The sequence below is a fragment of the Rhizobium sp. BK181 genome (genome assembly GCF_014193305.1).
In the GTDB taxonomy this organism is placed as follows: domain Bacteria; phylum Pseudomonadota; class Alphaproteobacteria; order Rhizobiales; family Rhizobiaceae; genus Rhizobium.
In genome coordinates this window covers 1-115343 of sequence record NZ_JACHZA010000007.1, presented here as the reverse complement: position 1 = coordinate 115343, position 115343 = coordinate 1, and the positions used below count along the sequence as shown (strand labels likewise).

At 59.6% G+C, this 115343-nt stretch carries 106 protein-coding genes, 4 tRNA genes and 1 pseudogene (1 of these 111 running past the window's edge); 30 read left to right on the top strand and 81 right to left on the bottom strand.

The window, feature by feature from the left end:
• From FHT77_RS17960 to FHT77_RS17900, 13 genes are all read right to left on the bottom strand, one after another.
• Positions 1-1496: the 5' portion of a putative bifunctional diguanylate cyclase/phosphodiesterase gene (locus FHT77_RS17960; RefSeq protein ID WP_183756292.1), read on the bottom strand. It extends 697 nt beyond the left edge of the window; the window shows 1496 of its 2193 coding nt (coding positions 1-1496); the start codon lies at positions 1494-1496; its stop codon lies beyond the left edge, outside the window.
• A 325-nt stretch (positions 1497-1821) separates the two neighbouring features.
• Positions 1822-3822, bottom strand: coding sequence for a beta-galactosidase (locus FHT77_RS17955; protein WP_183756291.1), 2001 nt, complete (start codon positions 3820-3822; stop codon positions 1822-1824).
• A 57-nt stretch (positions 3823-3879) separates the two neighbouring features.
• Positions 3880-4914 (bottom strand): LacI family DNA-binding transcriptional regulator, encoded by a 1035-nt coding sequence (locus FHT77_RS17950; RefSeq protein ID WP_183756290.1) that lies wholly within the window; start codon positions 4912-4914, stop codon positions 3880-3882.
• A 4-nt stretch (positions 4915-4918) separates the two neighbouring features.
• Positions 4919-7930 (bottom strand): aminotransferase class III-fold pyridoxal phosphate-dependent enzyme, encoded by a 3012-nt coding sequence (locus tag FHT77_RS17945; RefSeq protein ID WP_210280950.1) that lies wholly within the window; start codon positions 7928-7930, stop codon positions 4919-4921.
• Between the two features lie 11 nt (positions 7931-7941).
• A complete protein-coding gene (locus FHT77_RS17940; RefSeq protein WP_183756289.1) occupies positions 7942-8181 on the bottom strand; it encodes a hypothetical protein in 240 nt (79 codons plus the stop codon).
• The gene (locus FHT77_RS17935; protein ID WP_183756288.1) at positions 8162-9817 is read right to left on the bottom strand and encodes an amino acid ABC transporter permease; all 1656 of its coding nucleotides are present in this window, start codon (positions 9815-9817) and stop codon (positions 8162-8164) included. Before FHT77_RS17935 ends, FHT77_RS17940 begins: the two co-directional genes overlap by 20 nt.
• Before the next feature lie 92 nt (positions 9818-9909).
• Complete coding sequence (locus tag FHT77_RS17930; RefSeq protein WP_183756287.1) at positions 9910-10656, bottom strand: transporter substrate-binding domain-containing protein; 747 nt, start codon at positions 10654-10656, stop codon at positions 9910-9912.
• 543 nt (positions 10657-11199) lie between these two features.
• Complete coding sequence (locus FHT77_RS17925; protein WP_183756286.1) at positions 11200-13293, bottom strand: carboxy terminal-processing peptidase; 2094 nt, start codon at positions 13291-13293, stop codon at positions 11200-11202.
• 187 nt (positions 13294-13480) lie between these two features.
• Positions 13481-14107: a hypothetical protein gene (locus FHT77_RS17920; RefSeq protein ID WP_183756285.1), complete on the bottom strand. Its 627-nt coding sequence runs from the start codon at positions 14105-14107 to the stop codon at positions 13481-13483.
• 18 nt (positions 14108-14125) lie between these two features.
• Positions 14126-15520: a selenium-binding family protein gene (locus FHT77_RS17915; RefSeq protein WP_183756284.1), complete on the bottom strand. Its 1395-nt coding sequence runs from the start codon at positions 15518-15520 to the stop codon at positions 14126-14128.
• A 274-nt stretch (positions 15521-15794) separates the two neighbouring features.
• Positions 15795-17795, bottom strand: coding sequence for an ABC transporter ATP-binding protein/permease (locus tag FHT77_RS17910; RefSeq protein ID WP_183756283.1), 2001 nt, complete (start codon positions 17793-17795; stop codon positions 15795-15797).
• 248 nt (positions 17796-18043) lie between these two features.
• On the bottom strand, positions 18044-18205 hold the full coding sequence (locus tag FHT77_RS17905; protein ID WP_016554323.1) for a DUF1328 domain-containing protein: 162 nt from the start codon (positions 18203-18205) through the stop codon (positions 18044-18046).
• A gap of 79 nt (positions 18206-18284) precedes the next feature.
• Positions 18285-18812, bottom strand: coding sequence for a hypothetical protein (locus FHT77_RS17900; protein ID WP_183756282.1), 528 nt, complete (start codon positions 18810-18812; stop codon positions 18285-18287).
• A gap of 207 nt (positions 18813-19019) precedes the next feature.
• On the opposite strand from FHT77_RS17900, the gene FHT77_RS17895 reads away from it, so the two are divergent.
• Positions 19020-20594 (top strand): phospholipase D-like domain-containing protein, encoded by a 1575-nt coding sequence (locus FHT77_RS17895; protein WP_246719911.1) that lies wholly within the window; start codon positions 19020-19022, stop codon positions 20592-20594.
• On the opposite strand, the gene FHT77_RS17890 is transcribed toward FHT77_RS17895, so the two are convergent.
• Positions 20544-20789, bottom strand: a complete 246-nt coding sequence (locus FHT77_RS17890) for a hypothetical protein (RefSeq protein ID WP_183756281.1) — start codon at positions 20787-20789, stop codon at positions 20544-20546. The genes FHT77_RS17895 and FHT77_RS17890 overlap by 51 nt on opposite strands.
• A gap of 107 nt (positions 20790-20896) precedes the next feature.
• Between FHT77_RS17890 and FHT77_RS17885 the strand changes: the two genes are divergently transcribed.
• Positions 20897-21640, top strand: coding sequence for an endonuclease/exonuclease/phosphatase family protein (locus tag FHT77_RS17885; RefSeq protein ID WP_183756393.1), 744 nt, complete (start codon positions 20897-20899; stop codon positions 21638-21640).
• 269 nt (positions 21641-21909) lie between these two features.
• Here FHT77_RS17885 and FHT77_RS17880 read toward each other — a convergent pair whose 3' ends face one another.
• From FHT77_RS17880 to FHT77_RS17840, 9 genes are all read right to left on the bottom strand, one after another.
• The gene (locus FHT77_RS17880) at positions 21910-22230 is read right to left on the bottom strand and encodes a low affinity iron permease family protein (RefSeq protein WP_183756280.1); all 321 of its coding nucleotides are present in this window, start codon (positions 22228-22230) and stop codon (positions 21910-21912) included.
• 203 nt (positions 22231-22433) lie between these two features.
• Positions 22434-23225, bottom strand: a complete 792-nt coding sequence (locus FHT77_RS17875; RefSeq protein WP_016554328.1) for an SDR family NAD(P)-dependent oxidoreductase — start codon at positions 23223-23225, stop codon at positions 22434-22436.
• Between the two features lie 201 nt (positions 23226-23426).
• On the bottom strand, positions 23427-23756 hold the full coding sequence (locus FHT77_RS17870; protein ID WP_183756279.1) for a cupin domain-containing protein: 330 nt from the start codon (positions 23754-23756) through the stop codon (positions 23427-23429).
• A 9-nt stretch (positions 23757-23765) separates the two neighbouring features.
• A complete protein-coding gene (gene kduD / locus FHT77_RS17865) occupies positions 23766-24521 on the bottom strand; it encodes a 2-dehydro-3-deoxy-D-gluconate 5-dehydrogenase KduD (RefSeq protein ID WP_183756278.1) in 756 nt (251 codons plus the stop codon).
• Positions 24518-25360: a 5-dehydro-4-deoxy-D-glucuronate isomerase gene (kduI, locus tag FHT77_RS17860; RefSeq protein ID WP_183756277.1), complete on the bottom strand. Its 843-nt coding sequence runs from the start codon at positions 25358-25360 to the stop codon at positions 24518-24520. Before kduI ends, kduD begins: the two co-directional genes overlap by 4 nt.
• Before the next feature lie 31 nt (positions 25361-25391).
• Complete coding sequence (locus FHT77_RS17855; RefSeq protein WP_183756276.1) at positions 25392-26129, bottom strand: ATP-binding cassette domain-containing protein; 738 nt, start codon at positions 26127-26129, stop codon at positions 25392-25394.
• Complete coding sequence (locus FHT77_RS17850; protein ID WP_183756275.1) at positions 26129-27148, bottom strand: ABC transporter permease; 1020 nt, start codon at positions 27146-27148, stop codon at positions 26129-26131. Before FHT77_RS17850 ends, FHT77_RS17855 begins: the two co-directional genes overlap by 1 nt.
• 69 nt (positions 27149-27217) lie before the next feature.
• Positions 27218-28168 carry a substrate-binding domain-containing protein gene (locus FHT77_RS17845; RefSeq protein ID WP_183756274.1) on the bottom strand — a complete coding sequence of 317 codons (951 nt, stop codon included), beginning with the start codon at positions 28166-28168 and terminating at the stop codon, positions 27218-27220.
• Positions 28169-28321: 153 nt separating this feature from the next.
• Positions 28322-29836, bottom strand: coding sequence for an aldehyde dehydrogenase family protein (locus FHT77_RS17840; protein WP_183756273.1), 1515 nt, complete (start codon positions 29834-29836; stop codon positions 28322-28324).
• A gap of 121 nt (positions 29837-29957) precedes the next feature.
• On the opposite strand from FHT77_RS17840, the gene FHT77_RS17835 reads away from it, so the two are divergent.
• Entirely contained in the window at positions 29958-30659 is a 702-nt protein-coding gene (locus FHT77_RS17835) for a GntR family transcriptional regulator (protein WP_183756272.1), read from the top strand.
• Between the two features lie 386 nt (positions 30660-31045).
• Here FHT77_RS17835 and FHT77_RS17830 read toward each other — a convergent pair whose 3' ends face one another.
• The 5 genes from FHT77_RS17830 to FHT77_RS17810 all read right to left on the bottom strand — a co-directional run bounded on the left by FHT77_RS17830 (position 31046) and on the right by FHT77_RS17810 (position 34802).
• Positions 31046-31537, bottom strand: coding sequence for an SRPBCC family protein (locus FHT77_RS17830; protein ID WP_183756271.1), 492 nt, complete (start codon positions 31535-31537; stop codon positions 31046-31048).
• A complete protein-coding gene (locus tag FHT77_RS17825) occupies positions 31518-31877 on the bottom strand; it encodes an ArsR/SmtB family transcription factor (RefSeq protein ID WP_016554338.1) in 360 nt (119 codons plus the stop codon). The genes FHT77_RS17830 and FHT77_RS17825 overlap by 20 nt, the downstream gene beginning before the upstream one ends.
• A gap of 450 nt (positions 31878-32327) precedes the next feature.
• A complete protein-coding gene (locus tag FHT77_RS17820) occupies positions 32328-32732 on the bottom strand; it encodes a response regulator (protein ID WP_183756270.1) in 405 nt (134 codons plus the stop codon).
• A gap of 331 nt (positions 32733-33063) precedes the next feature.
• Positions 33064-34383: an epoxide hydrolase family protein gene (locus FHT77_RS17815; RefSeq protein ID WP_183756269.1), complete on the bottom strand. Its 1320-nt coding sequence runs from the start codon at positions 34381-34383 to the stop codon at positions 33064-33066.
• Between the two features lie 23 nt (positions 34384-34406).
• The gene (locus tag FHT77_RS17810; protein WP_183756268.1) at positions 34407-34802 is read right to left on the bottom strand and encodes a cupin domain-containing protein; all 396 of its coding nucleotides are present in this window, start codon (positions 34800-34802) and stop codon (positions 34407-34409) included.
• A 259-nt stretch (positions 34803-35061) separates the two neighbouring features.
• Here FHT77_RS17810 and FHT77_RS17805 point away from each other — a divergent pair, with 259 nt between their 5' ends.
• The gene (locus tag FHT77_RS17805; protein ID WP_183756267.1) at positions 35062-35226 is read left to right on the top strand and encodes a hypothetical protein; all 165 of its coding nucleotides are present in this window, start codon (positions 35062-35064) and stop codon (positions 35224-35226) included.
• A gap of 18 nt (positions 35227-35244) precedes the next feature.
• On the opposite strand, the gene FHT77_RS17800 is transcribed toward FHT77_RS17805, so the two are convergent.
• Positions 35245-35706 (bottom strand): MarR family winged helix-turn-helix transcriptional regulator, encoded by a 462-nt coding sequence (locus FHT77_RS17800; RefSeq protein WP_183756266.1) that lies wholly within the window; start codon positions 35704-35706, stop codon positions 35245-35247.
• Positions 35707-35903: 197 nt separating this feature from the next.
• Between FHT77_RS17800 and FHT77_RS17795 the strand changes: the two genes are divergently transcribed.
• Both FHT77_RS17795 and FHT77_RS17790 read left to right on the top strand, forming a co-directional pair.
• Positions 35904-36344 carry a VOC family protein gene (locus FHT77_RS17795; protein ID WP_183756265.1) on the top strand — a complete coding sequence of 147 codons (441 nt, stop codon included), beginning with the start codon at positions 35904-35906 and terminating at the stop codon, positions 36342-36344.
• Between the two features lie 112 nt (positions 36345-36456).
• Complete coding sequence (locus tag FHT77_RS17790) at positions 36457-37674, top strand: NADH:flavin oxidoreductase/NADH oxidase family protein (protein WP_183756264.1); 1218 nt, start codon at positions 36457-36459, stop codon at positions 37672-37674.
• A 74-nt stretch (positions 37675-37748) separates the two neighbouring features.
• Here the strand turns inward: FHT77_RS17790 and FHT77_RS17785 are convergent, their stop codons facing one another.
• A complete protein-coding gene (locus tag FHT77_RS17785; protein ID WP_183756263.1) occupies positions 37749-38318 on the bottom strand; it encodes a TetR/AcrR family transcriptional regulator in 570 nt (189 codons plus the stop codon).
• Between the two features lie 215 nt (positions 38319-38533).
• Here FHT77_RS17785 and FHT77_RS17780 point away from each other — a divergent pair, with 215 nt between their 5' ends.
• A complete protein-coding gene (locus FHT77_RS17780; RefSeq protein ID WP_183756262.1) occupies positions 38534-39061 on the top strand; it encodes a YkgB family protein in 528 nt (175 codons plus the stop codon).
• 390 nt (positions 39062-39451) lie between these two features.
• On the opposite strand, the gene FHT77_RS17775 is transcribed toward FHT77_RS17780, so the two are convergent.
• The 4 genes from FHT77_RS17775 to FHT77_RS17760 all read right to left on the bottom strand — a co-directional run bounded on the left by FHT77_RS17775 (position 39452) and on the right by FHT77_RS17760 (position 42447).
• Complete coding sequence (locus tag FHT77_RS17775) at positions 39452-40414, bottom strand: NADP-dependent oxidoreductase (RefSeq protein ID WP_210280949.1); 963 nt, start codon at positions 40412-40414, stop codon at positions 39452-39454.
• 65 nt (positions 40415-40479) lie between these two features.
• Positions 40480-40899 carry a cupin domain-containing protein gene (locus tag FHT77_RS17770; RefSeq protein ID WP_183756260.1) on the bottom strand — a complete coding sequence of 140 codons (420 nt, stop codon included), beginning with the start codon at positions 40897-40899 and terminating at the stop codon, positions 40480-40482.
• Between the two features lie 269 nt (positions 40900-41168).
• Complete coding sequence (locus FHT77_RS17765; RefSeq protein WP_183756259.1) at positions 41169-41663, bottom strand: NUDIX hydrolase; 495 nt, start codon at positions 41661-41663, stop codon at positions 41169-41171.
• A 100-nt stretch (positions 41664-41763) separates the two neighbouring features.
• Positions 41764-42447: a VOC family protein gene (locus tag FHT77_RS17760; protein WP_183756258.1), complete on the bottom strand. Its 684-nt coding sequence runs from the start codon at positions 42445-42447 to the stop codon at positions 41764-41766.
• 538 nt (positions 42448-42985) lie between these two features.
• On the opposite strand from FHT77_RS17760, the gene FHT77_RS17755 reads away from it, so the two are divergent.
• Positions 42986-43147, top strand: a complete 162-nt coding sequence (locus FHT77_RS17755; protein WP_183756257.1) for a hypothetical protein — start codon at positions 42986-42988, stop codon at positions 43145-43147.
• Between the two features lie 50 nt (positions 43148-43197).
• On the opposite strand, the gene FHT77_RS17750 is transcribed toward FHT77_RS17755, so the two are convergent.
• The 3 genes from FHT77_RS17750 to FHT77_RS17740 all read right to left on the bottom strand — a co-directional run bounded on the left by FHT77_RS17750 (position 43198) and on the right by FHT77_RS17740 (position 45665).
• Positions 43198-44088: a DMT family transporter gene (locus FHT77_RS17750; protein ID WP_183756256.1), complete on the bottom strand. Its 891-nt coding sequence runs from the start codon at positions 44086-44088 to the stop codon at positions 43198-43200.
• 82 nt (positions 44089-44170) lie between these two features.
• On the bottom strand, positions 44171-45202 hold the full coding sequence (locus FHT77_RS17745; RefSeq protein ID WP_183756255.1) for a DUF3095 family protein: 1032 nt from the start codon (positions 45200-45202) through the stop codon (positions 44171-44173).
• 67 nt (positions 45203-45269) lie between these two features.
• Positions 45270-45665 carry an Ohr family peroxiredoxin gene (locus tag FHT77_RS17740; RefSeq protein WP_183756254.1) on the bottom strand — a complete coding sequence of 132 codons (396 nt, stop codon included), beginning with the start codon at positions 45663-45665 and terminating at the stop codon, positions 45270-45272.
• A gap of 228 nt (positions 45666-45893) precedes the next feature.
• Between FHT77_RS17740 and FHT77_RS17735 the strand changes: the two genes are divergently transcribed.
• The 5 genes from FHT77_RS17735 to FHT77_RS17715 all read left to right on the top strand — a co-directional run bounded on the left by FHT77_RS17735 (position 45894) and on the right by FHT77_RS17715 (position 52402).
• The gene (locus FHT77_RS17735; protein WP_183756253.1) at positions 45894-47201 is read left to right on the top strand and encodes an epoxide hydrolase family protein; all 1308 of its coding nucleotides are present in this window, start codon (positions 45894-45896) and stop codon (positions 47199-47201) included.
• Positions 47202-47254: 53 nt separating this feature from the next.
• On the top strand, positions 47255-47662 hold the full coding sequence (locus FHT77_RS17730) for an Ohr family peroxiredoxin (protein WP_183756252.1): 408 nt from the start codon (positions 47255-47257) through the stop codon (positions 47660-47662).
• 100 nt (positions 47663-47762) lie between these two features.
• The gene (locus FHT77_RS17725; protein WP_183756251.1) at positions 47763-50609 is read left to right on the top strand and encodes a winged helix-turn-helix domain-containing protein; all 2847 of its coding nucleotides are present in this window, start codon (positions 47763-47765) and stop codon (positions 50607-50609) included.
• Positions 50610-50887: 278 nt separating this feature from the next.
• Positions 50888-51085 (top strand): hypothetical protein, encoded by a 198-nt coding sequence (locus FHT77_RS17720; protein ID WP_183756250.1) that lies wholly within the window; start codon positions 50888-50890, stop codon positions 51083-51085.
• Between the two features lie 297 nt (positions 51086-51382).
• Complete coding sequence (locus FHT77_RS17715; RefSeq protein WP_183756249.1) at positions 51383-52402, top strand: GlxA family transcriptional regulator; 1020 nt, start codon at positions 51383-51385, stop codon at positions 52400-52402.
• A gap of 15 nt (positions 52403-52417) precedes the next feature.
• On the opposite strand, the gene FHT77_RS17710 is transcribed toward FHT77_RS17715, so the two are convergent.
• The 7 genes from FHT77_RS17710 to FHT77_RS17680 form a co-directional block, all read right to left on the bottom strand.
• On the bottom strand, positions 52418-53749 hold the full coding sequence (locus tag FHT77_RS17710) for a diguanylate cyclase (protein ID WP_183756248.1): 1332 nt from the start codon (positions 53747-53749) through the stop codon (positions 52418-52420).
• 184 nt (positions 53750-53933) lie between these two features.
• Positions 53934-54764, bottom strand: coding sequence for a response regulator (locus FHT77_RS17705; RefSeq protein WP_183756247.1), 831 nt, complete (start codon positions 54762-54764; stop codon positions 53934-53936).
• 138 nt (positions 54765-54902) lie between these two features.
• The gene (locus tag FHT77_RS17700) at positions 54903-55079 is read right to left on the bottom strand and encodes a glycine cleavage T C-terminal barrel domain-containing protein (RefSeq protein ID WP_405049275.1); all 177 of its coding nucleotides are present in this window, start codon (positions 55077-55079) and stop codon (positions 54903-54905) included.
• Positions 55080-55153: 74 nt separating this feature from the next.
• Positions 55154-55417 (bottom strand): hypothetical protein, encoded by a 264-nt coding sequence (locus FHT77_RS17695; protein ID WP_183756246.1) that lies wholly within the window; start codon positions 55415-55417, stop codon positions 55154-55156.
• A gap of 121 nt (positions 55418-55538) precedes the next feature.
• A complete protein-coding gene (locus FHT77_RS17690) occupies positions 55539-58085 on the bottom strand; it encodes a mechanosensitive ion channel family protein (protein ID WP_183756245.1) in 2547 nt (848 codons plus the stop codon).
• A gap of 80 nt (positions 58086-58165) precedes the next feature.
• A complete protein-coding gene (locus FHT77_RS17685) occupies positions 58166-58723 on the bottom strand; it encodes a DUF924 family protein (RefSeq protein ID WP_183756244.1) in 558 nt (185 codons plus the stop codon).
• Positions 58724-58763: 40 nt separating this feature from the next.
• Positions 58764-60203, bottom strand: a complete 1440-nt coding sequence (locus FHT77_RS17680) for an MFS transporter (RefSeq protein ID WP_183756243.1) — start codon at positions 60201-60203, stop codon at positions 58764-58766.
• A 292-nt stretch (positions 60204-60495) separates the two neighbouring features.
• Here FHT77_RS17680 and FHT77_RS17675 point away from each other — a divergent pair, with 292 nt between their 5' ends.
• Complete coding sequence (locus FHT77_RS17675) at positions 60496-61608, top strand: acetate/propionate family kinase (protein WP_183756242.1); 1113 nt, start codon at positions 60496-60498, stop codon at positions 61606-61608.
• Positions 61609-61618: 10 nt separating this feature from the next.
• On the opposite strand, the gene FHT77_RS17670 is transcribed toward FHT77_RS17675, so the two are convergent.
• Together FHT77_RS17670 and FHT77_RS17665 are read right to left on the bottom strand one after the other, a co-directional pair.
• Positions 61619-62257: a CBS domain-containing protein gene (locus tag FHT77_RS17670; RefSeq protein ID WP_246719909.1), complete on the bottom strand. Its 639-nt coding sequence runs from the start codon at positions 62255-62257 to the stop codon at positions 61619-61621.
• 286 nt (positions 62258-62543) lie between these two features.
• Positions 62544-63698, bottom strand: a complete 1155-nt coding sequence (locus tag FHT77_RS17665) for an amidohydrolase (protein ID WP_183756240.1) — start codon at positions 63696-63698, stop codon at positions 62544-62546.
• A 166-nt stretch (positions 63699-63864) separates the two neighbouring features.
• Here FHT77_RS17665 and FHT77_RS17660 point away from each other — a divergent pair, with 166 nt between their 5' ends.
• The gene (locus FHT77_RS17660) at positions 63865-64650 is read left to right on the top strand and encodes an IclR family transcriptional regulator (RefSeq protein WP_183756239.1); all 786 of its coding nucleotides are present in this window, start codon (positions 63865-63867) and stop codon (positions 64648-64650) included.
• 213 nt (positions 64651-64863) lie between these two features.
• Positions 64864-65223: a response regulator gene (locus FHT77_RS17655; protein WP_183756238.1), complete on the top strand. Its 360-nt coding sequence runs from the start codon at positions 64864-64866 to the stop codon at positions 65221-65223.
• 80 nt (positions 65224-65303) lie between these two features.
• On the opposite strand, the gene FHT77_RS17650 is transcribed toward FHT77_RS17655, so the two are convergent.
• The 10 genes from FHT77_RS17650 to FHT77_RS17605 all read right to left on the bottom strand — a co-directional run bounded on the left by FHT77_RS17650 (position 65304) and on the right by FHT77_RS17605 (position 77328).
• Positions 65304-66962 carry a phosphoethanolamine transferase gene (locus FHT77_RS17650; RefSeq protein ID WP_183756237.1) on the bottom strand — a complete coding sequence of 553 codons (1659 nt, stop codon included), beginning with the start codon at positions 66960-66962 and terminating at the stop codon, positions 65304-65306.
• Between the two features lie 163 nt (positions 66963-67125).
• The gene (gene glpK, locus FHT77_RS17645) at positions 67126-68640 is read right to left on the bottom strand and encodes a glycerol kinase GlpK (RefSeq protein ID WP_183756236.1); all 1515 of its coding nucleotides are present in this window, start codon (positions 68638-68640) and stop codon (positions 67126-67128) included.
• Positions 68641-68783: 143 nt separating this feature from the next.
• On the bottom strand, positions 68784-70508 hold the full coding sequence (locus tag FHT77_RS17640; protein WP_183756235.1) for an ABC transporter substrate-binding protein: 1725 nt from the start codon (positions 70506-70508) through the stop codon (positions 68784-68786).
• Positions 70509-70586: 78 nt separating this feature from the next.
• A complete protein-coding gene (locus FHT77_RS17635) occupies positions 70587-70868 on the bottom strand; it encodes a DUF2160 domain-containing protein (RefSeq protein ID WP_183756234.1) in 282 nt (93 codons plus the stop codon).
• Between the two features lie 16 nt (positions 70869-70884).
• Positions 70885-71712: a carbohydrate ABC transporter permease gene (locus FHT77_RS17630; protein ID WP_016554371.1), complete on the bottom strand. Its 828-nt coding sequence runs from the start codon at positions 71710-71712 to the stop codon at positions 70885-70887.
• Between the two features lie 14 nt (positions 71713-71726).
• Positions 71727-72593 (bottom strand): carbohydrate ABC transporter permease, encoded by an 867-nt coding sequence (locus FHT77_RS17625; RefSeq protein ID WP_016554372.1) that lies wholly within the window; start codon positions 72591-72593, stop codon positions 71727-71729.
• A 3-nt stretch (positions 72594-72596) separates the two neighbouring features.
• On the bottom strand, positions 72597-73667 hold the full coding sequence (locus tag FHT77_RS17620) for an ABC transporter ATP-binding protein (protein WP_183756233.1): 1071 nt from the start codon (positions 73665-73667) through the stop codon (positions 72597-72599).
• Between the two features lie 11 nt (positions 73668-73678).
• A complete protein-coding gene (locus tag FHT77_RS17615) occupies positions 73679-74755 on the bottom strand; it encodes an ABC transporter ATP-binding protein (RefSeq protein WP_183756232.1) in 1077 nt (358 codons plus the stop codon).
• Between the two features lie 41 nt (positions 74756-74796).
• Positions 74797-76314, bottom strand: a complete 1518-nt coding sequence (gene glpD, locus FHT77_RS17610; RefSeq protein WP_183756231.1) for a glycerol-3-phosphate dehydrogenase — start codon at positions 76312-76314, stop codon at positions 74797-74799.
• A 195-nt stretch (positions 76315-76509) separates the two neighbouring features.
• Entirely contained in the window at positions 76510-77328 is an 819-nt protein-coding gene (locus tag FHT77_RS17605; RefSeq protein ID WP_183756230.1) for a helix-turn-helix domain-containing protein, read from the bottom strand.
• Positions 77329-77422: 94 nt separating this feature from the next.
• Between FHT77_RS17605 and FHT77_RS17600 the strand changes: the two genes are divergently transcribed.
• Positions 77423-78649 (top strand): MFS transporter, encoded by a 1227-nt coding sequence (locus FHT77_RS17600; protein WP_312859758.1) that lies wholly within the window; start codon positions 77423-77425, stop codon positions 78647-78649.
• Positions 78650-78731: 82 nt separating this feature from the next.
• Here FHT77_RS17600 and FHT77_RS17595 read toward each other — a convergent pair whose 3' ends face one another.
• The 9 genes from FHT77_RS17595 to FHT77_RS17555 form a co-directional block, all read right to left on the bottom strand.
• Entirely contained in the window at positions 78732-79499 is a 768-nt protein-coding gene (locus FHT77_RS17595) for an SDR family NAD(P)-dependent oxidoreductase (RefSeq protein ID WP_183756229.1), read from the bottom strand.
• A 395-nt stretch (positions 79500-79894) separates the two neighbouring features.
• Positions 79895-81154, bottom strand: a complete 1260-nt coding sequence (locus FHT77_RS17590; protein ID WP_183756228.1) for a glycerate kinase — start codon at positions 81152-81154, stop codon at positions 79895-79897.
• Positions 81155-81196: 42 nt separating this feature from the next.
• Positions 81197-82852 (bottom strand): GMC family oxidoreductase, encoded by a 1656-nt coding sequence (locus tag FHT77_RS17585; protein ID WP_183756227.1) that lies wholly within the window; start codon positions 82850-82852, stop codon positions 81197-81199.
• A gap of 12 nt (positions 82853-82864) precedes the next feature.
• The gene (locus FHT77_RS17580; RefSeq protein ID WP_183756226.1) at positions 82865-83644 is read right to left on the bottom strand and encodes a 3-ketoacyl-ACP reductase; all 780 of its coding nucleotides are present in this window, start codon (positions 83642-83644) and stop codon (positions 82865-82867) included.
• Entirely contained in the window at positions 83641-85146 is a 1506-nt protein-coding gene (locus FHT77_RS17575; protein WP_183756225.1) for a GMC oxidoreductase, read from the bottom strand. The genes FHT77_RS17580 and FHT77_RS17575 overlap by 4 nt, the downstream gene beginning before the upstream one ends.
• Before the next feature lie 19 nt (positions 85147-85165).
• Positions 85166-86281, bottom strand: coding sequence for an ABC transporter ATP-binding protein (locus FHT77_RS17570; protein ID WP_183756224.1), 1116 nt, complete (start codon positions 86279-86281; stop codon positions 85166-85168).
• A 4-nt stretch (positions 86282-86285) separates the two neighbouring features.
• A complete protein-coding gene (locus FHT77_RS17565; protein ID WP_016554384.1) occupies positions 86286-87230 on the bottom strand; it encodes a carbohydrate ABC transporter permease in 945 nt (314 codons plus the stop codon).
• Positions 87227-88180 carry a carbohydrate ABC transporter permease gene (locus tag FHT77_RS17560; RefSeq protein ID WP_016554385.1) on the bottom strand — a complete coding sequence of 318 codons (954 nt, stop codon included), beginning with the start codon at positions 88178-88180 and terminating at the stop codon, positions 87227-87229. The genes FHT77_RS17565 and FHT77_RS17560 overlap by 4 nt, the downstream gene beginning before the upstream one ends.
• An 81-nt stretch (positions 88181-88261) precedes the next feature.
• Complete coding sequence (locus FHT77_RS17555) at positions 88262-89521, bottom strand: ABC transporter substrate-binding protein (protein ID WP_016554386.1); 1260 nt, start codon at positions 89519-89521, stop codon at positions 88262-88264.
• 322 nt (positions 89522-89843) lie between these two features.
• On the opposite strand from FHT77_RS17555, the gene FHT77_RS17550 reads away from it, so the two are divergent.
• Positions 89844-90902, top strand: coding sequence for a LacI family transcriptional regulator (locus tag FHT77_RS17550; RefSeq protein ID WP_246719907.1), 1059 nt, complete (start codon positions 89844-89846; stop codon positions 90900-90902).
• Positions 90903-91051: 149 nt separating this feature from the next.
• Here FHT77_RS17550 and FHT77_RS17545 read toward each other — a convergent pair whose 3' ends face one another.
• From FHT77_RS17545 to FHT77_RS17525, 5 genes are read right to left on the bottom strand one after another with little or no spacing between them, the layout of a single operon-like run.
• On the bottom strand, positions 91052-92563 hold the full coding sequence (locus FHT77_RS17545) for an aldehyde dehydrogenase family protein (protein ID WP_183756223.1): 1512 nt from the start codon (positions 92561-92563) through the stop codon (positions 91052-91054).
• Positions 92557-93336, bottom strand: a complete 780-nt coding sequence (locus FHT77_RS17540) for an enoyl-CoA hydratase/isomerase family protein (protein WP_183756222.1) — start codon at positions 93334-93336, stop codon at positions 92557-92559. Before FHT77_RS17540 ends, FHT77_RS17545 begins: the two co-directional genes overlap by 7 nt.
• Positions 93329-94942 (bottom strand): acyl CoA:acetate/3-ketoacid CoA transferase, encoded by a 1614-nt coding sequence (locus FHT77_RS17535; RefSeq protein WP_183756221.1) that lies wholly within the window; start codon positions 94940-94942, stop codon positions 93329-93331. Before FHT77_RS17535 ends, FHT77_RS17540 begins: the two co-directional genes overlap by 8 nt.
• 9 nt (positions 94943-94951) lie before the next feature.
• Complete coding sequence (locus FHT77_RS17530) at positions 94952-95956, bottom strand: Gfo/Idh/MocA family protein (protein WP_183756220.1); 1005 nt, start codon at positions 95954-95956, stop codon at positions 94952-94954.
• Positions 95953-96999 carry a LacI family DNA-binding transcriptional regulator gene (locus FHT77_RS17525; protein ID WP_183756219.1) on the bottom strand — a complete coding sequence of 349 codons (1047 nt, stop codon included), beginning with the start codon at positions 96997-96999 and terminating at the stop codon, positions 95953-95955. The genes FHT77_RS17530 and FHT77_RS17525 overlap by 4 nt, the downstream gene beginning before the upstream one ends.
• Before the next feature lie 256 nt (positions 97000-97255).
• On the opposite strand from FHT77_RS17525, the pseudogene FHT77_RS17520 reads away from it, so the two are divergent.
• Positions 97256-98457 (top strand): annotated as a pseudogene (locus tag FHT77_RS17520) (dihydrodipicolinate synthase family protein).
• 503 nt (positions 98458-98960) lie between these two features.
• Here FHT77_RS17520 and FHT77_RS17515 read toward each other — a convergent pair.
• Together FHT77_RS17515 and FHT77_RS17510 are read right to left on the bottom strand one after the other, a co-directional pair.
• A tRNA-Arg gene (locus FHT77_RS17515) sits at positions 98961-99037 on the bottom strand.
• 49 nt (positions 99038-99086) lie between these two features.
• The gene (locus FHT77_RS17510; protein ID WP_016554394.1) at positions 99087-99392 is read right to left on the bottom strand and encodes an ETC complex I subunit; all 306 of its coding nucleotides are present in this window, start codon (positions 99390-99392) and stop codon (positions 99087-99089) included.
• A 323-nt stretch (positions 99393-99715) separates the two neighbouring features.
• On the opposite strand from FHT77_RS17510, the gene FHT77_RS17505 reads away from it, so the two are divergent.
• A tRNA-Pro gene (locus FHT77_RS17505) sits at positions 99716-99792 on the top strand.
• Positions 99793-99937: 145 nt separating this feature from the next.
• On the opposite strand, the gene FHT77_RS17500 is transcribed toward FHT77_RS17505, so the two are convergent.
• Both FHT77_RS17500 and FHT77_RS17495 read right to left on the bottom strand, forming a co-directional pair.
• Positions 99938-100420: a DUF192 domain-containing protein gene (locus FHT77_RS17500; RefSeq protein WP_183756218.1), complete on the bottom strand. Its 483-nt coding sequence runs from the start codon at positions 100418-100420 to the stop codon at positions 99938-99940.
• Positions 100420-100998 carry a cold-shock protein gene (locus tag FHT77_RS17495; RefSeq protein ID WP_183756217.1) on the bottom strand — a complete coding sequence of 193 codons (579 nt, stop codon included), beginning with the start codon at positions 100996-100998 and terminating at the stop codon, positions 100420-100422. The genes FHT77_RS17500 and FHT77_RS17495 overlap by 1 nt, the downstream gene beginning before the upstream one ends.
• A gap of 195 nt (positions 100999-101193) precedes the next feature.
• Here FHT77_RS17495 and FHT77_RS17490 point away from each other — a divergent pair, with 195 nt between their 5' ends.
• The 6 genes from FHT77_RS17490 to FHT77_RS31375 all read left to right on the top strand — a co-directional run bounded on the left by FHT77_RS17490 (position 101194) and on the right by FHT77_RS31375 (position 104577).
• Positions 101194-101634 carry a VOC family protein gene (locus FHT77_RS17490; protein ID WP_183756216.1) on the top strand — a complete coding sequence of 147 codons (441 nt, stop codon included), beginning with the start codon at positions 101194-101196 and terminating at the stop codon, positions 101632-101634.
• Between the two features lie 155 nt (positions 101635-101789).
• On the top strand, positions 101790-102839 hold the full coding sequence (locus FHT77_RS17485) for a D-Ala-D-Ala carboxypeptidase family metallohydrolase (RefSeq protein ID WP_183756215.1): 1050 nt from the start codon (positions 101790-101792) through the stop codon (positions 102837-102839).
• Between the two features lie 197 nt (positions 102840-103036).
• A tRNA-Glu gene (locus FHT77_RS17480) sits at positions 103037-103111 on the top strand.
• Between the two features lie 116 nt (positions 103112-103227).
• Complete coding sequence (locus FHT77_RS17475) at positions 103228-103776, top strand: alpha/beta fold hydrolase (protein ID WP_183756214.1); 549 nt, start codon at positions 103228-103230, stop codon at positions 103774-103776.
• A 113-nt stretch (positions 103777-103889) separates the two neighbouring features.
• Positions 103890-103964: transfer RNA gene (locus tag FHT77_RS17470), tRNA-Glu, on the top strand.
• Positions 103965-103989: 25 nt separating this feature from the next.
• A complete protein-coding gene (locus FHT77_RS31375; RefSeq protein WP_246719905.1) occupies positions 103990-104577 on the top strand; it encodes a GlsB/YeaQ/YmgE family stress response membrane protein in 588 nt (195 codons plus the stop codon).
• Between the two features lie 156 nt (positions 104578-104733).
• Here FHT77_RS31375 and FHT77_RS17460 read toward each other — a convergent pair whose 3' ends face one another.
• The 3 genes from FHT77_RS17460 to FHT77_RS17450 form a co-directional block, all read right to left on the bottom strand.
• Positions 104734-106065, bottom strand: a complete 1332-nt coding sequence (locus tag FHT77_RS17460) for an FAD-binding oxidoreductase (RefSeq protein WP_183756213.1) — start codon at positions 106063-106065, stop codon at positions 104734-104736.
• A 103-nt stretch (positions 106066-106168) separates the two neighbouring features.
• Complete coding sequence (locus tag FHT77_RS17455) at positions 106169-107395, bottom strand: adenylate/guanylate cyclase domain-containing protein (RefSeq protein ID WP_183756212.1); 1227 nt, start codon at positions 107393-107395, stop codon at positions 106169-106171.
• Positions 107396-107521: 126 nt separating this feature from the next.
• A complete protein-coding gene (locus tag FHT77_RS17450; RefSeq protein WP_183756211.1) occupies positions 107522-108286 on the bottom strand; it encodes a TIM barrel protein in 765 nt (254 codons plus the stop codon).
• 216 nt (positions 108287-108502) lie between these two features.
• Between FHT77_RS17450 and FHT77_RS17445 the strand changes: the two genes are divergently transcribed.
• Positions 108503-109444 carry a lytic transglycosylase domain-containing protein gene (locus FHT77_RS17445; protein ID WP_183756210.1) on the top strand — a complete coding sequence of 314 codons (942 nt, stop codon included), beginning with the start codon at positions 108503-108505 and terminating at the stop codon, positions 109442-109444.
• Positions 109445-109752: 308 nt separating this feature from the next.
• On the opposite strand, the gene FHT77_RS17440 is transcribed toward FHT77_RS17445, so the two are convergent.
• The 4 genes from FHT77_RS17440 to FHT77_RS17425 all read right to left on the bottom strand — a co-directional run bounded on the left by FHT77_RS17440 (position 109753) and on the right by FHT77_RS17425 (position 112966).
• Positions 109753-110001, bottom strand: a complete 249-nt coding sequence (locus FHT77_RS17440) for a hypothetical protein (protein ID WP_183756209.1) — start codon at positions 109999-110001, stop codon at positions 109753-109755.
• A 91-nt stretch (positions 110002-110092) separates the two neighbouring features.
• Positions 110093-110614 carry a DUF992 domain-containing protein gene (locus FHT77_RS17435; protein WP_183756208.1) on the bottom strand — a complete coding sequence of 174 codons (522 nt, stop codon included), beginning with the start codon at positions 110612-110614 and terminating at the stop codon, positions 110093-110095.
• A 211-nt stretch (positions 110615-110825) separates the two neighbouring features.
• The gene (locus FHT77_RS17430; RefSeq protein WP_183756207.1) at positions 110826-111755 is read right to left on the bottom strand and encodes a sugar ABC transporter substrate-binding protein; all 930 of its coding nucleotides are present in this window, start codon (positions 111753-111755) and stop codon (positions 110826-110828) included.
• A 179-nt stretch (positions 111756-111934) separates the two neighbouring features.
• Complete coding sequence (locus FHT77_RS17425) at positions 111935-112966, bottom strand: sterol desaturase family protein (RefSeq protein ID WP_183756206.1); 1032 nt, start codon at positions 112964-112966, stop codon at positions 111935-111937.
• Between the two features lie 141 nt (positions 112967-113107).
• On the opposite strand from FHT77_RS17425, the gene FHT77_RS17420 reads away from it, so the two are divergent.
• The 3 genes from FHT77_RS17420 to FHT77_RS17410 form a co-directional block, all read left to right on the top strand.
• Complete coding sequence (locus FHT77_RS17420) at positions 113108-114115, top strand: LacI family DNA-binding transcriptional regulator (RefSeq protein ID WP_183756205.1); 1008 nt, start codon at positions 113108-113110, stop codon at positions 114113-114115.
• 94 nt (positions 114116-114209) lie between these two features.
• A complete protein-coding gene (locus FHT77_RS17415; RefSeq protein WP_183756204.1) occupies positions 114210-115040 on the top strand; it encodes a sugar phosphate isomerase/epimerase in 831 nt (276 codons plus the stop codon).
• Between the two features lie 34 nt (positions 115041-115074).
• On the top strand, positions 115075-115343 hold a 269-nt coding region (locus FHT77_RS17410; RefSeq protein WP_183756203.1), incomplete at its 3' end, for an alcohol dehydrogenase catalytic domain-containing protein.

Genomic DNA, 115343 nt, shown 5'->3' with positions numbered 1-115343 from the left:
GCAGCGTAGACAGGTTGAAAATACACCTCGAGATCTCTGCGATTCTGGACCGCCAGCCGCAAGTCGCATTCGAGTTCGCGCCGGTCTTGCACGAGGTCATCCATATGAGGACCAAAGATCGCAAAGCGGTTTCTGCCCGCAGCCTTTGCATTGTAGAGCGCGATGTCAGCCTTCCGCGTCAGGTCGGATGGATCAACATCACGTCCGACACCGATCACGACGCCAATGCTCGCACCGATGCTGATTGGCGTTCCATTGATCTCGAATGGACGCCGCATGGAGTCGATGACTTGCTCACACAACCGCGAAACCTGGTCGCTCGTAACGTTGGTCACGACCGCGGTAAATTCATCCCCTCCGAGCCTACCCACGACGCTGCCCGGGAAAATCCCGCGTAACCTGTCCGCCACCAGCACCAGGAGACGATCGCCAACCGGGTGCCCCATCGTGTCGTTGACCTGCTTGAACCGATCAAGATCCATGAACAGAACCGCGTTCGACTGTGTCGCGGCAGATCCGGAGATCACTCTAGCCAAATGCTCGGCAAACCACGCCCGGTTCGCCAGTCCCGTAAGAGTGTCGTGGCGAGCGAGATGTTCAAGCGCGGCCCTGCTCTGCCGAAGTTTTCGGTTTCGCACACCAACCATGGCCCCCATCCCAGCCAGCGCGACGAACACCGATATGCCCACAGCGCCTAGGGCTGGGCGAACCGACTGCGCGACGGCTTCGCCGGGAGCAAACGGACGCCAGGAGAAGTATCCGAACTCTCTCCCATCGGCACTTCTCGTTGCGGCGAAAGATCGATCCTCCTCACTCGATTTCGCCCAGGCAAAGGTAAGGTCATCAAACTGGTATTCGCTCGACACCCTCGCCAAGAAGCTGCCGTCGAGGTAGCGGACGGCGACATGCAAATAGATCTCCGAAGGATTCTGCTCGATGTTGCCGGTGTCCGAGATGATCGGCTTCACACTGACTATTGCCGGGTGGTTATTGACGACAGAAAGATCGCTTTCCCCAATGCTCAAGACCTGATCGGAAAGCCCGATGTCGTCGCCAGCGACAAGCCTTGCGCGCAGCCTTTCCGCCAGTGGCGCTATGACATCGCGAACCTGTTGGTATGCCTTCGCCGAATCCGCCTCGTCGGAAGCGAAAACGTGGACTGCATGGCCATCCGGAGCGATCACGTAAGCGCGGTCGTGCTGGAAGTAGGTGAACATCCACTTGCCAAGGTTCGCCTGCATCCAATCGGCATTATCGTCGCGCACGTTTCTGATCGCATCGTCCCAGACAGTTGCACTTTCCTGGTCGTGGGCTACTGCCGCCTGCATTTTTGAAATGAGCGTCTCGGCGAGATGCGTTTGACGCTCGGCGGCGATCTTGTCGCTCCGTTCGGTAGCAAGCTCAAGAACCGCGAAGAGCCCGGTATAAATCGACAGCGCAGCGACGAGAGGAAGAACGAGGACCAGCAGAAGCGGTCGGACTTGCGCGTATTTCATACTCAGGGTCCTTTTCTAGCGTCGGTCCTAGCACATGAACATTAAGGCGCGCTTACATTCTATCAAACCGAAATTCCTGGTATGCAGTGAAGACCGTCCGCGTCCGCCGGCGTCGGCCTCTGCTGTACGCACAACAGCCTCAACCGTTCGCCGCCCGGACGATCGAAAAGCGCCTTAGGTGGACATCTTGAGATCATCGGAGGGCAAGAACAATGGTGACCAACTTTGCCACCTCGTGCTCGCTGTCCAAATAAAGTCTGGCCTCGGAGAAGGCAGTACAGCAATGCCACCCTTTTTCGAGCAGCACGCGGTATTCCGGCCTTTCCTATTCCGTCCAGACAGCGACGCCAACGGGTGTCAGTATACGCTCACCCACATGGAAAACGGCCTCGGCGGCCGCGGGTACCTCCGCCGAAACCTTGCCGAAATTGAAGGCGAAGTGAAGTGGACCGCGCCGGCTCACGCGCAGATCGCCAAGATCGGGCTGCCGCTCAACTCCCGCCCAGTCCAAGGTATCGCCGATCACCTTCATCAGCAGGTCGCCTTGTGCCACGACCGCGAGATAGCGCGCCTTGTCATTGCCGACGAGCGCCGGCGCGCCAGCACGATACTCTCCTGAAAAGCTGGCGAGGACTGGTTCGCTTGTTCGGATCGTTTCGCGCCAAACGCTGGCGGGATACGTCTCGTTGCCATGCAGCACCGACTCGATGTGAAATTCGGGCAAAGATTCGACCCGCACCACCTGCATATCCAAAAGCGCGTTCAACGGGCCCGGCGGCAAACTGGTCGGAATTTGAAGATTGGGTGTCTTGCTGCCGCTGCGCGGACCGAAGAGAGCTTTGGCCCCGCACTGCGCAAGCCGTTCGACAAAGACTGCGTCGGCGATTAGCAGATCGGGCGCGAAAACCGCCGCGTAGCCGTCGAGGTCGCAATGCTGTCCGACAATATCGACATCGATCCCGTAGCGCGACAGCGCGGCATACCAGTCAAGCCCGATGGCGGTTGCGTCGTAGCTGCAGCCTTGCGGCAGGGCGCGGCTCGCCCATCGCGACGGATAGTCAACCACCAGCGCAACTTTGGCCTTTTCCCGGCGCGCGCCAGCGGGCAAGCGGGCGATCTCGGCGATAACCTGCGCCACTTCCTGATACCCCTGGTCCGGCTCGCCGTTCGGCAGTAGCAGGGCAGAATGGAACTGCTCCTGGGCGTAGTGGATCTGGCGCCAGCGGAAGTAGGACACCATGTCGGCGCCGTGGGCGTAGGCAAGCCATGTCCACAGCCGCACCATGCCATCGGCAGGCGCCTGGTTGTGAGAGGCCCAGTTGACCGGTCCTGGCTGCTGCTCCATCACCCAGACGCGCCCGCGCCCGACGGCCCGGTAGAGATCATGATAAAACGCTGTCTGGTCGGGATCGCCGGTACGCAAGTAACGCGCCTTGTTGTCGTCAGACAGTCGGCCGTTCAGCAGTCCGCCCATCGGATAGACGTCCCACGAGGCGATATCGATGTCGGCGCCGACCTCGTAGTGGTCAAAGTCAAAATTGTTCGACATGAAGTTGTGCGTCACCGGGCGGCCCGGCGCATGGCCGCGCAACAGATCGGCCTGCATGCTGTTGAAGCTTTTCACCTGGTCGGACGAGAAGCGAATGAAATCGACTAGATGTGTCGGGCTCGGCTCTTCAACCAGATTGTTCGGCAGTTCGATCTCCTCGAACGCACCGTAGCGCATCGACCAGAAATTCGTGCCCCAAGCTGCGTTGAGTGCATCAATGGTGCCGTAGCGCTCGGCAAGCCACGGGCGAAAGGCTCGCTCGGCTTCCTTCGAATAGCTGTAGACCGTGTCGTGGTCGCCATACTCGTTGTCGATCTGCCATGCGTGCACGAAAGGATGCGTGCCGTAGCGCTTGGCCATCGCTTCGACAATGCGGGCCGCCTCCTGGCGATAATGGCGGCTGGAGAAACAATAGTGACGGCGCGCACCAAACTTGCGCACCGTGCCTTTTGCGTCCACGGGCAGAATGTCGGGATATAGGTCGACCAACCATTTTGGCGGCGCGGCGGTCGGTGTTCCGAGAATGACTTTCAGCCCTGCCCGGCCAAGCACATCTATCGCCTCGTCCAACCATTCCCAGCGCAGGTCACCGGGGCGCGGTTCCATGTGCGCCCAGGCAAACTCGCCCACGCGAACCCAGGAAAGACCCAGCTCCTTCATGCGGCGTGCATCGTCCTGCCACTTCTCGCGCGGCCATTGTTCGGGGTAATAGCAGACGCCGAGTTCCAGCCTGTCGCTTTGCATCTGGTCGGGCTGAAAAGGTATCGGGGCAATCATAAACGCGGCAGTCCTTGTCGTCTTGGGTCGTGGGTATCAACTTGGGGCGAAAATTCTTCAGCGGTCCGACGGCAGTCGATCGTCGCAGCGCTCGATCAGGTCGGGCATCAAAAGAGTTTGCAACGCCTCGGGAGGCTCGCCCTCCATACGCCGCAGGATGGAGGTGCCAAGCAGCGCGCTCGGCTCACTGATCGGCAGGAAGAATGTGGTGATCGGCGGCGCGAAGTACTGGCTGACATTGAGGTCGTCGGTCGCATTGATGACCGCGTCTCGGCCGTGCACGAGGCCCCGGGCATGAAAGCCGGACAAGGCTCCGAGTGCCGCCGCTTCGTTGGCGCAGATATAAGCGGTCGGCGGATCCGGAAGTTTCGACATGGCAAGGACGCTCCCGCGGCCGAAGGCGGGCGTCAGATGGCCATGGGAGACAAGCGCCGGATCGAAAGGCAGCCCGGCCGTTTCCAGCGCCAAGCGATAGGCGTCCAACCGGGTGATCGCATAGGTGAGTTCCACCGCCGGATTGACGAGCGCGATACGACGATGACCGCGCCCAACGAGACGGCTCATGCAAAGACGGATCATCTGCTCGTTGTCGGCATCCACAAAGGCGTGCGGCGCGTTGTGCATCGTCGTGCCATAGGTGACGAAGGGGAAATCGGCCTCCTGCATCAGCCGTATCCGTGGATCTTCCGCGCGCGTGCCGGAGAAAATGATGCCGTCTGCCTTCTTCAGCGTGACGATCTGCTTGATGGTGGCGAGGCTCTCCTCGAAATTGCGCACGGCGTAGAGCGATACGCGGTAAGGGCTCTCTTCCAGAGCCCAGGAAATGCCGCTGAGCAACTGGGCGTATTCGACGCCTTCCCATTCGTTCTGGCGAGGACCGGGCGCCGACATGATCGCCGCCACCTGGTAGGTCTTGCCCGTGCGCAGCTGCACCCCATGCATGTTGAGCTCGTAGCCAACCCGTTCAGCTGCCGCGAGGACAACGGCGCGCGTCTCCGGGCGGACTTGCGGCGAATTGTTGAGCGCCTTCGATACCGTGGCGATCGACAACCCGGTCTCCTGCGCAATCGTCTTGATCGTGGCCCTTTGCATCCGCTCACCCGCCCTTTGCGATCAAGGTCAATTCTTCGTCGAGCGCATTAAGGAACCGGTCGCAATCTTCGGCGCTGAAGGGAGCCGGTGGCTTGATCTTCAGCACGTTATGATGCGGACCCTCGCTGCTGAGGAGAATGCGGTGCCGGCTCTTCATGCCGGCGATCAGGCGGTCGAGTTCTGCTGCTGCCGGCTCCAGCGTCTCGCGGCTGCGCACCAGTTCGATCCCGTTGAAGAGGCCGGATCCGCGCACGTCGCCGATCAATCCATGGCGCTTGGCCAGCGCACGCGCGCCGTCCATCAGCCGGTCGCCGATCACGCGGCAATGGTGGGTCAGCCGCTCGTCGCGGATCACGTCGAGCACCGCAAGCCCGATTTCGGCCGAGACTGGGTTGCCGCCGAACGTGTTGAAGTATTCCATGCCGTTGGCGAAGGATGCGGCGATTGCCTCGGTCGTGACCACGGCTGCCATCGGATGGCCGTTGCCGATCGGCTTGCCCATCGTCACGATGTCGGGCACCACTCCCTGGAGCTCATGTGCCCACATATGGCGGCCGACGCGGCCGAAGCCGACCTGCACCTCGTCCGACAGGCAAAGTCCGCCGGCTTCGCGAACGTAAGCGAAGACCTGGTTGAGGTAGCCGTCAGGCAACGGAAGCTGGCCGCCGGTGCCGAGAATGCCTTCGCTGAAGAACAGCGCCGGGCGACGCCCCGCGGCTGCCAGCGCTTCGATCTGGTCCTTCACGCTATCGGCGTATCTGTTGCCGGCTTCAGCATTCCCATAGCGGAAGCGGCCACGATAGAGATCCGGCATTTCCGCAACGCGGACATGCGACGGTTGTCCCTCGCCGCCGGGACCGGCGAACTTATAGGGACTGACGTCGATCAGGCTCGAAAGATGACCGTGATAGGCATGGTCGATCGTGATGATATCGCGATTTCCCGTATAGGCCCGCGCCAGGCGGATCGCGAGATCGTTGGCCTCACTGCCGGAATTGACGAAGAAGCAAACGTTCAGCGGATCGGGAAACTGCGCCGTCAGGCGCCGTGCATATTCCACAAGGGAGTCGTGGAGGTAACGCGAATTGGTGTTCAGGTGACCGATCTGCTTCTGTGCCGCGGCAACGACACGCGGATGGCAATGGCCGACGTGGCAAACGTTGTTGACCATGTCCAGCCAGCGGGTGCCGTCCTCTTCGATCAGCCATGCACCTTCGCCGCCGACAATCTTCAAAGGCGCCGCACTGTAGGCGATGCTGAGTGAGCGACCGATGTGACGATGACGCTCGCGAACCAGAAAATCCTTGTCGCGCGCCACTATGACCGAGGCTGGGACGGGAAGGCCGAGGACGACGGAGGGATCGGGGCTGACGTCGCGCCAGACCTGCCACTGATCGGGTACGCCGACTCCGTGCATTCGACCGCCGAGGCCGAGATGATCGGTGACGATCTGGAAATGCAGGTGCGGTGCCCACTGCCCGTTTTCCGATGCTGCGCCGAACGCGGCGAAGGCTTCGCCCTTGGCAATCGGCTGTCCAACCGAGAGCCTGGCAACACCGTCGCGTGCCAGGTGCCCGTAAAGTGTCCAGAAAACGGTGCCATGGTCGGTGTCATGCTGCAAAAGAACCGTCGGTCCGAAGCCGAATGCGACGGCGTCGTCGTGGATGAATGCGACAGTTCCGGCAAAGGGCGCGTACACCGGCTCGCCGGCCGGCACGAATATATCAATGCCGAGATGCACCGACCGGCGCGCTCCCTCGGTTCCCGTTTCGAAAGCGTCGCCCTGATAGATCGCCCGGTTCTCGCCATAGAGGCCGATGGCGAAATCGGCTTGCTGCTTAGCCAGAATGGCGTCAATGCGCGCTTCGGCGGCGTCAGGCGCAAGACCCGCCCAACTGTTCCCGCCAGCGACCGAGAAATCCAGGACCGCGACGTTGGGTCTTTCGGCAGAAGGGCGGACGATGGCAACAAAATCATGGGCATTGCGCTCCAGCCACTTCACCACCCCGGCAGCGGAGGGGATTGCGGCGAACCCGCATGCATCCCGGATGCGGGCAACGGCGATCGAGCGGTTCTCAGTCTCCAGCCGCTGCAACTCGCGCCAGACATCCTCCTGGCTGACGAGGAGATAAGTGTTGTCGGGATTGTCGCGGATCTGTTTTGCGGCCATGCACATGCTGACGGCATAGCGCGTACGCACCAGGTCAAAGACCAGCTCCGCCTCGGTCTCGCTCAGCGGATTAACGTCGTGATAAGCTCCCGTCACCGCCGCGATGGTGCCCACTGCATCACGCTCGCCGATCAGGGCATAGGCCACGGCTACCGCGATCTCGACGACACGAAAGGTCTCGACCATGTCGCCGAAATCGAGCAGACCACTGACGTTTCCGGCTTCGTCCAGCAGCACGTTGTAATCGTTGGCATCGTTGTGGATCACTTGCCGCGGGCAGGCCTGCAGGCGTGGTAGGACATTGTCGGTGAAATGGCTGAGGATGGTATGTACGCTGGCCCGCTTGTCGGCGTCCCCGATCATGGCGACACGAACAAGATGCATGTCGGCGCGGCCGATATCCCAGCCATAGATCCGGCCCGCGCCAGCGTGGGTAAAGCCCTGTAGATGCCAATCGAGCCGACCGAGCAATCGGCCAAGCGCTTCGGCACTGTGGCGGCCGCGCACTGTCGATTTCGCCCAGATGGTGCCGGGCAGCCAGGTAAGCAGCCGTGCCGTTCTCGGTCCGTCGATCTCGGCGGCAATGCTTACCGCCCCCTGTCGCGTCCGTATCGCTCGCGACAGGGCAAGCTCGGGGGCGTTGGTTTCAAGATAGTCGAGCACCGCCATCTGCATCTCGAGTTCGGCGTCGTCGCCGGGGGCGTGCAATTTGAGGAGGTAGTCGTTGCCGTTTGTTGCGCGCAGGCGAAGATTCAGGTCATGCTCCCCCGGCAAAGGTGCGAGCGCAGCCTCAATGCCGTAAGTGTCCTGCAGAAGGGTCCCGATCGCCTGTTTAACTGCGTGCATCCTGTCCCTCACTATACAACCTGCCTTCCGTCATAGGCGCAGAAGCTGCCCCTGTCAGCCGTGCTCGCGCCGTCAATAGTCCACTTGAGGTCGTTTGCGCTGTGCCGCGCAGCCACCATCGCCCCCTCACCGCCCATGTCGGTCCTTACCCAACCCGGATGCAGCGAGAGTACGGCAAGCGCCTGCCCAAGGCCGTGCCCTGCCCCTGTGATCAACACGGTGCGGCCGCTGTCAGCGGTGTTTGACGTCATATCGGCGCTCCACCATGTTGACGAGACTCGCTGCCGCCAGGGTCAGGAAGATGTAAAAGATCGCCGCCGAGTTATAGGGCGCGAATGGGAGGAAGCTTGCTGACTGGAACTCACGCATTCTCTGGGTAATGTCGCGGATCGACAGGATCGACAGCAGTGAGGTGTCCTTGAGAATGGCGATCAACTCGTTGCCGAGCGGCGGAATAACGATCCGCAGGGCCTGCGGCAAGATGACGAGACGTGCCGTCTGCCAGCGGTTGAGGCCGATGCTCTTGGCCGCTTCTAGCTGGCCGACCGGGACCGCATTGATGCCGGAGCGGAAGATCTCTGCGAGATAGGCTGAATAGGCAAGTGCCATGGCAACAATGCCGCGCAGGATATTCGGTGGATCGAGCACGCCCTGCGTTGCGTCCTTAAGTGCGCCACTGAGCGGCAGGCCGACATAGAGGACGATCACAAGCATCGGGATGCCGCGGATTGTATCGACCACCAGTTCAGAACCGACGGCCAGCGGATGGCGGTGGTGCAGGAAGCCGCCGAAGGTCAAGAGGCCGAGAATGATCGCAAAGACAACGAAGGTGATACCCGTCGCGCGGTCGCGGTCGTTGAGCGCTTCAGTCTTCCACAAGACCGGCAGCTCGACAGGCGTTGCCGTCGCTGGCAACAACGCGCCGCTCACGCCTTCATTCTTGGCGATCGAAGCCAGAGCCTCTTTTGGCCCGACGAAAGTGCGCACCGGCGTTTCCGTCTCCGGCCCGCCTTCATATTGACCGAAGCGCACGGCGCTTACGAGGCTTGCCGGCGTGTTCGTAACGATGCCTATCTTTCCGTCCAATGTTCCGGCCAGCACATAGGCATCCCTGGGCTGCACGAGAAACCAAGCGGCGACGAGCACGAGAAGTACGGTTGCGCCAGCGAAATAACTCGTCGTGCGGGTACTGGCGCGCAGTTGGAGCAATCCGACCCAAGCAAGACCGAGCAACGCCGCCAGCAGATAGGCGGCAATAGCTGCGCGCACTGTGGTCGCAACGCCCGAAGCAAACGCGATGTGGGCAAAGAACAGGATAAAAACCAGCCCCGCCCCATTAGCGATGCCAAGGACCCAGCCACCGGCTCGACGCAACGGCCCCGGCTCTTCGCCGACAGCCGGCCGAGTGGCAAAAAACAGAACAATGCCGACAAGGCTGAGGAGCAGATAGGCCGGAAACAGCCAACTCTCGATGCCCCGCAGCATCATGTCGGCTGTTTCGGTGAGTTGTCGCGGGGTAACGCCCTTGACAATCAACTCCGACTTGAACGGATCAACCCCATTGGCAAGCACTGAGGCAACAAAGGGATGAACGAGTGCGGTCCAGATCATGGCAAGCGCCGCCAGAACGTTCACGGCGGCCGCCATCATCGGCCATTGCTTCTTTCGGCCCTTGGCGCTCGCGACTGTTGGCACTGCGAAGCCGGTTGCGAAGGCCAGAAGCATCAGCAGGAAGCCGGGCACGAAGGCCGAGGAGCCGTTTTCGACACCGAGGATCGCCTTCAACGAGCGTTGATAAGCGCTTGAGGAAGCAAACAGGTAAACGATAAAGGGCAGCGCGGTCAGGATGATCAGATTGCTCGGACGCACGCTTCTCAGGAACGACATCCATTCCTCCGGGGCATTTCAAGGGTCGGTCGAGCCGGAGCGCCAAACACAGCGCGCTCCGGAAAGTGGCAAACGGGCTTAGGCGCCGCGGCCTACTTCAAGCCCCAGTACTTTGCGACCAGCTTATCGAGCGTGCCGTCGTCCTTGATCGCCTTCAGGCCCTCGTTGAAGACGGCGACGTTCTCATCGCCCTTGCGGAAGACAAGCCCGAGCGGATCGGATTCCAGATCCTTGATCGCAACGACTAGCTCACCGGCGAATTCGCGCTCGTAAGCGGCGGCATTGGCACCATTAATGACGACGCCGTCGACATCCTTGTTCTTCAGCGCAATGATCGCCGCGCTGAAGCTGTCGTAAGCGACCACATTCTCTCTGCCGACTACCTTTTCGGCCACCTGCGCGTCAGTGGTATTGGCCTGCGCTGAAAGCTTTCGGCCGTGTGCCTTAAAATCGTCGAGCGAGGTGCCCTGGTCGGCGACGCGCATCAGTACCGCCTGACTGTTGACGATATATGGGTCGGAGAAATCCATTGCCTTCTTGCGTTCATCGGTGATGGAGACGCCGGACGCGACGAGATCGAAGCTGCTCTGGTCGAGGGCGGCGAAGATGCCGTCCCAGCCAGTTGTCACGAACTCGGCCTGGCAATTTATCTTGGCGCAAACGGCATTGACCACGTCGACGTCAAAGCCGACGATCTGGCCGCTGGTCGGATCGACACTTTCCATCGGCGGCGAGGTTGTGTCCGAGCCGACCTTAACCAGCTTACCACCGAGATCCGCCGCGTAGGCTGCACTTGACACCAGCGCCGAGAGCGCGAGCGTGACGATCAATTTTTTCATGCTTCTCCTCCTCTTGATAAACCATAGGGAAACGGCGCCGGTACACGACGGCCCGTCATTGCCGTTGGTTCGCGACCGCTCGACTGACCACTCTGAATGATCGAGACTGCGCCAAGCCCTCCCAAGCTTTGAAGCAAGAGATATCTGACAATAAAAACGATTTCAAGCAAAATAAAAACGTTTTTATTTTCATTTTCGCCTATGTCGAAGGGGCGGCAGGGCCTCCCTCGGCAAGAACTCGAACCGGAAAGGTGGAGACTTCCTTCGCAGCCTGGCGCGCGCCCAAGCCCTTCATTCGGGAATGTCGTCCATGCTTCGGCTTTCGTGAAGTCGTAAGACGATCATCGAGGCCAAGAACCAATTCGGAGGCGCCGACGGCGAATGGAGCGCCGAGTAGGCTATGCTGCCGATTCTGGATCCGTGACGCCGCGCAAGGCTCGGCGGCGTCCCAATAGCATGTTGAACTGAAGCTTTACACGTCTTCAGAATTCTGCGGTGGCAGGACCAACCAATGGGGATGGCTGGTCACCGCCCGCTGCCCAGCTATTTTGTGGCGGCCTTTGGCGCGCTTTCCTGCAAGTCCGCTTCATCGGAAAGAATGGCAGCGGCCTCGTTCAACAAAACATCCTTTGCCTTCTTGCGGGCATTTTCCATGGCAATGTCAGCACTTAGGCTGCGTTCGTTTGCCTGCAGGCCGTCATCGGCATCGGGATCTTCGCCATTGTTTGCTTCCGGTCTCGATTTGAGTCGATTTTCTCGAGCCGTCGCTTCCTCGCGACGTTTGGCCTCGTTGAGGGAGATAACCCCCTTCTCACGCTGCGCCTTTAGATCGGCGATGTCTTCTAGAACGCGTTGAAAGTCCGGATCGCTTTGCACTCGAGCGTCATGGCGGCTTTGCAAGCTCGGCAGCAACGTCGCTATCTTGCCAGTAGGCGCATACTTCGCAGGTTTGAGTTCGGTCCACGGCAGGGCATTGTCATAACTCATCTCACCAAAGCTCGTCGGATCTGAGAATCCCGGCAAGCTGATATCGGGGGTCACGCCGCGCAACTGCGTCGTCCCGCCATTGACGCGGAAAAACTGGGAAATCGTCACTTTCAGCTCACCGAATTCGGGTTTGCTGTTACGGACCATCTGATCAAGATTGACAACAGTCTGAACGGTACCCTTACCGAAGCTGGGCTCGCCGACGATCACGCCTCGACCATAATCTTGGATTGCCGCGGCAAAGATCTCCGAAGCCGAGGCCGACCCGCGATTGATCAAGACACCCATCGGGCCCGTCCAGACGGGTGTCCGAAAGTCTGCGCTTCTGACCGTGACCTTGCCGTCGCTGCCGCGTTGCTGAACGACGGGACCACTGCCGATGAACAGACCGGTCAAATCGATCGCTTCATCCAATGAACCGCCGCCGTTGTTGCGAACATCAATGAGAACGCTGTCGACTCCTTCTTGCTTCAGTTCACCGAGAAGCTTGGCGACATCGCGGCTCGCGCTCCTGTAGTCCTTGTCTCCTTTGCGTCGGGCTTCAAAATCCTCATAGAATGCCGGCAGGGTAATCACACCGATTTTGCGAGTGGACTCACCTGCTTTCACGGACAGTACGGCCTTCTGGGCTGCCTGCTTTTCGAGGTTGATTTTATCGCGCACCAAGCTGACGACGCGATGGGTGCCTTCCGCCCCGGCGTCGGCCGGGAGAATGTCCAAGCGCACGACAGAACCCTTCTTCCCCCGTATCATTTGCACGACCTCATCAAGGCGCGTGCCCACCACTTCTTTGATTGGTCCATTCTTGCCTTGACCCACGCCGGTAATGCGGTCGCCGACCGAGAGCTTACCGGACAACTCCGCCGGCCCGCCGGGCACGAGCTCACGGACGGTCGTGTAATCGTCGCGCTCCTGCAGTACCGCACCGATACCGACCAGCGACAGCTTCATCGCGATGTCGAAGTCAGCTGAAGCCGTGGCGCCGAAATAGTCCGTATGTGGGTCGATTGACGTCGTATAGGCATCCATGAACGACTGGAAAACGTCATCGCTCTTGTACTTGTATGCGCGATCAAGCGCGTTTGCGTAACGTTTGTCGAGCGTCTCGCGGATAGCCGAGTCGGTTTTGCCGCCCAATTTCAACCGTAACCAGTCGTTTTTGACGCGCTTGCGCCAAAGGTCATCGCTCTCCGCTTCCGACTGCGGCCAAGGCTCCTTTTCACGCAGCAGATAATAATCCTCCTGCACACTGAAATCGAAGCCCTGCTTAAGCAAGTTGCGCGCGTAGTTCATGCGATCGACAATGCGCTGTTCATACACGTTGAAGATTGCGAACGGGATCTTCAGGTCCTCCCGTTCGATAGCATCATCGATCTTGCTGCGGTCAGGCATAAACTTGTCGATGTCCGCTTGCAGGAAGATCACGCGATCCGGATCGAGTGATTTGATGAACCTGTCCATGATCTTGGCCGACAAGGCGTCATCAAGCGGAACGGACTTGTAGCTGAAGCGCGTCAGAAATTTTGCACTCAACTCAGCCGCCTGCGCCTGCTGCTTTTGAGGCGCGAGGACAGGCGGCGGTGCTACTTCAGCATACGCGGACTGCGCGATTGCAAGAAATGCACCAAGGAAAACGTAGGGTATGCGCATTCAGTTTTGACCCAATTCATAATGCCGAGTGACGATGTGCGATCTAGGTGGAGTAATTGTGGTTTTTTGGCAACCACATGGAGCATTCGCCCCAATTCTTAATGCACAAAAGTCAGTTCCAACGGCGGTCAGGTCACGCGATGCCTGCGCCACCCCAATTCCGGAAGGCGTTTCGCCATCCGGCGTGTCACCCGATGATCAGCAGCAACGCGCCGGTGCCAATCAGAACCAGCGTCCATACGAAGTCCACGTTGATCCAGGCGCTACGCAATATCTCGAGCCCGACCCACCGATAGACCCCCAGTGCAACGAGGCCGGTGACTGCCAACATCGCAAGGGTATGGACACCAACCGCGGCGATCGTCATTGCCGCGGAATCACCGATTTCGGGCACCGGCGACTCGGTGAGACATAGGGGCATCAGGGCTGGAAGGACCATCAGCCCCGCGCCATGAGCCGTCGCCATCAGGAACGACCAGCACGCAAGGCCAAAAAGCCCGGTGCGCAAGCCGATGCGAACACGCCGACCGTGCCCAAAAACATGGTGCCAGATCGCCCATGCAATAAGCGCCCCGCCGGTAGCCATGCGCACCACGCCCTCGTTCACGACAAGGCCAGCTGCGACCACCGCTCCGGCCACCAGCGCGATAGACACGGCGTGTCCGAGGGCGATGGCGGGGACCGCCTGGATTACTACTGCAGAGCTCTGCCTGTGGACGCCAAGCGCAACGGCAAACAACCATCCCATCGCCGGATTGAGACCATGAAACGCGCCCAATCCAGCGAGCAAGATCCAGGGCCAAAGGTCGCTCATAGGCGTCTCATTCGCTCCTTACGGATAACAGTAGGAATCCGACGAGCAATCCCCGCCTTGCAGACGGACTTGGTGCGGACGATGCGACTTCGGCCATTCAACAAAGAATTTTTCGTCGAAGGCAATGCCGCCATCCGGTTTCGCGTCGAGCTTGACCATCCACCCCAAGATACCATCGGGGTAGAACTGCTCGTCGATCGCCCCGTAGAGCGAGTTGGTGAAATAGATGCGGCGACCATCGCGGCTGATCTCCACCATCTGTGGTCCGCCGTTCAGGGCGCCGTTCTTAGCGCCCGGGTGCGATGCACGCGAAACGATGCCGCCAATCCGCACCTTGCCGGTCAGTTTCGGTTTCAAGGGATCGGACACATCGAACTGAAGCAGATCGCCGGTTCCCCAGCAGGACACGTAAAGAAATCTGTCATCCATGGAGAGATCGATGTCTGTAACGAGCGGCGGTACGGCCTTGAACCCCTTGAGCATTGGCGGCAATTGGTCGGCGTCGGCGGGCTCGGCCGGGATGTCGATCACCTTTGTTACTGCCCATTTTGCGCCATCGCGATGCCAGACCCAGATCGAGGACGAGAGATCCTCAAGGCTGAGCACGCAGTTGACAAATCCATAGGCCTTCGTCGGATCGTGCGCTGGCCTGAGCTCGAATACGAGCTGATACTTCTCGCCAAAATCGATCGTCTGCTGGTGTTTGCGTGTGTGCAGATCCCAGAAATGGAGCCGACGTCCGTATTTCGCACCGAGCAGAATGTCGGGGACGAGACCGTTTTCGAACGTATCCGGCGTGCCCCACTCGCTGGTCACGAGCGTATCGTGGCCAAGGTGCCACCAGACATCATAGGACAGCTGTTGCGGTCCCCGATCCATCTCCCATTGTCCGCGGACGTCGAAGCTCTCGTGATCCATCAGGAAAATACCGCCTGGTGCTTTGCCTTCTGCGTTGCCCAGTGCGGCTACATAGATGCCCTCGGGGCCGCAATGGACCGTATGCGGACGAGAATAGCCGGCCCGTTCGGCCACCTCCGCAGGCTCGATGACCCTGACGATCGACGGATTTTTGCCGTCCGGTTTGGTGTCGACGATATGGATGCGGGAGGATTTCAGTCCTGGCACGACCAGATAGCGGCGTTCTGCGTGCGGGTGCGGTGCGTTCGGGCAAAGACAGGACGAGCAGGCATTCCAGCCGAAATGGTGCAACTCGTCGCCGACATTCGGCATCGCAAGCGTATTTACGATCTGCCCATAAGTCGCAGACGCCGGATCGACATCGACGATCGCCAGCTGGTCGGGAACAGCTTGCGTTGGATCGAAGGCGGCGACGTAGGCAATTGTCTCCGGCGCGGCCTTCATGGCCATTCTCGGTGATGGATAAAAGCTCGGATCGGGTTTCCACGTTACCATGCGAATTGCTCCTGGCTAGCGTGTGCTGAACAATGAAAATGCTTGCTAATGCTTGCCGACAGCCAACTCACGCTGCGGGTGGGGCAGAGCCGAGGAATGTTCAAAGTTTCGAAACCGGCCGAGCCCAAGAGAATTTCTTCCCGAGCAATTGTCTCAAATAACGGCGGGTTTGGGCAGTCCTTTTTTCGCCGGCCGGCTGGGGCTTCATTTGGCTGCCGATATCACCTCATCTGCACGTTGTGCTGCAGACCATTCAAGCCGTGCCGGCAGCGCTTCAGTTCGGATGCTTCGGCGCCGCCCCTTGCTCGCTCCGGCTTCTTGATGCGGAGCGCCGGTCCTCCAGAAGGCGCAAGAGCTTGTTCCGTTTCTTCTTGCGCTGGACAAGGTCGATGTCGCTGACAAGCTTTGCCCCTCCCTCACGCCGCTCCAGCGTGATTTTGCGACTATGGAAGGCCTCTAGTTCAGCTCGATGCGCGACGCTCAGGATGGTCACCTTCGGCAATTCATGGATGACCATTTCCATCATCTTGTCCTGGCTCTTGGCATCGAGTGCTGATGTCGCCTCATCCAGCACAATGAGATCGGGATTGTGTAGCAGGAGACGGGCAAACGCGAGCCGTTGCTTTTCGCCACCCGACAGAGTCTGGTCCCATGGCGCGTCTTCTTCAATCTTGTCGTTCAGATAGCCGAGACCGACCTTGTCGAGGGCCTCCTTGATCGTCTCCGGCGTCCAGCCGTCGGCGGCGCCGGGATAGGCGACAGCGCGCCGGAGCGTCCCGGAAGGGATGTAAGGTCGTTGCGGCAACATGAACAGTTGTCTGTCGGCATGGAAATCAACACTGCCCTCGCCCCACGGCCAAAGACCTGCGATGGCCCGCACCAGCGTACTCTTGCCTGTACCCGACTCACCGGCCACGAGAACCCGCTCGCCCGGTTTGATCTCCACCTGCGTCTCCTTGACCACAGCGGTCCCGTCGTTGAGCGACACGGAGAGATCGTTCAGGCTGAGGATTGCATCGCCCTGGGCTTCACCGTGCTTGATGCGTCCCAAGGCGTCGCTCTGTTCCGCCCGCTCGAGCCCGTCAAGCGACACCATCAGCGAGGCAATGCGCCGTGCACTGGCATTCCAATCGGCGAGACGGGGGTAGTTGTCCACCAGCCATCCGAACGCGCTCTGAACGATGGCAAAGGCCGAGGCAGCTTGCATTACCTCGCCCAAGGTCATGCTGCCTTCAAGAAACTTCGGAGCACAGAGTAAGACCGGTACTACTGGCGCGAATAGGCTCGATCCCTGTGACACAAGCGTTGTGCGCATGTGCTGGCGTGCAAGAAGCGCCCATTGCCTGAGCACCTTTGCAAAGGTTTTGTCGAGGTCGCTGCGCTCCTCCTCTTCACCGCCGAGCAATGCGATGCTCTCGCCGTTCTCCCGCACGTGCGTCAGCGTATAGCGGAATTCGGCTTCCGCCTGATTTTTGGCCTCGGAAACACGGACGAAATGGCGACCGATGACGGCCATCGAACTGGACGTGATCGCAGCGTAGAGTACGGCAGTGACCACCAAAAACCCGGGAATGGTGACAATAGATCCCGCAATCGGCAACCTCAGTGCCCCGCCGATCGTCCAGAGCACCACGATAAAGGTCGAGGCGGACAGGAACGCGGCGATAACGCCCGCAATGAAATCGACCGGCGATTCCGTTGCGATCCGCAAATCCTCCGCAATACGCGCTTCGGGATTCTTGTGATCGCCGCCGATGAGGTTCAACTGATAGTAACGCCCGTTTGCGAGCCAGCGCGCGATGACCGCGGTCGTAAGCCAGGAGCGCCAGCGGCGCTGGATCATCATACGAACGGACACCTGTACCGTGACAAGGACTACGCTTCCAAGCACGAGAGGTAGGAATACGACGCTCAAAAAATAGACGGTGCGGGCATTGTGTTGCTCGATGGCGTCAAAGAGTGCTCGATTCCAGATATTGATGCCATATTGGAAGCCGACATTGGTACCGATGAGGATCAACAGGCCGATCGAGCACGGCCAAGCAAGCTTGTCACCGCTGGGTCCCCAGTAGCGGCGCGCACTTATCCAGAAACGCGTCAGTAGATACCTCCTGCGGGCCTGCTCGACCTCCTCAGGAGTCAGTTCTGGATCAGATTCAACAACATTTGGCGGTGGCACCGCCTCGGCAGTTGACGCTTCCTCTTGGCGCGCTTGTTCGGCGCCCCGCGGTTTGGTTTCGTCGACCGATTTCGGATCGAGTTTAGTGTCGGGCATAGCGCGACAACGGCTTATAAATCAAAAGGTTTCATGTTCCGCTTGTCGACATTGGCTCACTCGAGCCGGTCTGCCCTGCCGACCGCCCTCAAAGGCATTTCCGGCCGGTACCCGGCCATCGGGTGGGTCCAATCAGAGCGCTGCCAATGTGTCCACAGATCATGCTGCTTCAGCTGAGGCCTCCGATCCAGAGAGCTCAAAGCCACGTCGTGGGCTTAGGATCCTCACGAAAGATGGCGTAACCTATCTTATCGTCTCGCGACGCGCATGATGAGCGACACGACAAAGAGAACCAGGAAAATGAAGAACAGGACCTGCGCGATCGATGCGGATGCTCCAGCAATACCGCCAAAACCGAGCACGCCGGCTATGAGCGCGACCACCAAGAACACGAGAGCATAGTAAAGCATTTTCACCTCCGTCACTGCGACGACAGAAGAACGGAGCGGCAGGCGATTGGTTCCGCGGACAGGCTACGATGATCCGCAGTTAGGCCGCGGCCACGACGCGGCGCCTCATCAACACTCTATCGCCATCTTCGGGTTTCGGCGGTTCTGCAGCAGCCAGGTACGCATTCGCCGGAATTGTCAGAACAAACCAAACGCCGGCGCCAAGAACAAAGGATTCACCCGCATGATCGCCACCTCGGGCAAGGATTGGCAGGCAAGCGGAAATCAAAAGCATCAGCACCCGCACGGCCCACTCGGTTTCCCGCCGTCTAATTGCAAGCGCGGCCATCGCGCGGTAGGCGCGGGCATCGTAGTCTCCCCGCTGAGGTCGCGCCAGGAGTTTCCAGGCGGGGGGAAGTGACAGCATCAGCAATGTCCCCGCCGCAAGCAGACTGGCGAATCCCGAAAGGAACCACCAGCTCGAGGCGAAGAGGCATGAAATCACCACAAGGCTCCAGAGAGGGCCAAGCTCGTCCGGCGAACGACGGCTTCGTTCATGCCAAATCTGGAGAACTCGCGATGCGCCCTCCAGCATCGGTTGATCGACAAAACGATTGATGAATTCCATGTAGCGCCCCTCGGGTCCTTGTACGCACCAACAGCAGAGAATTCCGGCACGAACGTGGCGCAACGGGCCGTTTGCGAGACCTCGGGGCCTGCGCTCAACAATTTCGGGCCGCTAAAATCAAAAAACGCCAAGCCTTCCAAGGGCAGCGATTGCCAGCCATGACACCAGACCGGATGCATTTTCTTTCCCTCGCTTTGGAACAGACCTTTGCCCAGCACGTTTCGCGAGACATCCGAGGTCAAGGGAAAACAAGGCAACATGCAGGAGTATCGATCGGCGGACGACGCCCCCACAACGCGGAATGCATTCCAGCTAGTCACCGCCGCCCTGAAACGCCCGTCCAGGCAGACACCTTCACAACAGATCATACGGCCCCGCCGCAACGCCTGGCGCAGCGGTATCGCCGATGAAACCACCTTCTTGATCGACGGCTCCGCGTATTTTTCTGCGCTTGATCAAGCGCTCCGGAAAGCGCGACGGGAAGTATGGATCATTGGTTGGGATTTCAATCCGGATATTCGCCTGAGACCAGATGTCAGCTCCGAAACGCTCGGCGAGCTACTCCTGTCTCTTGTTGACGACATCCAGCAGCTCAGGGTCAGGGTTCTGGTCTGGGGCATGGGGCCAATCTATTCCGGCAAGTCCGTGCGATTGTTTCGCAGAAACGCCGTCTCCATCCACCGGCAGATTTCGCTCCGGTTCGATTTTGGTCATCCGCTCCGTGCTTGCCATCACCAGAAGCTCGTATCGATTGATGGTTCCCTCGCCTTTTTAGGGGGCATCGACTTGACGGACCGGCGATGGGACGAACCCGACCATCGGGTTGAGCACCCCCTAAGGCGATCAACGGACGGCACCCCCTACCCCCCGGTACACGACATCCAGTGCCTCGTCTCCGGCGAGGCCGCGCTCATGATTCGTGACCTGGCACGACGACGCTGGAATAGAGCGACGCGCGAGAGGATTGTGCCTGATATCGAACCCACCGAGGCTGGCCCGCTCTTGGCCGCCGACATGGTCCAGACTCCTGCCGCCATCGCCTTGACGGAACCAGGCATGATTGGCAAGCGCGGCCGCTATCAGGCCCGTCGGCTTACGCGCGACGCCATAGCCGCAGCAAAGCGTTTGATCTATATCGAGACCCAATATCTGGCATCCGCCGGTGTAGGACGGTCGATTGCAAGGCGACTGAAGGAGCCCAACGGACCGGAGATTGCCGTCGTGGTGACGAAGAGCTCGCACGGCCTGATCGAGAAGCTTGCGATGGGCAACAATCGCGACCGACTCATCCGACGCTTAAAGCGTTCCGATCGCTTTGATCGGCTGAGGGTAATGTATGCCGTCGTGCCGGATGGCACCGGAGGTGAACAGGAGCTTATCGGCCACTCGAAGCTTATCATCGTTGACGATAGTTTCGTGCGCATAGGCTCGTCAAATCTCAACAACCGCTCGGAAGGACTGGATACCGAATGCGACCTTGCCCTCGAGGCCGACTGTTCTGACCATCGGGATTCCATCAGATCATTGCGTCATCGACTGATGGCGGAGCATCTTGGATCCAGTCCAGCCGTCGTGCGGGAGATGGAGCAAACACGGACGATGCTTGAGACGATCGCGGCGCTCAACACCGGTGAACGTGGGCTCAGGGACTTCAAGGTTGATCTTCATCGTGGCGAAACCACCCCGTTCCTCGGCACGTCCCTTATCGATCCCCGGCGCCCATACTGGCCGTTACAGAAGTTGCGCTTGCGACTGGGGCGGTTGCTCAATGCGCTTCTCTAGCTGCTTCTTCCTCCCTCTGCGGACGGCGACTTCGGTAATTGCGAAAGCCGGCAACCCCAGCAGAAGCGGAAGCAGGAAGTAGATCGCCCGAAACACGATCAGTCCGCCGATTGAGGCGGCGCCCGGCAGGATGGCACTGACAACGGCCTCCAATACGCCGAGACCGCCGGGAACGTGGGTGACGAGGATGGCCATGTTGGCCAGTACGAAAGCAGTCGCACTCTGACACTCTTGTCTTGGGAACGATCTAGGTTCTGGCGGGTTCCCGCTGCATGAATACAAGCTCCCCTCTCCCTCAGCACTTGGACCACCGCGAGCTCAAAATCCTAACTTATAATGTCCATAGTTGCGTCGGCACCGACCGCCGGGTTGATCCACACAGGATTGCAGACGTGATCGCGCGCTCGGAGGCAGACATCATTGCCCTTCAAGAACTCGACGTCGGCCGAAAGCGGACGGGCGGGGTCGATCAAGCCGCAACGATTGCGGCTCTGCTCAAGATGGAGGCACACTTTCACCCCGCACTGCATGTCGACGAGGAGCGCTATGGCGACGCCGTTCTGACGGCCCTACCCACTCGCCTGATGAGCGCGGGGCCACTGCCCTCGGTTGGCGAGACACGTGGGGCGATCTGGATGCGGATCGATGTCGGGGGATCGGCCGTCAACCTGATCAACACTCACCTTGGCCTGCGCAGTCGCGACCGCGATCGGCAGGTGGCAGCACTTCTCGGCTCGGACTGGATCGGACACCCGGAGTTTCAGGGCGCACCGGCGATCGTCTGCGGGGATTTCAACGCCATTCCATCCTCGCCTGCATACAAAAGCCTCGCAAAGCACTTTCGGGATGCCCAGAGCATGGTCTCCGCAATGCCACGGCCGACCTTTCCTTCATGGTATCCGTTGTTGCGCATTGACCATGTCTTCGTATCGAAAGAACTCCGCGTTGACTCCACCTCAATCGCGCTTGACCCGCTGACGCGCCGGGCCTCGGATCATTTACCGCTACAGGTGAACCTTAGAATCGTGCAGGACCACTCGACCTGAACGCGCGCCGCGCGAAGTCAGCCCCATACCCGACTCGCGAACCACCTGAGCACCGTAAACGATACGATCGCATTGTCGCGGCAAGCTCGCCGAGTTGGTCACCCTATAGGGTGGCTAGATCGTGCCAATTCCGGTCATTCACGATCAGCAGTTCACTTCCCAACTACGCGCCCGCTGGGTGTTCTCGGCCTGACAGCCCCAACGAGGTCCGTCGGCATTCTGCACCAGGTTTGAGATCGAGAATAAATGCGGCGTTCCTTTATCGCCTGTCACTTTTCCGGATTTTGAACGTCACGGAAGGTCTCGATTTCTTCCGGCTCTTTCTCATCCATCCGTGTAATCTCGTTCCTCGCCTCACCGTGCGCGTAAAGCAGTTCGTCCAATTTGGCGTGAATGGCTTGGGTGTCCCGGTGTTCGGCACGCTGGATGAAAAGTGTCATCGACCAGGTGGCAATGGTGGCGACGCCATGCCACTCCAGGGTCTCCCGGCTGAGGATTAGCCATCCAATGGTGTACATGGCGACGACGAGGAAAGCCCATGGGCGGGCAGTCCAAGTACCAAGCTGTGTCAGAAGTGATTGCCACTGCATCGTGTTCTCCATCCGTTGATGGAGTCACAACCCGCATTCAGGATCGCGGTTCCGGCAAGGCTACCACGACACAGCCTCAGAGTCCGGGACGCAGAGATCCCCGACAATGAAGACGTCGCGGTTCCCGGGCCTGAGAGCCGTTCCCGCTACACGTGGAGCAGGCTAGGCCGATCAAACCCGGCTCGCTCGTGAAAACTCTGCTCTTAGAGAGTGTCAATGACACCGCCGTCAACGCGAACGGATGCGCCCGTCGTCGCGGAAGCGAACGGCGACGCAAGATAGGTTACTAAGTTTGCGACTTCCTCGACGCTGGTGGCGCGTTGAATGATCGAGCTACCGCGATGCTGCTTGACGAAGGCGGCAGCGATCTCCTCCAATGGCAACCCGGTCTTAGCTTGCTCGTCGGCAAGCATCGCTTCCACGCCTTCTGAAAGCGTGGGGCCAGGAAGGACGGAGTTCACCGTGATACCCGTGCCGGCCATGCGCTTGGCGAGACCGCGGGCGACCGCGATGTCGGCCGTCTTACTAACGCCGTAGTGGATCATCTCGACTGGAATGTTGAAACCGGATTCGGACGCCAAGAAAATCACGCGGCCCCAGTTCAATGTCTGCATGCCTGGAAGATAGGCGCGGGCCAGCCTGACGGCGGACATGACGTTGACCTGCCAGTGTCGATCCCAAACCTCGTCGCTCGCGTCGAAAAAGTCGATCGGCTGGAAGATGCCCGCGTTGTTAATCAGGATGTCTACCTGGGGAACTTGGGCAACCAGGGCCGCACACCCCTCGGCGGTCGAGAGGTCGGCGGCCGCAGACTTGACGCTGCCCCTGGCGCCTTCGCCCTTGAGCCGTTCGGCGGCCTTTGCAGTCTTGTCTTCTGACCGACCGTTGACCACGACATCCGCTCCAGCCCTTGAAAGCTGGCGGGCAATTGCGTAGCCGATACCTTCCGTTGATCCTGTGACCAGCGCCCTCTTTCCAGTGAGATCGATTTGCATTTTTTGCTCCCGTCAAGGTTGGATGACGAAACCTATAGTCAGTTCTGCGGTCCCGCAACGGTCTGACTACCGGGAGACTCAGCGATATTTTCAGACAGCTTCGAGCCGCAATGTCGGATGCGGCCGTACTCTGCCAGTACTCGCCGTATCCGCTGGACCTAGCCGCGCGCCCCTTCCGTCCTCTGGGAGAAGCGCCTCATCCTAAAGGAAATCGTCGCGCCTTGGCGTGAAGGTGTCGATCAGCAGTCCCTTTTCAACGGCGACAACGCCATGGACGAGGTTGGGAGCAACGATGAAGCTGGAACCGGCGTCTAGCCTTGTGGTGACGCCGTCGACGGTGACGTCGAAGGCGCCCTCGGCCACGTAGCTTACCTGGGTGTGTGGATGTGAATGAAGCGCACCAATGGCGCCGGGCTCGAAACTGAAGGCGACGAGCATCATTTCCGGGCGGTGCGAGAGAACGGCGCGCCTGTTGCCGGGTGCGACTTCGGTCCAGGTGATGTCGTCGGGAAGCGTGTAGTGATCGGCCATTATCATCTCCTATCGGGCAAGCCAGCCGCCATCGACCGGCAGCACCGTGCCATGAACATAATCGGAAGCGCGCGACGCCAGATAGACCGCCGTGCCCACCATATCCTCGGCCTTCGCCCAGCGGGCGGCCGGGATGCGCTTGAGGATATCGGCGCTTCGTTCGGCATCGGCGCGAAGCGCCTCGGTATTATTGGTTTCGACGTAGCCGGGCGCGATGGCGTTCACATTGATGCCCTTCGATGCCCACTCGTTCGCCATTAGCCGGGTGATCCCGGCAAGCCCGCTTTTCGAAGCCGTATAAGACGGAATGCGGATGCCGCCCTGGAAGGAAAGGAGCGAGGCGATATTGATGATCTTCGCCGGCGCTTGCCGTGCGACTGCGGCCTTCGCGAAGGCCTGGCAGAGGAAGAAGACGGACTTCAGGTTGGTGTCGAGCACCGCATCCCAATCCTCCTCCGTAAACTCCAGCGCATCGGCGCGGCGGATGATGCCGGCATTGTTGACGAGGATATCGGGCGAGGCGCCGGCGGCAAGGGCGCGTTCGACAACGGCCTTCGCCTCCCCGATATCGGACAGGTCAGCCTTCAGCGATACGAACCGGCGCCCCGTCAATGCGACCGCGTCCGCTGTCTCGTCCATCGCTGAGCGGCCGACGCCGACGATGTCGGCCCCTGCTTCAGCCAGGCCAACCGCGATGGCCTGGCCGATGCCGGCATTGGCGCCGGTGACGATGGCCCAGCGGCCATTAAGATCGAAAAGGCTCATCGCAGGTCTTCCATCGGCACCTTGTCCATGTCGGTGAAGCTCATGTTATCGCCAGCCATCGCCCAGATGAAGGCGTAACGGCCGGTGCCGGCGCCGGAATGGATCGACCACCCGGGCGACAGCACCGCGTCGTGGTTTTTCAGCACGACATGCCGGGTCTCGCTGGGTTCGCCCATGAAGTGGAAAATGCGGGTCGTCTCCTGCATGCCGAAATAGAGATAAACCTCCATACGCCGATCGTGCACATGCGCCGGCATCGTGTTCCAGACCGAGCCCGGTTCGAACATCGTCAGCCCCACGAGCAATTGGCAGCTGTCGCAGACATCTGGGTGCACATACTGATTGATGGTGCGGGCATTGGATTCCTCGGCCGAGCCCACGACCACCTTCCTTGCCATCTCGCGGGTGATGTGCACCGTCGGGCACGCCCGATGCGCGGGCGCGCTTAGCAGATAGAAGAGCGCAGGCGCCGCCGAATCCTTGCTGGCGAAGCTCAGGGCTCCTTCGCCCATTCCGATATAGAGCGCCTCCTGGAAGCCGAGTTCGTAGGGCTTACCCGCGACGCTGACCGTACCGGCGCCGCCGATATTGACGATGGCGGCCTCGCGCCGATCGAGAAAGCGCTCCGTGCCGGTCTGTGCGATCGCGGCGATCTCAAGAGGACTGGCAATCGGCATGACGCCGCCGACGATCATGCGATCGAGATGGCTGTAGGTGAGGTTGGCCTCACCTGGGCGAAACAAGTTCTCGATCACGAAACCGTCGCGCAGTCCCTGGGTGTCTCGCCTTGCGGCATCCTCGGGTCCGACGACCTGGCGTACCGACACTGAAATGGTCACGGGCTATGCCCCTTCTGTCTGTTGGGTGGGATCAGGTGAGCACGACATATTCGGTCAGCTGGTTGATCGTCGTGTCCGCCTTGTCGACATCGAACACCTTGGTGCCGTGGCTCATGATCACGAAGCGGTCGCAGACCTGGTAGGCGTGGTAAATGTTGTGCGTCACCAAGACGCTGGAGACGTTCTCGGCCTTGAGCTTCAGCACCTGGTTCAAGAGCGCCTCCGTCTCGCGAACCGACAGCGCCGAGGTCGGCTCGTCGAGAAGCAGCACGCGCTTCTTGAAATAGACCGCGCGGGCGATGGCGACCGCCTGCTTCTGGCCGCCGGAGAGATTGCCAACCAGCGTATCGGGGCTATCGATGCCGGAAATGTGGACCGCGTTCTGCAGCACCTCCATGGCAATCTCGCGCATTTCGCGCTGCCTGAGGAAGCCGAAGCGATCGGTGAGTTCACGGCCCATGAAGATGTTGCGGGTGATCGAGAGGGAATCGACCAATGCCGTATGCTGGTAGATGGTCTCGATGCCGGCATCGGCGGAATCGGACCGGCAGGTGAAGGCGGTCTTCTTGCCGTCGACGCTGAGGTAGCCGTCCGTCGGCTTGTGAATGCCGGAGATCAGGTTGACCGTCGTCGACTTGCCGGCGCCATTATCCCCGAGCAGGCCAACCACTTCGCCTTCGCCGATGTGGAAGCTCAGATTGCGCAGTGCCGTCAGCGCGCCGAAGCTCTTCGAGATATTGTGTAGTTCCAGAAGATTGGTGGCCGACATCACGCAAGACCTCGCCGCTCGATAAGATGGTTGAAGATGGCGGCCAGCACGATCAGCGTCGCGATGAACATGTCGAGATAGAAGCCCGGTGCGCGCAGCAGGAGCAGCACGTCCGTGATGGTGTGGATCAAGAGCACGCCGAGGAAGATGCCGATGATCGAGCCGCGCCCGCCGCGCAGCGACAGTCCTCCGATCACGCAGGCGGCGATCGCCTGGAGTTCCAATCCAGCGCCCTGCCCCGGCTGCACGCTGCCGACGCGGGCGGTGGCAAGAATGCCGGCCACTGCCGCCATGCCGCCGGCGATCGCGAATGCCACGAGCTTGACGCGGTTGGTGTTAATGCCGATCGCCTCCGCAGCGCCGCGATTGCCACCGGTCGCGAAGACGTGGTTGCCGAAACGGTGACTGTGGACGAGATAGTGGAAGCCGACGACGAAAAGAACGATCCAGATAAAAGCCGCGTTGATGCCAAAAAGCGTGCCGGAGAACAGGCTGGTAAAGATCGGTTCCGGGTCGAAGCGCACCTGGACGGCGCCGTTATAGAGCAGGACCGCGCCGCGCCAGAACAACAGACCGCCCAAGGTAACGATGAAGGACGGCAGCCCGAAGCGCAGCGTGATGTGGCCGTTGAGCAGCCCGATCATGATGCCGGCCAGCACGCCGAGCGGTGCGGCTATGAAGGCGCTCAATCCGGCGCCAACGAGGCTCGCCATCAGGATGGCGGTGAAGGTGTAGACGGAACCGATGGAGAGGTCGAACTCGCCTGCGATCATCAGCACGCCGGCGCCAAGCGCCAGGCAGCCGAGCACGGGAATTGCCTTCATCAGGATCGTCAGGTTCTGCGGCGAGAGATAGCGAAACTGATCGGGATAGAGCAAGGCGCCTGCGATGCAGACGATCTGCAGCGTCATGAAGACGAGGAAGATCGCGCCTGCCGGCATCGCCATGATCTGCCTGAGAATAGGTTGCTTCTGCGTCCGCGACCGGGGCGCGGCACTTTCTGCGAGAATTGGTGTCACGGTCTGGTACTCGATCGATTGAAGACGGAGAACCTGCCGGCATCACCGGCAGGCTCCCACGAAACGCGTTTAGCGGAAGCTGCCGATCAGCGGCTTGACCGAGCTGATGCGCGACTTGTCGAGGAAGGCGCCCTGGCCGGTGTCGACATCCGTCGGCGTCAGCCCGTACTTCTTCGAGAGCGCGATCTGGGCGATCGGGTAGTAGCCCTGAAGGTAGGGTTGCTGGTCCATGGTCGCGAACATCGCGCCGGATTCAACCGCATTAACGATCTCGACTGCCAGATCGAAGCCGCCGAACGGGATCTTCACGCCAGCGTCCTTGATGGCACCGGCACCGACCGTCGAGGTGACAGAGCCCGTTCCGAACAGCGCCTTGACGCCGGGATTGGCGATCAGGAACTGCGCCATGATATTCTGCGCCTCGGCTGGATCGAGACCGGCGCGAACCGTCTCGACCTTGATGCCGCTTTCCTTCATCGCCTTCTCGATTCCGCCGCCACGCGCGACCGCGAAGCTCGCCTCGGGAATTTCACGCGGATTGAAAACGACGTCGCCGGACTTCAAGCCGAATTCCTTGATCATCCGGTTGCCGAGCTCGTAGCCGGAAGAGAACTCGTTCATGCCGACATAGGCCTGGCGGCAATTGCCCTTCGCGCCTTCGAGGTCGTCATTGTTGAAACCGATGACGACGATGCCGGCCTTCACGGCCGCGCAGATGCTTTCGTCGAAGGCATCCGACGAAGAGATGGCGACAGCGATGCCATCGACGCCTGCTGCCGTGGCGCTCTCGATCAGGTCGTTCTGGCGAACCGGATCGTTGTTTGCGTATTGCACGTCGAGATCGACGCCGAACTGTGCCGCCGCATCCTTCGCGCCCTTCACCACGGGGTTGAAGAACTGGACACTCGGATCGAGATAGATGATCATCGTTGCCTTGACGTCGGCGGCCAATGCCGTAGATGTCATCATCGTGGCGATACCCGCGGCGAGTGCTGCGGTTTTCAACCTGGTCAATTTCATTTGCGTATCCTCCCTTTGGATGTGCAATGCGGGGTCGAAAGACCCAAGTCTCGGCTGGCGGGCTCCGACCAAAGATCACGCCGGCCGAGATTTTCCTCCCGGACGTCCCGCCTTCTCCCAAAAGCGGAAACGCCCTATCCCTTTATCTCCCCGTCAGCCGAACCACGGCGCCGGTCGCCCGAACGTCACGTGCACGCCCTTGAACTGGGAATATTCATCGAAGCCATAGCGGCCGAGTTCGCGGCCGAGGCCGCTTTTCTTGTAGCCGCCGATCGGCAGTTCAGGCGTGCCGTCGATGACGCTGTTGATCCAGCAACGGCCGGCGCGGATGCGGCGGATGCTCTGCATGGCGTTTTCGAGATTGGTGGACCAGACCGACGCGGAAAGGCCGAACTCGCTGGCATTGGCCAGTGCTACGGCTTCGTCAGCGGTCTTGAAGGTCAAGGTCGAAAGCACCGGTCCGAAGATCTCCTCGCGGGCGATCGACATCTCAGGCTTCACACCAGCAAACACGGTAGGGGCGTAATAAATGCCGGTCTCCTTGCCGACGCGCTCACCGCCGAGCAACAATTCGGCACCGGATGCGATGCCGGCTTCCACATAGGAATGAACCTTGCCGACATGCGCTTCTGATATCATCGCCCCGATCTTCGTGCGATCGTTCAAGGGATCGCCGAAAGTCACCTTGCGCGAAATATCGAGCAGGCGCTCCATCAACGCGTCGCGGATCCCTTCCTGAACCAGCAGCCGGCTGCCCGATATGCAGCACTGCCCGCCATTGTGATAGACGCCGTAAGCGATGCCATCGGCGGCAGCCTCGAGGTCCGCATCGGCAAAGACGATCTGCGGCCCCTTGCCGCCGAGCTCCAACCCGACGCGCTTGACGCTGCGCGCGGCGATCTCGCCAAGCTTGGTCCCGACACGCACGGAGCCGGTGAAGGCAACCATGTCGACGCCGGGGTCTTCGGCGAGCACCTGGCCGGCCGGGTCGCCGTAGCCGGTAACGACGTTGAAGACGCCATCGGGAATACCGGCCTCGCGCGCCAGTTCCGCCATGCGGATCGACGTTCCCGAGGTGAACTCCGACGGCTTGAGGACAACGGTGCATCCTGCGCCAATTGCCCACGGCACGCGCTCGGAAGCGATGATGAAGGGGAAGTTCCAGGGCGTGATGATGCCGACGACGCCGACAGCTTCGCGCAGCACCAGACCCAAGCGATCGTCGCCGATATTGTTGTGCGCCTGTCCTTCAAGCGCGCGCGCCTGGCCGGCGGCGTAGGACCAGAGATCGGCGCAGAACCCGATTTCACCGCGCGCTTGGGCGATCGGCTTGCCGACCTCAAGGCTTTCGGCCAAAGCGAGCTCTTCCTGATGCTTGAGGATCAGGTCGGCCACCTTGAACATCAGGCGCGAGCGCTCCGCGCCCGACATGCGCGGCCACTGACCAGTGTCGAAGGCACGGCGAGCCGCCGCAACCGCCAAGCGCACATCGTCAGCCGAAGCTTCCGGCCATGTACCGACCACGACACCCGCATGCCCCGGGCTGACGCGGTCAATCGTACGACCCGATGCGGCATCCACCGACTTGCCATCGACAAGCATCTGGTAGCGGGATTTAATGTTGAGCCGCGGATCACTGGAATCAGGCGCAATGAAATTGGACAGCACGTTTCCCTTAAAGCCGACACATCGTGCCGGCCCTCCCTTTTTACCCGGTTTCAGACCACCGGATTTATGTTGCGTTTGAATTGTATGGTACTGTATGGTGGTTTAAATTGGATGTCAACGCATGACGGCGACGAAAGACATGAACCTCGAATCCTTGAAGATTGAGACCGGCGAAACCGCAGCGGCACAGGTGGAACGCGACCTGCGGGAGGCGATCATCAAGCTCGAATTAGCCCCGGGCGCGCGGTTGTCGGAACAGGATATCGCCACACGCATGGGCGTCTCGCGCCAACCCGTGCGAGAGGCCCTCATCGCGCTCGGAAAATCAAAGCTGGTCGATGTGCGCCCGAACAGGGGCACTGTGGTCGTCAGGATCTCGGCGCGGCAGATGATGGAGGCGCGCTTCGTCCGCGAGGCGCTTGAGACCGCCGTTGTCCGTCGCGCCAGCGATAGCTTCGATACTTGGACGCGACGCCGGATCGACACCATTCTTGCCCGGCAGAGAGCTGCCATGGAGGCCCATGACCACAACGCATTCCGACGCGAGGACGAGCAGTTTCATATCGCAATCGCGGAAGGCGCGGGCTGCAGCCTTGCCTGGAATGCGATTGCCGACATCAAGGCCCATATGGATCGCGTCTGCAATCTCCAGCTTCGCCACCCCGATTCCATGATGCGGCTGATCGCCGAGCATGAGGCCATCATCACCGCCATCGACAGTCGCGACGCCGATGCTGCGGCATCCGCGATGTGCGCGCATCTCAACGGCATCCTGTCAGACCTACCGCAAATAGAAGCGGATCATCCCGACCTTTTCGAATGATGCGGCGCAGCGGTTACGCGCTGTGCGGGGTGAGTTGTGGGGAGCGGAGGAAGCGGACGTTGCATCAGCGAGTCGTTGCGCGGCTGTCGCGATCGATAGCTATTCCTGGAGACCGCGTGGCGGAGCCGTTCAAGGAAGCGTTGGCAGTCTGCCTCGTTCTTGTACGCCATCCGTTTTCCTCATGCGGCGACGTATCCGAAGGCCCTGCTCGACGCTTTGAAGCCTCTTCTAACTTTGCAATAGTCCACACTTATGTCCGCAATCTGCGGGAATCGGAAATCAAACGTCGCGCTGAGCAGCCGACGTCATCAGGCAGTCCCACTGCACCGGCTCCCTACTTCGTGCCGTTTTGATGACATGGCCGATCGAGTTGAAGGGCGGCACTGTTAGACGCTGGCGCCAAGGGAGATGAGAAGTTCATCCAACTGCGCGAACTGCTCTGGCATCGCGTCTTCCATGCCGACGAAAGCCTCGTCGAGCGCTTCTTTCGAGGGATACAGTTCTTGCAGGACTAGCAGCGTTCCACCACCCTTTTCCTCGAAGGTCACAGTCGTGACGGCAGCGGTGTCGCTTTCGTCATTGGTCCAGACGAGACGCGACGGTGGTAACACTTCCAGATACTTGCCGAAGAAGGCCATGGAGTCCGAGGCATCATGTCCGAACGTGACGCGATAGCTGCCTCCGGTGCGCACATCCATCTCGCACGAAAGCATGGGCACGCCGCACGACTTCGGCGCCCACCACAGTTTGAACAACTCGGGTTTGGTCCACGCGTCGAACACAAGGCGAACCGGACCGTTGAAGGTGCGCGTCACGACAAGTTCGCGCTCGGACCTCCGTTCGACCCCGGTGCGGTCGTTACTCGCTCTGTAGCCCATCGATTCTCTCCTTCCGTTTCAGGGTCTCGACGACTTCATCCAACGCGTCGAAGCGTGCGTTCCAGATCTGGCGGCGCGCTTCAATCCACGCCGCCCCCTCCTCGAGCCCGAGCGGGCCGAGCCTGCAGGTCCGCACGCGGCCGACCTTCTCCGTTGTCACAAGCCCCGCCTGCTCCAAGACGCCGACGTGCTTCTTCATGCCGGTGAGGGTCATGTGAAACTTCTTTGCAAGCTCCGTGATCGAAGCATCCGCACTTCCAAGCTGTTCCAGAACGCCGCGTCGGGTGGCGTCCGAGAGTGCGGCAAAGCAGGTGTCAAGGCTAGCTGAAAACTGAACCATCTAGTTCAGTTTATATCACGCGGGTCGGTTTCGAGCAAGGGGATCGAGGTTGGTCTTCAGGTGATGAATTGCGAGGAGCGACAGACGCTGGCGTTTGCGCGATGCAGCGCCGATCCACGGAAGCCCGTCTCGACTGCTTCGCGCCGGAACTCGCCAAAATGACATCCGGCCCGGATCGGCAGATAGTGGGAGGCGTCGGCCGTCAGGTAAGGTCGACGTTGCCTCCAGAAGGCAATCAGCTTCAGCCCAAAACGGACTGCTACGTCGGCGGCTTCGAAGAGATAAAGGCCTGTAAAGTTCTCATGTCGCCGACCGCATTGACTGGCAAGGCTCCGAGAGATCAATGCTTGATGGCTCAACGATGCCCGACAATACCGGTAGGCCGGAGGCCTCCATGAAGGTAACTACTTCCATCCGGGCGCAAGCCGGTCTGCGGACTCCCGATTGTCGTCAGACCGCATCAAACTCGACTAGACTCTTCGGTGGCGGGATGTCCGTTCGACCAGCTCGCCGATCGGCGACATACTGGATCGCTTCCACGAGTTCCAAATCCAAAATCGGCTTCTGGATCACTCCCAGCGCCCCTGGCACTCCGCCTCGAAGCGCACCCGGATCACTGGTCATGAAAAGCACCGTCACGTCGGCCTCCACCAATGTCCGCCCGACAATGGGTCCAGTAGGGCCATCCTCGAGATTCACGTCCACGAGCGCCATGTCCGCGTCGGTGGCAAGCATGAGTGCCTGATACATGTTGCTCGCGATCCCAACAGGACGATGTCCGAGTTCCTCTATCGTGTCCTGCAGGTTGAGCGCCACGAGCGGTTGGTCTTCGACGATTAGTACATTGAACGACATGGTGTCTTCTCCGAACTGTCCTATCGAAGGATTAACCCTTGTCGCCCCAGGCTTGTTCCAAGGGTTGTTGCTTACCGGAACGGAACGGCGGTTGGTTGTGTGAGGATGCGACGAACACTAATGCGAGATGAAGCGCATGTCGGTAGTCTGGGATCGAATGGCATGACATCTGAAAGCATGTCACCGGATAGATCTAAGAGCTGTTGAGCTACGGAATGCACGATGTCCCCTTCCCGCTGAAATCCGCTTTTGCGTAGAAGGGGATCGCAACGAGGTTAGTCAAGGAAGCGATAAATGTCGCCCGAGAGCGCGGCGCAGTTTGGCGCCCACTTCAAGATCGCAGGCTAATAAATGCCGCCCTGATCTCCTGGCTGAACAGGTTGGGTTCTTCCCACGCCGCGAAATGACCTCCCCTGGAGGCTCGGTTGTAGTAGATCAGCTTCGGATACGCCCTGACCAGCCACTCCTTCGGCGGCCTGTACACCTCTCCGGGAAAGATGGTCACGCCAGTAGGCACCTGGATAGCTGTAAGCTTTGCGCCTGAGACCGTGTTCTCCCAATAGATTTTGCCGCTGGACGGCCCCGTGTTGGTCAGCCAGTACAAGGTGATATTGTCGAGGATCGCGTCCTTTGACAGCGCTTTTTCTGGCTCACCGCGGGTGAATACCCAGTCGGCGATCTTGTCGTATAACCAGGCAGCAAGCCCAACTGGCGAGTCGGCTATGCCGTAACCGACGGTCTCCGGACGGGTGTTCATGATCGCCGCGTACCCGAAGCCGTTGTTCAGGAAGTCCCTTGCTTCGCCGAAAATCTTTTTCTCGTCGGTAGAAAGAGCAGCCGGCGCTGGAGCACCGCTCTTCAATGCCTGGGCAGCGTCCGGTGGGAACGTTGTTGCCCGTTCGATGCGATTGACGTGAATGCCGAGGAGGCCCTCAGGAGCCTGGCGACCAAGCGCATCGGAGATAATTGCTCCCCAATCACCGCCTTGGGAGACGTAGCTGTTATAACCGAGACGCCTCATGAGCACGTCCCATGCGCCCGCGATGCGCTGCGGGTTCCATCCGGTCACGCTCGGCTTTTCCGAAAAACCGAAACCGGGGATGGACGGCAGCACGAGATGGAAGGCGTCTTCGGCCTTGCCGCCGTGCATAGTCGGATCGGTCAACGGTCCAATGACATTGAGGAGTTCGAAAACCGAACCTGGCCAGCCATGTGTCATGATCAACGGCAAAGCGTTCTGATGCTTGGACCGAACGTGAATGAAGTGGATATCAAGCCCGTCGATTTCAGTCAGAAATTGCGGGAATGCGTTCAACCTAGTCTCGGCGTCCCGCCAATCGTAATCGGTCTGCCAATATTCGACGAGTTCCCGCAGTCTGGTCGGCGGAACGCCCTGGGAGCGGTCGGTGACAGTTTGCCCGTCCGGCCAGCGCGTTGCCGCAAGCCGCCGCCGCAAATCGAGTAGCGCAGATTCCGGAACCTCAGCCTTGAACGGTCGTATTTCACCTGTGGAACCTGCTTTGGCCATTCTGGGCTCCGTCGCATTGGCAAACGACGGTAAAATCGCAGTGGACAGAGCGGCAGCCGTTCCCGCAAACAAGAGAGCGCGGCGAGACAGATCCGTGGCAGCGGTTTTTGCGATCAGGGTCATGACATTTCCTCCCTTCTGGTGAATTACTTCACAGGTTCAACGAGCTTAGCATTCCGGCTGACGATGTAAGTCGCCAGCTCCGACGCCTTGCCATCCCCCACGTTTCGAGCGGAATGGGCAACACCATCCGGGATGAACAGGGATTGCCCGGCCTTGAGTGTGACGGCTTCCCTTCCCTCAAGCTTGTACTCGAGTGTTCCCTTAAGAACGTAGGCGACCTCCTCGCCAGGGTGCCGGTGGTTTACCACGAATGCGCCTGGATCAAAGTCGACGCGCACCTGCACGGCTTCCTTGCCGGAAATGCTGATATCCTCCTTTACCAAGTCCGTCCGTCGAATTTCAGGCTGATCGGCTCTTGCAGTCTGGAAGGCGAAAGCGGCGATAACCAGAGCCGCGGAAACGATACGTCGTGCGTTCATTGGATTGCTCCTTGGTTGATAATGAGCTCGTGCGACTGCACCGTGCTTGCAATCCAAAATCAGGCCATTCGGTATCCGGTTTGTTTTTCGAGGCGACTGAAATGTAATGAAGCGTCGTCCGGCGCACGTTTGGATACAATCCAATACAAAATCGTCCGCTGCGGAGGTTCCTGCGATGTTGATATTATGTTGCATATGCATCATAACGGACACATCGAAATTGGCTTGGCGTCCACCCCATACAATAAGGAGCCTTGAGATGCTGAAACGCTCTATACCACTCTTTTACTCGGTCGCGCTCACCGCTACCGTCGGAGCCGGCGCTGCTTCCGCGGACAACCCCACCGAGATCGGTTACATTGACCTTACCCCCGATATCACGCTCCGCCGCGTGGTCGTGGCGGAAATCCACGCCGCGAATTAGGGCGCGCCACAAGCGGCCTCATGTCGGTTCGTCCTCCCTTGGAAGGTTTTCGGCTATGTCAATGATTGCTTCTGCACCATTGTTGCCAACAAGAGCGGTTGCTTGGCGCTGCGCCTCGCGCCAAGCGGGAGCCGCCTCGCTGAGAAGCTTCTTCCCGGCAGAGGAAATGACGACCGGACGGCTGCGGCCGCCCTCAGTCGGAAGCTCCTCGATCCAGCCTTCCTTGAGGAGCGGTGCGAGGCTGCGCGTCAACGTCGTCCGGTCTTGGAAATTTGCACGGCCGATTTCGGAGCGGCTGGCACCTCCCAGTTTTGCAATCATGATGAGCATGGAGAACTGGGATGCGGTCAGGCCATGGTTCCGCAGTTCCTGGTCATAGATGTTTGTTACCACCCTGGAGATGCGCCTGGCCCTGGTCATCAGGCATCCGGATACGACTTCGCCAACGATATACGACTCGGGATCAATTCGATCATCCATCGTTCAACCTCCACAAACTCGAGAGGTAACTTATGTAGTGTATACGCAACATATCTTCAACCTGAGCATGGATGCTGAACCCTCCAAGGCAGACAAAAATGACCTGGTCTCTTCCGGTTCGGAGGATCGTCGATGCCTTGGAGCCATCGGCCGCAAAAGATGCAGCCATTCGACCAAGAGTGAAAGGAAGAACTGAAATGAACGACACTGCAAAGAGTAAAACGGCCGTCGAAACGGACAGAGTGCGCGGCTTGCCAAGCCATTCGACCGTTGGCACAAACGATCTGGAAACCGCTTCTTCATTCTACGACAAACTGCTTTCCGTGTTCGGCATCGGGCGCGTTCTGGTCCAGCCTGGTCGTGCCGTCTATTACGGCCACAGGACCCTTGAGTTCGGCGTCATCAAGCCGTTTGACGGACAACCAGCGACTGTCGGCAACGGTGGCATGGTGGCTTTCGAGGCCCGTTCCCGCGCCCAGGTTGAGGAAGTCCACGCGGCAGCCTTGGCACTCGGTGGCCAAGACGAAGGTGCTCCCGGTCCGCGAGGCGAGAATGGCGCCGACCCTTACTGTGCCTATTTCCGTGATCCTGAGGGCAATAAGTTTCTCGTCTACCGCGCAGGACCGGACGAGCTCTGATTGCTGGCACGACGGGAGGCGTAGGAGTTACGCCTCCCAGCAAAAGCGCAGCACCGAAGTTGTTGTGCAACTCGTTTTCGTCGATAACTAATAAACGCCGGAGTAATTTGTCGTGGATCCTCTATCGCAAACGAATGGACCTCTGTTCGAGCCGCTTCCGCTGCCTTGCGGTTTGACACTGAACAATCGAATTGCGAAATCCGCGATGTCGGACTCCTTAGGAGACGGAACCGGCCATCCGACCGCTGCGCAGACGCGGCTATATCAACGCTGGGCCGAAGGCGGGTTGGCCGTCTCGATAATCGGCGAAGTGCAGCTCACCTCCGGCTACGCCGAGAACCCTGGCAACCTGGTACTTAACGAAGCGTCGGACCTTGAACGGTTCCGGAAACTTGCCCTTCATGGCAGCGAAAACGGCACAAGCTTGTGGCTACAGCTCGGCCACGCAGGAGCGCTTGCCTACGCACCGACCAGCAAACCCAAGGGCCCGACTGCTTTCGACCTGCCGGGACTGCGTTGCGTGGAAATAACATCCGAGGAAATAGGTCAACTGCCCTCACAATTTGCGACCACAGCCCGGTTGGCGCAGGAGGCTGGTTTTGGAGGTGTGCAAATTCACGCGGCACATGGGTTTTTGCTCAGTCAGTTTCTTTCGCCTCTGTTTAACAAGCGGACGGACGGGTACGGGGGCGCGATCGCCAGCCGTATGCGGCTCTTGCTGGAAGCCATCGATGCAACCCGCGCCGCTGTCGGACCGAGCTTCCCGATTGCCGTTAAGCTCAATTCTTCTGACGAACTGGAGGGAGGATTTGACGAGGAAGACGCGCTCAAGGTCGTGGCGGCGTTGGACCGAACCTCGATCGACCTGATCGACATCAGCGGTGGGACCTACTTTCCTGGAGCCAAGTCCGCTTCCGACAGGTCCGGGCGTGGACCCTATTTCCTCGAATTCGCAAAACGTGCGCGCGCTATGACGACGAAGCCTCTTATGCTGACAGGAGGCTTCAAGACGCGCGCGCAGGCCGAAGACGCCGTGGCGAGCGGTGCAGTTGATATGGTCGGTCTCGCGCGTGCTCTCGTCCTCGAACCTTCGCTGCCCAATCTCTGGAAAGAACAAAAGAAATCGGAGCCAGCCTTTCCACGGTTTTCGGATGCCCCGGAGGGTGGGGTTACAGCATGGTACACAATGCGGCTGGCTGAGATCGGCACCAACACGGAAACATCTGATTTCCTTGGCCTCGAACGGGCAATCCAGGCCTACAAAGCCCGCGACGAAGCGCGAACGGAACAGTGGTCGGCTCATTTCGAAAATGCAGCTAGAACAAGCTAACCCGACTACATCGGGCTCACGCCGCCCCATCACCGACCACCCGCTCTCGATGTGCCGCGGCTCCTGAGTACTGGCTAACGGCGCTCTATCGTCGCGGTAAGCGCCGTTGCCATCCGCTTCGCCTGGCGGGCAGGCTCCACCGAGCGAGTAATTTGGGCTACGGCCGTTGCTCCTTCCTGGAGAAGGTTGATTTCGTCCGCCACACGCCGAGGGTCGCGGAATCGCGCCGCGTGAGCGAGCTCCTCGAAGTATGCGAGTGACAGACGCTTGTGCATCTCCGCAGCTCGAAACACGGGATCGGCGATGTCCTTGTGTTCTCCCGCAGCAGCCATAAAGCCGCAACCTCTAAACTCTTTGTCCTTGAACCATTGTTCCAGAAAGTCGAACGTCGACAGAATTCGCTCGACGGGATCCTTTGCGCGCGTTTCCACGAACTCGCGCATCTCACGACGATCTGCTTCGTCGCGCCGCTCCAGTGCCGCGACGATCAGCTCCTCCTTTGTTTCGAAGTGCCGGTAAAGGGTGGTTTTAGCGACGCCGCTTTCCGAGACAATCAAGTCGATGCCAGTCGCGTGGTATCCATACTCATTGAAAAGCCGCAGAGCGGTCTCCAGCAAATGGTTCTTGATCTCCGACCGCCGCATTGCCCTACCTTTCACAACTAATCTGTATCGTTAAATAGTCGTTCGTGGAAGCCGACGCAATACCGTTGCCGCGTTCCAGGCGCCCGCCAGTCGCGGATTCGTGATTTGTTGCCGATACAAATCGGTAGTATTTATCTCAGAACGATACAGATTGGTATCGTTAAACTCGAGCGAGTCGAAAACTCGGCGCTATCATCAACTAATGGGAGAAGAAAATGACCGAAATCATTCAACACATCGGCATTCAGCCGAAATCGAAGCGCATCGAAAGCATCCAGCATTTAGCAGAGACTTACGGGCGTACGGCGACGACAGCGGGCCTTTATGTAGCGATCACTGTCATATACGCTTGGTTCGGCGGCATGAAATTCACCGCCTACGAGGCGCAAGGCCTTGTGGATCTGGTCAGCAACAACCCGCTGGTAAGCTGGATGTACTCAATCCTGAGTGTGCGAGGTTTTTCGAGCTTCCTCGGCGTACTCGAAATCAGCATTGGAGCACTTATAGCCGCGAGGCTTGTCAGCCCGGTTTACTCGCTGGTTGGAGGCGTGCTGTCATCTGGCCTGTTCGTCACCACTATCAGTTTCATGATTACAACCCCGGGCGTGGTCGTCCCGGAACTCGGGTTCCCCGCGATCTCGGTCGCGCCAGGCCAGTTCCTTCTCAAGGACGTCGGTCTTCTAGCACTGTCGCTCTGGATTGCGATGGATTCCCTTATCGCAATCCGGTTCAAGCGAACCTGACGAGCTTTGAATACCAGCCTTTGAAGCGAGCGCCCTTTTCGGGGCGTCGCCATTCAATAAACGTGAAATGCGCGCCATTGTGCCACCGCGATCTTCTTTACTGATGGTATGGAGGATTGGTGCCGTGAACGACTTGTCCCACGGCATTGGCGCGCTCTTTGAGACGTGGGCGATTTTCGGATTGATTGGAGCGCTGGGCTTCCTCCTCGGGTTCGCGATGAACCACGGATCGATCCGCACCTTCATCGCTGCGACCGAACTGGTGTCACAACGCAGCCCGCAAGACTTCTCGTTCTGGCCGAATGCGCCAAGATCGCCTACGTCGTCTCTCGACACACTGCCCACCATGCATTGCGGATGGCCTCCATTGGCTCGGGGCACTCCTCGCGCTCACGTTGGATCGACTACGAGCACGATCTTGCCTTTGGGTCGAGGGAGTTGCCCTTCAAGCATAAGATGGGCATCCCGTGCTTGCTCGAATGGAACTTTAACGCCGACGTTTACCTCGAGGGCGTTTTCGTCAATGAGGGTAGAGATCCGCCGGAGGCTCTCGGTGGAAACATCGACCAGAAAGAACCTCGCTGTCACACCATGTCGTTCCGCGAGAGCCTGGTCCGGCATGGACACGGCCGAAATCAACGCTCCGCTGCGTTTCAGCACATTGAACGACCGCGTTTGGGATTCTCCGCCCACAAAATCCATCACGGCATCTACATCGTGGACCTCCTCCTCGAAGCGTGTTGCCGTGTAGTCGATTACGCGCCCTGCTCCCAATGAGCGAACCCGCTCGATGTCCTCCGACGAAGCTGTGCAGATCGAGTTCAGTCCAGCGTGTTTGGCGAACTGGACGGCAAAGGCTCCGACGTTTCCCCCCGCCCCATGGATCAATACCGTCTGACCTTGCACCAGACCGGCTTGGTCGAACAACGCTTGCCACGCCGTAACAGCGATAACTGGCAGCGACGCTGCAGCCACGTGGGCGATCGATGCCGGCTTCTTGTCGAGCATGGAGGCTTTGGCAACTGCATATTGCGCATACCCGCCGCAGAAACGCTTGTTCGTCACGCCGTAGACCTGATCGCCGATTTGCAAGTGATCGACGCCGCGTCCGACGGCGACGATCGCCCCGGATATATCGGAGCCAAGAATGAGAGGGAGGGGCTGGGGAAGCGCACTGTTGCCAGAGCGAATCCATCCGTCCCATGGTCCGACGCCCGCAGCATGTACCCTCACGATCACCTCGTCCGTTTCGGGCGTAGACACCTCCACTTCTTCCAGCTTCATCACATCGGGCGTGCCGAATTCGTGAATGCACCATACTGCTCCCGAAAAGCGCTGCTGGCCATCTGACATCTGGGCTGTCCTCTCGTTGCGGGTCGCTATGCGTAAAGCGTCGACTTCCGACTGCGATCCTGACCTCACTTCTCGGCGGACGTCAGCGGCTCGTCGCCTGCTTCAACAATGAAAACGGCGAGAAGCGAGGCAGGCTCAGTCGTGCTCGCGTTCTCACTTACCTTGTGCTTCGATCCAGGTAGCTCGAAGAACTGCTCCCCCACCTTATAGACCTTCTCGTCTTCGTCATTGACCTTACTGCGGATAGAGCCAGACAGGACGCGTGCATAGATGAACGCCGACTTGGCATGAGTATGCGCGTCGGATTTGCCGCCGGGTCCGTAGTTGACGACCAGAGCGACGAGCTTTTTGCCAGGGCTATTGGGCAATTCGTGTTCGAAAACGGTGACGACTTCTTCAAGTTCGCCACCCGAGGCAACAAGCGGATGCGCGAATTGTGCGGCGACACATACTGCGACGATCGTGGAAATCCTGCGTAGAGACATTTTTTCCGCTCCTCCTTCGCTCATTGCTCGCCCGAGCGCGAGCAATTGAGCGTTGCCTTTGGCCAAGGCAACGTGCTGATGCACCACGAAGGACCCCGAAGGACTGTTCCGGCGATTCCGAATTGGAGGGCAAAGTTCAAGGGTGCGTCGGAAATGTAGCCTAACTTCGCAGCCCAGGCCATCGAAGTCACACCAAAATCGGGCGTTTCTCGCTCGCCATGCGCGTCCTGCCACTTTGGTCGGAACCGCTGGCCGGCAAGGACGGCTGATCAGGTGCTAGCGAGTCTGGCTTTCCACTTTCGCCCCAACTTGGAGATCAAATGTTTGAGTTCTGGTTCTTTCACCAGGATCGCCGCTTCTCTCGGATGCCGCCAAATCAGCTCTCGCTGGCCTCGCTCCGGAAACTGCAAGCGCTCCCGCCTAACCTCGAGCAGATAAACGCCGACGACCGAAGTTACAGGCTCGTTGCCCTTCAGATACTTCGAATACGTGTAATGACCAAATGTCTTTTTTCTGATCTTTCCCCTGACGCCAGCCTCTTGCCACGCCTCCCGCTCCGCAGCTTGGTACGGCTTTGTGCCGTCAACTGGCCATCCCTTGGGGATTGTCCATCGCTTTGTTTCACGGGTTGTGATGAGAAGGATCTCGATACCGCGGAGAGATTTCCGGTAGCAAAGCGCCCCAACCTGCTCCACCAAGTCGCCTTGGAAAACCCTGTGCGCATAAGGCGTCAGCTTTGAGAAATATCTATCCGGCTGTTCCATTGCACAAACATGGCGCGGAGGCCGATTCGCGACAAGGCCTCCGCGCAAAGCCGGAACAGCCGAATATCAGACCGTCAGGACAGAGAAAGATCGACCAACCTTAGGTCGGCAAAGGCTCCCCTGTTTGTTCCCGCACCATGTATTCCGCATACCAGCTTGGCCAGCCTTCGTCGTGTTGCCCGGTCAGTTTCTCGTGTTCGCCATGCGCCTCCGATGCCCGTCGCAGCGCGGCCTCGAGTTCGCCAGAGGAGACGAAGGTCGCCCCGCCCTTGTCTATGCGTCCCGGCAAGCGATTGGTGACCTCCTGTAACAACCAGCCGTTTCCGTCAGGATCACTGAACGAAGCGTAGGTCCGGTAGGTGCGGCGCTCCGGGTCACGACCGCGTACTCTCCGGCTCCCGAAAAGGTACGGCTCGTCGCTGCCCGTTTGCTCTTGTCCTGCATGAAACACTTCGCTGACCCGCACACCGCGTGCCACCAGTTCCTCGCGCGCCGCGGTGATGTCGGAGACTATCAGGTATAGGCCCCGCGCGGAGCCGGCGGCAGCCGATGTGACATTCTTGCCGAAGATGACCGAACATCCCGAACCGGGCGGCGTGAACTGGATCACGCGCCAGTCGTTACCAGCGGTGTAGTCGCCGTCTAGCCGCCAGCCAAGGCTGGCGTAAAAGCTCTTGGCCCGATCGACGTCGGCAACGGGGATTACGACCACTTCCAGCTTCATGTCGACGCCGCGCACCACGGTAGGCTGTGAAGTCTCGCTGCGAACCTCGGTATTACTCATGTGGAGTCTCCTTGGTTGGATGAGCTGCAAGAGCGCGTATGTCCCGACAGCTCTGGGGCGTTTTTGGGCGACACACCTACTTTACGCGGGCGGGTCGACCGTCACCTGAGGACACTTTCTCCTGAGAGAACCGATACCCCTCACCTCGCGCGAACGCAGTCGAGGGGCTTCCCCAACTGCTGCCGATAGTACACAGCAAATCGGCCGAGCTCGAAAAACCCGAAGTTCATCACGATCCCGGTTACGGCTGAGCCCGGTGGTGCCGCCAGAAGCTTCCGCCGTCCGGCGAACCAGGGCGTTCAACTTCGCACTCGACCTTGGTGCTCCGGTTTCTCTCCCAGACATGACCTGCGAATTCCGTGATCACGCCACATACCCCTGAAACATGGGCCGGGATTCTAGTCGGCGAGTTTCGTCAATACAACGATCCTGGAGTTGCGGATGGCTAGTGGCCTTTCGTCGGCGTTCGAAAAAGTGCCGTATCCGCCGGCGACAGCGGGATCATCAGACCTTTCCGATTCAAAGCTCGGACGAGCAATTGACCGATCTGTCTGGCGAGGAGAAGGCAACCTACGAACAGCTCGCGCTCTTCTATAAGCATGTCTACTACGCCTTCGGGCGGACATTTAGCGGTTTGGGAACAGCCGAAGCTCTTCACGGACAAGGTTCGGACAGGATTGTGAAGCCTGCGGAAAGCTAGCTGAAAATTCTCTGCGCGTAGTGGCCCATAGCCGCTGCGCGCAGAACAGGTCATGCCTTCACGGCGCGAGGTGCCTTCCGATTGGTAAGGTAGACCCCGGCAACCACTATTGCCGTGCCGACGATCAGTGGAGGGGTAAGAGGTTCTCCAAATGCGATGAAGGCCTGGACCGCCACCGTAGGCGGGCAGAGGTAGATCAGGGACGCAGCGCGCGAAACCTGGCCCCGGCGGATCAAATAGAGAAGCAAGGCAATGCCGCCCACCGATATTCCGAACACCGACCAGGCAAGAGCAAGATAGGTCTCTACGGCACCGTCGAACCGAAACGTCTCGAAGGTGAGCGCAAAGGGAACGGTAAGGGCCAATGCCCCCAGATATTGCAACGTCGCGATGGCGGTCAGGTCACCATTTTGAAGGTGCTTCTTCTGGTAGATTGTCCCGTAGGTGACAGAGAACATCGCAGCCAGGTTGACGGCGAGGGGAATGCCAGCATGAAGGAGATCGGACGCGCCGGGTTGCATGAGCTTTGGCGAGATGGCCACAGCGATGCCAATGAAGCCGAGCGCCAGACCCGCCGTTTGTGACGACCGTAACCGTTCGCCGACGAGGAAGCTGGCTGCCATGGCCGTCAGGAGCGGCTGCATTGCGGCTATGATGCCGGAGATGCCGGCAGGAACGCCGTGCGCCACCGCCCACCAGACGCCCCCGAGGTAGCAGCCGTGTAGGAAAACGCCGGAATAGACTGCCTGCCACGCCAACGCGCCACTGGGCCATTTGGTCCTGATGGCGACGCAGATGGCGAAGAAGGCGACCGCCGAAAGCGCATAGCGGATCGTGAGAAATGTGAAGGGCTCGGAGTGAAGCGCCGCGTACTTGGCGATGATCCAGCCAGTCGACCAAAGCAATACAAAAATGGCCGGCGCGAAACGGTCAAGGGTCATAAATATCTCTAATGTTCGAGAAACGTTGGTGGTCATAAATCTTTGGATTTTCGGCGTCTAAAGCCGATTTTTGACGCTCACTTCAGCGCGGTTGATGAGTATGCTTTTGTGCATCGAGCAATGCGGCAGCGGCCGTGTACCCACCGCTCATCCCGTCCAGGAAGTGCAAATGGGCGCCCCGAGCACCGGTCGGCACGAGGCAGGTCATCAGCGCGTGAGACTGACGATGCAGTCCGAAATAGACCTCGCCTCGTCCTTTTGCCGAGGTCAGGAGCGCTTCGATCTCCTCGATCTGCTCTGGCGTACAGTCCAGGGTCAGGCGAAGGACATCGTCATACCTCCTGTAGTCCGAGTTCAGAACGACGTCCGCCCATCCCTTTCCGCCAAGGTAGTCAGCGACGTCGTCGGTGATCACGACATCGTCGGGAACGGGGCGCGATGAGCCATCCCTCGCACCGAGCGCAGTGAGCAATTGCCTTGTCAGCACGGTGAAGGCTTCCTGCCGCGTATGATCCTGCGGCTCAACAAGAAGGGAGAGGATATCTCCACGCTGACTTGGGATGGGTGCCCACTCGCAAGTCAATCCTTTCAGATCGGGGGTTGTGTATTCCTTGCATGGCAGGAGCGCGTGATTTCCAGCCTTGATTTCGCTGTCAGCCCAGTTCAGCCCACCGCCCGCAAACATGGTATACGTGGCTGTTTCCGACGCGGCGAATTGCGCGACCTTCACGTCACTTCCAGCCGCTCGTATGTCCTTGACTTCCACCAAGCCGATTCTGAGGTCGAGCCGCAGTTGATCGCGCGCATAGCCCGCGACGCGGCGCAGGACGCCGATCGCGGTGTCTCTTGCACCAGGGTCGAAGGCAAATGCTGCACCGTCGCCGCGAAACACGAATGGAAAGTCGAAGTTGCCGAAAGCATTGCCCAACGCCGCAATCGCCGACGCACCGGCGAAATTCACATCCTTATAGTGCCCTCGGGCAATAGCCGAGGTTGAATCGACGACGTCGGTGATTCCGATCAGCCAGTCATCGGGTAAGGGCGTGTAGCTTGTCGTGTCCAGCAGTTCGGCGAAATCACGGCTGGCTTCGGGTCGTCGGAATGCCTTGTCCATTGAATCCTCCTACATCAAAGGTTTGCCCACCTGGCCCACCAGAGCGGCAGACCAGGCAGGTTTCCGTTCAGATAAGGGTCGTCACGACATCGACATTGCCGTGTGTTGCCTTCGAGTACGGGCAGATGTTGTGGGCGTCATCCAGCAGCTCGTTTGCCACTGCGGGGTCGATGCCAGGAACGCTTACGTTGAGGCGAGCACTAAGGAAGTACGAACCTTCCTCCAGATTCAGGTCAATCTCGGCGTCAACCGCGACTCCGGCCGGAAGCTTGATGTGCTTCAGCGACGCCGCATACTCGATAGCGCCCATGTAGCAGGCGGACCAGGCGGCACCGAACAGGTTTTCGGCTGCCGGATGTGGCTGCTTCATCTTGATGTCCAGATGGCCATCGCTGCTGCGTGCGCCGCCGTCGCGACCGTTTGTGTTGTGGGTCTTACCGGTGAAAAGAACCTTGTGTGTCATGGCGAAACTCCTCTGTGTTGGGTGAGTGTCTGCACCGTTGTGCTGCCAACAGAGGTACTGCCGCACGACCGAAATCGCACGTTAGGCGTTGTTAGACGTTGATTGATGCGGCACTCCAACAAACAAGGATTAACAACGCCTAACGTGAGCGTCGGACCTCCTCGGCGTAGCTTTTAGGGCAGCACAAGGGTGCAGACTCTCAATCGCCATTTCTCGAGGAGAGAGACCATGACCACCACCAGAACCGAAGTTATCGACGTGAACCGACGCCGGCTTTTAGGCGCCGCCGCAACCGGCGCCGCCGCACTCGGCATCGCAACCCTGTTCCCCGACCGCTCTATTGCAGCGAGCGATCCCGAAGCGATCCGCCCGTTCCGGGTCAACGTTCCAGAAGCTGATCTTGATGACCTACGTTATCGGCTGGCCCATACCCGCTTGCCGGAGAAAGAAACGGTGAGCGACTTCTCGCAAGGGGTGCCGCTGAAGACCATCAAGCAGGTCTTGCGGCACTGGAAGACCGAGTATGACTGGCGCAAGGTCGAAGCCCGGATCAATGCCGTGCCGAACTTCATCACGGAGATCGATGGCCTGGATATCCACTTCATCCACGTTCGTTCGAAGCACGAAAACGCACTGCCGCTGATCGTGACGCACGGCTGGCCGGGCTCGATCGTCGAGCAGCTGAAGATCATTGGCCCTCTGACCGACCCGACTGCCTATGGAGGTGATGCCTCCGACGCGTTCCACGTCGTCATCCCGTCCATGCCAGGCTATGGCTTTTCCGGAAAGCCCGACGCCACCGGCTGGGGACCGGAGCGCATTGCGGCCGCATGGACTACCCTGATGCGTCGGTTGGGATACAAGAACTTCGTTGCCCAGGGCGGCGACTGGGGTGCGGTGGTCACCGACATGATCGGCGTACAAGCCCCACCCGAACTGCTCGGCATCCACACCAACATGCCCGGAGCAATTCCCGTGGAAATCAACAGCGCATCCTTTGACGGCGCTCCTGCTCCGGAGGGCTTGTCCGACGAAGAGCGGAGCACGTACGACCAGCTCGTCTTCTTCTACAAGCACGTGTACTACGCCTTCCTGATGGGAACGCGACCGCAGACGCTGACTGGATTGGCCGACTCTCCGATCGCCCTTGCGACATACATGCTCGACCACGATGCCCGGAGCCTTGAACTGATCGCGCGCTCCTTTGACGGCCAGAAAGAAGGTCTGAGCCCCGACGACGTACTCGACAACGTCACGCTGTTCTGGCTGACCAACACAGGTGTGTCGGCCGCTCGTCTCTACTGGGAAAACAAGCTCGCCTTCTTTGCGCCCAAGGGCGTCAAGGTACCTGTCGCGGTGAGTGTCTTCCCGGATGAGCTTTATCAGACGCCGCGCAAGTGGGCCGAGGCCGCCTACCCCAACCTCATCCACTACAACAAGGTGGCAAAGGGCGGCCATTTCGCGGCCTGGGAACAGCCCAAGCTCTTTGTCGATGAAGTGCGGACCGGGTTCCGCAGCTTGCGGAAATCTGGCTGACCACTTCAGGCGCGTGCACTGCGCGCGCCTCCCTCCTTCCCCGGGGTACGATCATGCAACATGTGCATACTGCCAGGACAGAGACGATTGGCAGCCGAGAGAACGGCTTCGCCCGCAGCTCGGACGGTGCTCTCGATATCAGACTTTCAAATCCTGCCGGCAATCGGCTCGGTACGAACCCGGAGCAGCTTGTCGCGATCGCCTGGTCGGCGAGTTTCGCAAGTTCGCTGAAACATGTCGCCGACCTTAGGCGGATCAAGCTCCACGCAGATGTCCGGATATACGCCAATGTGGAGTTATCCTCGGACGACCAGGGATACGTCGTCGGCGTCCGCCTGGACATTTACCTGCCAGGGCTGGATCGCGAGAGTGCATCGCTTTTGATTGAGGCGGCTCGGCATGAGTGCCCATACTGCCGGGCAACACACGGCAACATCCATGCCTTTTACAATCTCGTCTGAGTGAGTACTCGAAGTGCGCAAACCGAATGTTGAGCCGCCATGGCTCCGAAGAAGGCGTTGGAGTATAACGAGGGCGGTGGAGGTGGTCAGGGGGAATGCCATGACGCGGGCTGGTGGCGATGCAGCAGGTGACCTGTCCTTCGGCCCCTTTTGTTTGAATGTCGGTCAGCGGCTGCTTGCGAAGGAAGGCGTTCCGATCGAGCTTGGCGCACGCGCCCTGGACCTTTTGATCGCGCTGGTATCCGCTCCGAACACCCTCTTGAGCAAAAGCGATTTGATGTCCCGGATTTGGCCGGACGTTATCGTTGAAGAGGGTAATCTGCGCTTCCACATGACCGGCCTGCGCAAAGCCCTTGGCGATGGGCAGGATGGTGCTCGCTACATCACCACGATCCCCGGCCGCGGCTACTGCTTCGTCGCGCCCATCACAGGCGCGGCCCACGTGCTGGTGACTGATGATGGCGCGGCGAAATTCAGGCATGCCAATCTCCCCAACCGCTTGGAACGCATGGTCGGGCGCGAGGGTGATATCCTTGACCTCTCAGAGAGACTGTCGAGGTTTCCCGTCGTTTCCATCGTGGGGAGTGGAGGCGTCGGCAAGACCACCGTCGCGATTGCATTGGCCAATCATTTGGCGACGACGTTCGATGGAGCCGCGGTACTCGCCGATTTCGGAACGCTAAGCGATCCATCACTCGTTTCGCCCGCCCTCGCGTCCATGCTTGGAATACCCGTCGGCTCCGATGACGTGCGCCCCAGCCTGCTCGCCTATCTCCGTGACAAGCGAATCCTTCTTGTGTTCGATACCTGCGAGCACGTTGTCGATACCGTGGCAGACCTTGCAGCTAGCATAATCGACGCCGCGCCGCAGGTCCGCATCGTGGTCACGAGCCGCGAAGCTCTCAGGATCGAAGGCGAAAGCATCTACAAACTCGACACCCTTGCCTGCGCACCGGACGATCCGGAAATTACAGCCGAAACCATTCTCTCCTATCCGGCTACCCAATTGTTTGTTGAACGAACTGCCGCAAGCGGCGCCGCGTTGACCATAACTGACGAGGACGCGCATATCATTGCAGCGATCTGCCGTAAGCTCGACGGTATGGCACTTGCGCTGGAACTGGCCGCGCGACGGGTCGAGGCCTATGGCCTTTCCCAGACGGCTGCCCTACTCGATCAGCATCTTGCCCTCGCATGGGTGGGATCACGCAATGCGCCGCCTCGTCAGAAGACCCTGCAGGCGACACTCGACTGGAGCTACGGGCTGCTGCCGGAATTGGATCGCACCGTTCTTCGGAGACTGGCGATCTTCGTTGGCGATTTCACGCTTGATGCCGCCTGGGAAGTGATCGCGACACCTCCCCTTGATCGACCTGCGCTCTTTGGTGCCGTCGATAGTCTTGTTGCCAAGTCCCTGCTGAGCGCGAATTCCTTCGGCGCGATGATGCGCTATCGATTGCTCGATACCACGCGAGCCTACGCGCTCCATGGGCAGACCGAAGATGATCGCGCGGAACTGGCTGCAAGCCACGCCTCATACTACCGACGTTGGCTTGAGCAGTTTGGCCCCGATTGGCCAACGCTCTCCAGCGGACCCGAGCGACTGCCCTATTTCCTTGGAATCAACAACGTCCGGGCTGCCTTGGAATGGGCGTTCGGGAACAACGGCAACATCGACGTCGGCATCGGTCTGGCCGCTGCGGCAGTTCCTGTATTTCAGGCGATGTCGCTCTTTCCGGAATGCCAGCGCTGGTCCGAGCGCGCTCTTTCTGCAATGGACGATCACCATCGGGGAAGCCGTGAGGAGATGCATCTTCAGGCCGGCCGCGGCATCTCCCGCATGTATCTTCACGGCGGCCGTGACACGCTCCCCGCCCTCACCAGGAGCCTCGAGATAGCAGAGGGACGAGGAGACGCGGTCGATCAGCTAAAGGTTCTCGGCCCATTGAACATGTTTCATCTCCGGACGGGAGATTTCAAATCGGCGCTCCAGTGCGCCTTTCGGTGTTCTTCCGTCGCTGAGGCAACCGGAGAGGCGTCCGCGATTTCGCTTGGGCACTTCTTCTTCGGCAATTCATTGCACTTCAGCGGCGAACTTAGCCGCGCCAGGGTCGAACTGGAGGCCGCGTTATCGAGCGACCCGCTCCCGGGCCGCGCGCCGGGAAGCTATGTCGGTTTCCAGGGTCGCGGGCTGGCAGGCGGAATACTCGCGAGAAACCTTTGGCTGCAAGGCCTTCCTGACCAAGCTGAATTCAGGGCACGGCAAACGATCAAGGAAGCGGCTGAAGCGGACCATTCATTGACGCTTTGCATCGCGCTGCTCGGTGGCATCGCGGTTTTTCTTTGGCGCGGCGACCTAGAGAGTGCGCAGCAGCACATTGATTGGCTCATATCCCGTGCGGGGCTGCACTCCCTGTCGCCATACGTATCGGTGGCGAGAGGCTTTGAGGGAGAAATCGCCATCCGGCGGGGCGACCCCAGCGCAGGCGTCAGCAACATACGGCGATGCATCGAAAGACTGCATGGGTCGACCTATGAGGTGTTCACCACCATGCTGGAACTGTCACTGATAAAAGGGCTGGCGGTGTTGGGCGAAGTCGACGAAGGCTTGGAGAGGGTAGAGAAAGCCATCCAATCGGTCGAAACCAACGGAGACTTCTGCTACAGCCCTGAGCTCCTACGAATAAAGGGGAACCTTTTGCGATCGATTTCTCCTTCGGAGGAGGCGCACAGATGCATTAGAGCGGCCATCGACACAAGTCAAAAGATGGGCGCACGCGGGTGGGAATTGCGCGCCTCCTGCGATCTCGCCGCTCTTGAAACGGAATACGGGAAAAAAGAGGAAGCCGCGGCAATACTTCAACCAATCGTTGATGGCTTCGACGAGGGCCAGAACACCGAGGATCTGAAGGCAGCTGAGAATATAATGATGCGTACCGAATGCTAATGACGGACCATACCAATTCCTCCGTGGCCTCACCGCAAGGACTGCGCCGGTCCACACTTACAGGCCCTATGGCTCCACAATCGTGAGGCGGGCGAGCCCCTCGACGAACCGACAGTGGTTTCATCAATCAACTCGCGAGCGGAACGGTGCGCGGCGGCGTGCCCATCATTCAAAAATGCTGATGGTATCCATAAACTCTATTCGTTTGATTGATGGGAGCAGAACACCCATATTCCATACATCAAACAAGCGTCATCCGACGATGAAAGGAAACGGAAATGACGACGATTACCTTCAGGCACACCAAGACGCCTTCAACCGAAGCCCATTTGCATATTGCCGACTACGCCCGTAAGCTGGTTCATGCATGGCACCAGTGGCAGGCTGCTCGCGAGATCGAATCCATGTCTTTCGATATGCGGAAGGACATTGGTTGGCCGTCGGCGGATGGCGCGGATGAGCGCAAGGTTATGTAATGAATCCGACATTCCTCCCCGTGTGAAAGCGGCGCCTTGCTTTCGAGCAGCGCCGCTTTCTCCGTTTTTAGGGCCACCCAATTAAATCTTGAATTTCATACACATATTTTTGCTGAAGCCGGCTTTTGTGAACTTTTGAAGACTGCAATCGTCATTTGATCATCGTCAATTTCAGCAATGTCGCAAATTTGCTCTTTGCGGCCGCATTTATCCATGAGAATGTCGCTTTCAGGATATCGAAACGACGTATTCCAAGCAACGAATAGTGCATTCGCACCTCCAGCACGGATTTGTCTCATGAACAAGATGTCGCATAAGCAACGCTCTCTCGTCTTCTTCATGGTTCCGCAGTTTACGATGCTGCCGTTCTCGGCGGCAATCGATACGCTGCGCATCGCCAACCGCATGCTCGGCTACCAGGCCTACACGTGGCGACTGACCTCGGTTGACGGCCAGAAGGTCTATTCTTCCTGCGGCATCGGCGTCGAGGCAAACACGTCGCTTTCTGACGAGCGCCGCAACCTCGGTGGCGAGCATCGCCCGAGCATGGTGCTGGTCTGTTCCGGCATCGACGTCGAGGACTTCAACAACAAGTCCGTCAGTGCCTGGTTGCGCGAATCCTACAATCGCGGCGTCGCCGTCGGCAGCCTCTGTACGGGCGCACATATCCTCGCGCAGGCGGGCCTGCTGAATGGCAAGCGCTGTGCGATCCACTGGGAAAACCTGCCGGGTTTTTCGGAAGCCTTTCCGCAGGCCGAGGTCTATGCCGATCTCTATGAGGTCGACAGCAATCTTTACACCTGTGCCGGCGGCACCGCGTCGCTCGACATGATGCTGAACCTGATCGGCCAGGACTTCGGCGAAACACTTGTCAACCGGGTCTGCGAGCAGCACCTGACCGACCGCGTACGCAGCCCGAACGATCGCCAGCGGCTGCCGCTCCGCGCGCGCCTCGGCGTCCAGAATGCCAAGGTTCTTTCGATCATCGAATTGATGGAGGGCAATCTCTCGGAGCCGCTATCGCTGCTTGAGATCGCGGATGGCGTCGACCTGTCACGCCGCCAGATCGAACGGTTATTCCGCCAGGAAATGGGGCGTTCTCCCGCCCGCTACTATCTGGAAATACGGCTAGATCGCGCCCGCCATCTGCTGGTACAGTCCTCTATGCCGGTCGTCGAAGTCGCCGTCGCCTGCGGCTTCGTCTCGGCCTCGCACTTCTCCAAGTGTTATCGCGAACTCTACCACCGTTCGCCGCAGCAGGAGCGCGCAGAGCGCAAGATGACGATGGCAACGGCGCGCCAAGCCATCGCAGCCTAAATAACGCCGGGGCGGCTATTGAGCCGCCTCCTCCGTCATCCGCGCGTCGGAATAGACCTGATCGCGCCCTTTGTGCTTGGCCATATACAGAAACTGGTCGGCGGCATTGAGATAGTTGTCGAAGGTTTCGTAGTCGGAAACTTCGGCAACGCCGATCGACACGGTGACGGAAAGTTCTTCGTCGTCCGCCATCACCTTCAGGCGCGAGATATCCGACCGGATCTCGTCGCACAATTTGCTCGCGGCGCTCGAATCCATCATCGGAAACAGGATCGCAAACTCCTCGCCGCCAAGGCGGGAAAGCAGGTTGTCGCTCCCCTCAAAGATCGTCGCCAGTCGATCTGCGACCGCCTTCAGCACTTCGTCTCCGATCTCATGTCCGTAGGTGTCATTCAGCCGCTTGAAATGATCGATGTCGAGGATCGCGACGGCGGCCGCAGCCTTGTGACGCAGGCAATCATTCACCAGCTTCGGTCCGAGGTCATAGAAATAGCGTCTGTTATATAGACCTGTGAGATAGTCGCAGGCCGCGGCTGCCCGAAGCTGCTTCAACTGTGCCAAGGTCTCAACGTTGTTGGCGATACGACACTGCAGTTCTTCGGCCACGAACGGCCTGTAGAGAAAGTCCGATGCGCCCGCCTTCAGGAAGCTCGCAGAAAGCATGCGGTCGCTCGAGGATGAAACACCGATGATCCGCAACCTGTCTGAGCCGTAGTGCCGACGTATCCGCCGGGTCAACTCGTAACCGCTCATATCGGGCATATGGTGATCGGTGATGACGACCTCGACGTCGTCGTAGGCCTCCAGCGCGGCGAAAGCCTCGAGCCCGGAAGCCGCTTCGATAACCATGTATTGCTGCGCTTCCAGCAATCCGACAAGGATCTGGCGCGCAGAAGCCACATCATCGACCACGAGGATCCGTGTCTTCCTGTTCGACAATACACGTCTCGCGCTGGCGACCACGTTGTCGAGCGCGAACTCGTTGTCCTTCAGTACATAGTCGACAACACGGCGCTCCATGATGCGGTTGCGCGTATCAAGATCGAAGGTGGCGGTGAAGACGATGGTTGGCACACCTGCCTCGATGGTGCAGTCGAGCGCCTCGCCATAAGGCGCATCCGGCAGATTGAGGTCGACGATCGCCATCATATAGTCGTTCGGCGACTGGGCGATGGTCTCGTTCAGTATCCTTAGAGAGGAGCACGGTTTGACGTTCAAACCAAGTTCCGCATGAAGCCGATGGCACAAGACCGCGGAAAACATCCGGGAATCCTCAACCAGAAGTACCCACTGGCCACCAAAGCGTGGCCCGGATCCATCCCGATGGAGATCCTCCCGGAAAGCCATTCACCCTTATCCCCCAGAAAGTCGCCGCGGTTCGAATCGACCATCTTTTCGACTTTTGTGAAGATAACTCACAGAAACACGCGTGAGAAGATATCGAGACTTGGCAACACTTGAAATTGCAAAAATCTCAATCTCAGAAGGGTGAGCGGGCCTCCGCCTAACATCGCCGGGCGGAGGCCGTGTGTCAGGCAACGGCCCGTTCCTTACGCATCGACTGGATCTGCAACAGTGTGTCAAGGTTCTGGTTGACGCGGCAGTAGAACTCTTCGTCGATGAACGGCCGCAGCATGAAGTCATTGCCGCCCGCCTTGAGGAACCGTGCGGACAGCAACCGGTTCGACGATGACGATACGCCGATGATGCGCAACTCATGCGAACCAATGCTGGCGCGGATGCGCCGGGTGAGCTCGAACCCATCAATGTCGGGCATGTTGTAATCGGTGATCATCAAGCCGATGTCGCGGTTTGTCTTGAGGATCTCGAGCGCCTTGGCGCCGCTATCAGCCGTGCTCACACGGAAATTGTAGCGCTTGAGGCGGCTCGACAGCAGAGCGCGAGCCGTCGGGCTGTCATCGACAATCAGGACGTGGTGACGGTGATTGGTAAGGAAACGGCAGATCGATTCTGCAAGCAGATCAACGGCGAAGACATTGTCCTTGAGAATGTAATCGACGATGTCCTTAGCCATCAGCTTGTCGCGCATACCCTCCTGGAAGGTGCCGGTGAAGACGATGGTCGGGATGCTGAGATCGATCAGGTATTCCAGCGCCTCGCCATTTTCGGCGCCCGGCAGATTGATGTTGGAAATGGCAAGCGTGATCGGGTCCGTGGATTTGTCATAGGACAGTTGCAGCTCTTCGAAACTCCGGCAGATTTCCACGTCGATATCGAAGAGCTCTTTCAGCCGTTTGCCGATCATCGACGTAAATACGTTGGAATCCTCCGCCAGAATAATGCGCGCATCAGCAAACATGCCTCCGGAATATTGCATTCCCGAAATACCCAAAAACGCCATTTCCAAACCTTTTGATGAAACTCCTGTCCCCGGCTGAAATCGGTACAACACCCGGTTTGAATAAGTATTAATCGGCCATCGCCACTGACCAACAAAAAGGCGACCACAAGGGCCGCCTTGGCATTCTTCAAAACATGCTTAAAAGACTATGCGCGCAGCCGCATTGTCAGGATCGAACTGGCTCTCGCCGACAAGGGTGGCGTTGTACGTCGTTCCGAGAATCTTGATCCTCAGCCTTGTGCCTTCCTTGGCATAGTCGGGCCGCAGCATCGCCAAGGCCAGCGATCGATTGGTACTTGTGGACCTGGCCGACATGCAAATAGGCAAGCCGCAAGAGGCCTTTGGCCGAAAATCCGTGAACAGAAATGGCAGTCAGAGTGTCGCGTCATTCACTTTACGACGGCCGAACCCTTGATGATGTCGATCGTTTCACCGCCGCTGAGACCAATCCGATCGCCATCAGGCGCAGTGATGAAGCAGCCCGCCGGGCAGAACGTTTGCGACGCGCCGGGATCGAGCACAAGCTGCATCTTGTTGCCGCCCTCGGTAAGGACGATCACAACAGCGGCGCTGTCGGTGTTGGTGATGGAAGCTGCGTAAGTTTGGCCTGCGGCCATGAGTGACAGAAACAGTACGACGGCAAATTTTGCCATGCTGTGCGGCGCGGATGAAGCGCCCTCCCTTGGAGCGTCTCGGCGCTGCTGCCCCCAGCAACGAAAACCCGATTGCCGACGTTATATAGCGACCGCTCTGAACGATCGCTGAACAACGCCTTTACCCCTTGAGATTGCCATCTGCCGATTTGCCGCGCAACCGGCGCACCGTACCGGCTTCTTCGTCCACTTCACTCGCCTCGGAGGCGTCTTCGATCTTCGCTGGTGGTTTGCCGGCAGCAGTTGCCGTTCCGACGTGGTCCGCCTGACGATGGAACACGACATCGCTCTGCGGGAGGGGAATTTCGACGCCCTCCTCCCGGAACCTCTTGAGGATCGCGATACGCAGATCATTCCTGACCTTCAGGCCGTCACCCATGTCCGCAAGCATGAAACGAAGCTCGAAGTCCAGCGAATACGGCCCGAACCGGAGGAACTCCACGTGCGGCTCAGGATTGCGGAGCACCACGGGTACGGCGTTGACGAGTTCCAACAGAATATCCATCACCTTCTGCGGGTCGGACTCGTAGCTTACCGAAACCGGAATTTCGGACCGCCCCATCTTGTTGCGGTGCGTCCAGTTGCCGACTGATGCGTTGATCAATTCGGAATTCGGCACGATGATCGACTGCTTGCGGAACGTCTCGATCTCGGTCGCGCGCACGGAAATCCGCTTCACGATGCCTTCGGCGGTGCCGGAGACTACGTGGTCGCCCACCTTGAACGGCCGCTCGACAAGCAGGATCAGGCCGGACACGAAGTTGGACACGATGTTCTGGAGGCCGAAACCGATACCGACCGAAAGCGCGGAGGCAACGAGCGCGAAGCTGGAGAGGTCAATGCCCGCTGCTGAAACGCCGACGATCGCCGCAAGGCCGACACCGAGATAACCGATGCCTGTCTTGACCGAATTACGAACGCCGAGGTCGACATGGCTGCGCGCCATGACGTTGCCGTCAAGCCAGCGCTGGATCCAACGGGTCAGCAAGTAACCGCCGGCAAAGAGCAGGATACCAGTCATGATGCCGACCAGCGAAATACTGATACCGCCCAGCCGGACCTCCGTAAGAAGGCGATAGGCGATGAGCTGGAGGTCCTGGATATGGAAGCCCCACAGCAGCAGCACCAGCGGAATGCCAACCATCAGCGCAATCGCCGAGATACACATCCCGACCAACAATCCCGCTTGATCGATGGCGACCGGGCCCAGTTTGAAACGTCGCTGAAGGAAGCGGCCAAACGACGTCTCGCCGAAGGTCTCGCTGCGAGAAATGGCCTTCCCCGACAACAGACCGATATAGGTCGTGACGATGATCGCGCCAGTGATGATCAACTGGGTGGCAACGAAGCGGGCAAGGCCGACGTAGCCGGTCAAAGCTGTTATGATCAACCCTGCACCAAGCACACGCAGGATGATCGCCATGCCGCGCGGCCAATGCCGTCCCGGCGCGTCCGGATCACCGTTTCGCGCCAGCATTGGACGACCGAAAGAGGCTGCGATCAGGATGAGGCCGATGATCAGGGCCGCGATCAGACTCTTGACGACGGTCAGGACGAGCGGAGATCCGAGCTCCTCGCTGATGCTGCCGAGGAGATAATCGAGCGCGTTGACGACGGCCATCGCAAGCAGGCAAGCGCCAATCGAGCTCGCGCCGCGGTTGGAAAGCTTGACAAGGCGCCAATGCGGCTCCTTGGGCGCGAACACTGCATTGGTGAAGCGCCTGACGAAATAGATCAGCCCTATCGACCCGAAGAGAGCGCCGATGATGGGCGCGATATCAGGCCTCAAAACGTTGAAACTGTTGAGGAAGAAGTAGGACGTGACCAGCAGGGCGGCGAGCGCGAGCGTCCTGATGAGCGTCGACCAGAAAGCAATGGAGAGACGGTTTATGTAGGAAGGTTGCTCGTCCGTCTCCTTGCGCTGCAGGTAGCGGCCGAAGACTCGATAGCCGCCGGATAGAAGCACAAGGGCTGTCGCCAGGGACATGAAGATGGCGGCAAAGAAGGCGAAAGCCTTGAACTTCAAGACGAAGCCGAGCCAGCTGCTCAGGGCTTGGATGAACTCCGAGCCTTCCTGAACGAAGGCTCGTCCCGCATCGTCGAGGACAGAAAACGAAATGTCCGTGCGCCGTAGCAGAGTAGCGGCGAAGAGCTGACGGCGGGTCTCGGCAATGCGGTTGCCAAGCTTGCCAATGGCGGCAGAAAGGGTTTCGGCATCGCCGGTGACGGCGTTGATCTGCGCGCGCTCCGAGGTCAAGGCGTTACGCTCGGTCGTGACGATCTCAGCCTCTGCCGGTTGACCTTCTTTCGGCGGATCGCCCAGTTCGGCGAGACGGTTCTTGATCTGGTCGAGCCGTGGCCTCAGGCCGACGGAAACGTTGAGGACCGTCCGTCCGAGTTCATCGGTCTTTCCGGCAAAAGCCACCAGCGCGTCGTCATCGTCGCTCTTCTGTTTGACACCGTCCTCCAGCGAGGCGAGATCCTGCTTTGCCTTCTCGATCGCCTTTGCGGCCTGCTCGACTGGGCTGTCGACGACAGACGGCTGCTCAGTCGCTTGCGTCGGCTGCGCGGCCTGCGGTGCAGCCGTCTGGGCGCCCGCAAGGTTCGCGCCGACTACCGCCAGCGTTGCGACAAGGAGAATGCGAAGCAAGAATTGTGTCGGCCGCAAAATGTCCCCGCTCGGGTTTGCTGGATCAAATTGAAATCCAGCTTTTCATAAGAAAGAAAGGCGACAGAAAGGCGACGCGATCAGAAGCCCGCGCCCGGCTGCGCCAGATACTCCAGTTCTGCCGCACTCGACTGCCGCCCGACGATGGCGTTCCGGTGCGGAAACCGCCCGTAGGCTGCAATCACGTCCCGGTGGCGAAGCGCATAGTCGATATATTCCTCATCGCCAAGCGCCCTGAACAACGCGACCGCGCGCTCCTGTTCTTCCAGATCTTCACAATGCTCGAAAGGCATGTAGAAGAACGTCCTGCACTCCGGGCTGACCTGCATATCGGCGCCAACTTCCAGTGCTAGCTTTGCCTCGCGCAGTGCAAGCCCGTCGGTCGCGAAGGAGAGCGGTGTCGCACGATAAATATTGCGCGGAAACTGGTCGAGTACGATGACGGCGGCAAGCCTGCTGTTTGGCGTCGCACGCCATTCCTCGGTCACGCCACGAGAGAGTGCGAGATGGGTGTCGCGGAAACGGTGGCGGATATCCCGATCAAGCTCCGTTGTCGTGGCGAACCATTGGTCTCGCCCGCACTCCTCGAACCAGAAGTCGAAGACCTCCTGAGGCGTACAGACATATCCGAGCTCCATATTTCCTCCCGACGAACACCGACCGATTGCAAGGCACAAGCTATTTCGTGCCGATCTTGTGACCCGACACTTCGGCGCCGGCATCCGGCGCCAGTTGCAAGAAGCGCAGAGACGATATGATGCCGATCGCACCGACGACAAGAAACGCCCAGCGAAAATCGACCAGCCCCGGCCCCTCGACACCGCGCAAAGAGACGGAGACGTTGAGCGCCGCTGCCGCGATCGCGACGCCAAGCAGCATGGCAACCTGCTGCAACATGCTCGACAGCGTGGACGCCGAACTGCGTTGCGCGGGATTGATATCGGCAAAGGCTAGAGTATTCAGCGCCGTAAATTCCATCGACCGCGAGAGGCCGGCAATCATCAGCAATGCATAGATGATGAGGCGTGGTGTCGCCGGAACGAGAAAGCCGCAGGCCGCAATCGACAGAGCGGCAATCAAGCCATTGCCGAAGAGCACCGTGCGAAACCCAAGCTTCGCGAGCAGCGGCGTCGTTACGGCTTTCATGCCGAGATTTCCGAGAAAGTAGACCAGCAAGTAGGCGCCAGCCTCGATTGAACTCAATCCAAAGCCGAGCTGGAAGAGCAGCGGCAGGAGAAACGGCGTCGCATTGATCGCGACGCGGCTTGCCGTCCCGGCTGAAAGCGTCGCTATCGCATAGGTCTGTACCTTGAAAGCGGAGAGCTCCAGGAGCGGATTGGTAACCCGTAGGAAGTGTCGTGTCGCCATGACCGACAGCACGATGCCCGCCGCGAGCATCAAAAGGATCGGAAGCACGCCGCCATCCCATTTCACGGAGAGTTCCAGCGCTGCGAGCAGAAAGGTCAGCCCGCCTGCGCTGAGGATAAACCCCAGCACATCCAGCCGGCCGGCATCCTCTTCGCGTTGCTCCGGCACGAAACGAAGAACCAGCGCCATGCCGAGAACGCCGATCGGCAGGTTGATGAGGAAATTCCAGTGCCAGCTGGCATATGTCGTGATGAAGCTGCCGAGCAGCGGCCCGATAACCGGAGCTGTCAGCGCCGGCCAGGTAATGAGCGCGATCGCCTGAACGAGCTCCGACTTTCGAGCATTCTTCAGGACGATGATCCGTCCGACCGGCGTCATTAACGCGCTGCCCGCGCCTTGGACGGCACGCGCGACGACGAACTCGCCCAGGCCATCGGACAGCCCGCAGAACAGCGAGGCAATGGTGAAGACGGCAATCGACGCCAGGAAGATGCGCCTTGCGCCGTATCGGTCCCCAAGCCATCCCGAAAGCGGAATGAAGGCCGCCATCGTCAGCATGTAGACCGTAATGCCAATACTCATCGATACCGGCTGAACGCCGAAACTCGCAGCCATTTGCGGCAGTGACGTCGTGACGATCGTGCCATCGAGAATCTGCATGAAAAACGAAACGGCGACGACCAGCGCAACGATCTTCGCCTTGCGGATACTCTCCACATCGTCCTTCTCTGTCGTCTGCATAGTTGTCATGGATCTGCCGATGTGGAACCTGAACATCCGGACGGAGCGCGGGAGGCGGCGTCCGACACGTGCCGAACGGCACTTCTGCTAGATAGGCCGATCGGCGCAGCACGGAAAGAGAAAATCCTGAAATCTCAAAGGATTTTGCTCTCCAGAGTCCATCCGAGCACGCCGCAAGCAACACGCTGCGCGCGAAATTTCGAAACAGAAACAATTTGACAGCTATTGCTTCTGCAGCCACCGTAGCGGAACAACGGGGGCAGCCTGGCGCCGTATCTTCACCCGATTGGGGCACAAGTCGATGAACGAAACGCTGCTTGTTCTCAACACCGGCTCGTCGAGCCTGAAGTTCCAGATCTTCGAGGAACGGGATCTAACCGTGCTGATGAGCGGCAAGGTCACCGGCATCGGCGACACGCCCGAAATGCGGGCCAAACTGCCCAACGGGCGGGAGACGAAAACCTCCTTGCCCGCGGACACCGATCACAACACAGCCCTAAGCGCCGTGATGAACCTTATCCGCGACCATGATCATGCCTGGCGGACGGCCGCAGTTGTTCATCGCGTCGTTCACGGTGGGCAGGATTTCGCAGAACCCGTTATCGTCACCCCGGCGGTGATGCGGCGTCTAGAAGCACTCATCCCGTTGGCGCCGCTTCACCAACCACACAATCTCGCCGGCATCACCGCTTCGGCGCGATTGGGGAGCGGCGCGCCGGATATTGCCTGCTTCGACACCGCCTTTCACGCGGGACACGACAAATTGGCAAGTAGCTTCGCGCTGCCACAGGATATGCGCGACAAGGGCATTCGCCGCTACGGCTTCCACGGGCTTTCGTATGAATGGATCTCGCAGGTGCTGGCTAGAGACCATCCGGATCTGCATGCGGGTCGAGTTGTCATCGGACACCTCGGCAACGGCGCCAGCCTCTGTGCGCTAAAGGCAGGCGTCAGCGTCGATACGACAATGAGCATGACCGCGCTCGACGGCATTCCGATGGGGACACGAAGCGGGTCAATGGACCCCGGCGCCATCCTCTATATGCTTCACGACCTGGATCTTGGCGTCGAAACCGTCCAGGACATCCTCTATGAACGCTCCGGCCTGAAAGGATTGTCCGGCCTCACCAACGACGTCGAGGCGCTGCTTCAAAGCAAGGATCCGCAGGCGACGTTCGCACTCGAATACTTTGCGCTGAAAGCTGCCCAATACGCAGCAATGATGGCCGTCTCCATGGGCGGAATCGACGCGGTCGTCTTCACGGGTGGGATTGGCGAGCACGCCGCTTCCGTTCGCGAAGCGATCCTTGCAAGGCTGCGCTTCCTCGGTGATTTCAAGGTACTGGTGATCCCGACGAACGAGGAACGCGTGATGGCGACGCACGCGAAAAAGCTGCTCCGCTCCGCAACCTGAGGACGTCAGATCAGGTTAGGTTCAGCTTGTCGATGAAGCCATCGACACCCTTGACGTTCTCAACCAGCACCCGGATCGCACGACGTTCCAGCTCGCTGGATACCGTTCCTTCCAGGATCGCTCTGGAATCCTGAACCGATACCTTGATCGCATCCGTCTCGAGACCGAGATCGCCCTGCAATCGAGCGCGAATGGCACGCGCAAGTGCATCGTCACCACTTGCCGTTCTCTCTTTCGGCGCTGCAACGATGGCCTTGAGAAGATCGACGCGACTGACGATGCCAAGGAGCCGCTTGTCGCTGACGACGGGAACACGCTTGATCTTGTGCTGGAACATCAGTTCAGCAATGGCAGCGGCCGGCGCATCCGGTGCAACGCTGATGACGCTTGCGGACATGACATCGGATACGCGCCAACTGCGGCTGCGAATATAGTCGTCGAAATCGACGAGCGATGCGTTATCGGAGTTGCCGGCCGATCGACCGCCACCAAACTCGATCCGCCGCATCAGGTCGCCCTCCGTCAGGAGGCCACACAGGTTGCCATCATTGTCGATGACGGGCAGGCCACTGATGTCCTTGGCCACCATGAGGTCGATTGCCTGATGCACGCTGCTGTCGGCGCTGATCGTCGTGATGTCAGTGTTCATGATGTCTTGAGCAAACATGTCAATCCCATTGCGCTCTGGAGGAAGTCGAATGGTGCCGGCGCGCGGCCTCGCTTTGCTGGAGGCACGTCTGATGCTGCGAATATTGCGCAATTCCACTCGGCTGTCGATCAATGATCGCGAACTTAATTTCAACCTTTGAGATTAGTTTCCTAAGACGCTTTTGACTCGGCAATCCGACAGGATCTCCGACGGCTCTCGGCATCCGGTTCCCGCCGGTCGCTGATGTGCTCCTTGTCGCTGTGCTCCCTTCAGGCGAGGATTCAGGTCATCCCAGGATGTTTCTGATGGCTCGCATGAAAACGCCCGAACCAGTGGCAATCAATTCATCGGGGAAATCGTAATCCGGGTTGTGTAGGCGCGGATGAGCTTCGCCGGCGCCGAGAAAGAACATCGCGGCCGGTGCCACGGTTCGGAACAGACCGAAATCTTCGGATGCTTTCATCGGCAACATACTGCTTGTTGCGTCATGGCTCACGCCCTCGTCATCCAGCGCGCGCCGCAACTCCGCCACCGCTTCGGCAGAGTTGTAGCATTGATGGAACACGTCTTCGTAGCTGATCTCCACCTGCAGGTGTCCAGTATCTGCCTCAGTCCGAACCAGTCCCTCCGCGCGTGAAACCAGGGCGGTCATGGCTTCATCGGTCAATGTCCGTAGGGTTGCCCAGATCTGCGCCTCTCCAGGACTGATTCCAAAGGCCGGTTCACCGAGACGCGCATGCGTGACGGTAACCAGCGAGTAATCCGGCCCCAGCGGACCATTGTTGCCGAGCGACGTCAAATCACCGAGCAAGCGCGCCATCGCGAAAGTCGGTGCGATGCCCTGCTCCGGATAGGAAGCGTGCGACGTCTTGCCTTTCAAAACGATCTTCATTCCGCGCGAGGCGCAGTTGACGGGCCCATCCTTGAGAAGGACATGGCCAAGCCGGACACCTGGGAAATTATGAAGTGACAGCGATAGATCCGGCTTTAAGGCGGCAAACTTGGGATCCGCAAGCACGGCCGCTGCGCCCGCGCCGTTTTCTTCGGCCGGTTGGAACATCAGGATTGCGCGCCCGCGGGCTGGCCGCATCTGCCCCAACCCCTTCGCGACCGCCATAAGGATCGCCATGTGACCGTCATGACCGCAGAGGTGCCCTCGGCCGGGTATGGCAGAGCGATGCGCCGCGTCAGAGATTTCCTCGATCGGCAGGCCGTCCAGCTCCGCACGGATCAAGACGGTCGGGCCCGGCTTCGTTCCTTCGAAGACAGCTGCCAGGCCGTGTCCGCCGATGCCGGTAACGATGCCGTCAGGTCCAGTGCGTCCAAGTGCTTCTTCCACACGCAACGCCGTTTGTGCCTCTTGACCGGATATCTCCGGATGACGGTGAAGCTCCCGCCGAAACGCCTTGATTACACTGAACTCTTCATCCGTCAGAAACATCGTCGAAAATCCTGGCAACACGTGAAGCGAGATAGAACGGCAATGAACCTAGCCTCTTCCACATCCATAGTCGACAGAACCGGCCGCGCGACACTGCATCCGACTTTCCTCGCTTTCCCGCGTCTGTGCATTTGTATATGTAAAGTAGCATTCACAGGAGAAGTTGATGCAAGCAGACGACGCTGATCGGTACCGCGCACCGGCGCTGGATAAAGGGCTCGATATCCTTGAGCTTTTGGCGGGCGTCGAGCAAGGCCTGACCCAGGCAGAAATCGCCAAGCGTCTCGATCGCAGCCCCAACGAATTCTATCGAATGCTCGACCGGCTCGTCCGACGCGGCTACGTGACAAAGCTCGAGGGCGACCGATTCACCCTCACCCTCAAGCTATTCGGCCTGTCGCAGTTGCATGCGCCAACGCGTCGACTGGCGTCCTTCGCCACGCCGCTGATGCGCGAACTCGCGCAGCGGACAAAACAGGCGAACCACCTCGTCGTCTTTGATCGCGGCGCGGCAGTTGTGATCGCCCAACACGAGGCACCGGACTATTGGGGTATCTCGATCCGCGTCGGCTCGCATATGAGTCTTTTCGATACCGGTTCCGGCCACGTGCTTCTCGCCTTCAAAAGTAACGAGGAGCGCCAGATGATGATCGCGGAACACGCGCGCAGCCGCGACGAGGTGAAGCTCGAACCGGGTTTCTACCAGCATCTCGCCCTTATTCGCGAACGCGGCTACGAAATGATGGCCAGCGCCCAAACGGCAGGCGTACACAACCTATCGGCACCGATTCTTGGCCCGGATGGGCGCTGCATAGCGGCCCTCACCTGCCCCTATATCGCGCTGGTCAACGCGCCTGCTGCACCGGACATCAGCCAAACGATAACAATGGTGATGAAGACGGCCAGCGAGCTTTCGTTGCTCGCCGGCTCGGACGTCAAAACACCCGGCTGAGGACCAGAACTTATGTTTGGCTCGACGGTCCTGCTGAAGATGCTGTTTTTGAAGTTCATACTTCAACAACCCAATTCGGCACGCATGTTTAAGGCCGCTGTCAGCTAACGATCCCATTAGAAATCCTTGCGCCGCAAAAAGCGACGCCAAACGAACCCTCATGGTGACTGCGCACGCTGTCGCACAGCAGGCATGCAGTAGTGGAGACAGCGCGTGAACGTATTGTTGGTCGAGGACAACATCCTGTTGGGCGACGCGGTGCGTGACCACATCGCAGCCGACGGTCATTCAGTCGACTGGTGTCTCAATCTCGCGGAGGCGACGCAAGCCGCCGAAAACGGCAACTACGGCGTGATCCTGCTCGATCTGCGCCTGCCCGACGGCAACGGCCTAACGCTGTTGAAGGCCCTCCGGAGAAAAGCAAACTCCGTTCCTGTCATCATTCTCACCGCGCACGACCAGGCCTCTGACCAGATCGAGGGCCTCCGGAGCGGCGCGGACGATTTCCTGGTGAAGCCCTTCGGGCTCTCGGAGCTTTCCGAGCGGATGAAGGCGGCAAACTGCAAGCACTGAGACTTGGACTGGCCGCCTGGTGGAGTGGCCATTCGAGTGTAGTTAGCTCGGCCGGCCCTCCTGGATGCGCTGGGCGGTCACTATCGAATACTCGCGACCTTGTCGGTTCGCCGGCACGCGGCGAACACGTCCAGGTGTGGATCATAGACCTTGGTCGTCACGTCCATGAGCCCGAGCACGCTGTGGAAGAAGTTGTCGTGCGAACGGCCTTCGTCTGCTTGCTTGGCCACGCAACTCATATCGAAGCCAGCGGATTTCGCGAGATCGTCGCCGACCCATACGAGGAACGGCACGTGGGTCTGCTGCGACGGCGCCACGATATAGGGCGCGCCATGGAGGTAGATCCCGTTCTCGCCAAGCGATTCCCCATGGTCCGAAAGGTAGACCGCAGCACCAGCAACTTTGTCGGAATGTTGCTTCAGCCTATCGATGACACTTGAAACCACGTGATCCGTGTAGAGGATCGTATTGTCGTAGGCATTGGTAATCTCTTGGGCCGTGCAGCTGCCAAAGTCGTTGGCCCTGCAGTCGGGAACGAAGCGCCTATACTTGTCGGGATAACGAGCAAAGTAGGCCGGCCCGTGGCTACCTAGTTGGTGCAGGACCAATACACTGTCGCTCTTCACATGATCGAGCCAATCGTCGACCTGGTCGAGCAGGATACCATCGAGGCACTCACCGTCCTTGCAAAAGCGTGGGTCGGCGGACTTCGGCAGTGAGGTGTAGGCAACCCGGTCAGTAACGTGGTAGCTGCCGGTGTCGTTGTCCATCCAGGAGACGTCAACCTTTGCGTGGCTCAGCACGTCGAGCAGGTTCTCGGTCGCAAGGCCCTTGCGATGCGTATAGGCAGTGCGCGGATAGACGGAGAACATGCACGGGATGGAGACCGCCGTCGCTGTCCCGCAGCTGGTCGTATTCGGAAAATAGACGACATTCTGCTTTTCAAGTTCAGGATTCGTCTTGCGCTGGTAGCCGCCCAGCGAGAAATCGTCGGCACGGGCCGTCTCGCCGGCGACTATGATTGTCACACGTGGCTTGTTGAGACCGGCTGTGTTGATCCTGTGTGCATCCGTGCCAAGCGGCGCCGCGACAACCCGCGCATCCTCTTCCGACGAAACGGCAAAGCGAATGGTGTTGGTAATCGGCAAAAATGGGTTCAGTCGATCGAGGATGTCCCGGTGCGCACGCCCGACCCCGGCAAAGGCCCTGTAATCGCCGAAGCCGACGACAGCGAAAACCGCCAGGCAGGCCAGGATCACGCCCGTATTATGAGCAAGCTTGGACAGCACCGGTCGATGCCGAATACGCACCCAGCTAATCACCAGCGACGGCAACACTCCGGCCAGCAGCATATGCAACGCAAACCGCACCGTTATCAGATGCCCCGCCTCCGCGCCCGTTGACACCGCAGCGTTGCGGATCATCTCCTTGTCGACGATCACACCGAACTGATCGGTAAACCAAGAACCGGCGGCGGCTGCGAGCACAAAAAAGATCAAGAAAGGTTTGGTGAGGTACTTGGCGGAGAAGGCAGTCACGATTGCCATGCAGACTGCAGAAATCCCGATGACAAAAAGTACAAACGACAGGTGATCAGTCGCGAAATCGCCGTAGGCCGTACTCCAAAACGAGCGGTTTGTCACAAAGAGCAGGTAGAGAGTGGTGGCAAAGCAAAGCGTCACGCTGCCGATTTCAGGTCGCCGGTCGATCAGGCGGACCTTGGTGGCATTCTCGTTCAATTGGTCGTCTCCGCGTCAAAATTTGGCGTCGACGAAACCAGGATTGGACCAGAAATAATTCATGGCTGTCGACAATATTCGCCAGCCATGGCCGGATTTTCTGACAGCCACCTGAAGACTTCATGGCGAGGCGGTGCCCACAATGAAGGCGCATAACTACAATTCAGGCCAGCGGACTGCCATATTGCGCGCCCGACAGCGTACGAGACACAGCGTTGCGCCAGCCCGCGATTTTCGTCTGCCTCTCTGTCTCTTGCATCGACGGCTGGAATCGGCGGTTGCAAGCCCAGGCCTTTCCAAATTGCTCCTGATCCGGCCAGACCGCGGCTCTGGAACCGGCGAGCCAGGCGGCACCCAGTGCCGTTGTCTCGACAACGGCAGATCGGTCCACCAGATTGCCGACAACATCGGCAACACGCTGCATCGTCCAGTCGGAACTTGCCATGCCGCCATCGACCCGCAAGACCGTCTCGATGTGATGGCCGCCCCAATCTTTCCGCATCGCGATCAGGAGATCGAGCGTCTGGTAGGCGACGGATTCGAGCACCGCATGCGCCAGTTCCGCTGGGCCGCTGTTTCGGGTCAAACCAAAAATCGCGCCACGCGCCTCCGGATCCCAATACGGTGCGCCGAGCCCCGTGAAGGCCGGCACGACGTAGACCTGCTGGCTTGGGTCCGCTCGCGTCGCCAGTGCACCACTCTCCGAGGCGTGCGAAATAAGACCAAGGCCGTCGCGCAGCCATTGCACCGCTGCGCCAGCGATAAAAATCGAGCCTTCCAACGCATAGGTCGTCTTGCCGGCAAGCCGGTAAGCGACCGTCGTAATCATCCTGTTGCTGGAGGCCACGCAGTCTTGGCCGGTATTGAGGAGAGCAAAACAACCGGTGCCATAAGTTGATTTCATCATGCCGGGCTTGAAGCAAGCATTGCCGATGGTCGCCGCCTGCTGGTCACCGGCGACCCCAAGGATCCGAATGGACGCTCCGAAGATCTCGCGATCGGTGACGCCGAAATCGTCGGCACAATCCTTGACCTCCGGAAGCATCGATACCGGGATCCGGAGAAGGCCGAGAAGCTCCTCGTCCCACCGACCCTCGGTGATATTGAAAAGCAGCGTTCGGGACGCGTTGGTGGCATCGGTCGCATGAACCCGCCCGCCGGTTAGATTGAAGATCAGCCAGCTATCGACGGTGCCAAAGCACACTTCGCCGGCTTCGGCGCGGTCCCGCAGTCCTTCGACGTTGTCGAGCAGCCAGCGCAGCTTCGTCCCGGAAAAATAGGGGTCAAGCAGCAGGCCGGTCTTCGCGTTGAAAAGCTTCTCGTAGCCGTCAGCCTTGAGACTGTCGCAGACTTCAGCCGTGCGCCGGTCCTGCCATACAATGGCCTTGTAGAGCGCCCTACCCGACCTGCGTTCCCAGACGACAGTCGTCTCGCGTTGGTTGGTAATCCCGATCGCAGCGATATCGGTGACCGGAACATTGGCACTTCCCAAAGCTTGCCGGGCCGTATTGACTACCGTGGTCCAAATTTCGTCCGGGTCGTGTTCGACCCAGCCCGGTTGAGGATAGGATTGCTTGATCTCCTCCTGTGCTGACGAGATCATCTTCATCCCGGCGTCGAAGACGATCGCGCGCGAGGACGTCGTGCCTTGGTCGATCGCGAGAATATGGCCGCTCATGGTCTTCTCCGGCGCAATAGTTCGCCTTGCCGCCGCAAACGCGCCAGCCCAATAGGTCGTTTTCTTATCGTGGTGGGTGCCGACGGCGGCTCAGCGCCGTCGGCATTGCTATTGGCCGGGCCTCGTACCCGACCGAGCGCTGATCAGTTCGACTGCCAGCTCTTGACCAGTTCGTCGTAGTTGACGGTAACCGGCTTTTCCTTCTCGTTCTCGATCTTCAGCTGGGGAGCGAGGTTGCCCTTGGCGACCGCGTCCTTGTTCCAGTATTCGAGATCATGCTCTTCGGCGAGCTTCGGACCGATATCGCCCTGCACCTTGGCGCGCTCGAGGCGTTGCAGGACCTTTTCCTGCTCGGCGCAAAGCGAATCCATGGCCTCCTGAGCAGTCTTGGCGCCGGAGGACGCATCACCGACAGCCTGCCACCAAAGCTGTGCCAGCTTCGGATAGTCAGGAACGTTGGTGCCGGTCGGCGACCACTGGACGCGAGCGGGCGAACGATAGAACTCGATCAGACCGCCGAGCTTCGGAGCGCGCTCCGTGAAGCTCTTGTCGCGAATGGTGGATTCACGGATGAAGGTGAGGCCGACATGGCTCTTCTTCACGTCCACCGTCTTCGAGGTGACGAACTGCGCATAGAGCCATGCGGCCTTGGCGCGATCGTCCGGCGTCGACTTCATCAGCGTCCAGGAACCGACGTCCTGATAGCCGAGCTTCATGCCGTCCTTCCAGTAGACGCCATGCGGGCTCGGAGCCATGCGCCACTTCGGCGTGCCGTCCTCGTTGACGACAGGCAGACCCGGCTTGACGGCATCGGCCGTAAACGCGGTGTACCAGAAGATCTGCTGGGCGACTTCACCCTGCGCCGGAACCGGACCGGACTCGGAGAAGTTCATGCCCTGCGCTGCCGGCGGTGCATAGGCCTTCAACCAATCCAGGTACTTCTGGATCGAATAGACGGCAGCCGGGCCGTTCGTGTCGCCGCCACGCGCGACGCACGAACCAACAGGACGCGAGTTCTCGTCAACCTTGATGCCCCACTCGTCGACCGGAAGGCCGTTCGGAAGACCCTTGTCGCCGTTGCCGGCCATCGAGAGCCAGGCGTCGGTGAAGCGCCATCCGAGCGACGGGTCCTTCTTGCCGTAGTCCATGTGGCCGAAGACCTTCTTGCCGTTCACTTCACGGCCGGTGAAGAACTCGGCGATATCTTCATAGGCAGACCAGTTGACCGGAACGCCGAGATCGTAGCCGTACTTCGCCTTGAAGTCGGCCTTGTTCTTCTCGTCGTTGAACCAGTCGTACCGGAACCAGTAGAGGTTCGCGAACTGCTGGTCAGGAAGCTGATAGAGCTTCTTGTCCGGCGCGGTCGTGAACTTGGTGCCGATGAAGTCGTTGATGTCGAGTCCCGGGTTGGTGACATCCTTGCCTTCGTTCGCCATCCAGTCGGTCAGCGAGCGGGCCTGCTGGTAGCGCCAATGCGTACCGATCAGGTCAGAGTCGTTGACATAGGCATCGTAGATGTTTTCGCCCGACTGCATCTGCGTCTGCAGCTTTTCGACGACGTCACCTTCGCCGATCAGGTCGTGCGTGACCTTGATGCCGGTGATTGCCGTGAAGGCTGGCGCAAGAACCTTCGATTCATACTCGTGCGTCGTCAGGGTTTCGGAAACGACCTTGATGTCCATGCCGGCGAAAGGCTTCCCGGCATCGATGAACCACTGCATTTCCTTTTCCTGGTCGGCGCGGGAAAGCGTCGAGAGATCGCCGACTTCCTTGTCCAGAAAAGTCTTTGCTTCATCCATGCCGGCATAGGCGGCGCCCGCCATGGCCAGCAAGATGCCTGCTGTTGTCGTTAGTAAGTGCCTTCGCATGATATCCTCCCAGGGTTGCGATTGCAGTCTTCACGTTTCAGGCGGCCAGTACCCCCGGCCATCTGTCTTTTCCTGCCGTCACACGTAGCGGAAGACGCCGATGGCGTAGACTACGGAGAGGGCAAGAGCCCACCACAGGTTGGGCCCGACGAGGCCCAGCCATGCGAGATGAATGAATGCTGCGCCAAGCAGCGATACGAAGAGCCGGTCGCCACGCGTGGTTTCGAACCGGAGGACTCCGACGCGTGGTGAACCGCCCGGCGCGAAATATTCCCAGATGCTCATGCCGACCAGCAGCGCGAGGATCGTCAGGAAAAACAATGCGGTCGGCAGCGTCCACGCCATCCAGGAAAAGTTCATGAGTGGTTCTCCCTTGTCAGACGCGACCGAGCGCGAAGCCCTTGGCGATGTAATTGCGGACGAAGTAGATGACGAGCGCGCCCGGAACGATGGTCAGCACGCCGGCCGCCGCCAGCACGCCCCAGTCCATGCCAGCAGCCGACACGGTACGCGTCATGATTGCCGAGATCGGCTTGGCCGCGGTCGTCGTCAGCGTACGTGCCAGAAGCAATTCAACCCACGAGAACATGAAGCAGAAGAAGGCGGCGACACCGATGCCCGATGCGATCAGCGGCATGAAGATCTTCACGAAGAAGCGCGGGAAGGAATAGCCGTCGATGTAGGCGGTCTCGTCGATTTCCTTCGGCACCCCGGACATGAAGCCTTCGAGGATCCAGACCGCCAGCGGCACGTTGAACAGGCAGTGGGCAAGTGCGACCGCTATATGCGTGTCGATCAGGCCGAAGGCCGAGTAGAGCTGGAAGAACGGCAGCGCGAAGACCGCGGGCGGTGCCATCCGGTTCGTCAGCAGCCAGAAGAACAGGTGCTTGTCGCCGAGGAACCGGTAGCGCGAGAAGGCGTAGGCCGCCGGCAGCGCTGCCAGCACCGAGATCACCGTGTTCATGACCACGTAGATGATCGAATTGATGTAGCCGTTGTACCAGGACGGATCGGTGAAGATCACCATATAGTTCCCGAGCGTCGGGTTCTTCGGCCAGAGCGAGAAGGCACCGGTGATCTCGGCATTCTCCTTGAAGCTCATGTTGACGAGCCAGTAGATCGGCAGCAGCAGGAAGATGATGTAGATCGTCGAAACGACCCAGGAGAAGTTGCCCGCAGGCTTGTATTTCATTGTCTGAGCCATGGTCCTCTCCTTTCTCAGGCGTTCGCGTCGCTGCTGGTCATGACGGTGTAGAAGATCCACGACAGCAGCAGGATGATCAGGAAGTAGATGATCGACATTGCCGCAGCGGGACCGAGGTCGAACTGGCCGACGGCCATTTTCACGAGGTCGATCGACAGGAAGGTCGTCGAGTTGCCGGGGCCGCCGCCGGTGACGACGAAGGGTTCGGTATAGATCATGAAACTGTCCATGAAGCGCAGCAGCACGGCGATCAGAAGCACGCGGTTCATCTTCGGCAGCTGGATGTAGCGGAACACGGACCAGCGCGAGGCACCGTCGATCTTCGCCGCCTGATAGTAGGCGTCAGGGATCGAGACCAGGCCGGCATAGCACAAGAGCACAACGAGGCTCGTCCAGTGCCAGACGTCCATCAGGATAACCGTGATCCAGGCATCGAGCGGATCGCGAACATAGTTATAGTCGAAACCCATCGCCTCGAGCGTATGGCCGAGCAGGCCGATGTCGACGCGACCGAAAACCTGCCAGATCGTACCGACCACGTTCCACGGAATGAGCAGCGGCAGCGCCATCAGCACGAGGCAGACGGGAACTCCGAGGCCCTTCTTCGGCATGTTGAGCGCGATGAAGATGCCAAGCGGGATTTCAAGCGCCAGGATGATCAGAGAGAAGATCAGGTTTCGCTGCAGTGCCGCCCAGAAGCGGTCGGAATGGAGCGTCTGCACGAACCAGTCGGTACCGGCCCAGAAGAACTCGTTGTTGCCGAACGTATCCTGTACCGAGTAGTTCACAACCGTCATCAGCGGGATGACGGCCGAGAAGGCGACCAGCACCAGGACCGGCAGAACCAGAAACCAAGCCTTGTTGTTCCAGGTCTTTTCCATGGTTCAGCCCTCCCTGCCGACGCGCCAGGAATTGGCGTAAATATTGATTGCAGCCGCATCGAAGGTCACCCGCGCATCCGCCGGGATTTCTGAGTCTTCCGTCACGACGATAGCGATGGGCTGCCCCGCAAAGGTCGCCCGCACGATCTTCTGTCGGCCGATATCTTCAACCCTGTTGACGGTCACCGACATTCCTTCGCGGCCAATATTGATGAACTCCGGACGGATGCCGAGCTCCGTCTTCGCACCGGCAGCTGTTTGCGGCGCATAATCCAGCGACAGCGTTTCGTTACCGATGCGAACCGCATTGCCCTGCAATTGCACGGGAAGCACATTCATGCCCGGCGAGCCGATGAAATAGCCAACGAAGGTGTGGCTGGGACGCTCGAAAAGCTCCGCCGGCGTGCCGATCTGGACGATTTCCCCCTCGTACATGACAACGACCTTGTCGGCGAAGGTCAGCGCCTCCGTCTGGTCGTGCGTCACATAGACCATCGTGAACCCGAACTGCTTGTGCAGTCGCTTCAGCTGCGAGCGCAGCACCCACTTCATATGCGGGTCAATAACCGTCAAAGGCTCGTCGAACAGGATCGCATTGACGTCGTTGCGTACGAGTCCACGGCCGAGCGAGATCTTCTGCTTCTGGTCGGCGGTCAAGCCCTGCGCCTTGCGCTTGGCCATCCCCCCGAGGTCGATCATCTCGAGAATCTCACGTACGCGGCGATCGACTTCCGGCTCGGCAACACCACGGTTGCGCAGCGGAAAGGCCAGATTGTCGTAAACGGTCATCGTGTCGTAGATGACAGGGAACTGGAACACCTGCGCGATATTGCGCGCCTGTGTTGAGAGGTTCGTCACATCGTTTCCATCGAACAGGATGCGGCCATGTGATGGCTGCAGCAGGCCGGAAATGATGTTGAGCAGCGTCGTCTTTCCGCAGCCGGACGGTCCGAGGAGCGCGTAGGCGCCACCATCCCGCCATTCGTGATCGACTTCGCGAAGTGCGTAATCTTTGTCCGACGTCGGGTTCGGTCCATAGGCGTGACGGATGTGGTCGAGCGTGATGCGTGCCATGTCCTTCTCCCTTACGCCTGAACGCCGGTTGCAATGGCATGGCCATCGGTGCCGAAGGCCATGACGTGACGTGTGTCGAGATAGATGTCGACCTCGGTGTCAGGATCGATGTTGTGGATGCCGTGGGCGAGCATGACCCAGCGGATGCCATCGAAATCCAGATGCACGAAGCTTTCGGAGCCGGTGATCTCCGAAACCTGCGTGCGAGCCTGCAACCTTGCCGCGGCTGACGTCTGCGGTGAAAGACCGAGGTGGTGCGGGTGGAAAGCAATGGTGACGGACCCGTCAGCCATTCCGGCCAGATGCGCAGGCACGGGCAGGATATCGACCTCCTTCCGCCGAAACACACTGCCAGCCTTGACGACATCGATGAAATTGAGCGGCGGATCGGCGAATGTTTTCGCGGTCACGAGATCGCGCGGGTTTCGATAGACGGAGATCGTCGGCCCGAACTGTGTCACACGTCCTTCGGAAAGCGTCGCCGTATTGCCGCCGAGCAGAAGCGCCTCGGAAGGTTCCGTCGTCGCGTAGACAAAGATGGCACCGGATTGCGCAAAGATACGCGGCAGCTCGGCCCGCAACTCCTCGCGCAGCTTGTAGTCAAGATTAGCGAGCGGTTCGTCCATCAGAACCAGGCTGGCGTTCTTGACGAGAGCACGGGCAAGCGCCGTACGCTGCTGCTGGCCACCGGACAGATTGAGCGGCGTCCGGTCGAGATACGGCGTGAGACGCATCAGGTCGGCGGCTTTGCGCACCTCGCGATCGATCGTCGTCGTATCCTTGCCGGCAATGCGCATCGGCGAGGCGATGTTCTCGTAGACTGTCAGAGCCGGGTAGTTGATGAACTGCTGGTAGACCATCGCGACATTGCGCTTCTGCACCGGCATGCCGGTCACATCAACGCCATCGAAATGGACCGAACCGCTGGTCGGTCGGTCGAGCCCGGCCATCAGTCGCATCAGCGACGTCTTGCCGGACAGCGTCGGTCCCAGCAGCACATTCAACGTGCCTTTTTCAAACGCAAGATCGGTCGCGTGGATATGATATTCCCCACCCACCATCTTCGCGGCGTTCCGCAACTCAAGCATTCCGGTTCCCGTGCCTCCTCAACAGCGGGGACATTACCGCTTCAACCAGCCATCTGTGCCGGTCGTGCGGCCATGTACTCCTCCAACAGCACAGCCTGTTCCTTGGTTAGACGCAGGCCGTCTTTCGTTCTCCGCCAGAGCACATCGTCTGCGCTTCTGGCCCATTCGTGATCAATGAGATAGCGAACCTCTGCCTCGTAGAGATCGCCACCAAAACAGTGCCCGAGATCCTCGATGCTGGCCGCTTGCCCAAGCAGGACCGACGCCTTCGTACCGTAGCGGCGCACCAGTCGGCGCGCGTGGCGGTCGGCCAGGAAGCCATAACGCCCCTTCAGCTTCGCCACTTCCGCCTCATAGCCGGTTGCGGGAAAATCGCCTCCGGGCAGATGGCTCTTCGCTGTCCATGGCGCGCCTTTCGAACCGATCGCCGACGCGATCTTTTCCAAAGCATGCTCGGAAAGGCGCCGGTAAGTGGTGAGCTTGCCGCCGAAGACGTTGAGCAGCGGGGCGCTTTCACCCTCGCCTTCGACTTTCAGAACGTAGTCGCGGGTTGCCTCTTGCGCCTTCGAGGCACCATCGTCGAATAGCGGGCGCACCGCCGAATAGGTCCAGACGATGTCGTCCGGCCGCACCGGTTCTTTGAAATATTCGCTTGCCGCGCTGCAGAGATAGGTCGTCTCTTCCTCAGAAATTTTCACATCCTTCGGATCGGCCGAGTAGTCGCGGTCGGTGGTGCCGATCAGCGTGAAGTCCTGCTCGTACGGGATCGCGAAGATGATGCGGTTATCAGGATTCTGGAAGAAATAGGCCCGCGGATCGTCGAACTTCTTCTTCACGATGATGTGGCTGCCCTGCACAAGCCGCACATGGTGCGCCTCGTTCTGCCCGAAGGCCGCACGAATGACGTGATCGACCCAGGGTCCGGCAGCATTCACCAGCATCCGCGCCTGGAAGCTGCTCGGCTGCGCCGTCACCGTGTTTATCGTTTCGATCGACCACAAACCGTTCTCGCGTCGCGCCGAGACGACCTTCGTCCGAGGCATGATCAGCGCACCGCGGTCGGCAGCGTCTCGCGCATTGAGAACGACCATGCGCGCATCATCAACCCAGCCATCCGAATACTCGAAGGCCTTGGTGAAAAGTGCCTTCAGCGGCTTTCCGGCCGGATCCCGTCGCATGTCGAGGACCGCCGTGGGCGGGAGCAGCTTGCGGCCGCCGAGATGGTCATAGAGAAACAGGCCTAGGCGGATGAGCCATGCCGGGCGGATACCGCCCTTATGATAGGGCAGCACGAAGCGCATCGGCCAGATGATGTGCGGCGCCATCGCCCAGAGCACTTCGCGCTCCATCAGCGATTCGCGCACCAGACGAAACTCGTAGTGCTCGAGATATCGCAAGCCGCCATGAATGAGCTTGGTCGCCCCGGAGGACGTGCCGGAGGCGAAATCGTTCATTTCGGCAAGCGCGACCGAATAGCCGCGCCCGATCGCGTCTCGCGCGATTCCGCAGCCGTTGATGCCACCACCGATAATGAAAAGATCGTGAATCTGACGGCTCACGTTCCCCCTCCAAGCCACAATATGCCGCAACGCAACATGCCTGCGCAGTTGCGAAAGTAAATGCAGTTAAAACGAAGATTATTCGAATGTCAAACGAATGTTATCCGAATTTCGGAAACCTACAGATCTGCCGTGGACGTAAACGTAATATCCGGAAAGGACGACGGGTGATAGGTGCACATTCCAGCCCGCAAATCAGGGGTTTTCAGGCGTTTTGAAATAGCCTCGCGGGGCGGTCCCCAGCATGCGCCTGAACATCGTGATGAAGGCGGCGACACTCTCGTAGCCAAGATCGAGTGCGACGGCGGTGACCGCCTCCCCGGCTGCGATGCGTGGGAAAGCGGTAAATACGGCCGCCTGCTGTCGCCACGTAGACAGACTGATTCCCGTTTCCTTCCGAAAGAATCGCGTAAACGCCCGCCGGCTCATCGCAAGACGCTCGGCCCAGTCATCGATCACCAGCCGAGCACTCGGATTTTCCATGAAGCCGCGGCAAAGCGCCGCCAGACGCGCATCGGACGGAAACGGCAGTCCCAGCGGGCGATCAGGTAGCCGCAGGACCTCCTCGAGCAGCAGCGCCATGACAAGATCGTGCCGACTGCTCCTGCCATCCGCCGGCGCAACGGCTTCGATGATCAAAGCTCGGGCAAGATCTGTAAGAGCGACGACGCGGATGGCCGTTGGAGGATCCGCCAAGGCACTCGGCGCGACATACGCCGAGAGCATCGCGACGTCACCCAGCATATCGACGGTATGGACGAGCCCTGCCGGAATCCATAACGCATGCTCTGGCGGCACCATCCAGCGCCCCTGCACAGAGGACACCATCAGGACGCCCGCGCTGGCATAGACAAACTGCGCGCGGCTATGGCTGTGAGCCTTCACATGATAACCGGCCGGATATTCCGAGGGGATCGCGTAGACCGGCTCCGAGGCGGCCTCAATAGCCGCAAGGCGCTCTACGTGGAGCTTGGCCAACTCGCTTAGCGCCAACCGCTGTCCAGATTTTGTCATTTTTGGCCCACTCGCGAAACAACAAGACCAAAACACGAAAGCGGGACATCGACAAGTCGTCTATCTCCAGATCGTCAAAGGACGGAGCACAATCGTGACAGACAGCGCAATTGCGGCAGAGCGGCACTCTGCGGAACAGACAGTTTTCGGCATCATCATGGCGGTGAGCTTCTGCCATCTCCTTAATGATACCATGCAGTCGCTGATCCCTGCCCTCTATCCGATGATCAAGGATGGCTACGGCCTCGACTTCACGCAGATCGGCTTCCTTGGCCTCGTGTTCCAGGTCACGGCATCGCTCCTACAGCCGCTGATCGGGATCTACACCGACAAGCGCCCGTTGCCTTATTCCTTGGCCGTCGGCATGGGCTTCACGCTGATCGGCCTGGTGCTGCTCGCCTACGCACACGCCTATTGGGTGCTTCTCATCGGTGCGGGTGTGGTCGGGCTCGGCTCGGCGGTATTCCATCCGGAATCCTCGCGTGTCGCTCGGCTGGCATCGGGCGGGCGCCATGGTCTTGCCCAATCGCTGTTCCAGGTTGGCGGCAACTTCGGTACCGCGATCGGGCCGCTTCTCGCGGCATTCATCGTGTTGCCGCGCGGCCAGCATAGCGTCGCATGGTTCTCGCTCATCGCCTTGACGGGCATTATCATCCTGTGGCGCGTCGGTGCCTGGTATGCCGACCACCGCAGGAGCAATGCCGGCCGCAAGGCAGCGGTCCCTGCTCTACATCTCCCGCGCGCGAAGGTCATCACGGCGATCGGCATCCTCGCGCTGCTGGTGTTCTCGAAATACGTCTACATGACGAGCCTGTCGAGCTACTACACCTTCTACATGATCGAGCGCTTCGGCGTCTCCGTGCAGCACGCGCAGATTCTGCTGTTCGTGTTTCTCGGCGCGGTCGCTATCGGCACCGTTGCTGGGGGTCCCATCGTTGACTGGTTTGGCACCAAGTTTGTGATCTGGTTCTCGATCCTCGGCGCGCTGCCCTTTACACTTGCCCTGCCCTATGCCGACTACAACTGGACGGTCTTCCTGACCTTCCTGATCGGCGTCATCCTGGCCTCCGCCTTCTCGGCCATTGTCGTCTTTGCGCAGGAGTTGGTGCCCGGTCGCGTTGGCATGATCGCCGGTCTGTTCTTCGGCTTTGCCTTCGGGATCGGGGGCATTGGTGCCGCAGGCCTCGGCATGGTGGCCGACCACATGGGCATCGAGTTCGTCTACAAGATCTGCTCGTATCTGCCGCTGCTTGGCCTGCTGACCATCTTCCTACCCGATATCGGCAAGGGCCGCCGCCACGCCGCGAAAACGGCCAAGTAAGCGAGTTCACGCAGCACGCGAATGACAAGGGCCGAGATGACGATCTCGGCCCTTAATTTATGCGCTGTTAGGTCACCCACACCTAGATAGCGGTGAACCCATTATCGACGAAGAGGTGCGCGCCATTGACGAACATCGACTCGTCACTGGCGAGGTAGAGCGCGGCGCGCGCCACGTCCTCTGGCTCGCCGATCCGGCCCTGCTGGGCGGCAATGGCAGCGTCCGAGACATCGACGCCAAGCTTCTGCAATTCGCTCACCTCGCGCAATCCGTGCGGCGTGCGGATGAACCCGGGGCAGACGGCATTGCAGCGAATGTTCCGGTCCCTGAACTCCACCCCGATCGCGCGCGCGAACATATGCACCGCTCCCTTCGTTGTGTCGTAAAGCACTTCCATCGGCGTCGCAGCCACGGCCGAGATCGATGACGTGCAGACGATGGAGCCGCCGCCCGCGGCGATCATCCCCGGCAGAACCGCCCGCGTCATCAGAAACATCGAACGCACATTGACCGCATGGAGCCACTCCCACTCGTCGAGCGTCGTTTCCAGAAACGGCTTGATGACAATCGTGCCAGCGTGATTGAAGAGCACGGTGACCGCGCCGAACTTTTCCTCTACGCCCTCCACCGCTTGGATCACGGCAGCCTCTTCGGACACATCGGCTACCCAATACTCCGCCACATGGCCAACTGCGCGGATTTCCTCCGCTGTCTGCCGTGCCGCGGCTTCATTTCGGTCGATGATCGCCACTTTGGCGCCCTCGGCAGCGAAGAGCCGCGATGCCGCCCCGCCCATGCCCGTTGCGCCACCTGAGATGATTGCGACTTTCCCCTTTAGCCGATCGACCATGACCTATCCCTTGTTCCCTTTGTTCCGTCGTCGCTCGCTCGCCGTCGAGGAGCGCGCCCGTACGCAGTGTTGAAGAGAGTCCTACCGGATGTCCACACACAGGACTCTGTCGGTAACCTTACCAAATAACCAACAGAACAGCTTTCGGTTGTCTCATCGCGCAACACCGGGCATTTGTATTTCCAGCGGCTCACCATCAGCCGCGGTCCGGAAGGGGTCCGGATCGGTAGAGCCCGCCCCCGAGGGGCCTGGGGCGGGCTTCTTAAACACAACAAAGACTTAGGCGTCGAATGCATCTCGCGTGCTTGCTTGCGGCGCGCTGATTTGATTGTCCGGACGCGTCACGCAACGCGTTCAGAGCCGGCACACGCTAAGGCTGATGTCTTCCTATAACCCTAAGCTATAAGAAACGCGCGGAAGTCATTCACGTTGGTACCGGTCGGCCCCGGCACAAAAAGATCGCCCGCAAGGTTGAAGGCCGACCATGCGTCATGACCCGCCAGGAACGCGCGCGCATCGCCGCCCGCACTTCTGATCCGCGCCACTGTTCCGCCGTCGCAGAACGCGCCGGCATTGTCTTCCGAACCGTCGATGCCGTCGGTATCCGCAGCCATCGCCACGACCCCCGCGACCCCCTGTAGATCGATCGCCGCAGAGAGAAGCAGTTCGGAGTTTCGCCCGCCCTTGCCGTACGTTCCGGCTCCGATACTCACGGTTGTCTCGCCGCCGGAAAGCAGCACGAGCGGCGTGGAAGCGGGAGGCCTTGCCAAAAACTCGCGGGCGAGGGCCGCATGCATCCGGCCGATATCCTTCGCCTCCCCTTCGATTGAATCCGAGAGAATAAGAGGTTGCACGCCCAACGACCTCGCCCGGTCGGCCGCCGCCTCCAGGGACACCCGCGCCGAGGCGATCACATGAACCTCATTGTCGGCGAACACACTGTCGCCGGCGCGTGGCGCTCTGGCATTTCGAATACAATCGATGACGCGCGCCGAAAGATCTATCCGATAGTCCCGGATCACTCGCAGCGCTTCCTCCGCATCGCTGTTGTCCGGAACGGTCGGCCCTGACGCAACAAAGGCCGGATTGTCTCCAGGAACATCGGATACAACAAGGCTGACGACCCTGGCGGGGTGGGCAAGAGCAGCAAGCCGTCCTCCCTTGATGCGGGAGAAATGCTTCCGCACCACGTTCATGCCTGAGATGGGAGCCCCGGAGGCCAGCAGCGCTTCGTTGAGGGCGCTTTCGTCGGCGAGGGTGAAGCCGGTCGGCGGTGCTGGGAGAAGCGCCGAGCCGCCGCCGGATATCAGCGCAATGACCAGATCGTCGGAGGTCAGCCCATGCACGTGGTTTATAAGAGCTTCTGCCGCGACAAGCCCGGCCCTATCTGGAACGGGATGGGCCGCCTGAAGAATTTTGGTCGATTGGCATTCGGCGATCGGCCCATGCCTGGCCACGACGAGGCCCTCAAATGGATGAGACCAGGCCCGCTCGAATGCGGCCGCCATTTGGCTCGCTGCCTTGCCCGCCCCGACGACGATCGTCCTGCCTTTCGGCGGATCCGGCAGATGACGAACCAGTGCCTCGTAGGGGTCTGCGGCCTTGACCGCCTCATGAAACAGGGTTTGCAAAAACGCTCGTGGATCGGAAATCAAACCCTACTCCCATTTTCAAAGTTCGCCGTCCGAATGCCCGGTCTAGCGAACGGTCGCCCTTGCCCTCGGCCGCGTCTCGTTGCGCTCATGAGCAAAAATCGCTGCAGGCAACGGCGGCAGTCCACGGATAAGGTCGGAGCCTCGTTCGCCAACCATGATGGTCGGTGCGTTGGTGTTACACGATGGGACCCGCGGCATGACCGACGAATCGCATACCCGAAGCCCCTCGAGACCATGGACCTTGAGATCGAGACCGACAACAGCTTCCGGTCCCGTTCCCATCTTGCAGGTGCCGACCGGATGATGATCGGTCTTCGCGTTCGCACAGCCATAGTCGAAGAGCTGCTCGTCGGTCATGACCTTCGGTCCAGGCAGCCGCTCGGCTAGAACATACGGCTTGAGCGCCGCCTGCTGCATGATCTCGCGAGCAATCTTCAACCCTTCGAGGGACATAACCTTGTCATGTGGGTCGGACCAGTAGTTCGGATCGATCAGCGGCGCAGCGCCCGGATCAGCCGAGGAAAGTCGCACGGTTCCCCGAGAGCGAGGATGAAGATAAGCCGAGTTCAGAGTGACACCAGCGTTCTTCAGGCGCTCAACCCCAGCCTCGATCCCGGATCCCAAGCCAAGATGGAACTGGATATCCGGCGACCGCGCATCCGGGTCGGCATACCAGAAGCCGCCGGTCTCAAAGAGAGAGGAGGCGACCGGGCCGGTTCGGAACAGCACATACTGAACGCCCGCCCAGATCGTTCGGTGAAGTTTCGCAACCCCGTCATAGGTGTGGTCGCCCGTGCACTCGGCAATGACGAATAGATCAAGGTGATCCTGAAGGTTGCCACCGACGCCCGGCAGATCGTGGCGGACCTTGACCCCGACCGACTTAAGGTGGTCGGCCGGACCGATCCCCGATTGAAGCAGCAACTTGGGCGACCCAATCGCACCGGACGACACAAGCACCTCGCGTTCGGCACGGACGATCTCGGAGCCGCGCTCCGTCGCGATCTCGACACCGACGGCACGATGGCCCTCGAGGACGATGCGCGCAACTCTTGCGCCTGTCCGGACTACCAGGTTCTTTCGGGCCTTAATCGGAGAAAGATAGGCCAACGATGCCGATGATCGGCGGCGGTCCCGCTGCGTCAACTGATAGAAACCGACACCCGCCTGGTGCCGGCCATTGAAGTCATGATTGTAGGGAATGCCGAGTTCCTGCCCGGCCCGGATATAGGCGTCGCAGATCGGCAGCGGAGAGGCAGGCATCGAGACACCGAGCGGGCCGCCGTAGGAATGATAGTCATCGGCGAAGCGCTGATTGTCTTCGGCGCGCTTGAAGTAGGGCAAGATCGAGCGGTAGTCCCAGCCCTCACATCCGTCCTCGCTTGCCCAGATGTCGTAGTCTGCCGCGTTACCCCGCGTATAAAGCTGGGCATTGATCGATGAGCCGCCGCCGATCACCTTCGCCTGTGTATAGCGAAGCACCCTGCCCTTCATGTGTTTCTGCGGCACGGTCTCCCAGCCCCAGCTCGCAACACCCTTCGTCATTTTCGCAAAGCCTGCAGGCATATGGAACAACGGATTCCAGTCGCCTCCACCCGCCTCAAGCAGCAAGACGTTGACGTTGGGATCTTCGCTGAGGCGATTGGCAAGCACGCATCCCGCAGGGCCGGCGCCGGTAATGATGTAGTCGAAACGCATATTTCTATCCCGTTACAAGCGAGGAATGGACAGGCCGCCATCGGCGTCGATCACGGTGCCGGTGGCAAAACCGAAGTCACCGGATGCCAGCGCCGCACAGATTTTTCCGAGGTCATCCGCCTCGCCCCATCGTTTCATCGGGACAAGGCCGCTGTCGATGAGGGCGTCGTATTTCGACGTCACGCCGGCCGTCATGTCGGTCCGGATGATCCCGGGGCGCACTTCGAAGACGGCAATTCCCGAGTCGGCGAGCCGCAGTGCTAGTCCCTGCGAGAAGGCGGCAAGACCGGCCTTGCTGATGCAATAGTCCAGTCGCTCCGGCGAGCTGGCTTCGGCTGAGACAGACGTGATGTTGATGATTGATCTCGGATGGGGAACGGCACTCGTCACGAGCATTGCCTTCACGACGGACTGCGTGAAAAACACCGTGCCCTTGAGGTTCGTCGCGATGATCGTGTCGAAATTTTCCGGAAGCAGACTTAGGAAGTCGCCACGGACGACCGCTGCCATGCCGGCGTTGTTGACGAGGCAATCGATACGGCCAAAGTTCGAAAGGACCGCGCGGACCGTTTCATCATGTCTGGAAACGTCCGAGACATCCGCCTGCAGATAGACCGCATCGATCCCGAAGCCGCGAAGCTCGTCGATGACGTCCCTGCTCTCCTCCGCCGCTCCGACACCTGTAATCACGATGTTGTGGCCGCTTTTGGCCAGCGCGCTCGCGATCCCAAGACCGATCCCGCGTCGTCCGCCGGTGACAATTGCGACTGGCCTTTCGACACCTTCCGTCATGCTTGCAGGTCCTTCGAAGCAATGTGGTCGGCGACCCGCAATGCCTGACTGGCGACCGTGAGGGCGGGGTTTACCGCAGCCGAGGTCGGCAGGAAGCTGGCATCCACCACAAAGAGGTTCTGGTGATCGTAGGAACGGCAATAATGATCTAGCGGCGCGCTGGCGGGGTCATTGCCGATCCTGACGGTACCGCACTGGTGGGAAGGCGTGCGCTTGTCGAATGGCTTCGAGAGGACGATCGGGAAGCCGATCGACTTGAGAACGGTCTTCAGCTTCGAAACCAGTTCGAGATGCGCATCCCAATTTGTCCGCTGCCATTGCAGGACGATACGGTCTCCGTCCACGCGCACGCGACTTTCCGGGTGAGGTATATCCTCGCTCATCGCATAGAAATCGATGGCATGGCCGGTGATGTTTTGGAGCAGCCATTCCGGGGCCCAGGACAGCGAGCCCTTCAACACCTGAGCCGAGATCCTGCCCAGCAACTGAACGTTCCCGAGCGGCGGCCCGCCGTTGCCGTCCGAGAGGTAGAAATCGTTGAACCCGAACGTTTTCTGGTAGACCGACGTGTTCCGATAGGTTGGCGACACGGCGATTACCGCTGACGAATTGTGGTTCATGAAATTCCGCCCGACCTGATCGGACGAATTCGCAAGCCCCTTCGGGTGGCGCGTGTCAGCCGAACGCAGCAGCAGGACGGCGGACTGAACGGCACCGGCCGATAGAATGACCAGCTTCGGAGCGACAGCAAGATCCTCGTCGTTCTTGCGGTAGTGGATTCGCTCAATATTGCCGTTTCCTCCTGCCTCGAGCCTCGTCACCCTGGCGTTCGTCTCGAGGCGGACATTCGGAAATTCCAACGCCTTGAGCAGCGCGGCGGTCTCCGCATCCATTTTTCCATCGCGAGAGTTCGGGTGCGCGTCCCAGGGCGTGCTGGCCTTGGCTATCCAGGCGTCGATGTTCACGCCCAACGGCAGCGAAAATGGGTGCAGCCCCTTCGCCTTCAGTCTTGCTCTGACATCGGCAACCGGCGGCTCGTCGGGCACCGGCGGATACTCATAACCGCTTGAGTGGGCGGGCTCTGTGGGGTCATCTCCGAGGTTGCCCCGAACCTCGTACATCCATTCCGCGCGGCTGTACCACGGCTCAAGCACCTCATAGGGAAATGGCCAGGCAGGCGAGACACCTTCCCTATGGCGGATCTCCTCGAAATCCTCGCGACGATAGCGTGAAAGGACCGCGCCGTAGAACTTCGAATTGCCGCCGACATTGTAGTAGTTGCCGGGATTGAACGCCGTGCCGTCCGCCTCGTACCACATCTCCTTCGGGCGAAAGTGCCCGCGTTGGAAGATGGCCCGCTGGTCGCGGTTCTCCGGGCGATCGGCGATGAAGTCGCCGGCCTCGAGGATCAGGATCTCGGCCCCGGTCGCCGCCAGTCCGGCGGCAACAGTCGACCCACCCACGCCCGAGCCTATGATGACGATATCAGGAGTGCTGTTCATCTCAAAAATCCAGACCGGACTACGCGATGCGCGTCTGGCTTTGCGGATCGAAGAACACGGCCTTGTCGAGATTGAACGCAAGGCGGGCATTCTGGCCGGCCTGAATGCGAGCGTCCGCACGCAGGCGCGCGACAACCTCTTTACCACCGAGCTTGGTGACGGCGAACGTGTCCGATCCCGCCGGTTCAACCACTTCGATCAGGCAGTCGCTCTCGGCAAGAGCCTTGGCGTTGCGGTCTGCACCATCCGGGTCGGTCAGCGCCTCCGGGCGGATGCCGAAGACAATCTCCCGGCCCGCATGTGCCTCAAGCGCACCATTGCCCGACGAAACTGGAAGCTTGATCGGTTCTCCATGAGGCCGAGCCAGTGACACGGTCAATCCCGAGGCGGCCTTCTCGATCGTGCCCGACAGAAGGTTCATGGCCGGCGAACCCATGAAGTCGGCGACGAACATGTTTGCCGGGTTGTTGTAGATTTCTGCGGGCGTTCCAAACTGCTGTACTTCGCCATCCCGCATGACCGCGATCTTGGTGGCAAGCGTCATTGCCTCGATCTGGTCATGGGTGACATAGACGATCGTCGTGCCGGTCGCCTGGTGCAGACGCTTTATCTCGATGCGCATGTCGACACGCAGCTTGGCGTCCAGGTTCGAAAGCGGTTCATCGAACAGGAACAGCTTGGGATCCCGCACGAGCGCGCGCCCCATGGCGACGCGCTGCCGCTGGCCGCCCGACAGCTGGCTCGGCTTGCGATTGAGCAGGTGGCCGATCTGCAGCACCTTGGCGACCTTGTCGATGGCCTTGTTGCGCTCTTCCACCGGTACGCCGCGCATCTCCATGCCGAAGGAGATGTTTCCGGCGACCGTCATGTTCGGATAGAGCGCGTAGCTCTGGAACACCATGGCGATATCGCGCTTCGACGGATGCAGGTCGGCGATGCTCCGGCCATCGACGCGGATGTCACCCTCGGTGATCGATTCCAAACCGGCGATCGTGTTGAGCAAGGTCGACTTGCCGCATCCGGACGGACCGACCAGCACGAGGAAGCCACCTTTCTCCAGCTCAACGTTGATGCCCTTGAGGATCTCCAATGAGCCGAAACGCTTCTTGAGACCGGAAATTTCGAGGAAAGCCATTGGATTATCCTTTAACCGCGCCCGCCATCAGGCCACGCACGAAGTAGCGGCCGGCGAGAATGTAGACGAGGAGTGTCGGAAGGGCTGCGATCATCGCCGCCGCCATGTTGACGTTGTATTCGACGACGCCGGTGGAGGTGTTGACGACGTTGTTCAACGCCACCGTCATCGGCATGGAATCGCCCGTTCCCGCATAGGCCGAAGCAAACAGGAAGTCGTTCCAGATGTTGGTGAACTGGTAGATCACAGTGACGACGATGATCGGCAGTGAATTGGGCAGCATGATGCGGCGGAAGATCTGGAAGAAGCTTGCACCGTCCACCTGCGCCGCCTTCACCAACTCGGTCGGAAAGGCCTCATAGTAGTTGCGGAAGAACAGCGTCGTGAAGCCGAGGCCGTAAATCACGTGAACGGTGACGAGATTGACGGTCGGATTGCCAAAGCCCAGCGACATGCCGATTTGGTCGCGCAACGTCGCCCCAAACCGACCGAGGCTGCCGAGAATCGTCGCCATCGGCAGAAGCACCGACTGGAACGGAATGAAGCAGGCAAACAGCATCAACCCGAAGACCAGAGTGTGGCCAGGAAAGCGCCATTTCGTCAGCACATAGCCATTCAGCGCCCCCATGATCGTGGAGATCGCCACCGCCGGAACCACCATCTTGATCGAGTTCCAGAAGTAGCCCTTGATGCCGGCGCAGGTGAGACCGACGCAGGCCTCTCCCCAGGCCTTGAACCAGGGTTCGATGGTCGGCGCCTTCGGCAGCGCCAGCATATTGCCACTTTGGATCTCGTCCATCGTCTTGAACGAGGTCACCAGCATGACGAACAGCGGCATCAGGTAGATGATCGCGAAGATGACCAACAGACCGTAGATGAAGATCCGGCTGAACATTTTGGAGCGTGACGCGCTGGCCGCGCTTGGAAGAGTCGAGGTGACGGCGCTCATCGCGATTTCTCCCGCAGTTCCGAATAGAGATAGGGAACGATGATTGCCGAGATCGTCATCAACATGATCACGGCGCTGGCTGAACCAACCGCCATCTCGTTCCGCTTGAAGGTGTATTCGTACATGAAGTTGGATGGCAGCCAGGCCGAGCCACCGGGGCCGCCTGAGGTCAGCGCCACGACAAGGTCATAGGACTTGATCGCCATGTGGGCGAGCACGATGAAGGCCGAGAGGAAGATCGGCCGCAGCAATGGAATAATGATGCGCCGATAGAGCTGTACCGTCGTTGCGCCGTCGATCTGTGCCGCCTTCATGATCTCGCTATCGATGCCGCGGAGGCCAGCGAGGAACATCGCCATGACGAAACCGGAGGCCTGCCAAACGCCGGCGATCACCACGGTATAGATCACGAAATCCTTGTTCTTGATCCAGTCGAAGTGGAAGCTCGTCCAGCCGAACTGATGAAGTGTCTGCTCCAGGCCGAGACCCGGATCGAGGAACCATTTCCAGGCAACGCCTGTCACGATGAACGACAGCGCCATCGGATAGAGGAAGATGGGCCGCAATATGCCCTCGCCTCGAATTTTCTGATCCAGCAGGATCGCCAGAAACAGGCCGAGCGCCAGGCAGATGCCGATGTAGAGGAAACCGAAAATGCCCATGTTGGTGATCGAGGTGTACCAGCTGGAGGGCGGATCGCTTTCAAACGTCCAGCGCCAGAGCCGTTGATAGGCGCGCGGCCCGGTTAGTGCGTAGGATGGGAAGGTCTTGGAATTGGTGAAGGACAGATAGACCGTCCAGATGATGAAGCCGTAGACGAAAACAAGCGTGATTGCGAAACTCGGCGCGAGCACGATCTTCGGCAGCGCGTCCTGCAGGCGCGCGCGGATTGAAATTGGCGTTCCCCGATGCGACGTGAGAACGGTTTTATCTGTAGCGATGGTGCTCATGGGGGTCATCTCCTCCGACGATGTCGTCCGTTGCGGAATCTTCCCCGCCACGATGGCGGGGAAGACCGCGGGAGGCCTTAATTACTTGGCGTCTTCAATTGCCTTGACGAGTTCTTCGACCGCCTGATCGGAGGTCTTGATCTGGCCATGCACGAACTTGGAGACGACGTCCTTATAGGCGTTGGCAACTGCCGGAGGAGCGCCGTAGCCCTGTGCCAGCGAGCCGAACAGCGTGCCGCCTTCGTTGGCAGCCTTCAGGTCGGCGATACCCTTCTTGCCGCAAGCGTCAAAGTCGGTATCAGGAACGTCTGTACGGGCCGGAACCGAGCCCTTGACGACGTTGAATGCAGACTGGAAGCTCTTGGAGAGCGTCGCCGTTGCAAGCGCAACCTGAGCCGCCTTGCGATCATCCGGCACGTTGAACATGCCGAACATGTCGGAGTTGTAGATCACGCTGCCGTCAGTGCCCGGGAAGCGGTAGCAGAGGAAGTCCGTGTTCGGGGTCTTCTTGGCTGCTACGAATTCGCCCTTTGCCCAGTCGCCCATGACCTGAACCAGTGCATCGCCCTTGATGACCATGGCGGTTGCGAGGTTCCAGTCACGTCCGGAGAAGTTCGGGTCGACGTACTGGACGATCTTCTGCAGATTGTCGAACGACTTCTTCATCGTGTCCGACTTCAGCGACTCCTCGTCGAGATCGTTCATGGCCTTCTTGTAAAACTCGGGGCCGCCAGTCGACAGCACGATCGAGTCGAACATTGTGGCTTCCTGCCAGTTCTGGCCACCCAGCGCCAGCGGAGTGACACCAGCTGCCTTGGCCTTGTCGAGCAAAGCGATCAGGTCGTCGAAGGTCTTCGGCTCGGTGCCGCCGATCTTTTCCATGACGGCCTTGTTGATCCACAGCCAATTGACCGAGTGAACGTTAACAGGGGCAGCAACCCACTTGCCGTCGTAGACGGAGAACTTCTGCAGCGCTGCCGGAACGGACTTGTCCCAGCCTTCCTTCTTTGCCGTCTCCGTTAGGTCGCCCATGACGCCAGCCTGCGCATAGTCGAGAACGGTGTAGCCGAGCATCTGCGAAGCCGTCGGATAGGTGCCCGCAGCAACCATGGCCTTGAGCGCGGTCATTGCCGCATCACCACCACCGCCGGCGACCGGCACGTCTTTCCAGGCAAATCCTTCCTTGGACAGGTCTTCCTTGAGGACGTTGAGGGCCGCAGCTTCGCCGCCCGACGTCCACCAATGCAGCATCTGTACTTCCTTCACGTCAGCAGCCTTGGCAGCACCAAGGCCGGCAACGGTCATCGTCACCAATGCAGTCGTCATCAAAAACTTGCGCATCGTTTTCCTCCCGGATTGCAAGTTTACAAAAGCGGAATATCCGCGTTCAAAAGCCCGCGCACACTCCCCGCACGAAGGCTTTGGTTACCACGGCGCGAACGCCGCGTAAGTTATTTAAAACGTTATAAACTTGACCAAGTCAAGTCACCCGCATTACCTTTCCACGTCAGCACAACGGCACGTTAACACCTGTTTTTACTTCATTTTTAGAAGTAGCTAGAAGACGAACCGAATAGACGCCGAAATTTAAAACGTTTCCAGTCCAGCATTGCATCGGCTTCGCCGTCGCGTTAGTGTCCCGCCATTCGAGCCCTTTGGAGGAATGCCGAGCGTGCCTCGCGTCGCAATGCCGCCCACGACCACATCGACCCGCAGAAGCGGCAAGCCGACGCTGCGCACCATCGCCGATATGGCTGGCCTTGCCGTAACCACGGTATCGCGGGCGTTGTCCGACGACCCGGTGATCAATCACGAAACCCGCAAGCGCGTCCGCGAGATCGCGATTGAGGTCGGGTACTCCCCTGATCGCGCCGCCCAGCGCCTGAAGACCGGCCGGACGAATGTCATCGCCATCCTGCTGGAACCGCACGAGGAAATCCTCGGCTACGGCACTTCCATCATGTCCGGCATCGCCAATGCCCTGCAAGGAACCGCCTATCACCTGATCGTCATGCCGAACCTGCCGCACACCACCAACATCGATGCGGTCAACTACATCATGCGCAACCACATGGCCGATGGCCTGGTGCTGTCGCGCACCGAGCCTTTCGACCCGCGCGTGCGATTGCTGATGGAGCACGATTTTCCGTTCGTCACCCATGGCCGCACGGAACTGTCGACCCCGCACGCCTACGTCGACTATGACAACTTCACCTTCTCCTACGAGGCAACGAAACGCCTGATCGCCAAGGGGCGCCGAAAACCGGCGCTGATCAGCGGACCGATGCAATTCAGCTTCGGCAGTCACATCCTGCACGGCTTCATGACGGCGGTGCGTGAAGCCGGCTGCGCCTATGAGGTCATCTCCGATATAGACCTCGACCATCCGGCTGGCGCGATTCGCGATCGCATCGCGCGACGTCATCGCGAACCCGATCCGCCCGACGCCTTCACCTGCGGTGGCGAAGTGTGCGCACTTGCCACCATCACCGGCATGAGCGACTGCGGACGCACCCTTGGCGTCGAATACGACATTGTCGCCAAGCAGACCTCGCAGCTCCTTTCCGCCATCCAACCGAAGGTCGAGACCATCTATGAGGACCTGACGGCCACCGGCGAGCAGATCGGCCGCATCCTCAAGGAACGGATCGGCGGCGAGACGGACATGGATCAGTTGCAGGTCCTGCTGACGCCGCAGCCGCCGCTCTCTGGAAACGGCTGACCGTAATCGTCCGCACGATCGACCAGCAGGTGCGGGCATGAGGAAGCAAGAGGCATGCGAGTGCCAAAGCGCGAACGTCGTGCGATCTACGAATGTCGATCCAGCCATATTGCCCCTCCTTTCTCTCGGTTGCGTTTCGCTCTGTAGCCTTAGCGCGGCATCCACCAGCCGGTGCGTCCGCCGATATGCATGTTGAGCGTCTTGGTCTCGGTATAATCCTCCACTGCGTGACGACCGAGTTCACGCCCGAGGCCGGATTGTTTGTAACCACCGAACGGCAGCTCGGAGGCCCCGTCCATGAAGGTGTTCATCCAGATCGTCCCCGCTCTCACCTTGCGCCCGACGGTCAGGCAGGTATCGAAATCGCGGCTCCAGACGCCGGCCGAAAGGCCGTAGTCGATCGCGTTTGCGATCTCGATCGCCTCCGCTCTGGTTTCGAACGTGAGCACGGAGAGCACAGGGCCGAAGACCTCTTCACGCGCAACCGCCATACCAGGCGTCACAGCTTCGAGGATGGTCGGCGCCATGTATTGCCCCATGCCCAGGTCGAGCTTTTCGCCGCCATGTGCAACTTGCGCGCCGCTGCTGGTCGCACCGGCAACGTAGCCTGCGATCTTCTCCAGATGCTGCGGCGTAATGATAGCACCAACTTGCGTGGTTGGATCGAGCGGATCGCCGACCTTGACGTCCTTCGAGAGTTCCGCGACGCGCTTGACCACGTCGGAAGCGATACTCTTGTGCAGGATGAGGCGAGAGCCTGCATTGCAGCACTCGCCGGCATTGAAGTAGGCACCGAAGACTGCCGCGTCGATAAATGCGTCGAGGTCCGCATCGGGAAACACGATCTGCGGGTTTTTGCCGCCGAGTTCCAGCGAGACCTTCTTCAGCGTCTGCGCCGCGTTCGTCATCGTCAGCTTGCCGACACCGGTGGAACCTGTAAACGACACCATGTCGACCTCTGGATGGGAGGTCAGGACGGCCCCGACCTCCGGTCCCGTACCGGTGACAATGTTCACGGCACCGTCCGGAACGCCCGCTTCCTGCAAGATTTCGCCAAGGACGAGCGTCGATCCCGAAGTGAGCTCCGACGGTTTGACGACCGTGGTACATCCAGCGGCAAGGGCAAAGGGCAGCTTCTGGCCGACGATCAGGAACGGGAAATTCCAGGGCGTAATAATCGACACCACGCCGATCGCCTCGCGCAGGACGACCCCCAGCGTACCGTCTCCAAGCGTGTTGTAGCTTTCACCGTGCAGATCGCGGGCAAGGGCCGCTGCATATCGCCAGATATCGACAGAGCCGGCTATTTCGCCACGCACTTGGGAAATCGGCTTGCCTGCCTCGATCGCGTCCAGGAAAGCCAGTTCTTCCGCACGAGCCGCGATCAGGTCAGCGGCCTTGAGCAAAATCGCCGACCGTTCGGATGCGGTCATCCGCGGCCACGGACCGTGATCAAAGGCTTTACGGGCAGCAAGGATCGCACGTTCGGCATCTGCCTTGCTGCCGGTCGGAAAGCGGCTCACAACGACGCCATGGCTCGGAGCAACGCGCTCGATCGGTTGGGCGGATCCGACCTCCCACTTGCCGTCGACCAGCATCTTGAAGTCGCGGGTCTTGTGGTCGTTAAGCGCTCTTGGATTAACCAGAACCGTCATTACCATTCTCCCTTGAATTTAGCCGGGCGTTTCTCGCTGAAAGATGCGACGCCCTCTCTGAGATCAGCAGTTTTCGCGACGAGGATCGACCCGAGCGCTTCGACGGCGGTGCCGTTGTCCTCGCCATTGGCCGATGCGATCATCAGCTTCACGATCTCCAGCGCCGCCGGGCCCCTCGACGCAACCCGTTGCGCATATTCCTTCGCGGCCTCGACCGCGTTTCCACTCGACGTGACGGCATCGACGATGCCGTGTGCCCGAGCCTCCTCGGCGGTGAAGATCTCGCCACCCAGTGCCATGCGCCGCACCACCTGCGCACCAAAACGCTTCACAAGACGCTGCGTGCCGGACCAACCTGGCACCATGCCCAGACCGGTCTCCGGTAGTCCTGTCTTGATGTGCTCTTCGGCGATGCGAATGTCCGCCACACCCGCAAGCTCCAGCCCGCCACCGAGAGCGTGGCCGTTCAGGGCGGCAATCAGCGGCACCCTCAATGTTGCAAGCCTTTCGAAAACGCGGTGGCCATGGCGGACCCAGGCATGGCCGAACTCCTCCGGCCGCATTCCACCCCACGCCTTGATATCACCGCCAGCCGAGAAGCCCTTGCCCTCGCCCGTCAGGATCGCAGCGCGCACGTCGGCGTTTGCCTCGACTTCATCGGCCGCATCCGCCAACGCCTTCAGCATGTCCAGATCAAGCGCGTTCAGCTTCTCCGGCCGCGATACCGTCATGATCGCGATGTGATCCTCGACCTGAACTCTGACCGTGCCGCTAGCCATTGAAGACACCCTCGAGGACGCGGGCGCCCTTCTCCGGCAGAGACAGACCGATGTTCGCTTCGGCGAAGAGCTTCGCATCCATGGCCTTGAGGTCCTTTGCCACGATGAGCGGGAACTCGGACTGATCGAGGATGTGGGCCTGCAGGTCGACGCCAGGCGCGATTTCCGTAAGAACAACACCTTTCGGCGTCAGCTTCATCACGCACCGTTCGGTGACATAGGTGATGTCTTGCCCTTGCTCGATCGCCCGCTTGCCGGAGAAGGTGACATGCTCGACCTCGTTGACGAGCTTCTTCAGCTTGCCTTCCTTCTCGATGACCAGCTTGCCGTCAGCGATGGCAAGCTTCGCACCCGCGTTGAACATGCCGGAGAACACGATCTTCTTCGCCCGCGCCGTGATATCGACGAAGCCGCCTGCCCCGGCCGTGACGTGCGGTCGGAACGAAAGTTTCGAAACGTTGACCGAGCCATCCTTGTCGATTTCGAGGAAAGACAGGAGCGAGGCATCGAAGCCGGCACCCTGGAAGTAGGTGAATTGGTACGGCGACGGCATATAGGCATCAGCGTTGGAGGCGCAGCCGAACGCAAAATCCAGGAGCGGAACACCACCGACGGCGCCCTGTTCGATCACCCAGGTGACGGAGCCGTGCAGCCCTTCCTCAAGCAGGATGCGCGGGACATTTGCGGAAATACCGAATCCGAGGTTGACGCAGCTACCGGCCTCAAGCTCCTGAGCCACGCGGCGGGCAATGACCTTCTGGATATTGAATTCCGGAACGCGGAAGGTATCGAGCGGCCGGAAAATTTCGCCTGAAATGGCCGGATCGTAAAGCGTCTGCGTGGTTTGCTTCTGGTCCGGATCGACGATGACATAATCAACCAACATGCCAGGCACACGCACGTCATGCGGCTTCAGCGAACCTTCCTTGGTGATGCGCTTGACCTGGGCGATCACGATGCCGCCATTGTTGCGGGCAGCAAGCGCCTGATCCAGGCCACCGAGATAGGCACCCTCGTGCTCATAGGTAAGATTGCCACGCTCGTCGGCCGTCGTTGCACGAATGATAGCGATCTGTGGCACGATCGACGGGAAGAACAGCCAATCCTCTCCTTCGAACACGACGCGCTTGACCACCGGCTCCTCGGCAGCCAGGTCGTTCATCGCGCAGCCCTGTCTTCTCGGATCGACGAAGGTGTCGATACCGACCTTCGTCAGGACCCCAGGGCGCTTGGCAGCGGCTTCTCGATGAATATCGAACATGATGCCCGACGGGATGTTGTAGGCCGGAATCTCATTGTTGGTGATCATCTGCCAGATCAGCGGCGGCTCCGCGCTGGATGGGCCCGATGGATAGGAACCACCGAGGATCTTTTTCAGCAGTCCCTTCTTGGCGATATAGTCGACACCCTTGATGCCGCTCATGTCACCTGCTGCGATCGGGTGCAGCGTCGTGAGATCGCGGGGGTGGCCGGTGCTGTCGAAACGCTCGCCAATCGCCTTCAGCATCAGGTCGGGGCAACCGAGGCCGCTCGATGACGACACGGATACGACGGCTCCGTCGGGGATCAGTGCGGCAGCTTCGGCCGGCGTGATGTGCTTGCTCATCGGGATTACTCAAAGTCCTGTTTTGATTTTTACGACGGCGCCGCTTCTCGCAGCCTCGACGACGGCGAGGCCCGTCGCGAGCGACCAGATTCCATCCTCCGCCGTTGCGGAAGGACGGCCTTTGCCGGCTACCGCAGCATGAAAGGCCTTGAGCGCAGTTTCGTAGAGATTGCTCGCATTGGTCGGCAGCTGATGCTCGCCATCGGCGTTCTTCAACGTGATTGTTCCAACCGGGCGCTGGGTCATGACGTTGCGGCCGACCAGCGAGCCTTCGGTGCCATGCACCTCAAAGCCGGTTTCGGCATATTTGGTGGTGAAGGCATCATGAAACTGCGCGAGGATACCGTCCTCGAAACGCATCACGCCCATGACGCCATCTTCGACGCCGGGCTTGCCCATCCCCGCCGCCTGCGAGAATGCAACGACCTCCACCGGATCACGCCCGAGAACGAACCGCAGCGTGTCGGTGTCGTGAACAGTGATGTCAAGAATGACGCCGGCACCTGCCTCCGGCTTGTCCAGTCGCCAGCCTTGCAGGTGGGCCGGCAGATACACGGCATGAAAGACGCGCGCCGCAAGCGGCTTGCCGATTTTGCCGGCCGCAATCGCGTCGCGCATGGCGATGTGAGTGGAGGCGTTGCGGAGATGATGGTTGGTGGCAAGCACGACGCCAGCGTCATTCGCCGCCTTCGCCATGGCATGCGCGTCCCGCAGCGACATCGCCAACGGCTTTTCGCAAAGGACATGCTTGCCGGCGCGTGCCGCCGCGATCGCCTGGTCGCAATGAAGCTCATTCGTCGTGGAGATATAGACGGCATCGACCGCGGGATCGTTGACCAAGGCCGCGACGTCGGAAACATGCTTCGGGATGCCGTTCTCCTTCGCATAGGACTGACCGCGCTCAGCATTCGAACTCATGACGGAAGCGATATCGCCACCCGTCGCGCGGATCGCACCAATCACCCACTCGCGTGCAATGGTGCTCGCGCCAATCAGGCCCCAGCGAATCGTCATGCCGTCTTCCTCCCTGCTTTTTTCTGGGCGGCGCCGCAGCTTTCGCGAACGACGAGCCGGACGGCGGTCGTCACACTTTCGGGTTCCGCCTTGCCTGCGTTGATCTGCTTGAGCAGAAGCTGTGCCGTACGCCGGCCCATGCCTTGCGGATCGACGGAAACTGTCGTCAAAGCAGGAACGGCCGTCTGCGCCTCGATGACGTCGTCGAAGCCGACGACAGCGAAGTCTCGACCGGGCTCCATGCGCCGCGCGCGCAGACCGTCACACACACCGAACGCAACGGCGTCATTGAAACAGACCGCTGCCGTCGGCCGATCGCTCATCGTCATCGCGCGCCCGATTGCATCGACACCGCCCGCCCTCGAGGGCGCTGACGACACAACCAGCTCTTCATGAAAGCCGAGCCCCGCCGCTTTCAGACCGTCGACATAGCCTTCCAGACGCTCCTCGAAGACCGCCGTATCGGGAAAACCGCCGAGAAACGCAATTCGAGTATGCCCCAAGGACGCCAGATGCTCGACGGCCGCTGACGCTCCTCCCTGATTATCGGACACCACCGACGAGACCTTCGCTCCCGGCAGGTTGCGAACCACGACAACCACCGGAATGCCGGCGGCGACAAGCGGCTTGAAATCGACGGATTCGGTGGCGCGCGCCGGAGAGACGATGAGCCCGGAGATTCCGTGCTCTCGCATCGAGGCAATGACTTCCCGCTGACGATCTATGCTCTCGCTTGTATTGGAAAGGAATTGCACAAAGCCGGCGGACTGCACGACCATATCGACACCGACGGCGAGTTCCGCAAAGAAGCCGTTGGTCAGGTCGTTGACGACGACCCCAATGATCTTCGACTTCGCGCCGGCCTGACGAAGGTTCGCCGCCCCACGATTATAGACATAACCCAGCTCGCGCATGGCCGCATTCACCTTGGAACGCGTCCCTTCATTCACGAGCGGAGATCCCTGCAAGACCAGGGAAACCGTCGACTTCGAAACGCCGGCCGCCTTCGCAATGTCAATGACGGTGACCCGCCCCTTCGCCATGAATTCCTCCTCGGCTTTCGCCAGCTTGGGGCTTAAATAATTGGAACGTTCCAAATTTGTCAAGTCTGCTTTCCAAGAAAATGCATTGTCAGGAATTAGGTTATGCCGACATAAATAGTATTACTTTGTAGATGATTAGTGCCTCTGAAACGGGAAAACCAGGCGCGCCGCCCCATAAGAAATGTTGATTCAAAAAAGCTGTTGCAATTTGGAACGATCCAAATTATTGCCTCAGTCACCATTGAGGAGGATCGCAATGAGCTTGTCTTTGAATCTGCCGAACCCCGACGGTTCCACTGAAGAGTACCGCCTTGTCGGGACGCCGATCGGGCGCCCTTCCACGCCACCCAAATTCAACCGGATCGCTTATGCCGCCGCCCACGTCGTCTCGGACCCGCAAAAGGACGTGGATCCGTGGGGCCGCCCGGCGATCGATTGGGACGCAACGATCGCTTTCCGCCGGCATCTGTGGAGCCTTGGCTTCAAGATCGCCGAAGCGATGGATACCTCCCAGCGCGGCATGGGCCTCAATTGGGCTGGCGCACAGGAACTGATTCGGCGATCACTGGACGAATCTCGCAATATTGCAGGCGCGGATCTCGCCTGCGGCGCCGGCACCGATCATCTCGCAGCATCCGACGCAAGATCGATTGACGACGTCATCCGGGCATATGAGACCCAGATAGAATTCGTCGAAAAGAACGGCGGCCGCGCCATCATGATGGCAAGCCGCGCCCTCGCTCGGGTCGCGTCCTCTGCCGACGACTACGCCAAGGTTTACGGCCGGATTCTCTCCCAGGCCAAGGACAAGGTCGTCCTCCATTGGTTGGGCGAGATGTTCGATCCGAACTTAGCCGGCTACTGGGGGAGCTCCGAATTTGCGCCGGCCCTGGCCTCTGTTCTCAGGATCATCAACGAGAACAAGGACAAGGTCGAGGGAATCAAGATCTCGCTGCTCGACAACGCCAAAGAGGTACAGCTCCGCAATCAGCTTCCTGAAGGCGTACTCTGCTTTACGGGCGATGACTTCAACTATGCCGAACTGATTGAAGGAGATGGCGAGCGTTACAGCCATGCGCTCCTTGGCATCTTCGATGCCGTTGCACCGTCGGCATCAATGCATTGGCATCGCTCGCAGCCGGCGATGCCGCTACGTTCCGCTCTGTTATCGAGCCGACCGTCCCGCTCTCGCGCAAGATCTTTGAAGCGCCGACGCAATACTATAAGGCTGGCGTCGTCTTTCTGGCTTGGCTGAATGGCCACCAAAGCCATTTCAGCCTGCCGGCGGGGTTGCAGTCGGCGCGCGGCATCAATCATTATGCCGAGATCTTCCGCCTCGCAGACAAGGCGAACGTCCTGGACAAGCCGGAGCTTGCCACCGCCCGCATGAAGCATTTCATGGGCGTGTTCGGCATTGGGTGCGCCATCGTGAGAACCACGCCAGGGCGCGCACTCTAGCGCTCAACATACGGGTCGCGTCGGGATCGCCTGCGCGACCTGTCGAAGTCTCTTGTCCTAGTTCCCGCCACACGGCGGGTTCCGTTCGACCGCTCTATCTAGTAGCTACAAGGTCGGTCGTTATCGAATCCAAGTGCACAAGCCGAGTTCAGCGGAAGATTTCGATTCTGTTGATTGGACGTCGAAGTACAGGCCGACGTGATTGTCGTAAGGCTGATCAGCGCTCCGATCACTACAAAAACGCGAAATCGGTACATCTACTCCTCCTCGCAGCAACACACGACGACCGTCGGCCAATAGGTTCGAAGCAACCTCGCATTGCGCGGGAGTTCCAGGCACGCTCGTTGAGATCGAACCAGCACTCGTCTCCGTCACCAGGTTGCGGCAAGACGAGGCCCGTCAATCTCGACTATAGACGACCGAAGTCGATTGCACATTGGACCTTGGTCTCGCGATCGTTGCGGCGCTAGACGCGCTTCATGCGATGTCGAAACACACAAGAATGGCGACCCCTGCAGGAATCGAACCTGCGACAACCTGCTTAGAAGGCAGGTGCTCTATCCAGCTGAGCTAAGGGGCCACGCGACCGGGCACTGGGTCCGGCCATATCTGTTATCGCTGGACGCGGATCAATGCGTCCAGGGTTGCGTCCGCGTATAGCGGAAGTTGTCGGGATAGGCCACGATCTGACGCTGCGGATCCTTTGGCGCAATCACCCGGTACTCGATACCGTTACGCTTGGCATAAGCCTCGGCGAGTTCCTGCGTTTCGAAGGTCAGCTTCAACTGCTGGCGCATATCCGAGGAGGACGTATAGCCCATGATCGGGTCGATGGTGCGCGGCGTCTCCTGATCGAACTCAAGAACCCAAATATGTGTCTTTGCCTTGCCGGACTGCATCGCTGTCTTGGCGGGACGGTAGATCTTGGCAGACATCGCTGCAGCGCCTCCGGTTAACGGGCTTTCGCACTCAAAACTTCGTCTTCCCCATGTCCGGGGCCTCTCTTCATTCAAACATCGCACGAAGAGATGAATTTTGCTTAGCGGCGAATCCCTTTCTTTTCAAGAGAAAAGCCGTGGCGCAGGAACCGGCATTCATGAGCCGTTTCCGACGCCCATCCACTACCCTTCCCTAATTCGCACTGACGTCAACAGACGCACACCGCGCTGAACGAAAGAGCGCTCACCAAGCGGGGGATTAGGTGATTTTAGATATTGCGGGCTCGAGGCGAACCGTGTATTGCCCTCCCTCGTCGGCACGGAGTGTAGCGCAGTCTGGTAGCGCATCTGGTTTGGGACCAGAGGGTCGGGAGTTCGAATCTCTCCACTCCGACCACTTTTCTCGACAATTCATGATATGACTGGCTGCCTTAACCGGCATTGCCAACCCATTCACATTGCCCCCGCCAATCGGCGCGGCTGCGCAACGCCCCCGAATCGATTGCGTATAGGTCGATCTCGCGGTGCTTTGGAGTGGCGCGCTATTTCTTCTTGGTGGTCGTCGCGCTCATCACTTTGTCACCCGGCTTGATGCCGAGCTTTGCCGTCACGCCGGCATTAAGCTCGATCACATACTTCACCTCCGTCATCGAATCGATGATCTCCTGCGAGTACGGCACGGCGTTCTGCTTGATGTTGCGAATCGTACCCGTCGAATCAACGAACAGCATATCGAGGGGCAGGATCGTGTTTTCCATCCACATCTGCACCCGTCGCGACACGCCGAAATCGAAGATCATTCCAGCGTCTTCGGCCATTTCCTTGCGATACATGAGCCCGCGCTGGCGCTCTTCGTTCGTGTCGGCGATCTCGACGATGAAATTCAGCCGTTTGCCAGACGCCGTGTGGATGATGAGCGGCTCCTTGTCGAACGTCATCGGCTGTTGCGAAAGGGCCGGCAGGGCGACGATGAAAAAAAGCGCCGCAAGGGCGCTTCTTATCCAGTGCGAGCGGGACACACGCATCAGTGTGCGCGGCTCACCGGGCTTGGCACATCCGGATGAATCTCGGCAGCCATCAGCCCCTTGTCGCCGTCGCCGTAACGCACGAGTACGACCTGACCCGGACGCAACTCGGTGAGACCGAACCGGCGCAATGTTTCCATGTGCACGAAAATATCCTCGGTCCCCTCGCCCCGCGTTAGAAAACCGAAACCCTTGGTGCGGTTGAACCACTTTACCAGGGCGCGCTCCAGCCCGCTCGTCGGTGTCACCTGCACATGCGTGCGAACCGGCGGCAGCATCGAGGGATGGACGGCCGTCGACTGGTCCATGGAAAGGATCTTGAATGCCTGGTAGCCGCGTTCGCGGCGCTGAATCAGCGCAACGATCCGCGTGCCTTCGAGAATTGTCTGGAAACCGTCGCGACGCAGGCAGGTCACATGAAGGAGGACATCCTGCATGCCATTGTCGGGGACAATAAAACCGAAGCCCTTGGCTACGTCGAACCACTTGACGACGCCGGTGATTTCAATGAGGTCGACCGCTTCCCCCGCGAGTTGTTCGAGGTCGGTGAATTCCTTTGATGAAATCCTGTCAGCCATGTCGCCAGCCCCTCAATACGCGTCACACTGTTACGGTTAACTGATTCTTGAGATCAAGATTAACATGTTGGTAACGGATTAGCGCAAGTCCTACTTTTCGATTATTCCCAGTTGCCAATCATACCCCGCTGTCTTGCCCGAAACTGGTGTTCCGCCACATAAGATTCCGTCACCCCGCAATAGAGAGGAAATAGAATGCGTTATCTCCACACCATGGTCCGCGTGAAAGATCTGGATGCCTCCCTGCATTTTTACACGACCCTCTTCGGCCTCGAGGAAGTCCGACGCACGGAGAACGAGAAAGGCCGTTTCACGCTCGTTTTCCTTGCGGCCCCCGGCGACAAAAGCGACGCCAGCGCCAAGGGCGCGCCATGCCTGGAATTGACCTACAACTGGGACACCGAAGACTATACCGGCGGGCGCAATTTCGGCCATCTCGCCTATGAGGTCGACGATATCTATGCCGTCTGCCAGAAGCTGATGGACAACGGTATCACCATCAATCGTCCGCCGCGTGACGGCCACATGGCTTTCGCGCGTTCGCCCGACGGAATCTCGATCGAGATTCTGCAGAAGGGCGGCAGCCTTCCATCCGCCGAACCCTGGGCTTCGATGGGCAATACCGGCGCCTGGTAGCCGAGGCTTTTGCGAGGCTTGCGGCTTTTGCGATTTCGGACCGACGTGTCCGCGCCGCGCTTGCCGCAGCCTGGTGGCGCAGGCACTCTCCAGCCGACTCGAGGCGAAACGACGCGACTTTTGCGCAGCTTCGCCATCTCCTGGAGACTGCTCGCGTGCTCGCTATTGAAAAGCGGATCCCTTTTGGACCTGCCCTTCTGATCGCCACATCGGCACTGATGCTGACCGGCTGCATGTCGGACAAGAAGGGTACCGATGCCGCAGCGGTGGTCGCCCCCGTCGAGCCGGCTGATGTAGCGCAGCAGGCGGCGGCGCCTGCCAAGCCCGGCTACCGCGACCCCATGGTGGCCGGCATGTCGGGCCCCCAGCCGGCTCAAGCCGCGAATGCGCAGCCGGTGGCGGTCGGATTGACCGCTTCGGCGCCTGCCAATATTGGCGGCCTGGCAATGCAGTCGACTGGCATTAATGCACAGGCGATGAGCATTTTCTCGGTACACCCGGCACCACAAAACAATCCGACCTCGACGCAGTTGCAGCCGGCCGCCGGCAATGCCTATGCACCCGGCGGCGTCAGCCCGACCCGCTCCAGCGTCTACAGCAGCCAGCTCCCACCCGATCAATCCCCGCAATCCCAGCAGGGTCAGCCGCCCTTGCTGCCACAGCAATCCTCACAGAATACAAGCACGCAGATCACGCCGGTCCAGACTGCCTCATTGGCAACGGGCCAGACGATGAATGCGCTTTACAGCGCACCGCGGCAAAACCTGCTCGGCAGTCTTTCCGGGTTGCTACAAAAGGCCTCGCTACCCGGCATGACACGGATTGCGCCCAACGGTCTGCATCTTCAAAACGACAAGGTTGACGTCGGCTGCTTCAAGCCGAACCTGTTGAATGTCATCAAGGCCGTCGAAACGCATTTCGGCAAGCCAGTCGTCGTCACGTCGGGCTACCGCGACCCAGACCATAATCGCATGGTCGGTGGCGCCGAGGAATCCATGCACAAGACCTGTGACGCCGCCGACATCCAGATGGACGGAGTGTCGAAATGGGACATCGCGAGCTATATTCGCTCGCTGCCTGATCGCGGCGGCGTTGGCACCTATTGCCACACCGATTCCATCCATCTTGACACCGGAAAGAGCCGTGACTGGAACTGGGGTTGTGGCGGTAGAACGGCGCCGGCGGCGATCGCGCGCGCCCTTTAGCGCTTGCCCTGCATCGTTCATAACACAGCGTAAGTATGCCCGATGGGTTGCGAACATCGACCGATAGCGTTTTGATTCGGTTGCAATAAACGCGAGTTCGCTGCCGCAAAAAAATCCTGTCATTATTTTGCAAAAAATCGAAATTGCCGCTTGCGGGATTCAAAGTGCCTGACTATAAGGGCGCCACCACGAAGGAAGCGCCCTTCGTCTATCGGTTAGGACACCAGATTTTCATTCTGGGAAGAGGGGTTCGACTCCCCTAGGGCGTGCCATTCGTGTTGATTTCATTGAATTTTTTGGTTTTCTTCGACATGATTGCCGCGTATTCGCAACCTTCTGCGGAAAGCGGCGGTCTTGCGCTATGCCCCTCGTCCAATAAAAATGGCCGATGTCCAAACAAGTCCTTTTCATTCAGGGTGCGGGCGAAGGTGTCCACGACCACTGGGATAACCAGCTCGTGGCGAGCCTCGAGCGCGAACTCGGCGAAAACTATGCTGTCCGCTACCCAAGGATGCCCGGCGAAGACGATCCCAGTTACACAGTCTGGAAGGCCGCACTGGCGAGCGAACTCGACTTGCTGGAGGATCGGGCAGTTCTCGTGGGTCACTCGTTCGGCGGCACTGTTTTGATCCATGCGTTTGCCGAACAACACAAGCCAAGGTTTGGCGGCTTGTTTGTCCTCGCGGCACCCTTCTTCGGAGAAGGCGGATGGTCAAGCAGTGGCATGGGCGACTGCCGCGAGGTCCCAGGGCGCATTTCGGCCGGCACTCCCCTCTATCTCTATCATGGCGCTGAAGACGCGGAGGTGCCTGCTGCCCATGTTCATCTCTATGCGAAAGTGTTTCCACGTGCTGTGGTTCGAATGCTCGAACACCGAGATCACCAGTTCAACAATGATCTGAGCGACGTCGCGGCAGACATTCGTTTGCTCTCCTAAGCTTAGGCATCGCTCTCGCCGCTTTCGAGCAAGAGCAAGAAGGCGCCGCGGTATTTTCACTCAGTTCGCGCGTCTTGTCGAAACGCGCTTCCGTTCCTATTTCTTTTGTTAATGCGCCCTTCGTCTATCGGTTAGGACAACAGATTCTCATTCTGTAAAGAGGGGTTCGATTCCCCTAGGGCGTACCACTCGCACCACTCCCATTGATATCATTTGTTTTTTTGGGTTGCGCGTCAAAATGCGCCTGAACCGACCTACGCCCTGCCCTTGCGGCCGAAAACGCTAATGGGCGCAAATGGATACGGCTGCGAAATCAATCGAAAGCAAACCCCCAAAATAGCGAGCTTGGTGGATCAGTCCCTTTGCTCGCTCAACGAACATTTGGTTCGCAAATTTTCCGTTGCGTACTTCTGGCCGGAGTACAGGGTGCTATTGTCGCACAGTCGGAATTTGAGCGTAGGTGCCGCCATGGACGAAGGACAAGTTGAATGGTTATCACCCGTCGTAAGTGCTTCCATGACCGAAGGGCGGGTTGACTGGCTGACGGCTGTCATCGTCGGAGGCGTTGCCGGTTGGATGGCCAACAAATTCATGCACGCCCATGCCCATCTAGCGACCGATATCGTCGCGGGGGTCGTTGGGGCCGTTATCCTCAATGCAATCGCGGAGCGACTGGGTTTTCACTACGGCGGATGGGTCGCTTTTTTCGGGCTCGGCTTTTTCGGCGTGTGTCTGCTGTTGCTGCCCATACGGTTGGTCCGAGTTCGCATGCGACCACCGCGGGCTCCCGACGACTGGTGAGCGACGGTGGTCAAAAGACCGGCCAGTAACGCGAGCATCAGCCCAGCGCTGATATGACACTTTTCCTCTTAGACCCAGTTCATGCGGGATGGCGCGAACCAGAGCGCACGGTGACCTTCTGCCAAGCGGTTGGCATTGGAAGTCGGCTCGGCGTGGTCAGAAGCCGCTGATCAGCTCCACCTTCGAACCGTCGCTGAAGCGTGAAATCCGAAATGCCTTCGGGTCGACGACGGGTGGCCCGCCGGTAACGATATCCGCCATCAAGCGCCCTGCCGCCGGCCCGATGCCGAAGCCATGCCCGGAAAATCCGGTCGCGACATGAAAGCCGGGAATGGCGTCAAGGGCCGAGATGACGGGCACGGCATCTGGCGCAACATCGATATAGCCACCCCAGCGCTGCGCGATTTCCGCCTTCTCGAACACCGGAAACGCCCTTTTCAGGCCGCCTAGCGCATCCAGCGTCAATTTCTTCGAGGGCAACGGATCGAGAACCCGGTGAGACTCAAACGGGCTTGCCTCATCCATCGACCAATGCCGCGGAATGCGCAACTCGTCGAAAAAACGACCGGCCAAGCGAAAGGAGAGCGATTTCCACTCGGCCCGCAACGCCGGCAGGAAATCTGCGGCATAACGGAACGAATCCGGCACGATGTCGACGATGTTGTCGTGTCCGCAAGCTACGGTATAGCCGCCGTCTTGCCGCTTGCGGATCGCGAAATCCTTCGCCCAGATCGCTTGCTCCGGCCCGCCTTCCAACGGTCTGGTGCGCATCACGCTGTTCAATACCTTGAGCTGCGGCAGGTCGATGCCGAAGCGCCCGGCAAACAGGCTGGACCAGGCTCCACCAGCCAGAACGACGGCCGTGCAGGCGATCGCACCACGTTCGGTCACCACGCCACTGACGGCTCCCGCTGAAGTCTCGATGCCGCGCACTGCGCATTCCGTCAGGATCGTCGCTCCCTTGTCGCGCGCTGCTTCAGCGATTGCCGGTGCCACTTTCTGCGGCTCCGCTCGCCCGTCGGCCGGCGTATAGAGCGCTCCCGCCGTGTCGAGCCTCGCCCCGGGAACCGTTTCGCCGAATTCGCGTGCGGTCAGCATGCGGGATTCGATCTGATAGCCGTCCAGATTCGTACGCCAGCGCTCGTGGTCGGCCAGTTCCTTTTCATTGGTGCAGGTGAAGATGATGCCGGCTCGCTTGAAGCCGGTGTCGCGACCGGTGCGCTTGTCGAGGCCATCCCATATCCTCAGCGCCTCGGCCATCAACGGGACTTCGCGCGGATCGCGCATCGAGATGCGCACCCAACCCCAGTTGCGGCTCGACTGTTCCTTGCCGATACCGCCCTTCTCGCAGAGCGTGACGCGCAAGCCACGTTCGGCAAGCTCCAGCGCGGTGGAGCAACCGATGATACCGCCGCCGATGACGACAACGTCGCATTCTTTCGGAAGCTCCTCGTCACCGTGGACGGGAACGACATACGGACCGGGCATGAGGGATCGTCTCCTGGCAGGAACTCAAGATCGTTAGGCTAAGGTAGCCCTACAACCCCAATCCGCATTTCGGAACCCTGCCCGTGCCTTGTCCTGCATTCTTTCAGGACTGCTTGAAGGCAAACACGTCGACCGGTTCGCCCAATCCCCGAAGCGGGAACGAACCGAGGCTTTCCATGCCTTCCTTGCACGCGGCCATTTCGACGAAGGCCCGGGAGAAAAGCACCGGACGCTTGATTTCCTTCGTCAGGCTTTCCAGGCGCGAGGCTACGTTCACGGCCGGTCCGATCACTGTGAAGTCGAGCCGCCGACGCGAGCCGATATTCCCGTACATCACGTCGCCGACGTGGACGCCGACCCCGTAGCGCAGCACCTCGCGCCCGTCGCGCGCATTGCGCTCGTTGAGATCGGCGACAGCACGCTCCGCCTCCTTGATCGCCATCAGAAGGTTCTGGCAGGCCGCGGCGTCGCGCAGCGGAAAGATCGCCAGCATGCCGTCACCCATGAACTTGAGGATTTCGCCACCGTGCTTTTCGATCGGCTCCGACATTGCGTCGAAATAGCCGTTCAGGAGCTCGATGACGTCATCGCGCGGCCATTGATCCGAAATGGTCGTAAAGTCGCGCAGGTCGCAGATCATGATCGCAGCACCGACCGTCGCACCGCTGCCGCGGGTCGTGGCGCCGGCAAGAATTTCGGCGCTGGCGTGTGGCCCGACGTAGGTTTCAAGCAAAGTGCGCGCAAGAATGTTCTTGGTGCGAATTTCGCTCACAAGCGTCAATGCCGGAAGAACGTCTTTGAGGAAGGCGATATGCTCTCCTGTAAAGCCACCGGGACGGTCACTGGAAAAGGTCGCGATGTGGCGTTTGCCGAGCGTGTGTTCCATTGGCCAGGCGACGTACTCGGTTAGCCCTTCACGTATCATTTCGTCATAGAATTGGTGGTGGCCGTCGCCGTCGCGCATTATCTCGAGGTTTCTGCGTACTTCGACTGCGCCGCTGAAGATCTCGTTCACCGGGCTGTTTTGAAACTGCGGTGTTTTCTCGACCCCATAGGCGAACGTATCGATCTTGGCTTCAGCCAGGCCGGTGCGCCAGAGGATGCGCGCACCCAGCCATTGCGGATGAAGCGTTCGGAAATGCAACGATGCGCGTGCAACAGGCACGCCCTCGTCGCGCAGCCGCTGGCACATCTGCACAAATATGTTGTCGATGAACCTCTCGCCGCGCGTCTCGTTGACCAGCCAATCGATAATCTTGCGTCGACGCGTCGGCCACACGCCCTCGCTCTGCTCCATGAGGTCCACAGGTACGTCCGAAAGGGATTGCATAACTACGCTCCACAAAACACGGTCGTCTCCCGATTGCGGAAGACCCTATCCATCCACCAGCTAGATGGTACACGGCGCGTCGAATTGAAATAGCCGGTACCGACCAAGGATGAGTTACGCTGTTTCTTAGCCGAGCAAACGCCGTGTCTCTGCGATGGTCGTGGCGCTCGACGCCAAAGGCCTGTATTCGAGTCCAATCGCGCCGCCGTAACCATGTTGGACGAGCCAATCGACGCGGTGCTTGAGGTCGATATTCCCGCTACCCGGCTCGTTCCTTCCCGGATGATCGGCGATATGGACGTGGAAAACCCGGTCGATGTTGTCCGCTATGACCTCTGCCGTATCCTCCCCCATCACTGCGGAATGATAGACATCGTAGACGATGCCGATCTCTGGCCGCCCCGTCGCCCTCACGATCTCGATGCCTTCGATCGTTGAGTGCAGGAAATAGCCAACGTGATCGATCAACGTGTTGAGCGGCTCGAGTCCAAGGCGGACACCAGTACCCTCGAGAAACTCGCCGGCAGCGGTCAGCGTCTCGACGAGCGCCACCTTCTGCTCGTCACGGGACTTACCAGGGAGATCATTGCCTGCCTGGGCAATCAACGTATGCGCACCGAGGCGTCGGGCAGTCTCAACAGAACTTTTCAGCCCCTTCAGGAAGTTTTCTTTGTTGTTTCTGTCAGTTAAGGCGATCATCGGTTCGGCCACGAAGCTGGTAAGTTCAACGCCCGTTTCGGTCAGCGCCCATTCGATGCTGCCGATATCCTTGTCCGTCCATCTCCAGAATTCGACGGCCTCGACACCATGACTGTGCGCAAACCGGATCCTGTCCGCGAAGTTCTCGGCCTCGGCTGCGAACAGCCATTCGATGCAAGCAGAAAGTCTCATGGCGGCCTCACTGAATCGGGAACTGGTCGACCATAGTCGAGCGGCGGCAACAGGCATATGGCAAAAACCTCCCGCGCGTTGTTTCCGTCTTGACGTCATATTCAGCATTGCTAACGTGTGAAGGCGTATTAATCTCCCAACTCCGCCCGTCATTCGATGACGGGCGTATCTTTTTCCAGCCCGATTGAGAAAGCTTGGAATGGCGACAGAGGGACGATGACTGCGGTGGGCGTATCGTTTAGCAAGGCGGGCGTCGTAACCTTGGTGGCCGGCTTTATGCTGGCGCTTCCCAAGACGGCCCTTTCCCAGCCGCCCGCGGCCACTTCACATCGCGTCTGCGTTTATTCTCTCGACCTCCCGAACTCCGGTGAGCGCCTTTGCATCACCCGCGAAACATATGGCCGCGATCTTTGCGTCGCGATTGATCACTTCGCTCAGGAGAATCGTCTGCCGCCGGAGTATTTTGCTCGTCTGATCTGGCGGGAGAGCCGCTTCCAGGCGGGCGCCATCAGTCCGAAGGGCGCGCAGGGCATCGCCCAGTTCATGCCCGGAACCGCCAGATTGCGAGGATTGCGGGATAGTTTCGATGTCCTTGAATCCCTCAAGGAATCAGCACGATATCTCGACGATCTGCGAACACGATTTGGCAATCTCGGCCTGGCTGCTGCTGCCTACAATGCCGGTGAACAAGGGCTCGCCGACTATCTCGATACCGGTCTGCTGCCTTTCGAGACCCGTAGCTATGTCCTTGCCATAACCGCAAGCACCGTCGAGCAATGGAAGAACGATCCGCCAGTCGATGCTGCTCAGTTTCTGAGTCCAAACAAACCCTTCATCGACGCCTGCATCGAGCTTGCCAGCAAGCGTCGTCTCACCGAAACCGCATCGGTTCAACAAGGCCCCTGGGCGCCCTGGGGCGCACAACTTGCTGCCCATAGCAACGACGCAGCGGCCCTTCGTCTGTTTTCAGCCGTAGCACGTCAGCTTCCTGCATCGCTCGCAGCCGAAGAGCCGGTCATCGTGCGTGTGCGCGACCGCAGCTTCGGCTTCAGGCCGCGCTACGCTGCTCGTATCGGCAGGCAGACCCGCGCCGAAGCCGACAAGGTCTGCGTGACAGTGCGTGCGGCCGGTGCGGCATGCACGGTTTTCAGAAACTGAGCCAGTATCTGCTTCCATGCAGGAAACCAGACGCCTTTTCTCTCGCGGCCATGAACATTAGAATGAGTTGCGCGTTTCCCTCACGGGAGGAAAGAGCTATGCACAGCACGCCAAACAGACAGATCAGAAATCCGGGGCCGCGGGGCCGAAGCGTCATCAATCGCGGACGACGAAACGACGTTGATTCCGCAGAAGAGCGCAAGCTGCATAAGCTCTTCGGGCGCCATGCCGGTGAGCACGAAATTCAGCCAAATCCGCTCGCCAAGCCGCCGAAGCTTCGATAGCGACGGCCAAGCGTCTGCTCCAGATCAGTCAGTCAGGAAGTCCGGGGCGGTTTCCTGATAGGTCAATTTGAGCGTTCCATCAGGCTGGACGACATACTTCTCGAAGACGCGGTAGCCCCATTTTCCAAGGAACGTGTTCTTGACCACCGTTCCCGGCGGATAGGGTGAGTGAACAACACGTCCATAGGTAATGCTTCCCTGAATGGGCTCAGGAGGTGGCGCAGACGTACAGCCGGTCAGCGCCATCGCAACCAGCATTGCGGCATATCTCATCGCTTCCCTCCCATACCGAACCCTCAAAATCTGGCCGCACTACATGCGGCCAGATTCAATCGTGATCGCCGAACGAGCCGGCGAGACTCGCTTATCCTTGCGGCGTCAACGTCATCGACGTTCCGGTCGCAGCAACGTTGAGGCCGAGTTGGCCAGTCACGCTCAAAGTCTGCAGCTGGACCGAGCCGCTGGTCCCGCCAACGAGAATGTTGGCTCCGACACCGGCGACAAGCGTCGCTTCAGCCGACGCACCTTGATAAAGGCCGCCGAGTGACCCGCGATGATAACCAGCGGTCGGGGCGAACACTGCCCACACGATCCGGCCACGCGTGGTAAACCCGACATCGACCCCCAATTTGCGGATCGCACCTGCGTAGCGGTCCTGCGCTTCAGCATTCGAAACCGGGCTGAAAACGCAATCGACCGTTTTCGCCGAGCCGAGGACGTAACCGACGCCGCCGCCGACATCGCAAGTCAGAATCCCGATCTTGACCCCGTCGCGCAGGTCAGCTTCGGGCGCCTGGTAGGTGCTCACCAAATCAGCCGCGATGACGCTCGAGGCCAGGGCTTGCACCAGGGATGCAGCAGCAACAACGGTTGCGATCTTCTTCATCATTTTCTCCTTGTATTGGCTGAAGATAGATAGCGTATTGCCGTGGTTTACCAATACCGCTGATGCATGGCTGCCCTTCCGATCTTGCAGCCTAGACGACGCCGTATGACAAGAACGAGCCTGCTGCGAACAGACCACCGAAACGGGTCGATCACGGCGATGCAAAAAGCATGGCCGTGATCGATGGGCTCAGAGCGTGAGGCGATCCGAGCTAGTTCAGGTCTTGAAATTGAGCCATGTTCTGCTGAGTGACGAGCTGGAACGGAATCCAGACCTCACGGTCCAACTTCTCACCCCTCGCCGCCTTGAGGGCCGCATCGATCGACCCCTTGCCCTGCCCCTTCGCGTCCTGGAACACGGTAACCTTGAGGTCGCCGGCCTTCATTGCCTGCAACGCTTCAGGCGTCGCGTCGATGCCGGCGACGAGGATTTTGTCTGTCGAGGCACCAGAATTCTTCAACGCGGCTATGGCACCGAGCGCCATTTCGTCGTTATTGGCGATCACGGCATCGAACTCCAGACCCGAGGTCAGCCAGTTCGACACAAGGTCGGCGCCGTTGACGCGGCTCCAGCTTCCGACCTGCTCCTGAACCACGTTCAATCCGCTGCATTCGGCTGTCTTGATGACGTCATGCACGTCCTGTGTCCGCTGCCGTGCCGCCTGGCTAGTCAGATCTCCAATCATGATAACGACATTGCCCTTGCCGCCGAGCATCCGACAGACTTCCTTCGTCTGCAACGTCCCGGATTCGACTTCGTTGGAACCCACAAACGCCTGCTGCTTGCCAAGCGTCGAAAGATCGGTCGGCTGCACGTTGACGTAGATCAGTGGAATGCCGGCCTCTTCGGCAACCTTGCTAAGCGCAGGCGTGCCGTCGGAATCGACGGGATCGACGATGATTGCCGATACACCGCTGGTCGCAAAGTTGCGGACCTGATCGAGTTGCTTGTTGACGTCGGTCGTCGCATCTTCGATCTGCAATTCAACACCGATCGATTTGGCGTAGGCCTCCATGCCATTGACGATCAGTGTCTGGAAGTTATTGGACAGCGTCCCCATTGAAACGCCTATGCGTTCGGCGGCATGAGCTTGAGTTGCAAGCACCAGGGCGAGCGCGCTGGCGCTCAGGAATCTAAGCATGTTCTCCTCCCCAGAGATGGTGCGGCACCCGATGTCCGCATCAAGACGGTAGCTGCCCCCACTCCCCTCGTCCGCGAAAATTGTGATGAAAAAACCTCAACTTGACGACGTTTGCCAGTATCGAAGAAAACAAGAAGCCCGGCAATTAGCCGGGCTAAGCTTGGGAGGATAATGATCTTTCAACCTGCCTGCTGTTGCCTCGCCTTCTTCTCCTGGCGCCGGCGGGCCTGCTCCATGAACCGCTTGTCCATCCGCTCTTGTGCTTCACTCGAGCCGTCGTGGAAGGTTCCGAACCACTTGTCGAGCGGGATCACGCCGTCAGCGTAGTTGCACTCGAAGTACTTGTGGTGGAGGTAGTGATCGTATGCATGGGTGTCGATCGCGCTGTCCTCCCCAAGGACGATCTTGTCGAAGCCGGCGTGGCCCGGGGCCGGAGCAAGCCCCGCATGTACGAGGTGAAACATTGCATGCACCGGGTTGGATGGCACGATCCAGTGGATCAACACGCCCGAGAAGTAGAGCAGATGCTCGACCGGATGCATCGCCAGACCGGACCAAGGGCCGGGGTTGACGTTGTTGTGATGCAGCTTGTGAACCGCATGGTAGAGCGGCGGCCAGTGAATCAGGCGGTGCACGAGGTAGAAATGCAGATCCCGGAATGTCGGGATGAGTAACATCACGATGCCGCAGTAGACCGGGTGTTCCGCGAACGAGACATAGGGAATGATGCCGTTCGCGAATGCCCAGAGCGTGACGGCCTCGAAGGCAGTCCATATCGGCACGGCGCTGGCAAACGTCCAGATGACGTTGTCGATGGTCTGGTTTCCAAAGACAAACGCGTCATTGCCGACCGACGGCCATTTGGCATTGTACTTGAAGCTCGTTCCCTGCTTGCGCTGCATATAGAGGCGCAGGTGGAACATTCCAAAAAACACGAAGACCAGCGTGGCGTTGCGCACCAGGAGATACGCGACCCAGCCGATCGAGAAGGTCTTTGTCGTTTCGAAGGACGGCGTCGCGTACAGCCAGACCAACGTCCCGACAACGGCATAAAGGACGTTCCAGGGCATTAGGTAGCCCGGATAGCCGAAGACCCACTTCAGGAATCGCATCGGCTGAACCGGCCATACAAAAACCGGCGGATAGGAGAGCAGTTTGGCGGGCGCCCAATCGCCCCGTTTGTTGCGCTTTCCGTAAAGTGTATCGTCCATCGCCACTCCTCCGTATCGATTACCTCTGAAGATACCGAAGCAGTGTGCGGGAGCCCACACATTGCTTGAGGTGTTTTCCTCATTTTGCAACTGTGCTCATATGCTGCCGCTAGCCAATAGTTTCGGCGGGAGGAGCCAAACATGTCCAAAGTGACTTTGAAGGATGTCGCCAGAGAGGCGAAGCTGGGATTGGCAACCGTCGAACGCGTTATCAATGGCCGCGGCGGTGTTACGGACAAAACCATCGAGAAGGTCATTCGCGCAGCCAAGAAGCTGGAGTACGGGACACGCCAGTCGCATTTCAATCGCGGGGCGATCCGCATCGAGGTCATCCTCGTTCGCCCCGAAACGAGTTTCTTCGCGCGCCTGAATCAGGCCTTCGAACGGATCGCCGCGTCGCTGGACAAGAATGTCATTCTGCATCGGACCTTCGTCAAGGAAAGCGATCCGGTTGGCATGGCGCGCCACGTTGCCAACCCGGCCTTCCGACGTTCCGGACTAATCATATGCGCGCCCGACGATGCCCGGGTCAGCGCCAGTCTCCGAAAGGCCAGTACAGCCGGTGTGGAAGTGGTCCAGATCGTTGCCCGTTGCGATTCTGACATCCCGTTTGTCGGCATTGATGACTATGCCGCCGGTCGTTGCGCCGCCTATTACATGACCGGGATGCTGGGTGCCCGCAGCGGAAAGCTGGTCTCTCTCTGTCATAGCGGCGCCTACGCAAATCACCGCCAGCGCATCAAGGGTTTCTCCGACTACATCGCCGAGAAAGGCTCTCCGGAGCATTCATTCTCGCTTGTCATGTTCGGCCATGATGACGACCTTCAATCGGCGGAGCTGTTAAGCGAGGCGCTTCGCCGCAACGCGGATATTATCGGCGTCTATTCGGCCGGCGGCGGCGACGAAGGCGTGGCGATCGTCCTGCAGCAATGGGCGAAGCAGAAGGACGTCTATTGGGTCGGCCATGAACTGACGGATAAGAAGAAGCGGCATCTGCAGTCCGGCCTCATGGACATATGCATTGACCAGACTCCGGAGGTTCAGGCACGTCGCGCCGTCGACATGATCCTGCATAAGCTCGACATCATCAAAGCTGAGATCACCACCGATCCCGTGCGCTTCATGACCATTAACGCCCAGAACGTCTAGCTGTCGCGCATTGATCAAAACACCTCAGGGAATAGCCTCGCCAACGCCGCGATTTCGTGCTGTCTAGCCGTCAACTGAACCCGCGGAGGCGCCGATGCAATCCCTATCCGTTTTCCAGTCGCTCTGGGCAATGGAACGCCGTAGCGCCATCCAGCCGGAGCTCTCGCTTGAGGAGAGCATCGAACGGATCGCAGAGGCCGGATTCGATGGGGTCAGCGCCCATTGGTACGACCGCAGCCACGTCAGGCGCCTGAACTCTCTCCTAAAGCCTCACGGGCTGAAGGCCGAGGGCCAATGCTTCCCGAAGAGCGTCGACGACCTCAAGCCCGCACTCGAGAACGCTGCCGAATACGGTGTTGCCCACCTCTGTCTCCAACCCGACGTCCGGCTCCGCCGCATCGAGGACTGTCTTTCATTGCTCGAAGGTTGGCAGCGGTTGAGCGAAGAAGCGAAGATTCCAGTCTATGTCGAGACCCATCGCGACCGAATGACGACCGACCTCTTCTTCACGCTCGATCTCCTGGACCAGCTTCCCAATCTCCGGCTGCTCGGCGACCTGTCGCACTTCCTGGTCGGGCGCGAATTCGCCTGTCCGGTGTCGGCGGAAAACCATGCCATGATCCATCGCATTCTCGACAGCTCGTGGTCCTTCCATGGGCGGGTCGCGTCGCGCGAACAGGTGCAGATCGAAATCTCCTTCCCGCACCATCAGCCATGGCTCGATCTCTTCATGGAGTGGTGGGAGTATGGTTTTCGAAGCTGGCGACGCCGGGCCGGACCAGATGATACACTCGCCTTCACCTGCGAACTCGGCCCAAAGCCTTACGCCATCACCGGCCGTGATGGCGAGGACACCACCGACCGGTGGGAGGAAGCACTGCTGCTGAAAGACCGCGTAAAAGAACTCTGGGCGCGCACCGCCTAATCGATCGCAAGTAACAATCTGGGAGGAACCCGACATGGACGTTCGCGCCGCCGTTGCCGTTGAGGCTGGCAAGCCTTTGGAAGTGATGACCGTGCAGCTGGAGGGACCGCGGGCTGGCGAAGTGCTGGTCGAGGTGAAGGCGACCGGCATCTGCCACACCGACGATTTCACTCTGTCGGGCGCCGATCCGGAAGGCCTGTTTCCGGCCATCCTCGGCCATGAGGGTGCCGGCATCGTCGTCGATGTCGGCCCGGGGGTGACCTCGGTCAAGAAGGGTGACCACGTCATTCCGCTCTATACGCC

Coding starts and splice junctions, on each gene's coding strand:
- FHT77_RS17955 (WP_183756291.1), bottom strand. CDS start 3,822: ATGATTGCCCCGATACCTTTTCAGCCCGACCAGATGCAAAGCGACAGG.
- FHT77_RS17950 (WP_183756290.1), bottom strand. CDS start 4,914: ATGCAAAGGGCCACGATCAAGACGATTGCGCAGGAGACCGGGTTGTCG.
- FHT77_RS17945 (WP_210280950.1), bottom strand. CDS start 7,930: ATGCACGCAGTTAAACAGGCGATCGGGACCCTTCTGCAGGACACTTAC.
- FHT77_RS17940 (WP_183756289.1), bottom strand. CDS start 8,181: ATGACGTCAAACACCGCTGACAGCGGCCGCACCGTGTTGATCACAGGG.
- FHT77_RS17935 (WP_183756288.1), bottom strand. CDS start 9,817: ATGTCGTTCCTGAGAAGCGTGCGTCCGAGCAATCTGATCATCCTGACC.
- FHT77_RS17930 (WP_183756287.1), bottom strand. CDS start 10,656: ATGAAAAAATTGATCGTCACGCTCGCGCTCTCGGCGCTGGTGTCAAGT.
- FHT77_RS17925 (WP_183756286.1), bottom strand. CDS start 13,293: ATGCGCATACCCTACGTTTTCCTTGGTGCATTTCTTGCAATCGCGCAG.
- FHT77_RS17920 (WP_183756285.1), bottom strand. CDS start 14,107: ATGAGCGACCTTTGGCCCTGGATCTTGCTCGCTGGATTGGGCGCGTTT.
- FHT77_RS17915 (WP_183756284.1), bottom strand. CDS start 15,520: ATGGTAACGTGGAAACCCGATCCGAGCTTTTATCCATCACCGAGAATG.
- FHT77_RS17910 (WP_183756283.1), bottom strand. CDS start 17,795: ATGCCCGACACTAAACTCGATCCGAAATCGGTCGACGAAACCAAACCG.
- FHT77_RS17905 (WP_016554323.1), bottom strand. CDS start 18,205: ATGCTTTACTATGCTCTCGTGTTCTTGGTGGTCGCGCTCATAGCCGGC.
- FHT77_RS17900 (WP_183756282.1), bottom strand. CDS start 18,812: ATGGAATTCATCAATCGTTTTGTCGATCAACCGATGCTGGAGGGCGCA.
- FHT77_RS17890 (WP_183756281.1), bottom strand. CDS start 20,789: ATGGCCATCCTCGTCACCCACGTTCCCGGCGGTCTCGGCGTATTGGAG.
- FHT77_RS17880 (WP_183756280.1), bottom strand. CDS start 22,230: ATGCAGTGGCAATCACTTCTGACACAGCTTGGTACTTGGACTGCCCGC.
- FHT77_RS17875 (WP_016554328.1), bottom strand. CDS start 23,225: ATGCAAATCGATCTCACTGGAAAGAGGGCGCTGGTCACAGGATCAACG.
- FHT77_RS17870 (WP_183756279.1), bottom strand. CDS start 23,756: ATGGCCGATCACTACACGCTTCCCGACGACATCACCTGGACCGAAGTC.
- kduD (WP_183756278.1), bottom strand. CDS start 24,521: ATGAGCCTTTTCGATCTTAATGGCCGCTGGGCCATCGTCACCGGCGCC.
- FHT77_RS17855 (WP_183756276.1), bottom strand. CDS start 26,129: ATGTCGGCCACCAATCTTCTGGAACTACACAATATCTCGAAGAGCTTC.
- FHT77_RS17845 (WP_183756274.1), bottom strand. CDS start 28,168: ATGAAATTGACCAGGTTGAAAACCGCAGCACTCGCCGCGGGTATCGCC.
- FHT77_RS17835 (WP_183756272.1), top strand. CDS start 29,958: ATGACGGCGACGAAAGACATGAACCTCGAATCCTTGAAGATTGAGACC.
- FHT77_RS17830 (WP_183756271.1), bottom strand. CDS start 31,537: ATGGGCTACAGAGCGAGTAACGACCGCACCGGGGTCGAACGGAGGTCC.
- FHT77_RS17825 (WP_016554338.1), bottom strand. CDS start 31,877: ATGGTTCAGTTTTCAGCTAGCCTTGACACCTGCTTTGCCGCACTCTCG.
- FHT77_RS17820 (WP_183756270.1), bottom strand. CDS start 32,732: ATGTCGTTCAATGTACTAATCGTCGAAGACCAACCGCTCGTGGCGCTC.
- FHT77_RS17815 (WP_183756269.1), bottom strand. CDS start 34,383: ATGACCCTGATCGCAAAAACCGCTGCCACGGATCTGTCTCGCCGCGCT.
- FHT77_RS17810 (WP_183756268.1), bottom strand. CDS start 34,802: ATGAACGCACGACGTATCGTTTCCGCGGCTCTGGTTATCGCCGCTTTC.
- FHT77_RS17805 (WP_183756267.1), top strand. CDS start 35,062: ATGCTGAAACGCTCTATACCACTCTTTTACTCGGTCGCGCTCACCGCT.
- FHT77_RS17800 (WP_183756266.1), bottom strand. CDS start 35,706: ATGGATGATCGAATTGATCCCGAGTCGTATATCGTTGGCGAAGTCGTA.
- FHT77_RS17795 (WP_183756265.1), top strand. CDS start 35,904: ATGAACGACACTGCAAAGAGTAAAACGGCCGTCGAAACGGACAGAGTG.
- FHT77_RS17785 (WP_183756263.1), bottom strand. CDS start 38,318: ATGCGGCGGTCGGAGATCAAGAACCATTTGCTGGAGACCGCTCTGCGG.
- FHT77_RS17780 (WP_183756262.1), top strand. CDS start 38,534: ATGACCGAAATCATTCAACACATCGGCATTCAGCCGAAATCGAAGCGC.
- FHT77_RS17775 (WP_210280949.1), bottom strand. CDS start 40,414: ATGTCAGATGGCCAGCAGCGCTTTTCGGGAGCAGTATGGTGCATTCAC.
- FHT77_RS17770 (WP_183756260.1), bottom strand. CDS start 40,899: ATGTCTCTACGCAGGATTTCCACGATCGTCGCAGTATGTGTCGCCGCA.
- FHT77_RS17765 (WP_183756259.1), bottom strand. CDS start 41,663: ATGGAACAGCCGGATAGATATTTCTCAAAGCTGACGCCTTATGCGCAC.
- FHT77_RS17760 (WP_183756258.1), bottom strand. CDS start 42,447: ATGAGTAATACCGAGGTTCGCAGCGAGACTTCACAGCCTACCGTGGTG.
- FHT77_RS17750 (WP_183756256.1), bottom strand. CDS start 44,088: ATGACCCTTGACCGTTTCGCGCCGGCCATTTTTGTATTGCTTTGGTCG.
- FHT77_RS17745 (WP_183756255.1), bottom strand. CDS start 45,202: ATGGACAAGGCATTCCGACGACCCGAAGCCAGCCGTGATTTCGCCGAA.
- FHT77_RS17740 (WP_183756254.1), bottom strand. CDS start 45,665: ATGACACACAAGGTTCTTTTCACCGGTAAGACCCACAACACAAACGGT.
- FHT77_RS17735 (WP_183756253.1), top strand. CDS start 45,894: ATGACCACCACCAGAACCGAAGTTATCGACGTGAACCGACGCCGGCTT.
- FHT77_RS17730 (WP_183756252.1), top strand. CDS start 47,255: ATGCAACATGTGCATACTGCCAGGACAGAGACGATTGGCAGCCGAGAG.
- FHT77_RS17725 (WP_183756251.1), top strand. CDS start 47,763: ATGACGCGGGCTGGTGGCGATGCAGCAGGTGACCTGTCCTTCGGCCCC.
- FHT77_RS17720 (WP_183756250.1), top strand. CDS start 50,888: ATGACGACGATTACCTTCAGGCACACCAAGACGCCTTCAACCGAAGCC.
- FHT77_RS17715 (WP_183756249.1), top strand. CDS start 51,383: ATGAACAAGATGTCGCATAAGCAACGCTCTCTCGTCTTCTTCATGGTT.
- FHT77_RS17710 (WP_183756248.1), bottom strand. CDS start 53,749: ATGGCTTTCCGGGAGGATCTCCATCGGGATGGATCCGGGCCACGCTTT.
- FHT77_RS17705 (WP_183756247.1), bottom strand. CDS start 54,764: ATGGCGTTTTTGGGTATTTCGGGAATGCAATATTCCGGAGGCATGTTT.
- FHT77_RS17700 (WP_405049275.1), bottom strand. CDS start 55,079: ATGTCGGCCAGGTCCACAAGTACCAATCGATCGCTGGCCTTGGCGATG.
- FHT77_RS17695 (WP_183756246.1), bottom strand. CDS start 55,417: ATGGCAAAATTTGCCGTCGTACTGTTTCTGTCACTCATGGCCGCAGGC.
- FHT77_RS17685 (WP_183756244.1), bottom strand. CDS start 58,723: ATGGAGCTCGGATATGTCTGTACGCCTCAGGAGGTCTTCGACTTCTGG.
- FHT77_RS17680 (WP_183756243.1), bottom strand. CDS start 60,203: ATGACAACTATGCAGACGACAGAGAAGGACGATGTGGAGAGTATCCGC.
- FHT77_RS17675 (WP_183756242.1), top strand. CDS start 60,496: ATGAACGAAACGCTGCTTGTTCTCAACACCGGCTCGTCGAGCCTGAAG.
- FHT77_RS17670 (WP_246719909.1), bottom strand. CDS start 62,257: ATGAACACTGACATCACGACGATCAGCGCCGACAGCAGCGTGCATCAG.
- FHT77_RS17665 (WP_183756240.1), bottom strand. CDS start 63,698: ATGTTTCTGACGGATGAAGAGTTCAGTGTAATCAAGGCGTTTCGGCGG.
- FHT77_RS17660 (WP_183756239.1), top strand. CDS start 63,865: ATGCAAGCAGACGACGCTGATCGGTACCGCGCACCGGCGCTGGATAAA.
- glpK (WP_183756236.1), bottom strand. CDS start 68,640: ATGAGCGGCCATATTCTCGCGATCGACCAAGGCACGACGTCCTCGCGC.
- FHT77_RS17640 (WP_183756235.1), bottom strand. CDS start 70,508: ATGCGAAGGCACTTACTAACGACAACAGCAGGCATCTTGCTGGCCATG.
- FHT77_RS17635 (WP_183756234.1), bottom strand. CDS start 70,868: ATGAACTTTTCCTGGATGGCGTGGACGCTGCCGACCGCATTGTTTTTC.
- FHT77_RS17630 (WP_016554371.1), bottom strand. CDS start 71,712: ATGGCTCAGACAATGAAATACAAGCCTGCGGGCAACTTCTCCTGGGTC.
- FHT77_RS17625 (WP_016554372.1), bottom strand. CDS start 72,593: ATGGAAAAGACCTGGAACAACAAGGCTTGGTTTCTGGTTCTGCCGGTC.
- FHT77_RS17620 (WP_183756233.1), bottom strand. CDS start 73,667: ATGGCACGCATCACGCTCGACCACATCCGTCACGCCTATGGACCGAAC.
- FHT77_RS17615 (WP_183756232.1), bottom strand. CDS start 74,755: ATGCTTGAGTTGCGGAACGCCGCGAAGATGGTGGGTGGGGAATATCAT.
- FHT77_RS17605 (WP_183756230.1), bottom strand. CDS start 77,328: ATGACAAAATCTGGACAGCGGTTGGCGCTAAGCGAGTTGGCCAAGCTC.
- FHT77_RS17595 (WP_183756229.1), bottom strand. CDS start 79,499: ATGGTCGATCGGCTAAAGGGGAAAGTCGCAATCATCTCAGGTGGCGCA.
- FHT77_RS17585 (WP_183756227.1), bottom strand. CDS start 82,852: ATGCGTTTCGACTACATCATTACCGGCGCCGGCCCTGCGGGATGCGTG.
- FHT77_RS17580 (WP_183756226.1), bottom strand. CDS start 83,644: ATGACGGAAGGTGTCGAAAGGCCAGTCGCAATTGTCACCGGCGGACGA.
- FHT77_RS17575 (WP_183756225.1), bottom strand. CDS start 85,146: ATGAACAGCACTCCTGATATCGTCATCATAGGCTCGGGCGTGGGTGGG.
- FHT77_RS17570 (WP_183756224.1), bottom strand. CDS start 86,281: ATGGCTTTCCTCGAAATTTCCGGTCTCAAGAAGCGTTTCGGCTCATTG.
- FHT77_RS17565 (WP_016554384.1), bottom strand. CDS start 87,230: ATGAGCGCCGTCACCTCGACTCTTCCAAGCGCGGCCAGCGCGTCACGC.
- FHT77_RS17560 (WP_016554385.1), bottom strand. CDS start 88,180: ATGAGCACCATCGCTACAGATAAAACCGTTCTCACGTCGCATCGGGGA.
- FHT77_RS17555 (WP_016554386.1), bottom strand. CDS start 89,521: ATGCGCAAGTTTTTGATGACGACTGCATTGGTGACGATGACCGTTGCC.
- FHT77_RS17550 (WP_246719907.1), top strand. CDS start 89,844: ATGCCGAGCGTGCCTCGCGTCGCAATGCCGCCCACGACCACATCGACC.
- FHT77_RS17545 (WP_183756223.1), bottom strand. CDS start 92,563: ATGGTAATGACGGTTCTGGTTAATCCAAGAGCGCTTAACGACCACAAG.
- FHT77_RS17540 (WP_183756222.1), bottom strand. CDS start 93,336: ATGGCTAGCGGCACGGTCAGAGTTCAGGTCGAGGATCACATCGCGATC.
- FHT77_RS17535 (WP_183756221.1), bottom strand. CDS start 94,942: ATGAGCAAGCACATCACGCCGGCCGAAGCTGCCGCACTGATCCCCGAC.
- FHT77_RS17530 (WP_183756220.1), bottom strand. CDS start 95,956: ATGACGATTCGCTGGGGCCTGATTGGCGCGAGCACCATTGCACGCGAG.
- FHT77_RS17525 (WP_183756219.1), bottom strand. CDS start 96,999: ATGGCGAAGGGGCGGGTCACCGTCATTGACATTGCGAAGGCGGCCGGC.
- FHT77_RS17510 (WP_016554394.1), bottom strand. CDS start 99,392: ATGTCTGCCAAGATCTACCGTCCCGCCAAGACAGCGATGCAGTCCGGC.
- FHT77_RS17500 (WP_183756218.1), bottom strand. CDS start 100,420: ATGCGTGTGTCCCGCTCGCACTGGATAAGAAGCGCCCTTGCGGCGCTT.
- FHT77_RS17495 (WP_183756217.1), bottom strand. CDS start 100,998: ATGGCTGACAGGATTTCATCAAAGGAATTCACCGACCTCGAACAACTC.
- FHT77_RS17490 (WP_183756216.1), top strand. CDS start 101,194: ATGCGTTATCTCCACACCATGGTCCGCGTGAAAGATCTGGATGCCTCC.
- FHT77_RS17475 (WP_183756214.1), top strand. CDS start 103,228: ATGTCCAAACAAGTCCTTTTCATTCAGGGTGCGGGCGAAGGTGTCCAC.
- FHT77_RS17460 (WP_183756213.1), bottom strand. CDS start 106,065: ATGCCCGGTCCGTATGTCGTTCCCGTCCACGGTGACGAGGAGCTTCCG.
- FHT77_RS17455 (WP_183756212.1), bottom strand. CDS start 107,395: ATGCAATCCCTTTCGGACGTACCTGTGGACCTCATGGAGCAGAGCGAG.
- FHT77_RS17450 (WP_183756211.1), bottom strand. CDS start 108,286: ATGAGACTTTCTGCTTGCATCGAATGGCTGTTCGCAGCCGAGGCCGAG.
- FHT77_RS17445 (WP_183756210.1), top strand. CDS start 108,503: ATGACTGCGGTGGGCGTATCGTTTAGCAAGGCGGGCGTCGTAACCTTG.
- FHT77_RS17440 (WP_183756209.1), bottom strand. CDS start 110,001: ATGAGATATGCCGCAATGCTGGTTGCGATGGCGCTGACCGGCTGTACG.
- FHT77_RS17435 (WP_183756208.1), bottom strand. CDS start 110,614: ATGAAGAAGATCGCAACCGTTGTTGCTGCTGCATCCCTGGTGCAAGCC.
- FHT77_RS17430 (WP_183756207.1), bottom strand. CDS start 111,755: ATGCTTAGATTCCTGAGCGCCAGCGCGCTCGCCCTGGTGCTTGCAACT.
- FHT77_RS17425 (WP_183756206.1), bottom strand. CDS start 112,966: ATGGACGATACACTTTACGGAAAGCGCAACAAACGGGGCGATTGGGCG.
- FHT77_RS17420 (WP_183756205.1), top strand. CDS start 113,108: ATGTCCAAAGTGACTTTGAAGGATGTCGCCAGAGAGGCGAAGCTGGGA.
- FHT77_RS17415 (WP_183756204.1), top strand. CDS start 114,210: ATGCAATCCCTATCCGTTTTCCAGTCGCTCTGGGCAATGGAACGCCGT.